Raw genomic sequence first — 115,343 nt, 5'->3', positions numbered from 1 at the left:
GTAACGGAACATTTGATCGTTACAAGAAGAGATCATTTGACTGGTACAAGAAAGTTATCGATACTAACGGTGCAGATTTAGCATAATAGTTCACTTTGCGTAATAGCTCAGAAAACTATCAATGAGTTTGACGAAAAGGAAAAATTCTATGATGAAGACTAACAACTTTCCAAAAGGCTTTTTATGGGGCGGTGCAACCGCTGCTAACCAATTAGAAGGTGCTTACCAAGAAGGCGGCAAAGGTTTATCGATTGCAGATGTTTTGCCTGGTGGAAAAGAGCGAATGGACATTATCGCTTCACCTGACTTTGATTTTAAGCTCGATCCTAAATACACTTACCCAAACCATGTTGGTATTGATCACTATCATCACTTTAAAGAAGACATCAAGCTTTTTGCTGAAATGGGCTTCAAATGCTATCGTTTCTCAATTGCTTGGTCAAGAGTTTTCCCTAACGGTGACGAAGAGCAACCAAATGAAGAAGGACTCAAGTTCTACGATGCATTAATTGATGAATGTTTAAAGTATGACATCGAGCCAGTTATTACCATTTCACACTATGAAATGCCACTCCACTTGGTTACTGAATACGGTAGTTGGAAGAATAAAAAGCTAATTGACTTTTATGAGAACTTTGCACGCACAGTTTTAACTCGTTATAAGGACAAGGTTAAATACTGGATGACCTTTAACGAAATTAACAGTGCAACTCATTTTCCAATCATGAGTCAAGGTTTGGTATTGAGCAATGGTGCTGGTGATAAGAAGAATATCTACCAAGCATGGCATAATCAATTTGTTGCTGGCGCTAAAGCTGTTAAGATTGGTCACGAGATTAATCCTGATATGCAGATTGGTTGTATGATTGCATATGGAACTACCTATAGCTATGATTCTGATCCCAAGAATCAATTAGCTACTTTGCAAGATAACCAAGTTAATAATTTCTTCTGTACTGATGTACAAGTTCGTGGTCATTACCCAGCTTATACTAAGAGCTTACTAGCTCGTGATGGTGTTAAGTTAAGTGATATTGATTACAATGATAAAGAACTTGACTTGCTTGCTGAGAATCCTGTTGACTATATTGGCTTCAGCTATTACATGTCACTAGTAGTTGATGTAACTCATGAAAATCAAGAAACTGCCGCTGGTAACTTGTTGGGTGGTGTTAAGAACCCATTTTTGAAGGCTAGTGACTGGGGTTGGCAAATCGACCCAACTGGTTTGAGAATTGCACTTAACGAATTGTCAGATCGTTACGAAAAACCATTATTCATTGTTGAAAATGGTTTGGGCGCGATTGATAAGCCTGATGAAAATCATTATGTTGATGATGACTATCGGATTGACTATCTTCGTGAACACATCGAAGCAATTTCTGAAGCAATTGACGATGGTGCTAACGTAATGGGCTATACTCCTTGGGGCTGTATTGATTTGATTAGTGCTTCAACAGGTGAAATGTCTAAGCGTTATGGCTTTATTTATGTTGATGAAGACGATGAGGGTAACGGAACATTTGATCGTTACAAGAAGAGATCATTTGACTGGTACAAGAAGGTTATCGACACTAACGGTGCAGATTTAGCATAGTTATGATATTTAATTTAGGTAAAAGCAATGAAACGTAAAATAATTACTTTTTTAACAGTACTTGTGGGAGTTTTAGGCCTATTTTCCACTAACTCCACTCAAATTCAAGCAAAGAGTCAGAGTAGTAATAAACCTGTAGTGATTTACTTAACTCGTCATGGTGAAACTACAGCTAATGTTATGCATCTTGCACAAGGCTGGAGTGACTATACTTTGACCGATAATGGTATCAAAGGGGCAGAGTATCTTGGAAAAGGTCTTAAAGGAACAAAGTTTAAAGCAGCATATTCTGGTGATTTGAGTAGACAAGAAAAAACTGCTCGTGGAGCTTTGGATTACTCTGGTAATAAGAAGATAAAAGTTAAGACTGACGAGCGTCTTCGCGAATGTAACTATGGTAGTTATGAAGGACGACCAGATGTAGCAAAAAATGTTCCTGAAATTGCAGCATATTTTGGTTATGACAGCATTGACGACTTTGTGAAAAAAGAAGGCAAACTGTTCCAAAATAAAATGCAAGATGGTTACTACGCTTTAGATCAGCAGAATAAGTTAAACACCAATCTTCCTGAACAGTATCGTGCAGAAAGTTCACAAGTTGTTGAAAAGCGGATGACCGATGTACTGACTGAAATTGCAAAGAAACACCAGCGTAAAGGCGGTAATGTTCTAGTAGTAAGTTCAGGTATGTCGATTAACTTATTTTTATCAACACAAAATTTCCCTTCTTTTGAAGGTAAAGGATTAGCTAATGATTCTGTAACTAAACTAGTTTATCAAAATGGCAAATTTAAGTTGTCTGGAGAAATTGGTAGTTTGGAATACTATAACAATGGTATGAAAGCTAAATAAAAAGAAGTATGACTTCGTTAAAAGCCTCGAAATTAAGTAATCTTAACTTCGGGGTTTTTATTATGTAGTCAGAAGATAAGACTAAAAACCTAAATAAAGCACTTGTCCAATTGGATAGCTAGCTGAATTAATGAAGAAGATAATTTGCGTAATGAGCAAAAACAAAAGGCGGCTTTTGCCGCCTTTTTATTTGCAATTACTGTGAATACCTAAATTAAAACTTGGCTGAATATTCCATGTTTTTAAATTGATGATGAGCATATTTTTTGGTTAACTTCTTGGTTCTAAAGTACTGACTGGTTACCCCGAAGTTTTTCGGATTAGCTTCGAACATGACGCGGTACTTCTTACCTTTGATTGTTTCGGTACGGCAAGTAATAGCAATGTCATCTTTTTGAATTGGTTCAGACAATGGATAGCCCAAGATCGCCCATGTGATGCCTGCATTACTTACCCATGTTCTACGTGTAGAATGGAGATACAGTCTATTTGCTTCACATTTTTTCTTCCATTCTTCAGGCATTTGCCATGGATAGTTATGTGTCCCTTTTACGTAACCGTATTCCGCAATAGCACAGTTGCCAAAAACGTCACCAAAACCTTCACGGATAATGTAACGGTAATCACTTTTACCGCCCCAGTAACCTTTCCAGCTCTTAGGAAAAACATCCTTTTTAAGGACGCCATATTCATTACCAGTTTCTACTGCAACTTCTGGAGGTGTAAGCACGGTTTCATCTTCACTGCTTGCATTAACATCTCTAGCACTGGCTGCTAAACCAATGCTTCCAATTCCTAGAAAAATTGCCGCAAGGGAAATAAGTTTTATTATTTTTGCTTTTTTCATAATTGACCTCAAATATTCTGTAAATAAATGCTTATTAACAAGTATGATTATACAGCAAATTATTTGTAAAAATAAAAGCACATACACTAATTTGTCATCTTGGTGTTTTCATCAATCATTCTTTGACAGCTTTTGCTAAGCTCGGTCATACCAATTAGAGAAAGTTGTTCAACTTCTTTTTGGCAATTATCGATGTAGACTTGCTTTGGTTCATCGTGATACTTAAGCAGATTTTCTAAAATCAATAAGAGCATTTTGCTGAAACAAGTAATTGGTTTAGTTGGAACTTGCTTGGACATCTCAATTAGTTCCCAAGCATCAGTATACTTGTTCTCGCTTATGCACATTTCAATCATATTAATTAAAATGCCTAAAACAATGAATTGAGTGTCCTCGGCATTACTATTTTTAAATTGGCGAAAAATTTTCTTAGTAATCACTAAATCGCTATCAAAATCATAAAAGTACATAAAGTTCAAAAAAATGGTTATTGTATCTCTATCGAAATTTTCGGCATTAAAGAATTTGCTTTTTAATTCGTTCTTTTCTTTTGCACTTAGCTTTTCAGTTGTTTGTTCTATTATTGCTAACACTGAATCAACACGCAGCAAAAGCTCATCTTTATCTGCAAAAGTACTATTAATAATTGTTCGTTTAATTTCTTTTAGGTGTTTAAGGTCGCAATCATAATAAGCATCAGTGATTTGATTAATTATTTCTTTTTCTAGTGCATCATTTGATTTGGTTTGGTAATCAATTTCATCAAAAAAAGACGCAAGATTGACATGATTTCGTCTTAATAATTCAATTAAATCTTCCGCTGAAATACGGCTTAAGCCCTTTTCAACTTTTGAATAAAAGGACGGACTGATAATCTCACCAATCCATGAACGTTGTGTTTTACCAGCCTTAATCCGATACTCTTTAAGTAAATTGCCGATAGTCATTTTTAGTATATCCTTAAAAATATTGTTTCATATATGACACTTTTTAATTTAAAATTCTAACTCAAATATAATAATTGTAAAGAAGTATATTTAGGAGTGAAAAGATGATTGTTTTTTTAAGAAATAAAGAATACCGCAAGTTTTCGATTGCCAGCATCTTATCAAGTGCGGGAGACATTCTATTTTATTTAGCTTTAATGACCTATGCCAGTCGGTTAAAAAATTACTCACTTGCATTGTCGTTAATTGCAATTTCTGAGTCTATTCCACGCCTTTTATCTAGTTTTGGCGGTTATTTTGCAGACCGCACAAACAATAAATTTTCTAAGATTGTTTGGCTGGCAATGATTAGAGGAGCGCTCTATTTATTGGTTGGCTTCCTATTTAGTCAAAATATTGCTGGCTGGAACTTGGTAATGACTGTAATTGTGATTAACTTTATTTCAGATACCCTTGGAACATATTCAAGTGGACTAAGCACTCCTTTAATTGTTGATTTAGTTAAAGAAGATGAAGTTGGAGAAGCTGAGGGTTTTACTACCGGAGTGTCGCAAGTAATTACACTGATTAGTCAATTTATTGGTTCAGGGTTGCTACTATTTATGTCCTATTCTGTGCTAGCTGTTATTAATGGACTAACATTTATCGTAGCAGGTTTGATTTATCTTAGCATTTCGCGGAAGCAGCACAAGGATACAGCACAAGATAAAGTCCAAGAAGTAGACGACAGAAGCTACTGGGCAACAATGGCCTTGGCTTTAAAACAAGTGAAAAAGGCCGGTGGACTTTTGACCACTGTGTTAGTTATTGCATTACTGAATGGTGTTTTAAGTACGATTGAGCCTCTATTGTCAATCGTGATAGCTGGTAATCGTCAAACAATGCTAATCGGTACATATAGTTTTACAATTGCTCTAGTTGGCGCAATGGCAGGCGTCGGAGCAGCTTTAGGCAGCATTGCTGGAACTAGATTATTCAAAAATATTTCCCTTTATTTAGTTGTTCTACTTGCAAACGTTGCAGCTACCTTTGTCTGTATTTCAATTATGGGTAAACAATTAATTTGTTGCCTGATTACTTATTGTTTAATGGGTTTCTTTGCAGGAATTGCTGGTCCCAAATTAACGCAATGGCTAGTTACTACAGTTGACCGTAAAATTCTGGCATCATCGGTTGGCCTAATAAACACGGTTTTACTGGTTGTTAGCCCGTTAATGACAACTGCCTTTACAACTTTATCGGCTGCTACCCATGTTAACTATGCTGTGTTAGGTTTATTAATACTGAGTCTTTTAACTTTTGTAGTTACTATCATTGTAATGAATAAAACAAAAGCAAAACCAGCTGCAAAATAAAATGAATAATAAAAAAGCTAACCAGGAATTTCTGGTTAGCTTTTTACTTGCTAGTGTTTTTCTTTAAACTGAAAAAGATTATAAGCATAAAGTTGATTAATAGGGTGAAACCAGTTGTCCAAAAGACGGTTGCATAATTAAACAAACCTGAAATAGTTGATCCCATTAATGAACCAAAAACGGAACCGACTGCTTGGAACGATTGGTTGTAACTGAATATTCGACCAAAACTTTCTGCTGGCGTATTAAGTGTCAATACAGTTTGAGCTGCAGGAAGCATTGCGGCACTGGCTATGCCAAGTAGAAAACGTAAACCTGCAAGAGCCCAAGGAGAATTAGTTAAAGCCATTGGTACAAATAGAATTGCACCAACGATTAAGCCAAGACGTAAAATTTTTAGCGGGCCAATTTCATCCATTTTATGACCGATTTTTGAGGCCGCAAGTAAAGTACCAAGGCCTGGAGTAGCAGCAACTATTCCGGCAACGAAGGCAATATTCTTACTGTTTGGCATCATCGATTTAACGTATAGCGAAACAATCGGGTCAATCGACATGTTGGCAGCTTGCACTAATAGGGTAGTGATGAACATTGCAAAAATCAATTTAACGTTAGGCAGGGTATGAATAATTTCCTTCATTGGTTTCATTTCTTCACGTGAAATTGGTGTAAATTTCTCTTGTACTAGGAAGGTTGAGCCAAGAAAAACTAGTACCATTAAAAAACCCGTAATGAAGAAAGGAATACGGTAACCCCAAGCACCGCCAAGCCAGTTACCGAAAAAGTTTGATAGAACACCGCCAAGTAGTGGCCCAACGAGGTTACCAGCAGTCCCCGCTGTCATCATCTGACTCATTACCCAACCACTTTTTCTATGCGGTGTTTCACCGGCAATAAGTGCTGTAGCGTTGTTAATATAACCGGAAAAAGCTCCTTGAATGAATCTCATTACAATGATGTAAATTGCGTTTGGTGCGAATCCGGTTGCCGTGATAGTTAAAGCCATAACGCCAGAAGCCCGCATACACATGAGTTTACGCCCTTTACGGTCAGCTAGATTTCCCCAATAAGGTGATACTATTGCCTGGGCAATAAAGGTCATTGCAAATGCAAGACCAGAGTACATACTGATTTGGAACTTACTGTAGTGACCCAAGTCAGCGATAAAAAGCGAAATAAAGGGCATTGTCATGGAATATCCCATACCAGTAATAAAACAACCTAACCATAGGGTATAAAAAGCTTTATGCCATCCGTCGGGTAATTGATCTGAACTTTTCAAAATATCCTCATCTTTCTTTTTAAACTTTTCAAAAAAACAACATCTTTTTTTATTCTAGCACAATAAAATTGCTAAAAATTTATAAAAAAGTGCAACCTCGAATTAAAAACGTGCTAGGATATTGTTTCTGAAAGGAAGAGGTGTTGTATGAGTCAGGATTCACACATGACAAGACGTGAGTACCGTAAAAGATATGCGGGTGAACAGCAAGAAGTGCCTAATCGGTCCGCTGAAAACAAGTTGTCTGAACAGGATACTGCTTCGACAACACGTACTGAATATCGTCATTTAAAACTAAATTTCTGGGAAATCTTTTCAGACCGGCCTTATGTTGCCGTAGCAATAGTTGTTTTGGCTATTTTCTTTGTAATGGCTAAGTTATGGTGGCTACTGGCAATTCTAGCAATTATTGTTGGTGTGGGAATTTTTATTATCGGTCACAGTCATCATCCCGACCGTGTCCTCAGCCTTGAGTTTAAAATGAAGGCTTCACGTAAATTGAACATGTTACGAGCACTTCAATTTGGTGGATCGGTCTTGATGTTTCTGGCTACTTATATGAAAAAAGTGGTGACGGTTAACTTTCCGGCCGCTGGTTCAACCGATGGCTTACAAGTGATTCAAGGCATTTTGTCTAACCGTGGTGGAGTTTATGGTCAACAAGGTTCGTACTTGTTAAGTTTGCTCAATACTTTCACCGGGGGTCAGCTTTGGGGTAAATACCGCTATGCAACCAATAGCGCACAAATGATGAATAGTGGTGCTGGTCGGTTGATCATTATGTGGGTTTTATTATTGATGATTGCACCTGCTTTTTGTGTTTTAGCACAGTTTTTTAGAGAGCCATATTCCCGTAACACTGCGCTAGTTGCTTCAATCGTTGCAACGGTCAGCTTTGTTTTAACACCACATTTACTCAGTAAGTGGATTGTAGAATATGCAATGGAAAACCGGATGGCTAATGAGCAAGCAAAAGCAGCGATTAGCATTGGGCCGATGGCATATGTCGCAATGCTTTGTGCGGTTTTAGTCTTAGTGATTTCAATCTATCGGGCAATTAAAAGGGATCATTTTGAATAACGTAAAAAAGCAACAAACTAACAGATTTGCTAGTTTGTTGCTTTTTTAAGTACTATACTTTATTAATTATCTTTTAGCACGATAGAAAATTATTTCGCGTGCTGCAACCATCGGACCGGAAGAGCGATAAACAGTTAAGCGAACTGATTTGGCGCGCACATCACGCAAACCAATTACCTTATTCTTACTGTCTGCTTTCCAAGTGACATGGTCTGCATACACATGGTAGTTTTCGTTATCAGTTGAAACTGCCAGACTAATTTCGGTTGGGTCACCTTCATGATCAATGTTGCGTGGAACAAAGGCCATGCGACTTAATTTTTCAACGTCACTGAATTTGAAAGTCAATTCTAAGGGATGTTCAGGGCTTACCGGTTCACTTGTTTGCCACTCGCTAGCCAGCTTTAGGTCTGTTAGGTAATCAAGTGGATGATTAGCTTTGCTGGTAAAATTGCTTGTAACAGAAATTTCTTGGATGGCATAGTCTTCTGCGGCATGTTTAGTAATTACACCAAAAAGATCTGACCATTCTGAAACTTTATTGCCAATTACGTAACGCATCCGTATGATGTAGCGCGTGTTAGGAAGCAATTCGTGGAACGTAAAGCTAGTGCCTTCGATGCCTTCGTAGAGAAGATTGTTAATTTCAACTTGTACTTTGGCAGGATGAGTCCACGCTAATTCGAATGAATGAGCTGAAATTTTGCTTGAAGCAACTGACGGTAGCTTAGGCGAAGGTAAAACACCACTTGTAATTTCGTGTCCCAAAACCTCACTACTGTATGAAAAATCGCGGATAGTGACTTCAATTTTTGTAGTAGCGACCGGATAATTTGCTAACTTGATTTGAAGCGCAGTTTGTTTTGGCAGATGATACTGCGAGAATTCAGACAAACTATAGTTAGTATTGTAAAAAATTCCTTCACTTGCGTGATCAAACGCATCGAGTGTGCCGTATACCTGAAGGGGTACGATTTGATCATTAACCCTAACTTCAACATTTTCAGGATAAGCGTCGCACATCAAAATTAGAGCTGTTGGTTGGTCACTTTCTAGCCCAGGATATTGGCCTTCAGTAGGCTCAACTGTGACAACCAATTTTTCTTCGTCAAACGAACTAGTGATTCTTGTCTGGCTGTGATTGCTTTCAAAATCAACTGCGCCATTATCATCATAGGTCACACCATGACTAGTACCTTGTGGATAAATGACATAATCTCGCTTGCCAAAGTTGAAGATACTGCCACCACGGACAAAAACAGGTAGGTGCCAGGTTGGATATAAAAGATTATTGTAAACCCGACCACCGGCGTACTTTTGGCCAGTGAATAGGTCAATCCACATTGTTTGCTTGCCCGGTAAGTAAAGATTGTCCTTAAGTGAATCACCTTGCTCATTTTCGCGCCCGCTGGTAATTGGTGCAATTAACAGGTTATCGCCGAGCATGAACTCGCTACTAAACATCTCAGTATAATTGGTGCGCTCTTCAGGGAAATCGATAAATAAGGGACGCACAATTGGCTGGCCCAGTCTTGCTTGGGCGTTGAGAGTATAAAGGTAACTTTGCAGGCGTTGGTGCAATTGTAAGTATGCGTGATTAATATCCGTAATTTTACGATTATAAGCAAACGGTGTTTTGCTGTATTGTCCTTGATCATCAAGATTGAATAGTAGGGGCGTAAATGCCTTCCACTCAAAATCACGTACAGTAATTTGGGCGTTACCACCACCAACTGTGCCGTCTATGGCTGCACCAGCAAGTGGCTGACCTGATAAATTAGAACCAACAAGGCCGGCAACTTGAGTGGCAATATTTTCCCAATTGCCACCAACATCGCCATATATGAGTGCGGCATCTTTTTGTGTGCCAACTGAACCACTATCACTGAAAACAATAGTGCGCTTGCCTTGCAACTGATTTTGTAATTTAGTCTTATCCGAATCAATTAAATCAACATCTGATGTAAAGGCGAAAACAGTTTTTTCAGGTAGTGCAAGATCATCTTGATGCCAAAAACCAGGAGCAACTTCTTGATTAACTGCATAATCATTGAAAAAGGCTAAAGCATCATTTGCGGCTGTGACATTATAATTAGGCACAAACCAACTTAACTTAAAGTGGGCTTTTTGATAGCGGTCAATCATTGCACGCGCAGAGAAATGATAGTTTTCTTCTCCGTTGAGGGAAGCCTTATGGGATGCAAGTTCTTCGTTTTTGGTCCGTGTGTAAAAATTACCGTCAATTTTGGTTGCGTTGCGAACGGCAGCCTTACTTGGCTGCCACATTGTTGTACAGAAGTTGCCAATATGCCCTAAACCTAGTGCATATTTTGGTAACATTGCAGGCTTACCAGTTAATCGATAAAATTTGCTGAGTATTTCTTGTGGTGTAGAACCTAATAAATAGAAGTTGTCAAATAGCTGATCCTGGTGACTAATCGTAGTAATTTTAGAGTCAGTTTTACCAAAATCATAAGTTCCAGCTTGTCTGGTATTACGTAATTCACCGTAACCTCTGTTTGACCAGAGAAACGGAACTTCACTAATGACGCCACCTTTTCCAGTAATATGGTCACGTTTGATTTTGATTTTTCTACCTTTATGACTGAAATAGCCGTTCTGCAAGCCGCCACCAAAATAGAATTCATTTTTATCTTGATCTAAAAATTCAGTTGTCTGTTGCGCGCCAACTTCAATTGGACTGGATTGGGCCATACGGGTGCCATGCAATGTTTCATCGAAAATACTCATGATAGCCGGTTTTTGCCAAAAAATGATTTGATAATTACCGGAATGAATAATTAAGGAATCATTTGTTGCACGGACACGTGATTTCTCAAAGGCATTGTTATTAAAATGTTCAAACTGAATAAAAGCGGAATTTTCTTCATTAAATTGTTGCTTTGGATCAAGTAAAAGGCGGAAAATACCATCAGCCAAGATATAAAAGCGGGCAATTTCCCCTGTTTCAAAGTGCAATTCGTAATAGTTATCGCGCTTGCTTGCACCTGTTAAAGCTCCAATTTGATGTTTATCTGTTTGCGGTTCTTGTATCATAATTTTTGCTTCCTGTTTAGTCTTCTTATACCTATTATAACTAAAAATCGAAAACTTTCCGTTATATTTATAATTCATCTGGTAATGACCAGTTTATTAGTCTAAAATTGATTTTGAAAGCGAATTTACAAGTTTTAAAAGAAAGGCAAAAATTATGACCTATTATATTCACGCAGATAAATTTTTCCTTGAAAATGTAACGGAAGATGGCGGCTATCTAGAAATCCAAGATGACGGCAAGTTTGGCTTTTATTACTCGGAAGATGAGAAACCAGAAGGTAAAATTGTCGAATATACTGGTAAATGGATTGCTCCCGGACTAGTTGATACACATGTTCACGGCTCACTAAAAGAAGATGTAATGGTAAGTGAGTGGGATGGAATCAACCGTCTTTCTGAAGGCTTTTTACGTTCCGGTGTTACCAGTTGGCTGCCAACGACCTATACTGCTGATGAAGCCACTTTGACTAGAATTTGTCAGATGTTTGGTGCACATAAAGGTGAAGAGACTGGTGCAAAAATCCAAGGTTTACATTTCGAAGGACCATACTTTACTGCTGAACATGCTGGGGCAGAAAATCCTAAGTACTTACTAGACCCTAGTGTTAAGCAATTTAATGACTGGCGTGACCAATCTGAAGGTTTACTAAATAAAATCTCACTTGCTCCAGAACGGGCAGGCGCTAAAGAATTTGTTCGCACAGTGACAAAAGAAGGCGTTGTTGTATCATTAGGTCACTCAAGTGCTACTTATAATCAAGCTAAAAGATGTGTTGAAGCGGGTGCAACTATGTTTACCCATACTTTTAACGGAATGCCTGATCCGTCACATCATGATTCTTCAATTTCCAATGCAGCAATGGACTTACATAATGTGACTGATGAATTAATATGTGACGGTCACCACGTTAAAAAGGAAATGGTACGCTCGTTAATTAAGGTTAAGGGCCCAGAGCACATTTGTTTAATTACTGACTGTATGGAAGCAGGAATGATGCCTGATGGCGACTACATGCTTGGCGAATTACCTGTATACGTTAAAGATGGTATGGCTCGCTTAAAAGATGGCGATAATCTTGCCGGCAGTATTTTACAATTAAATACAGCAGTGAAAAATGTTGTTGACTGGAATGCAGCAACTCCTGAAGAAGCTATAATGATGGCATCTTATGTTCCAGCTAAAAGCGCTAATGTCTTGGATAAATGTGGTTCGATTGCACCTGATAAGGCTGCGGACTTCATTGTTTTGACCCCAGATATGACTTTAAGCGAAACTTATTTGAACGGTAAATCACGTTACAAGGCTTAAGCTCAAAAATAAAAGCACCATGGTTTTAAAATCATGGTGCTTTATTTGTTAGGAAAATATTTGCTTTCCCGAATCTGCTTTTTCTTTTATTCATGATTAGTACTCACTTTTCATTAAAGTTAACGGTACTAAAATTACACAAATAGTTTTAAATAATATTAATAGATTGATATTATTAATAATTAAAAAGTAGAGTTAATGTTAGTAGGAGAAAAAATGATTATCAATGTTTTACAACATACCCCAAATGAAGGACCAGGCTCAATTGAAGCTTGGGCAAAACAACATCATCATGATTTTTATGTCTATCATCCATACCAATTCGGTATCTTACCAACAGCACAGCAAACTGACTTTTTAGTTATTTTGGGCGGGCCAATGAGTCCAAATGATGATTTACCATGGATTGCGCAGGAACGGCAACTCATTAAGGAACTGCTAGATAAAGATGTTCCTATCTTGGGTGTTTGCTACGGTGCACAGCAAATTGCCAAAACACTAGGTTGCCAGATTATAAAGGCGCCGGTAAAAGAAGTAGGCTGGGCACCAGTTGAATTAAAGTCAGACAAGATTAGTGATTTGCCACAAGAACTAACTGTTTTACATTGGCATGAAGAAATGTTTGAGATACCTGAAGAAGCTGATGTGCTTTTTTCTAACGAAAACTTGACTAATCAAGGATTCGTTTTAGGTCACAAAGCTGTCGGACTGCAGTTTCACTTGGAACCTGAACAAAACAATATCAATGAAATTGTAGTAAATGATGCACAGTACATTGAAGGATCTGTCTTAAATCAAACAGCAGAGCAAATTATCAGTAAAGTAATACCTGATACTAATCGAGAAGCAATGTTTAGTATTTTAGATTATCTTGCTCAAGGCTAATTAATAACTATTACAAAAATAAGGTTTAAATTTGCTTTCTGTTTTTGTGTTGCTAGTATTATTGGATAGTCTATGCCAGTCGATACTAGCTTCTATAGGGAAACTAAAGCCGATAAGCTTTTTATGACGATAACAAATTAGTTAAATTGTCATCTCAATCATAAATTAGTATTTGCTATAATACAGACGGAGGCAACAGCCTATCTTACATAGATAGGGGGTGAATCCAATGGATATTATCAAATTAATTACTCAATTTTTTCTTGGCCTAACTAGGGAACTGCTAGTTTTCATAGTTGAAAAGCATTGGCTAAATGGCAAGAAAAGCAAGAAGTAAAGTTGCCTTCCTTCTTGGTAATTAGCATGCAAAAACGCTCTATTTGACCGATAGAGCGTTTTTGTGTGGATCCAGATGGATCATCAAATTAATTATTCATAGTTATTTTACCACGATGTGCTCAAAAAGTCCGCTAAAAGCGGTGAAATTCCAAAAAGTCCGCTAAAAGCGGATAACAAAAAATGCTCCGTAATAGTCAGAATGTCTATCTGTCCATCATGAAGCACTTTAATAAAACTTTTATATTAATATACAGCACCATCGTAGAAGTTGAAACGTGCTTTGTCGAAGTCAAAGTCCTTAAGTTCGCTAATTTTAATTGCGTTATCACAAACGCCCCAACTCATTAAGTTGATTGGCTTACCGTAATCTTCGTCAGGGATAACTAAGACAATGTATTTACCTTGGCTCATTGCATAACCAAGTTCCATCCCAAGACCAACATCTTCTTCTTCAGGTAAGTAAACACCAATCATGATGTCACTTGCTTTAATACCTGTTAAATCACCACGGTAGGTTGCAGTTGCCCATTCACGGTCATGTAAGTATTCTGGGTGCTTACCAACATCGATTCCCTTGTATTGGTTGTCAAGTGGGATATAGCTATTTTCAAGGTCAATGGTTGGGTTAGCTTCTAAAGCTTTCATCGCATCTTGATAAGCTTTATTTTGCTTTTCGTTGAACCAGCCTGCACCAAAGTAAACAGTCTTTGCTTTGTTCATTTGTGTCTCCTTTTTAATGTTAATTCAGATAAATTTTACGCAACTTACTGATCTCTTCATCAGTTAATTTCATCATATCATGTAAATAGTTTTCAACGCCACCATAATTTTGTTGTAATGTTTCAATAACATGATCAATATATTTTGGATGCACAGTTTGCAAATCTTTTATGTTGCTTAGGTTTGCATCGCTTGCGCCTTCATCTTTTGCTTTTTGAAGAAAACCATTAACAAAGTCTGTCGTTGCGGCATTAGTGAACAGATAATCTTGCTTAATTGTGTCTAGCGGAACGCCTAGTGCAGATAGTGCCAGAAGTGCCGCAAAACCAGTTCTATCTTTGCCGGCTGTACAGTGAAAAATCACGCTGCGGTTTTCTTCATCGTTTGTAAGTAGGACATCGAAGAATTTTCGATAAGCACGTTGTGCTGATTCACTTTTAATCATATCATCATAGGCGATAAACATATGATGATAGCCAGCTTTAGGGTCTTTGTTATCTTGGCTTAAGACCTCATCAATTCCTTTTGAAGAATCGGTCAAGTCCTCGCTAAAAACAGGGTCAAAATCATAAGTTGCACCTTCTGGGACACGATCAGGTTCACGTTCAACTTCGTCTTCACTTCTGAAGTCAACGACGTATTTTACGCCGTAATCTTGTAAATACTTGAGGTCGTTTTCGTCAAGTGATGCTAAGTTAGCAGTTCTGATTAATTTATGCTTCTTAATCGTTTTGCCGTCTTTAGTTTGATAGCCGCCTAACTCACGAAAGTTACGACCATTTTTGATGTTAAGTAATTGATTTTCTAATTTTATCGTCATTGCATTCTCCACCCTTACTTTCTGACATAAAATTCATTTTAACAATAAAGCTATGTCCAAACAATTATAAAAAAAGTAACTGCTACCGAAACTATGTTAAAATAAGCTTAGAAAGAATTTCTAAAGGGTGAGGACACAAGTATGAAACAAGACAAAATTTTAGTTCCAGTTGACGGTTCAGAATCAGCTGAAAGATCCTTTGATAAAGCAGTTAAAATCGCAATGACTGAAAATGCCCACGTTGATGTTCTAAACGTCATTGATACTAGACAATTTTTAGGGGAAATGCAGGACACACTAATTACCGGTGATACCGTTTATCAGATGACACAAGATGCAGAAAAGTACCTTAAGAGTCTGAAGACTTGGGCTCATGACAACCTAGGTTTTGATGATCTTGATTACCACATCCGCTACGGCAGTCCAAAAGCTATTATTTCCTATGACTTCATTAAAGATCATCATAATAATTTGATTATTATGGGAGCTACTGGTCTTAACGCGGTTGAGAGAATGTTAATGGGTTCAGTAACCGAATATGTTAACCAGCATGCATTGGCTGATGTACTTATTGTACGTACGGACGTTGATAATAAGCCACTTAAATAATCTTGAATTTAAAAATTTAAGGCATACACCTTGGTGTATGCCTTTTTGTATCGCAAAAAAGTTGTTGCACCTTTGTTCGTGATTGTTATATTTTTAAAACGATAATTTAAATATTATCGCTAATTTTGTATAAAATTGCGAATATTTATGATATTATTTTATTGTAACGAACGTAATGCTGCTTTTTGAGAAAGGCGCCGAAAAATGAGAACAAAAAATGTAACAAATAAATTTTTTGGGCAACTACAACTTTTTTCAATGGCAGACTTATTTGTTCATTTTGCTAATAACAATATCAAACAGAGCTTGATGTAATTGGAAACGTCGTGCTCTTTTTTGTTGGGATTTTTACCACTTGTGAAAGAAGATGAAGTAATAATAAGCAGTAATCATCTAAAAAATTGTTAACAAACAGATTGTCGAAATATCGTTAGTTTTAAGGAGTAAAAAATGAAATTGTCAAAAGTTAAGAAATTTCTGTTAGCATTTTTCTTATTGTTTTTAACCGCCGGCTTAACTGCCTGCTCAAGTGGTAAATCAACTTCAAAAAGTGATGGTACGCCAAAGTCACTGAATGTCCAATTTGTTCCTAGTGTTGGTGCCAACAAGCTCGAAGCTCGTGCAAAGCCAATGGAAAAATTATTATCAAAACGTCTAGGCATTCCAGTTCATGTTTCAATGTCAACTGACTATAACGGCTTAGTAGAAGCAATGAAGTCAAAGAAAGTTGAAGTTGGTTTCCTACCATCTGATGCATACATTTTGGCTCATAAACAAGGTGCGGCTGACTTACTTTTGCAATCAGTTCGTTACGGCATTAAACAGCCGGGCGGTGTAGCAACTAAGAAACTGGTTAGCTCATACAGAAGTGAAATTTTAGTCAAGAAAGGTTCATCAATTAAGAGTTGGAAGGACTTAAAGGGTAAGTCAATTTCTGTTCAAGATGTTACTTCCGATTCCGGTTATGTTTTCCCAGTAGCAGAACTGAAGAAAAAGGGACTCGATGTAACTAAGAGCTGCAAGATTGTTTCAGTTAAGGGTGCAGACCAAGGCGTACTAAACGTACTTAATGGTGACACTGATGCAGCCTTTGTCTTTGAGGATGCCCGTAACAACGTTAAGGCCGACGAACCTAAGATTATGGACCAAGTTGTGCCAATCTATTTCTCACAAAGAATTCCAAACGACACAATTTCGGTTATTCCAAGTTTGCCAAAAGCTTTCCAAAAGAAGTTAGCTAAGGCATTCATTTCGATTGCTCATTCTAAAGAGGGTAAGAAAATTATCGAAAGTGTCTACAATCAAGAAGGATATACCTACGCTAAAGACAGTGATTACGATATCATTCGTGAATATAACAAGATCATTGCCTCAACTAAAAAATAAACCAGACTAAGTTATTATTTTGGAACGCATTTACCTCAAATTTGGTCTCAGACGAAGTTTTCCGATTAAATTACTTTTCTAAAGGAAACATTTCTGCTATTATTTGTAAGAATAATTTACGGACTGTCGAAAGGGGAGTTAGAGGCATGCAAAAGTATGGATTGCGTACAGCATTCATCAAAGACATTGTTGGCAGCTCTTTTCGTTCCCTTAAAAAAGAGGGTAATGTTCGTTTCTTAATTAATAATGTTATTACCAAAAGACTTAGTATAATTCACGTTACGTGTTAATTAGATTAGGTCTTTTTTTATGTCTGGGAGGGCACGATGAAGAAATTTAAAAAAGTTTTAGCTGGTGCAGCCGTTATGTTAGTTGCATTAATGGCTACTGCATGTTCTGGTAAAAGCAAGAGCGATAACAGTAGTAATGGCACACCAAAGTCATTGAACGTTCAGTTTGTTCCTAGTCAAGCTGCTACTGAACTTGAATCACGCGCAAAGCCTTTGGAAAAGATGTTATCTGATCGCTTAGGCATTCCAGTTCACGTTTCAATGTCAACTGACTACAACACAGTTGTCGAAGCTATGAAATCCAAGAAAGTTGATGTTGGTTTCTTGCCACCAAGTGGTTATGTGTTAGCACACAAGCAAGGCGCTGCTGATGTCTTATTACAAGCACAAAGATACGGCGTTAAGCAACCTGGCGGCCGTCCAACTAAGGACTTAGTTAATTTCTATCGTGCTGAAATTTTAGTTAAAAAGGGTTCAGGAATTAAGTCATGGAAGGACTTAAAGGGTAAATCAATCTCCATCCAAAGTCCAACTTCTTCAGCTGGTTACGTTTATCCAATCGCTGAATTGAAGGAAAAAGGTCTTGATGTTAAGAAGAGCTGTAAATTAGTTACTGTTACAGGACAGGACCAATCAGTTTTGAACGTTTTAAACGGTGATACTGATGCAGCATTTGTCTTTGAAGATGCACGTACAATTGTGAAGAAAGACAACCCTAAGATTATGGATCAAGTTGTGCCAATCTACTTTACTAAGCCAATTCCAAATGACACAATTTCCGTTGTTCCAAGCATGTCTAAATCATTCCGTAAGAAGTTAGCAAATGCATTTATTGATATCGGTAAATCCAAGAAGGGTAAGAAGATTATCGAAAGCATTTATACTCATGAAGGATACGTTCCAAGTAAGGACAGCGACTTCGATACTGTTCGTAAGTATGACAAAATTGTCGCATCAACTAAAAAATAAGAGATAAAGGAAGTTTATAATGGCAGATTCTGCAGTTAAGCCAGTAATTGAATTAAAAAACGTTAAAAAGGTCTATGGCAAAGATGTTGTTGGTTTAAAGGACATCAATTTAACGATCAATAAGGGTGAATTTGTCGTTATTGTCGGCTTGTCTGGTGCTGGTAAATCAACACTTTTGCGCTCAATAAATCGGTTAATTGATATTACTGAAGGCGATATTCTAATTAATGGCGAGTCAATTACCAAAGCTAAGGGAAAAGAACTACGGATGTTGCGTAGAAATATCGGTATGATTTTTCAAAGCTTCAACTTGGTTAAACGTTCAAGTGTTTTGCGCAATGTTTTGACGGGTCGCGTTGGTTATTACCCAACCTGGAAGAGTACCCTCAACCTCTTTACTAAAGAAGACAAGCAACGCGCTTATGATGCATTGCAACAAGTTGACCTTGCAGACAAGGTTTACACACGCGCTGATGAGTTGTCCGGTGGACAGCAACAACGTGTAGCAATCGCACGGGTGTTAACGCAAGATCCTGATATTATTCTGGCTGATGAGCCAACTGCTTCACTTGACCCACAGACTTCGCGTCGTGTGATGCAAGACTTAAAGATGCTTAATGAAAAGCATGGCATGACCGTGGTAATCAATTTACACAGTGTTGAATTAGCACAAGAATTTGGTAAACGGGTTATCGGTGTCCGTGCCGGTGAAATCATTTACGATGGCAAAATGAGTGAAACACCTAAAGAAACATTTGATCAAATCTATTCCGGTGGTGACCAAGATGAGTAGTACTGAAGAAGAAACTCTAATGACACTGCCAAAGAAAAAGTTCAAAATTTTGAACTTATTATGGATTATTCTCTTTGTTGTTGGTTTAGTTGTTTCAACTAAAGTAACCAAAACCAGCTTAGGCGCACTTTTTGCTAACTTTGGGCAATTTGCAGATATCTTTTTGCAAATGTTGCATCCAAATTGGTCATACTTAGGTGCCGTTATTCCGTTAATCCTTGAAACCATCAAGATGGCAATCTTGGGTACAGTAATCGGATCAATTCTTGCCTTTGTTTACTCGTTATTGATTGCTCGCAACATTGTTAAAAATAAGGCAGTGACCGGCATTTTAAGAGTCATTATGAACATTATTAGAACGGTTCCTGATTTGCTTTTAGGAGCAATATTTGTAGCAATTGTTGGTATTGGCCCTGTTGCAGGTATCTTAGCTTTGGCAATTTGTACGTTTGGGATTGTTGTTAAGTTGTTCTATGAAGCAATCGAAACAATTGATTCTGGTCCAATTGAGGCCTTAACTGCGGTTGGTGCTAATAAGTTGCAAATCATTGTGTTTGCCGTTTTGCCACAGGTTATGACTTACTTTATTTCATACTGTTTATACGCATTTGAAATAAACGTTCGTGCATCGACTGTCTTGGGTTATATCGGTGCTGGTGGTATTGGACTTTATTTGCAAGAAACATTGCAGGTCTTTGATTATCCTAAGACCGGTACGATTATCATTGCAATTATTTTAGTCGTAGTTCTTATCGACTATGTTTCTTCTAAATCAAGGGAGGCGTTGATGAAATAATGGATACTTCAATGAAAAAACTGCCTCCTAAGCCAGTCGATCAGAAAAAGCGCATAGCGCATTGGGCACTGGCGATCGTAACCATTCTACTGATTGTTTGGTCATGCACTGGCATTGATTTTGGTGGAATTAAGCAAACTGCAGGTCAAATTGCAGGTGCCATTTTCTCTGGTATTTTCCACCCCGATTGGTCGTATGTCTATAACGGCACGGGTGAAGATTTGGTTTCACAATTGTGGGATACCGTCTGCATTGCCTTTTTAGGAACTTTTATTTCGGCAATTATCTCCTTACCGTTTGCCTTCTGGGCAGCACATACAAGACACAAAAAGTGGTATGTCTCACGGGTTGGTAAAATTGTCTTGGCGATTATTCGGTCATTTCCAGAAATTGTTTTGGCCTTGATGTTCATTAAAGCTGTTGGCCCGGGTTCAGCAGCCGGTGTTTTGGCCTTAGGTTTCCACTCGGTCGGGATGCTTGCTAAACTATTTTCAGAAGCAATTGAAAACTTGGAAGATGGTCCTAACGAAGCAGTTACTGCCGCTGGTGGTTCAAAAACCAATGTGGTCATGTTTTCGATTTTACCAAACCTCTTGCCAGCCTTGATTTCCAATACTTTATACCGATTTGATGTTTCGATTCGTTCGGCATCGGTTCTTGGACTGGTTGGTGCCGGTGGTATCGGCTATCCGCTAATTATTGCCTTACAATACCGGCAATGGAATCGGGTAGGAATTATCCTGCTTGGTATTATCATCATGGTAATTGTCATTGACTGGATTTCCGGTTGGATTCGGAAGAAGTTAGTTTAAAAATAAAACGATTGAATCAATTAAAAAAGTTGGGCTACTCAAGAAGTAGTCCAGCTTTTTGTTTAACCTTGATATTTAAATGAACAAGTTTCAAGGTGATCGTTAATTAAGCCAACTGACTGTAAAAATGAATACAGTGTAATCGGACCAACAAAAGAAAAGCCGTCCTTCTTCATTTGTTTGGCCATTTGCACGGTGATTTTACTGGTGCTTGGTACTTCTTCGGCAGTTTGCGCATGGTGAACAATTGGCGTTTTGACAAATTGCTGCAAGTAATGAGCAAAACTGCCTTCTTTGGCATCAACTGCTAGAATCGCCTTTGCATTTTTGAGTGTAGCCGTGATTTTCATCTTGTTACGGACAATTGAGCTGTCCTGCATTAAAAGTGCAATGTCATCATCAGTCATTTTTGCCACTTCTGCTGGTGCAAAGTTTTTAAAAGCCCTTCGGAAGTTTTCCCGCTTATGCAGAATCATTGACCAATTTAGACCAGATTGGAAAAGCTCTAAAGTTAACATTTCAAATAAATATTGCTCATCAAGATTGAGCTTGCCCCATTCATGGTCGTGGTACTGCTGCATTAATGAGTCGTCTTTTGTGCCCCAAGGGCAGCGGATAAGTTCAGACATCGTGAGTCTCCTTTAATAATATTTTTTTGCTATCAATATTAGATACGTAAAAAGTTGTTTTTTCTTTTTTAAATAAATATTATTAGCTCTTATTTAGCGTGAGTAAAATCTGGTTTAAAAACCCATTAACGAAAGGTAAAATTTTTGCTCACAAAAAGTGCAATAATAGTTTTTTTGGTATAATATAAAATGAACTTTAGGAGGATATCATGGAAAAGTTAGATACAATGACTCTGGCCGATAATTTGGCCGATAATCAAGAAAGTATTTTAAATAAAGAAACAGACTTTGATGCTGAGGCCGTTTATCGTGTGATTGATAATTTGCATGTATTGCACAAGCCAGTTAAAGACTATTTTGGCATGACTCAAGAGCAATACTATGAAACTGAAAGTGACCACAAGCTTACTTTGATTAACTTGTCAGAGCAATTAACTGATTTACATGACCGCATCTTAACTAACCATGTTGACGGTTATGCTGATCAGAATAAAATTAATCTGACTTATAATCATGAAAATCCCTATGAAGACGATTTTTATAATGAGTCAGTTGATTTACACGTGGTTACTTACAGCTTAAAGGTAATCGGTGCTGTTCAAGTAATTGCACCTAAAGTGTTACAAGAAGTATTGTCTAAAGATGCAGTTTTGTCAATCGGCTTAGCAGCCCACGCATTGGCAGATAACGCGTAGTTTCTGAAGCTGTGGCTGACCGCCCGGCTTTTTTCTTTGGGTTGAGGCACAATAATGAATGTTTTTAAGTATTCAATGGGATTATTTGATCGGAAAAATGGGGCTAAAATGCGCCGTCTTTTTAATAAAAGGAAAAATTCACTCGATCCAATGCAGGAATATGTGACGGTCGGTGAATATCATGTTGATACAGCGCAACATACACCCCAAGGTTTGCCATATAATCTGACCGTTTATAAAGATGAAAATGATGTTTTGCATCAGGCACTCAGTTTAGAAAGTGCTGATAATTTAGCGCCAGAATATGTGCGTGAATTTAGTCCTGAATTAGAACGATACCGTGCGTTTGTTAATCGCAAAACTGGGCGTCGTTATATTGTGGAAGAATACCTTGATGAATTCATTAAACGTGTCAAGGAGCGGACGCATGAGGGTAAAAATTCTGTCAATGTTAGTGTGATTACTGATACCCACTATAAGGATAGTAATAGTACGGATTTTTACGGCTGGAATGGTTTAACTCATGTTAACGAATTTTCCTATCTTGATGACTCTGGGCTACTTGATCTCAAGGTGCATTTGGGTGACTGGATTGATGGCTCTGACACGGGCTTCTTAGGCGAAAGCGAACTAATTAAGTTACGTGATTCGTTTAAATCAACCAAAGTGCCATACTTGATGATTAAAGGCAATCATGACGAAAACGACAAGTATGATGAGCATCATGACTTAAAAGCATCATTCCCCGAGAATGAATTTGAAAAGATCATGTGGCCGGCAATGTATGCACAACAAGGTGTGCACTATATTTCACGCCAACACGGCGTTTGTTACTATGATGTCGATGATATCCGCTTCATTTCAGTCAACACCACTGACTTGCCCTACATTTTAAATGCTCAGGGTCAAAAGCGTTACGATGCCAAAATCACTTTGGCTGTCAGAGAAGATCAGATGGAAGAAATCATTGAAATCTTAGAACAATCATCCAATAAGAGCATTGTCTTTATGAGCCATGGCAATCCGATTAACCGCAAGGGCTCGAATGCGCTTAAGTACAACGGCCGGTCCCTTCACGAACTACTAGTGGCTTTTAACCAGGGTGAAAAAGGGCAAATGCATTCAAGCAGCGGTATCCCACCAGAATTTCGCTTAGCAAATGACTTTGATTTTACTAATGTGAAAAATGCCCGGATTATTGCTTACTTCTGTGGTCACCGCCACGTTGAAGACCAGTTCAGAATAAATGGTATCCAGTATATTTTGTTTAACTGCTCAGCTTTAATGGGACCGAACCATGTTTTGACGACTAAATATAATAAGAATTGGAATCGTCAAATCGATCATCAAACTGAATTTGCTGGCTACGTTGTAAACATTGATTTGCATCGGCACGTAATCCAGGCCTTTGGTTATGGGGCTGCCAGCAGGCGAAGAATCTTTTACATTTAGGTAAAATGGGTGGACAATTTGGAATTTGGCCGCCATTATCTTATAATGTGAAAGTTAAACTTAAAAACTAACAGGTTACTAACTAAGATTAATTAAGGAAGATAAATCTATGTGCGGAATTGTCGCATTTTATAATCCAGAAATAAATGATAAGCAAGCAGCTATTGGCAAAATGATGGCAGCGATCATGCACCGTGGTCCTGACTCAGATGGTTTTTACACCAACGATAAAGTTGCTTTAGGTTTTAGAAGATTATCAATCATTGATTTACGTGGCGGTAGCCAACCAATTTACAATGAAGACAAAACAAAGGCAATTATCTTTAATGGTGAAATTTACAACTTCCAACCATTAAGAGACGAATTGATTGAAGCAGGTCATACATTTACCACTAAATCGGATACAGAAGTTCTGTTGCACGGTTTTGAAGAGTGGGGTATGGATGGCTTACTTAAGCGTATCCGGGGCATGTTTGCGTTTGCCATTTGGGATGATAACACTCAAACGCTGTATGGCGCCCGTGATTTCTTTGGTATCAAGCCACTTTACTACAGCGATGAGAATGGTCACTTGATTATTGGTTCAGAAATCAAGAGTTTCTTGCAGTTCCCTGGTTTTAAGCGTCGCCTTAATACAGAAGCAGTTAAACCATACTTGATGAACCAATATAATGACCTTGATGAGACTTTCTTTAAGGGCATCAAGCGGTTCCCAGCAGGCCACTGGTTTGAATATAAAGACGGTCAAATGAAGACCCATCAATACTGGGACGCTGAATATAAGGCTAACACGCTTAGTTTTGAAGAAACGGTTAATAAAATTGACGAAGATTTACATGAATCAGTTAAGTTGCACCATATTGCAGATGTTCCTGTTGGCGCCTTCTTATCAGAAGGGGTCGATTCCAGTTACATTACCAGCATCTTAAATCCTGATGATGTCTTCTCAATTTCCTTTGACGATGCAACTTATGATGAGGCATCTAAGGCTAAGGCTCTAGCCGATATGAATGGTTGGAATTTCTATTCAGACAAGGTTAAAGCTGACGAGGCAATGCATGACTTCCCAGAAATGCAGTACCACATGGATGAACCCGACGCTAACCCGTCAATCATTCCTCTTTGGTACTTGTGCAAGATGGCGCGTAAGCACGTTACGGTTGCCTTATCTGGTGAAGGTGCGGACGAATTATTTGCCGGCTACGTTAACTACGGGATGCACACGCATAACAACGTTATTAAGGTCTTTACTTCTCAATGTAAAAAGTTGCCGAAGAAGACAAGGGTTAAATTGGCACATAAGATTAAAAAGATGCCAAACTTCCCTGGCAAGGTTCACATGTACACCAACTTGGCTGAACCAAGCGAATTTTACGTTGGTCAATCAGTCATTTATGACATGGATTACCCAACTATCTTCACTTCAGAAGACGCTAATGGCGTGTTGAAGCCATCATACCGCAACAAATTAACCGTTAATGGTATTTATCAAAAGGACTTTGAAAAGGTTAAAGATCTTGATAACGTTCGTCAAATGCAATACATTGATTTGCACCACTTCATGCTAAATGATATTGAGCAAAAGGCCGACAAGATTTCAATGGCTCATTCGCTAGAATTGCGTGTGCCATACCTTGACCGCAAGGTTGCTGAACGTGCTAACTCAATTCCAACCGATTACTTGGTTAACAAGCATGATACTAAATACGCTTTGCGTAAGGCATCAGAAAAAGTGTTGCCAGACGAATGGGCTAAGCGTCCTAAGTTAGGCTTCCCAACCCCAATCAAAGAATGGTTGCAAGAGCCACGCTTTTATCAACAAGTGCGTGACTTGTTCAGCGAAGATTTTGTTAATGACATTTTTGAGCAAGACAAAATTTTGCAATTACTTGATGAAAATTACAAAGGCGATGGCTCACATCGTCGCCAAATCTGGACAATTTACACGTTCCTTGTTTGGTACAAATTATTCTTTGTTGATTACGATGAAACAGTTTCTAAGTATCAACGTGTGCAACCAGAAGTGGCTAGCTTGATTGAACAAGGAAAGCTAGTTTAATAGGAGCAATTTTAAATGAGTCAAGATTTTACACCTATATTACTCGGTAGTGATATTAACGTATATGGGATGGCAAGATCCTTTAATGAAGCCTATGGAATTAGCGTTAAAGCGTTAGCGGATACTCAGCTAGCTCCAACCCGTTATTCTAAAATTGTCAGTGTTGAACTTCATCCAGGATTTAGTGAAGATCCAACTTTTATTGAAGTAATGCGTGAGCAAAAAAAGCTCTACCAGGATCATCAGGAACCTGTTATTCTAATTGCCTGTGGTGACGGCTATGCCGAACTTCTTTCCAAGCACAAAGACGAATTAGCTGATGTCTTTGTTGTACCTTACATTGAATATGATCTGTTAGAAAAATTAATTTCTAAAGAGGGCTTCTACCAAATCGCTGAAGAATGCGGTTTGCCTTACCCTAAGACTAAGATTATTACCATGACTGACTTTAAGGCAGAAAACTACCTTGAGTTGCCGTTTGACTATCCAATTGAACTAAAACCAGAAGATCCTGTTTCTTGGCTTGACGTTCACTTTGAAGGACGTAAAAAGGCCTTCACAATTCATAACGAAACAGAATTGCGTGACATCGTTGGCAAGATTTATGGCAATGGCTATCAGGCCGATTTAATTGCACAAGACTTTATCCCTGGTGATGATTCCAACATGCGTGTTCTTAACGCGTATGTTGACCGTCATCACCATGTCAAGATGATGTGCTTAGGTCATCCACTTTTAGAAGACCCAACTCCACAAGCTATTGGTAACTACATGGCAATTTTGCCTGAATATAATGAAAAGTTGTATGAACAGGTTGAGGCCTTCTTGGAAAAACTTAACTACACGGGGATGGCCAACTTCGACATCAAGTATGATGCGCGTGATGGCAAGTACAAGTTCTTTGAAATTAACTTGCGTCAGGGTCGCTCAAGCTTTTACGTAACCTTAAACGGCTATAATTTAGCTAAGTGGTATGTTGATGATTATGTTTATGACAGCTTGCAAGACAAGGAAACAGTCTACGGCAATAAGCTTAAGTCCAAACATGTTCTATGGCTTGGTCTACCTGTCAAAGTCTTTAAGCAATATGCACATGACAATGAGTCTAAACAACTTGCCGAAGAATTAATTCACGAAGGGCGCTATGGAACAACTGTCTTTTATGATAAGGACCGTAACTTCAAGCGTTGGCTACTAATGAAATATATGTTCCATAATTATAATGGCCGGTATAAGAAATATTACCAAGAAAACAAAGGCCAATTTTTTGAAAACTAAATTAAGGATGATTACAGTTTGAACTGATAATCATTCTTTTTTATGTGTACCTAAATTCTATTCACCACCACGTTTTTAGGACTTTGAACTGTTAGGTGAGGGTGTTAATTTAGCGTACTTCTTGCTACACTGTTAAATGGAAATTAAAACAAGAAAGGACTGAATAAATGAAACTCACACACGGATCAAATACTGGAACCGAAGTTAAATTACGTTGGTTATTGCTAGGGGAACTAGCAACCTGGATTGGTTCAAGTTTTGTTTGGCCACTTACTTCAGTTTACTTAAATAAGCAATTACACATTAGCCTTTCAGTTATCGGGCTTGTACTTTTCTGCAACTGTGCAAGTAATGTTTTGGGGTCATTCACCGCAGGGCGCTTGTATGACCGCTTCAATCCATATCCGTTAATTGTTGCTGGACTAGGCACTGATGCTGTGGTCCTGTTTTTTATGGCTTTCTTTCATGGCTGGCCAGCCTATTGGATTTGGCTGATTATCACTGGATTTGTTAGTGGTTGGAACGGAACAATGATCAATTCCATTTCCACCAGTATTAAGAAATATCCTGGGCGCTATGTGTTCAACTTGATTTACTTTGCCCAGAACGTCGGTACGGTTACTGGAACCTTGCTAGTTGGTTATCTCTATGACTTCTCAATTGAGTTCCTGTTCTTACTAGCTTCTTCATTATTTGCAATTGCCTGCGTTAATGCGGCAATTCACTACCGACCAATTATTAATTTTCATAAAGAACGCAAAGCTAAAAGTAAGGGAGCAAGCGGTAAAGTTAAAACTGAACCAATGCCTAAGTACAATGTCATGTTGATGGTCGGCTTTCTAATTTCACTAGCAGTAACTTGGCTAATGTACATGAACTGGGAATCAAACCTATCGGTTTACATGGTTTCACTCGGAATTCCGTTTCATTTATACAGTTTACTGTGGACGCTTAACGGTGCAATTATTGTGACTGTCCAGGTTATTTTGGCTCGTTTTCCGCGCCTATTTAAAAACCTGTTTCAGCAAATAATATTTGGGACAACAATGTTCGCTCTTTCATTTGCGACACTTATTTTTGCCCACGACTTTGCACACTTTGCTTTGTCGATGGTAGTGTTAACGCTAGGAGAAGCCACAGCGTTTCCAGCTGTTCCAGCATACATCAATGACTTGTCACCAATGACCAGTAAAGGTAAGTATCAGGGTGCAATTAGTGTTGCGCGTGGAATCGGTCAAGCCTTTGGACCACTATTTGGGGGTATGATGATTGATCATGCAGGTTACATTCCGTTCTTCATTACGGCTGCAATTTGCATTTTCATGATGGTTTTATTGCTAATTCCTCTTCATGCAAAATTGCGTAAACACATTAAAGTTTTCAAGTAATTTGTAAAGGCTTTTTAACACTTATCAATTGATTAAAATGATAATATTAATTTAGTGTATTTTTAATTTTAGAAAAAGGGGAGGACTCTCTCAATGAAAAATATTTCGGCAATTCGTGGCGGTAGCGGCAACGTCATTGAACCAAAAGTTGGCACAAGACCTCAGGATAACTTATACCTAGCTGTTAACTCTGAGTGGATTGAAAAAACTAAGATTCCAGAAGATCGTTCACGTATGGCATCATTTGATGGCATTGACGTTAGCGTTGAAAAGCATTTAATGCAGGATTTAGCTGATTTTGCATCAGGTAAAAAGGAAATTCCTGATGTTCCTAACTTGGATGAAGCAGTTAAGCTCTATAAGTTAGCATGCGATTTTGACAAGCGTAATAGAGAAGGTGCTGATCCAATTAAGGACGATTTAGCTATTCTTGACGGCATTAAGGACTTTTCTGACTACAACTTAAATGCGCCTGCCTTATCAACTTTTGCTTCAATCCCATTTGGCTTTGACGTTTCACCTGACATGAAGAATACTAAAGTTAATGCTTTGTATTTTGCAGGTCCAGGAACATATTTACCTGACACTACAACTTATCAAACTCCTGATGCACCAAAGCTATTAGACATTTTACAAAAGCAATCAGTTAAGCTTTTGACTATGGCTGGTATTGATCAAGCCAAGGCAGAAAAATATGCAGAAGATGCTATTAAGTTTGATGCTAAGCTATCTAAGATCGTTAAGTCTACAGAAGAATGGGCAGATTATCCTGCTACTTACAATCCAATGAAGATTGCAGACTTTGAAGCTAAGTTTTATCAATTCAAGATTGCTTACTACTTGAAAGAAGCAATTGGCGAAGAACCAGAACGAATTATTGTTGAAGAACCACGCTACTTGGATCACATTAACGAAATTATCAATGAAGAAAACTTTGATGAAATCAAAGGCTGGATGATTGTTAACTTTATTAATGCTGCAGCTCCTGCTTTATCACAAGAATTTCGTGAAGCAGCATTCCCATTCAGCCAAGCATTAAACGGTCAACCAAAATTAACAAGTGGCGAAAAGCAAGCATATCAATTTGCTAACTCAGACTTCAGCGAAGTTGTTGGTGTTTACTACGGCAAGACATATTTTGGTGAAGATGCCAAAAAAGATGTTGAAGAAATGATTCATCACATGCTTGATGTTTATAAGGATCGCTTGCAAAACAATAGCTGGTTGTCAGAAGCAACTAAAGAAAAGGCCATTGTTAAAGTTAACGCTTTAGAGCTAAAGATTGGTTACCCTGACAAGATTGAAGAAGTTTACAATCGCTTAAAGGTGGTTCCAGCTAATGAGGGTGGTAGCCTTTACTCAAATGAACGTGCATTTGGCATTGTGGAGCAAAAGTACAATCTTGAACAATTGCACAAAGAAGTTGATCGGACAGTTTGGGCAATGCCTGGTAACCTCGTTAACGCATGTTACGACCCACAAAGAAACGACTTAACATTCCCTGCTGCTATTCTTCAGGCACCATTTTATGACTTAAAACAAGACCGTGCTACTAATTACGGTGGTATTGGTACTGTTATTGCCCACGAAGTTTCACACGCCTTTGATAATAATGGTGCGCAATTCGATGAAATTGGTAACATGAAGAACTGGTGGACTGACGAAGACTACGCTGAATTTAAGAAGCGTACACAAGCTGAAATTGACCTGTTTGATGGTATTGAATATGGCCCAGTTACCCTTAACGGTAAGCAAATTGTTTCAGAAAACATTGCAGACCAAGGTGGTTTAACTGCAGCAGTCGAAGCTGCTAAGAATGAGAACGAAGACTTGAAGAAATTGTTCGAAAACTTCGCTCGCATTTGGGCTAACAAGCAATTGACTGAATCAATTAAGAGTCAAACTGCAGTTGATGTTCACGCTCCTGGTCCATTGCGTGCTAACGTTCAGACTCAATGTCAAGATGACTTCTACAAGGCCTTCGATGTTAAGCCAGAAGACGGTATGTGGTTAGATCCAGATAAACGCGTTTATATTTGGTAATAAAAATATCGATTAGTTTTATAAAAAAGTTGGTAAGTACTAGACCTTGCCAGCTTTTTTTATTGTTTACTAATTTAACATCACTTGATAAACGTCAAAAAGCGGATATTGCAATTTGTGATAACTTTTTGGGATTCTAAATGACCAAAACTGCGATTTTTGCGATTTATCTTATGCTATTTTGAGTTATAAACTTCAAAAATTGCCATTTTGGCAATTTAAGGTGTAGAATATTGAATAATAAATGCGAAAAGCACAATTTTTGACGATTTATAACGCATGTAACAAAAGCTATTTGTTTGATTTCTATGAAAGGAGTGATTTAATAATGAGTAAATACCAGCCATTAAGGATATATTCTTATAATCACCCCGAAGAATCTACTGATATCGAGTTGGATAGAAGAATTAATGGTTATGGAACAGTTAAGTTTCCTTTAGTCGTTAATCCAATTAATAAGAGAGAGGGCTTCAGACTTCCTGAGCGGTATAACCTTTTTATGGTGCCTGTTAAAGATATCGTTGATTTGATAAGAAATGTAGTGGAAAAGTCACAAAAAATAAAAGAGCTAATCTCCAAGTTACCAGGCGTTGCGTATGAACAGTTTTTTAATCAAATGCTGGTTAAGGAAATTAAGGGAACAAATGATATTGAAAATGTTTCTTCCACTACTGAAGAAATAAACAATGCAATAAATAATCAGACAAAGCAAAAGAAAAATATTCGCCTAACTTCTTTTGTTAATATGTATACTTCAATCAGAGAAGGTAAAGTAAATAAAATCGAAAGTTTATCAGATATTAGAAAACTTTATGACTTCTTCCTTGAGGGCGAGATTCCTCAAAATAAGTTACCAGATGGCAAGCTATTTAGAGATGGTTTTGTACGAATTGGTAACAGTGTCAAAACAGTACATTTTCCCAAGCAGCATGAAAGTGAAATTAATGAGCAACTTGAAAGGTGGATAGGCTTTATCAATGATGATGAGTATATATCTGTTATTAAGGCGTGCGTAGCTCATTATTATTTTGAATATGTTCATCCGTTTTATGATGGCAATGGCAGACTGGGCAGGTATATTTTTTGCAGCTATATCGGTAAAAAACTTGATCCGTATACTGCAGTGAGCCTTTCACATCAGATAAATTTAAAGAAGGTTCCATATTATGACGGTTTTGCTGAAGTTGAAGATAAAAAGAATCATGGAGAAATAACTTTCTTCGTAAAGGACATGTTAAATTATCTAAGTGATGGTCAAGACGAAGTCATTGACCAATTGCAAAAGGCACGGTATCGCTTAGACTATGTCAAAAAAGAGCTTGAAAAGCGTAAATATTCAATCGTTAAATTTAATGAACTATATATTTATTCGCAGGCATATTTATTTAATGATTTTGAAGGTAGTATAGAAGATCGGGAATTATTTGAGCTCTTTAAGCAAGATCATATATCACGAAGGAAATTTAAAGAAGGGCTCGATGAACTACAAAATGAAGGTTTAATTGAAACAGTTAAAGCAAAACCACTAAAGAGGAGAATAACGGCGAAATTTTTAGAACAAATAGGTCTAGATGCTTAGAATTAAAAGTTAAATAAAATGTATAAAAAGAGCCCCAAGGATTAGTTAACTTTTGGGCTCTTTTTTGCTGTAATGAAAGCTTGGAACTTCAACTACATTGTTATTCGCCTAATACTTTACCTTCTTTATCCAATAAGCTTACACGCTTATCATTTTTGTCCTTGAGCTTCCAAAAACTTTCACTGTGGAAGCTTAGGGGACTATTATCCGGCTCGATTTTCCAGCCACCTTCTTCTTCGAAAGAATCAGTGCGATATTCGCGTTCAAATTTCTTGAGGTAAAGGCCTTGCTGAGTAATCAATTGATCAACTATTTTTAGTGCTTCACCAGAGAGATTTCCAAAATAGACATCGCAGCCATCCTTAATTTGCATTAAGGAATACTTACCATCATTTTTAAAAAGAATGGTTAGTCCTGACCAGTTTTCCATAATCACTTCTTGGATGAGTTCTGCTAAACTATCTAGTTCCAACTCTTTCAGGTCGTCATCAATCAGGTCAGGATAAACTGGATCTTCACAGTCATTATCCAAATAGACAACTGACTCATAGTAATAAAGAATAGTGAAAGCAGTAAAAATAATACCTTTAGCAAAATCTTTTTTATAGTGCTTTTCTAAATAATCAGCTAATTCCGCGAAGTCCGCATTCTGAAAAGTAATGGGAACAAAGTCAATGTAATAACTATCTTTGTTTTCGCTGAGTATCTTATTAATTATTTCGTAGTCTTTTTCAACTGACATCGGTAAGTTCTCCTTGATTTAATCAATATTTTTAACTTTTTTGAAAAATAAGCCTTGGTGAGTTACTAGCTGTTCAATCATCTTTTGTGCTTCCCCAGAAAGACCAAAAAAATGTGTACTGTATTCATCTTCGATACTCATTAAAGAAATGTGGTCTTTGTCTTCGGTTTGAAAGAAAATATACAAACCCATGCGGTTTTTAATTACTTTGTCTCTAATTTCTTTAGCAATGCTCTCCAAATCAGTATGGCGCAAGTCTTTATTAGTATATTTTTCTAAATAGTCATTGCCAGGTAAGAAGACTGCTGAATCATAATAACAAAGAATGGTAAAAGCAATAAAAATAATCTTTTTGGCAAAATCTGGTTTGTAATTAATTGCCAAATAATCAGCTAGTTCAGCAAAATCCTCATTCATAAAAGTGATAGGAACAAAATCAACATAGTAATGACCTTGATTTGTTTCAGATGAACAATAAGCATCAAATAGTGTAGTAGCTCGTTGTTCATCGATTATTAGTTTGCTTTCCATAAATTATTTCTCCATATATAAAACTAACATTACAGTTATTATATTTTAAAAAGCTAGAAAATGACAGTTCAATAATAGATATGCGTTTGCTTTTGATTTTTAACTTTTTCATTCTAAAGTTTATAATGTACTTATTGTATAAACTTGTTCTCAGTAATAGAAAAGAAAGTTAAGTTCATGAAAGATAACCAGCAAAGTAAAAAAGATTTCTACGATATTTTTAAGTATACAGTCGTTTTATTCATCGCCTTTGTCGTAATCAATTTTTTGTTAACCAAGTTTGTAATAGTTAAATGCTCTGTATCAGGCATTTCAATGCAACCAACTTTTGAAAATCAAGAGCGCGTCATTGCTTATCGCCATAGTGAACTAAAGCGTAACGAAGTCATCATTCTAAAAGCACCTGATGAACCAAAAGCGTTTTATATCAAACGAATCATTGGCTTACCAGGTGATACAGTTACTGCAAAGAACAATAAGATTTATGTTAATGGCAAAAAGATTGACCAGAGTTATTTAGAACCGGGCTTTAAACTGATAGACCATGAGGATGGCTTCAATGGTACACATTACTCTGACACTGGAAACTTTTCAATTCGCTCGTTAGCAACTAAAAAAGACTATAAGAAAATTTATACGGCAGCGCAGTTGAACTTGATGAGAAAAACTAATAAGGTTCCGAAAGATTCATACTTTGTATTGGGCGATCACCGGAGTGTATCAAAGGATAGTCGTTACATTGGAGCAATTCCTAGAAGTAAAATTGAAGGTGTAGTCAAAGTTCGATACTGGCCACTTAACCGGCTTAGTTTGTATTAGTGACAACACGTTGGACACAATTTCATCGACATAAAAAAGCATCTGAAGATTTTCTTCAGATGCTTCTTTGTTTCTTATTCAGTTTCCTGATCTTTTAAATTAGAGTAGTCCTTTGGTGCAACACGCTTAATGTGCAATTTTGTCTCAGGACGGCCCAGAATTAATGGGACTTGCTCAACCACCGTATCGGTGTATTCTAAGCCAAACCAAGATGCTGGATTGGAAGACAAGTTTTGTAACCAGATACGAGCTTTTAGCATTAGTTTTTCAAAGCCCTTAAGTTTGGTAAGTGGACTGAAGACTTCATTAACGATAACGAATGAGAAGTCTCCAACTTGGCGGCCAGGAGTAGTAGTGTAATCCTGCGGTTGTGCCTCAATTGTTCCATCCTTGATTAAGTCCTGAACGATTTGCCGTAAGTAAACATTCACGCTGGTTTGCTTTTTAAAACCTAAGAAAAGCTGAACATTGATGACATTTTTGGTGCCGTAAGTATTAACCGCATAGCGCGCTGTGTACGGCTCATTAGTAATGTTAACTGATACGAACCAGTAAGCAGCAGCTCTTTTTGGTCGTTTATCCAAAATAGAGTACATGATTTCGCGTTTAATAAACTTGTTATACTTCACTTTAGCCATATAAACTAAGTTAGTTGCATATACTGGATAATCATCATCATGACTTAAGTCAGTCAACATATCAGTGTATTCGTCCAAGCGGACATAAGTTTTTGCCCCTTCGTGTTTATCACGTACCTTGTTACCGAAGTACCAAATGAACATAATTACACCGATGAAACCGGCAATTAAGACAGTTACGTAGCCACCGTGCATAAACTTGGTTAAACTTGAAATCAAGAACATGCCTTCGATAAAACCAAAGACAAGCAAGAAGCAAAGACGCAAAATAAGTGGGTGATGCTTAGAAGCCAAGTACTCGAATAAGAGTAGGGTGGTCATTAACATGGTAACCGTAATTGACAGACCGTAGGCTGCTTCCATGTGTTCCGAAGTACGGAAGAATAGAACAACGGCAATGGTTGCGACACAGATCATCTTGTTAACAGATGGAATATAAATCTGACCGTGCTCGGTTGTTGGGTAGTTAATTTTCATCCGTGGTAAAAACTTCAAACCACTGGCTTCAGATACAAGTGTAAATGAACCAGTAATCAAGGCTTGTGAAGCGATAATTGCGGCAATGGTTGCCAAAATGATGGCAAATAAACGTAAGTTAGCTGGTACAGCTTCGAAGAATGGGTTTAATTCGCCACCGTTAGTTTGGTAATTAGGGTTTTGTAAAATCCAAACACCTTGACCAAGATAGTTTAAAGCTAGGCAAACAAATACGTAAGGCCAAGAGCCTAGGATATTGCCACGGCCAACGTGACCAACATCTGAATATAGTGCTTCGGCACCGGTAGTTGCTAGGAAGATTGATCCTAGAATGAAGATACCGGCTTTGTTTGCAGGGCTGAATAAAATTTTGATTGCCCATACGGGATTAAGTGCTTCGATAATTGACCAGTCATGAGCCATATTGCTAATACCGATTACACCTAAAAAAGTGAACCAGACCAACATTATTGGTCCAAACGCTTTACCGATACTACTTGTTCCCAACATTTGAATTGAAAACAGTATCAGCAAAATGATAATGGTAATCACAATGACGGAGTTCTGATTAGGAACAGGAACACTACTGCCAAAATGCATATTTTTCAGACCTTCAATTGAAGTCGTAACGGTAACTGCAGGTGTCAGCGTTCCGTCTGCAAGCAGTGCAGCCCCACCAATTAAGGCAGGCATAACCAACCATTTGGCTCGCTTACGAACGAGTGCATATAAGGCAAAAATACCACCTTCACCACGGTTGGTCGCATTAAGCGCAATTATAACGTATTTAACAGTCGTTAATAATGTAACTGTCCAAAAAATCAGTGAGATTGAACCTAAAATCAATTCGCGGTTAACGTTGGCGATGCCGCCGTTACCATTAACAATCGACTTCATAACATAGAGCGGACTAGTTCCGATATCACCGTACACAATCCCAATTGTGATTAACAAACCGGCCGCGGAAATCCGCTTCTTCTTGTGATCCATAGTAATCTGATACTCCCATTAGACTATTTCAAGATTTTATTTAATTAAGTAAAAAAGAATGTCAACCGACATTCCCATTTAAGTACCTATTTTGTTCTTTTTTTCGTAATAGTACAAGTAAATTATGATAAAGAAGTAGAAATATTATTACGACGGTCTTCGTACCAGTTGTCCCAATCGCTGTATGAAGTCATTTCTTCAGGCTTAATACTATCTTGCTTAACAATTTCGTCTACTATATTTTGGAAGTTGTTAGCGTGGTATTGCAAAGCGTGCTTAACCAATTCATTACGTGAAAATTTGATGTTGTCCATTACATAGTGGTTAATATCAACCATGTTTGAATCAGGATCATAAGTGTTCATGATTTCCAAGTCGCGCTGGTTGAATTTAGCAATGTAGAAGTCAGTGAAAACTCTTAAATAATCAGGTTGTTCAGCAAACTCTTCTTCAGGCATTGTTGTCCATTCAGCCTCAGGCATGACAACCTTTAATTCTTCATTTTCTTGTTCTTGTTCATTATCTTGCTCTTTGATATTTGTTTCTTTTTCAGTCAAAGCAGACACCCCTTTAGTAAAAATAGGAAACGTGAAAGACAATAGTCATTTTACAGAGTTTAAGCGGTAAAAGCAACTATACAGTAGCTACTTGAGAAAAACCTAGTAGCCCATTTCTTCAGTTAGTCAAATTATAGCATTATTGTTGCACATGATTAAATGGCTAAAAATGTCCAAGTTAAAAGCGTCTTAGCTAAAATACTTAGACGCTTTTAAAACTTTTCTTCATTATAAAGTATCAATTATGGTTTTAGATAGCTTTGTACATCATTCTTAGTAATTTGATCAGGATTTGCACGTCCAGATTTACGGTAAAGATCGATTAAATCTTGAGGACTCCATGCCATACCTTCGTAACCAAGTTTAGTTACACGTTTACGCAGTTGAGCAATTTGGTCATTTGTAACGGTTTGACCGTGAACTTTGTGGTCGCCCATTGAGCCTTCACCAGTTTTACCTGCATTACCAGTGTCACCGCCATTAGAATTTGCACTGTTAGAACTACTATTAGAAGAAGATTCAGCTTCATTCTTATTATCTTTAGCAGCCTGCTTGTTCTTATCAAGGCCAGCGCTAGCTTGTTTCTTATATTTAGCGTAGTACTTGCCATCAATATAAGGTAGGTCTAGCACTTTTTGGTATTGGTCAGCAGCTTGATCGTACTGCTTGTCATCTTCGTTTTGCTTAGCAGCTGCAAAAATCGGCTTAATTTCGTGTTCATAATTATCTTGAACATCCTTGATGGTTTTAGTCAGCTTTTTACCGTGACTAACTAAAACGGAATAACCGTTGCTCTGCTTAATGACATCATTAGTCTTGGCAAGGGCGTCATCGTATTCACCATCTTTAGTTGCTTTAATTGCAGCCGTCATGTTGTCAGCTTGTTCTTTATAAGCTTGTGCTTGATCGGTTTTCTTAATCGAAAGGGCCTTGTCAAATGCGTCACTTGCTCTAGTGTAATTTTTGTCTTTAACGGCTTCTTTACCAGATTGAATGGCACTGTTATAAGAAGCATCTACTTGGTTGCTATTTGATTTTTGTGTTGCGTAAAAGACGCCACCACCGAGGGCAATAATGACAACGGCTGCGATCGTCCAAATCGTGGATTTTTTCATAATAGGAATTTATCCTCCTTACTAATTCTTACATTAATTATAGAGGGTTAATGTTGGTTTGACTACAGATACACGTTTTTTGCCAATAATATAAAAAATTCTCAAGAAATTTGTTACACTTTGCCGTCTCATTTCGTTAGTAATAGTGTAAGACATCTAGCGCGCTACTTCTTACATTGTTAGTTTCAATAATTCAATCAAAAGGATGGTAAAAAATATGAGTTTAGATTTATTAGAGCAAACAATCCAGTACACTTTCTACAATCAACAAGATGGCAAAGATAATATTAAGTCGCGTGTCTTTAAAAATGTGAAAAAGGGTGCGTCTGCGGCTGGTTTGGCTAAGGTGGGGGATGCACTTGCAAGTCTGCAAGGAGCTGACTTGACTGCCGCAACCTTAATTCAAAAGCAGGCAATTCCGCTAATTGACACCGTTAACTAAAAAAGATTTTTGCTAGCTAATTAAATATAGGAAAGAAAAGGAGCGAGATTAATTTGGTAACTAAATCAAAAACTTTACAATTAGTATTTTTAAATGGTGATGATAAAAAGGTCACATTGGCCTTACCGGATGCCGCTGATCACTTGACTTCAGTAGAAGTTAAAACGGCAATGAAGACAATTGCAGATGCAGATGCATTTGCAAAAGATGGAGTTGATGTCTATAAGATTCCACAATCTGCTTCATATGTTGAACGTGTGGTTACAAATTTGTTCGATGATTCTGCAGGTAGCTCAAAAAGGGCTGCAATTGTTCAGGCTCACAACTAGTTTGATTAGGAAACTCAAAAATTTTACTAATCGAAGATAATTATTTATTAAAAAGTCATACCTTGTTTAATTAGGCATGACTTTTTACTTTATTTCCTGTTAATTTGTTAATGTTTTGTAAAATTAATGTTGCATAAAATAATTTAAGAACACTGGCTGATTTTTAAAAGTGTAAAAATAATTGCTACATAAGCTTTTACGAATTAATTTAAAAAATTATTTTTGCAATAATCTGTAAGCGTTTATTACAAAAGTGTGTAAAATATCCGCTCACCTTGCAATTTTAGCTAAAGGTAGGTACAATATGAAATGTGGTAAGTAATAGCTATGCTTCAGGCACGTAAGTCTGTACGCATGCGCGTTCTTCAGCCTGAAAGCTACCTCATAAGAGTTATAAACTTATGGATTCGGCTTGAAGGATGTTGTAACAATGTAGGCTCTAAACGACTGAACCTATAGCCTATTACTATTTTGTATATACACAAGGAGGAAAGACCACATGAAGAAAAATTTAAGAATTGCTAGTGCTGCTGCAGCTGCTTTATTAGCTGTTGCACCAGTTGCTGCTTCTACTGTATCAACTGTTTTAGCTGATACTAATGTTACTGTTGTAGGCGGTACTACTAATGATGGTACCAAGGCTGCATCATTTAAGCTTAATGTTACTAATGCATTATCTTTAGCAAATGGTGATCCTGCATCTAAGTTGACTGTTACACTTGCTAACCCAACTTTACCTGCTGGAGCTTCAATTTCAACCTCATCAGCTAAGGTATACACACCAACACAATTAACTGGAATTGCTGCTAATGGTACCCCAAGTTTTGCTACAGGTGAAGAAGCTAAAAATGTTGGTAATCTTGCAATTAACACAGATTACGTTGCCTTTGTATACGTAACTATTACTGGTTTGAAGGCTGAAACTGAATACTCATTTAACGATGGTGCATTCAAGATGACTTCTGACAAGTCAGGTGTTATTTCAAATGTTCCTGTAATCAGTTCTTCATTCAGACTTGCTGATTCTACATTAACTGGTGCACCTTACGTTAAGGACATCACTACTGGTAAAGCTGTACAATCTGGTTCAGTTGATCTTGATTCTACAAAGTACAGTGTTGAAGCTGTTGCTCAAGCAATCGTAAACAAGTTTGGTGTAGGTGTTACTACACAAGCTGGTACTACTCCTGCAACTGGTCACTGGACTAACGTTAAAGCAGATGTTCGTGCTGCATTGAAGACTGCTGGTATCACTACTAAGAGCGATGCAAAAGAAAGCTTTGACAAACCAGCTGCTTCATTCCCAGTAACTCTTAACTACTACGCAACAAACGGTAAAACTGGTACAATTGTTATAACTGTAAACCCATCTTCAGATGAAGGTGATGCTACATACCCAGAAATTACTTTTGCTGGTGTTAAGTACAAGGGTACTAAGACCATTGACTCACTTCCAGATACTGCTAAGTTTAACTATGTACCAGTTGATGGTGTTGTAGACAAGGATGCTATTGTAGCTGCATTTGCTACTACTGTTAGTGCTACTGACTTAACTAAGTTAACTCCAAGTGTTGACGTTTCAGCTGTTAACACTAAGGTTGCTGGTAAATACCCAGTAGTTGTTAGTGCAACTAATGCTGATGGCAAGACTACTAAGGTTACCTTCATGTTAACTGTTGGTGCTAAAGGTGCTTCTTACAAGACTGTTCAATCAGATGGTGATGTACCAGTTTACGAAATCGTTGGTAACAACGTAACTGATACTAAGACTGTTGTTAAGAAGGGCGATCAAATTGCTGTCTTTGGTGAATCAATCAAGATTGGTGACAAGACTTACGCACGTATTAACAGCGCTGATTCTAACAAGTACATCGAAAGTAAATATGTTGATGGTACTTTCAAGCCAGCTGACAAGGTTGCTAAGAAGGTTATGCACAACGCATTCATCTACGACAAGGATCACAAGCGTGTTGGTACTAAGACTTTAGCTGCTTACTCAAACGTTGATGTTTACGGTGCAGCTACTAAGCTTGCTGACGGTAGCTTGGTTTACCAAATCGGTGACAACCAATACGTAATGGCTGACAACATCGATGGTACTGTTCGTACTTTAACTCACAACGCTTACGTATACAAGACAAGTACTAAACGTGCTGACCGTCGTGTATTACGCAAGGGTGCTAAGGTTACTACTTACGGTGCTCCTTACACATTCAAGAATGGTAAGGCTTACTACCGTATCGGTGGCCCAGCTAAGCAATACGTTAAAGTTGCTAACTTTTAATTAATTAGTTAAATTAATTACAGAAACGGAAACGACACTAGTCGCTTCCGTTTTTTGTTTCCTCTTCTATGAAACCGATAACAATTTGTGTATAATTGTATAGGTAAAATCAAATAGAGAGGACTGAATGAATGTTAGCAAAGAAGCAGCAGACCTTAAATCTACCGCGAGAAAAGGAACACCGTGTGTGGTCCAAGGATATTTTGCGACAAAAAGTTGGAGTAGATCAGACAATTGATATGTATCTTACAAAAGATGCAAATTATCAAATTAATCGGGATACGATTGCGATATATGAATTCCAGAAGGAACCACTATTGGGTAAATATAAGAGTGTAATTTTTGATTGTCAGAAAGGGATAGTCTTATGTCAAAATAGTACTCGCTCATTATTTACAGCTTTTGGACAAAAATGTCTTTTAGCTGGCTTGGAATTTCAACGTGATTTTGCTAGTAAATTAAACCTGACTAGTCGTAACATTATTGCTACAGGGAGACTGGCATATTTTTCATTACGCAGTTATAACTCAGGTAGTATTGATTGGGTATCATTACATCAGATGATTGGTTTTCGAGCCATTAATATTTCTTCTGTTGTATTTAAAACAGTGCCCTATGGAGAAATAAGCTACATTTTTGCTTATTATGATTGTAGCCGTTATGTGGTTGACCAGATTTCCAATAGTCTGGTTTATAATCACATCCTTTGCGAACTACTAATTGCTCATTTCGAGCAGTCACTAGGCTGGCAAGTGCAGCGACCCAAGGGTGAATCCTTAATAGATCAGCCGGAGTACTTTCATCCTCATGATCCATACAATGACCTGGCAATTAAGCCATTACTGCTTGAATTACAGGATAAAAGACAGCAACGATATGGTCGCTGTCTAGCTGACTATTTGGAATTGCCGTTGTTAACTGAATTTCATCGGGCAGTTAGGAAGGCTACTCAACGCCGTGATACCCTATTTTGATAAAGAAGCGAATTAACTTTGGGTTAATTCGCTTTTTGTTTACACTTTTTTGGCACGGTTTATTGAGTTTATTAATCCTCAAGTAGCGCAGGGTTATGTTTTACCCTTGAATTAAGAATGCGCTTAACTTAATTGTTACCGCTTACGATACTTGTTTTTACGCAGTATTAATAACTTGCTAAGCTACTATATGCACAAGCGCTTGTGACACTAAAGACGAAAAGGAAGATGTCACAAATGGAAATAAGTCGACAAGCTTTTTTACAAGCATGGGAGAACCAAAAACTAGTCAGAGGTGCATTGAAGTACGCACATGTGAGACAGGACTATACTAATTATGAGGACTTTTTGCAGGAAGGGATTATTACTTATGCGCATATGCTCACGCAGAATCAAACCCTTCCGCGTGAAGAAGTCGATCGAAGCAGTTTTCGCAAGATAATCTGGCGCACAACTGATTTGTTACGCAAGGAGCAACATCTGTGTGAACGTGAGAGTGAACTGACAAACTTGCAAATAGTTGAAGATAAGCATAATTGGGATAATTACTTAGCATTAGAAGCAGAGCTACCATACTTGTCTGACATAGAACAGAAGCTATTTTTAGAGCATTTGATTGGGCGTGAGCCGGTTCAACAGCTTAGTAGGCAAATAGGTGTCAGTAGAGGACAACTACAACGTATTAAGAGTCAATTACTAAATCGATTACAGGAAGTTTTAGAAAGATAACTTTTTCTTGTAATAAAAGTCGAGCTATATTACTTTTTGACTACAATTAAATGCTATCTATTGTTTCTTGTGAAATTGCTCGATACAATAAAGATGTCGATTAAGGAGGCAAACACACACTTATGAAAAAGAAACTAATCACTGGTTTTTCAGCTGCGTTACTCGCTGCGTCTGCTGTAATTCCAGTTACCAACAACTTAATTGCCGCTTCGCCAGCTCGAGCTGATCAAGTCTCAGCTGCTACAGCAACAGAAACAACTTTTTTAAACACTGCTACTAGACAAGCACAGAAGGTCGCTAAGAAATATGGTCTATATCCTTCAGTAATGATTGCACAAGCAATTGTTGAGTCGAATTGGGGTCAATCTGGGCTTGCAGTTAATGCTAACAACTTATTCGGTATGAAAGCCGATGATAGTTGGCCAGGTGCTACTTATTCCGCTAAAACGCGTGAAGAAGATAAGAACGGCAAGAGCTACTATGTCACTGCTAAATTTAGAAAATACAATACTTACCAAGAATCCTTCGATGATAACGGTAAGAAGTTGCGTCTAGGTGTTTCTTGGCAACCTGACCGTTACCAAGGCGCTTGGCTCGAAAATGCGTCCTCATACACAGATGCTACCAAGGCTTTGACTGGAACGTATGCAACAGCCAATAACTACAACACGATTTTGAATAGTCGTATTACTGCTTACAATCTTACGCAATACGATCCGACAATTTCCAACGCGTCTAAGTCCTATGTGGTGAAAAAAGCTGGTGCTACCTATGCTTGGCCAACTGACCACTCAGTTTCTGCTAAAACAAGTTCAGTTAATAAGGGCGATGCGGTAACTGTAACCAAGACAATCACTTTTTATAACGGCAAAAAACGGATGTACATCTCAGGTAAAGGCTGGGTTAATGATACATTGTTAGATGCTGGTAGTGCACTGCCTCCTGCTTCTCAAGCACCTAAAGGTGATGAGAAGGTTAATAAGACCTTGATGCACACTTCTTACGTTTATGATGCAGAAGGCAAACGTGTTAAGGGCATGAAAGCAATTAAGGCTGGCGATGAAGGCAAGGTCATCGCAACTTATGGCACTAAAAAGATTAATGGCAAGAAGTATTACCGAATCGGTGAAGATCAATACATTGCCTGTGGTAACATTGACGGTACTTTTAGAACATTAAAGAAGAACTCTTATGTTTATAACGATTATGGCAATCGCGATAATATGAAGGTTTTGAAGAAGGGGCAATCAATTGCTACTTATGGCGCTGCAATAACAATTTATGGACACAAATACTACCGGATTGGTGTTCATCAGTATGTAAAGAAGGCCAATTTTTAAAGTAAAAACCAATTAACAAAAAAGAAATGAGGAACTAACGTTTAGAATGAAGATAAAGAAACTAATAACTACTGTTGCTATCGGAGTAGGTTTAGTTGCACCTGTTTTTAAAGTCAGTCAGACTCAAACAGTTGAGGCGGCATCGATTAATGCGGTTGCTAAGCAAAATAGCTATGTTGGGGAAACTTACTTGTATAAAATGTTACAAACAGCCAACATCAAGTACAATAAGTTTTATGCCAATGGCAACATTATCAAGTACAGAAAAGGTAAGCCAGAAGGAATTGTAATTCACGAAACGGCAACACCAAATGCTTCTGCTTATAATGAGGCTATCTACTTTAACCGTGAATGGATGAATATGTATTCCTACGTTCATGCCTTTGTTGACAGTAAACAGGTAATTCAAATGATGACACCAAATTATGGTGTCTGGGGTGCTGGTGCAATTGCCAACAGCCGCTACATCCAAATTGAACTTTGCCAGGAAAACACTAGAGATAAGTTTGCAAAGAGTGTTAACAATGATGCAATCTATGCAGCTAAATTGTTGCACCGTTATGGCATCGTACCAACTAATGCTTCAAACACTGGTCAAGGAACAATTTGGTCACACCACGCAGTTTCTCGTTTTCTAGGCGGAACCAATCACACAGATCCAGATGGCTACTTTGCTAAATGGGGCTACTCAATGGATGAGTTCTTCTCCTTGCTTAAGTCTTACTACAATCTTCAAGCTGGTGAAACAGACGCCTCTACCGGTCAAGACGGCGTATCTGACAGTAACAGTACTGCTACTGATCCAGATCCTGTCTCACAAGCGCCAACAGGTAAGAAGAAGTTGATGCATGATGCTTACGTTTATGACGCAAATGGACAACGTACTAACGCACCACTAAAGACTGCTGGTATCGAAGTAAACGTAACTGCTACAAAAATGATCAATGGTAAGAAGTACTTGCAAATTGGTGAAAATGAATATGTTGTTGCAAGTAACATCATTGGTACCTCAAGAGTTCTAACACATAACGCATATATTTACGATACTACTGGCCTACGTGCTGACAATACTAAACTATTGCGTGGCACTAGTGTTCATACTTACGGTGGTAGAATTAATATTGATGGTCAAATCTACTACGCAATTAGTGAAAATCGCTTCGTTAAAGCAGCAAATTTCTAATACGCTAGTTAGTTGATTTTTAAAGACTACCAAAAGAGCTAATCGCAAATTTCTATTGCGATTAGCTCTTTTTTACTTTGTACTTAATTTTTTGACAAACCTTTTTTGTTTTTTCAGACATTGATAACCCAGTTTTTCATAAAATTTGTGTGCAGCTACTCGTTCCTCTCCTGAACTCAATCTTATTTCATTGATATCGAGTTCTTGTGCAAGCTCTTCTAATCTGCTCATTAGCTTAGTACCAATACCTTTTCCTTGCGTTGAACCAGCAACAGCTAATGCTAAAACGTCCAATAACGGCTCGAAGTAGGTTTCTTCAAAAATTTCAGCATGAAGATAGCCTTCTACTTGACGGCTTACGTCATCTTCATAAACTAATAGATAATGATGGTTTGCATCCTTTAAAATACGTTGCAAGTTTTTAGTTGTTTGCTCAAGTGAGCAATCGTAACCTAATTGTGTCCGATTAATTTCCTGAATTGCTGAACTGTCAGTTACTTGTGCATTCCTAATCATTAAAACTACCTCCTAACGAAGCTTATTGTTACGATTATTTTAGCACATATGCTGGTTGATTAAGCTTTGTCTTCAATTTTTTAAGTAATTAAATAGATTGCAAACTATTGCTAAAACTGAGTTGTTGTCCGTTTTGCTTGTTACTATTTTCGTGTATAATTTTCACAGTATTTAAGGAGGCTTTTCATGGCACAGCTATCTTTATTCTTGGTTGTTTTGTTTGCCTTAATCGTACCAATTATGATGGCGCGACTTAAAGTAACGGCAATCCCAACTGCGGTGGCAGAAATCATTATTGGCATCATTTTGGGTGCTAGTGGCTTTAACTTTGTTCAGCCAACGCATGACTTAAACTTTTTATCCAGTTTGGGTGTGATTTTGTTACTATTCCTGTCAGGGATGGAAATTGATTTTGAACTATTGAAGCCTAGCAAGAAAAAGTCAGACAAGCAAGTCGATCCTTTGAAAACGGCAAGCAGTGCCTTTATTGGCGCTACTGTTTTCTCGGTGTGCCTGGCGCTTGTCTTAAAGATGTTAGGGTTATTCAGTGATGTAATGCTCGCAACCATCATCTTTATGACCGTAGCTTTGGGAGTCGTAATTGCAACACTGAAAGAAAAGGATATCTTGGGACGACCAGTTGGGCAGACTATTTTGTTAACAGCTGTTTTGGGTGAAGTTATTCCACTGATTCTTTTAACGGTTTACGCCGCAATTAATGGTGGTAATACCAGGCAATTATGGCTAATTATTTTATTGTTTGGTGCGGCAATTTTGTTATTGTGGCGCTTTAAGCAACCATATTTGTGGTTTGCCAAGGTAACTAAGTCGACAACGCAATTAGATGTGCGCCTTGCCTTTTTCTTGATTTTTGCCTTAGTTACAGTTGCTGAAAAAGTTGGCGTGGAAAATATTCTGGGAGCCTTTTTGGCGGGAATTGTGATGAAGCTGCTTGAACCTAGTCATGAAACGGCAGACAAATTGACGTCGATTGGTTATGGCTTTTTCATCCCGATTTTCTTTATCATGACAGGTGTAAAGCTTAATTTAAGGTCACTGTTTGCTCATCCTAATTCATTGATTTTACTACCAGTTCTTGTTGTATTTTTGCTCTTGGCTAAACTACCGGTAGCTCTAATTTTTATGAAAAAGTTTGGCTCACGCAATGGTCTTGCTGGTGGCTTTTTGACGGCAACCACAATTACAATAGTTCTGCCAGCGCTAGAAGTTGCACGTAAGCTAAATGTCATTTCTCGACTTCAATCGGATGTCTTTATCTTGGCAGCTGTTATTGTCTGCATTCTTTGTCCGATTTTATTCAATGCTCTTTTTAAACTGCAACCTGAAGACCGCATAAAAGAAGAAGTTGTCATTATGGGGACTAATGCGCTAACTGTACCGATTATGCATGACTTGCACGACAATTGGTATTCCGTGAAAATGTATACGACAAGCAGTGAACACTACGATATCTATAAGAGTCGTGTGCCCAACTTAACTTTGTTACCACATCTGGAAGAAACCGATCTTAATCAAGCTGGTGCATTCAGTGGCAATATTTTTGTTGCTGCTTTACGCTCGGATGAAACTAATCTACGTTTAGGCGAGCAGGCAAAAGCTAAAGGCAAGTTTAAGCGAATCATTATTTGCCAAAAACGGGCAGATATTGCTAAAGTAAATGAACTACGTCAGAACGGAATGGAAGTTTATGATTTAAGTAACGTGACTTCATCATTATTACGTGCACTGATTGAATCACCAGGGGTATATAGTGTACTAACAGATACCAAGAATGCTGTCTATTCAGTTGTTGTTCGCAATATGAAGTATTCAGGACGTGAATTAATGGACTGGGACTTAGCCAAAGATATTACTGTTAGCCGTATTCGTCGTGGGCAAAAGTGGCTGGTTCCACACGGCCATACTGTGATTGAAGCTGGTGATGAATTAATCTTTTCTGCTAAATATGAAGCAGCAGATCGGGTACGTCGAATTGTTGGTAAAAAATAGTTTGAAGAGCTAATCAAATTGATTAGCTCTTTTTATGTGGACTCACATTTTATTGCTTGTTAGATACAAAAAAGACTAAAATTTTGTAATTGCTTTTTTGCTAAAAAGCTAAAAGTTTGCTTAGTTTTGCTTTTCACATATTTATAAATGGTAATTTATAATATATTATTTTATAAATATATGATAATGCTATAAATGCTGTAATTAATTAATAATACTAAAATACTAAATGATAAGGGCAATTATTTTATTTAAACAAATTCTACTTACACTATAAAACTATATTCATTTTTTTTTTTTTTGTATATAGTGTTCAAACGTCGAAAACGTAGCGCTATTATTAATTATATCGTTCTTAATAACAGCTATATTGGGAGCAATAGAATAAATAAAAGTAAAACTAGTGTGAGGTTTTTAAGAGATGAGTAAAAATAGTTTTTACAAAAAAGTAATCGTTTCTGTTACCGGTGCTACATTGTTATCGGTTGGTTTAAGTCAAGTTCCAAATAATATTATGAGTAGTGCACCTACTGAGGTCAGTGCTGCTCAAAAGACTAAGGTAATTGGGGCTAATTCTGCTGTTTATAAACAAACAGGCAAAAAAGTTATTAAAACCAAGAAGATTATTAGTGTCGGCAAAAAGGTTCGCGTGTATGGTCAAAAGACAATCAATGGTAAGCTCTATTATAAGATTGGCAAAAACCAATATATCAAAGCTTCAAATGTTGATGGTAAAAAGCGTCATGCAGCTAAAAATACAGTTTTGTACACTAGAAGCGGTAAAGTAATTAAGAATAGTAAAGTTCGTAAGGGTCAGGGCGTTAAAATTTATGGTGGACAAGTAACCATAAAGGGTAAAAAATATTACTCAACAAAATATGGTTATATTAAAGTAAGTGCACTTGTTGGTAAGACACAGCCTGTTGAACCTGACAAGGGTGCAAATGATAATACACAAGATTCTACAGCAGGTACTGGTTCTACTTCAAATACCACAAATACTTCTACAGGATCCACTACGCCTAGCACTCCAGCAGTTGATGCATTAAAAGATAAGAAAGCAGCAGCTAATACTGAAGTTAAGAAGGCTGCAGAAGATGCAATTAATGCAATCAAGACTAGCCCTCTATCAGATGATGATCAGAAGGCTGCAATCGACCGTGTTAATAAGATTGCCCAAGCAGCAGCTGATACTATTAATAACGCGCAATCTGAAGCAGATATAAATGCGGCTAAAGATAGTGCTATTGCAGCTTCTCAACTTGAACCAAGCAAAATTGAAAGCACCGACTTAGCTTCAAAAGCAGGTGAATTTGTTACTAATACAGCAGGCGGTGATGCAACCAAGGTAAAAGCTGCAGTTGATAAGGCTAAGAAAGCAATTGCTAAGGCTGCAACAAAAGCTGATTTAGATAAGGCAGAAGCAGATTTACAAAATGACCTTAATGATGTAGTTCCTTTTGCAGAGCAAAAAGAAGCAACAGTTAGTGCAATTAAAACAACTGCCCAAGCAGCAAAAGATAAAATTAATAGTGATACAAGTCTATCAGATGATGATAAAGCAGAGGCAACTGCTTCAATTGATGCCGTAGTTGCCTCTGCTTTAGAAAAATATGATGATAAAACTCCTAGCGCTATAGAAGATGCTAAAACAACTGGAGATTTAGTTTCAACACTAAATGCGGTAAAAGCAGTATGTGATAAAGAATCAACTAATGAAGACGTATTAAAGGATAAGAAAGCAGCAGCTAGCACCGCTATTGATGATGCTGTAACAGATGCAACTAATGCAATTAATAGTAGTCCTTTATCAAATGATGATAAGAGTGCTGCAATTTCAAAAATTGATCAAATTGCTCAAGATGCAAAAGACAGCATTGAGAATGCAAAATCTGAACAAGAGATAACTGACGCTCAAACAGCCGCTATTGAAGCTTGTCAACTTGAGCCAAGTAGAATCGAAAGCTTAGATTTAGCAACAAAAGCAGGCGAATTCGTTACTAAGGCTGGTGGAGATTCAGCTAAAGTAACAGCTGCAGTAAACAAGGCAAAGGAAACAATTGCTAATGCAAAGACTCAAGCTGATTTAGATAAGGCTGAAACTGACTTACAAAGCGCCCTAAATGAAGTAGTTCCTTTTGAAAAACAACAAACAGCAGCAGTTAATGCAATTAATGAAGCAGCAAAAGCTGGTAAAGACAGATATAATAATGATCCACTTTTATCAGAAGATGAAAAAGAAGAAGCTAATGCTGCAATTGATGCTATTGTTGAATCTTCATTGAGCGATGTACAAAGTGCTACAAAAGCATCAGATTTAGTTACAGCAGTAAATACAGTGCAAGCAGCATGTGCACAAGTACCTACTGACTCAGAAAGTACACGTTAATCAGATACTTAAATTTATTCTTCAGTAGTCAAAAAATAAGTAAAAAGGCCATAGCTCATCTGCAATTGGTTAAATCTAAATGATTTAACCAATTAGGATGCTTAGGCCTTTTTGTGTTTAAAAAAGTAAATGCGTGTAAATTTATTAATAAGCAATAGCTGGTTATTAAGTGCTATTCTATAAACTTAGCAATAGTATATAAAGCAATATTATTAATACACTACACGTTTGAGTGCTTTTTAATTTATATTGTGGATATTTGATTACTTCTTTTAAACTATATAAATTTTTGATTATTCAAATATATCGTGTTGAAATCCTGGGCTTATAGGGCTACTATTAATTATATCGTTCTTGATACCAGTTATATTAGGGGCAATATATGTAATGTAAATCTAGTGTGAGGTTTTTGAAAATGAGTAAAAACAATTTTTACAAAAAAATGATTATTTCCGTTACCGGTGCAACTTTGCTATCGGTTGGTTTAAGTCAAGTTCCAAGCAATGAAATAGGTACTGTACCTACTGAAGTTAGTGCAGCTACCAAAACAAAGGTAATTGGTGCTAACTCAGCCGTTTATAAAAAGACTGGTAAAAAGACAAAGAAAGTTATTAAAGCTGGCAAAAAGATTCATGTTTATGGTCAGAAGACAATCAATGGTAAGCTTTATTACAAGATAGGCAAAAATGAATATATAAAGGCTTCAAATGTTGATGGTAAAAAGCTTAAGGCAGCCAAAAACACAGTTTTGTATACCAGAAGTGGTAAAGTTATCAAAAATAGTAAGGTTCGCAAAGGCCAAGGCATTAAAGTTTATGGCTCAGTCGTAACTATTAACGGTAAAAAGTATTACTCAACAAAATATGGTTATATCAAAGTTAGTGCATTGGCTAAGAAAGAAAAGCCTGTTCAACCTAACAATAATACTCAAAATTCAACCGGTAATAATTCTGGCTCAAACGGCTCAGGTAGCAATGGTTCAACTTCAAATGGCTCAGGCAGCAATGGTTCAACTTCAAACGGCTCAGGCAGCAACGGATCAACCTCAAATGGCTCAGGCAGCAATGGTTCAGCCTCAAATGGCTCAGGTAGTAATGGTTCAACTTCAAACGGCTCAGGCAGCAATAGTTCAACTTCAAACGGCTCAGGCAGCAACGGATCAACCTCAAACGGCTCAGGCAGCAATGGTTCAACCTCAAATGGCTCAGGTAGCAATGGTTCAACTTCAAACGGCTCAGGCAGCAACGAATCAACTTCAAATGGCTCAGGCAGCAATGGTTCAACTTCAAACGGCTCAGGCAGTAACGGATCAACCTCAAATGGCTCAGGCAGCAATGGTGCGACCCCAAACGGTTCAGCTGAACCCCAAAAATAGTAAATAACTATTAGCTACTCAAATTTATTGTTTAGTAGTTAAACAAAAAGGCTGTAAGTTTATCCCAAATTATTGAATCTAAATGATTTAAGTAATTAGGTGGCTTAGGCCTTTTTTATTAAAAAAACACAGCTTTTCTAAATTAATAGAATAGCTGTGTTTTAGTTTGTCTTATTTTAATGTGACTACTTTGCTACCGACTTTTTCGCTTGTGCCAACACATCCATGACCGTTATGCTATGATCATATAATTCCTCAGCGGCTTTAGTATCGTGGTTGTCAATGATCTTAACAAAGTCATTGAACTCACTAGCCATCCGGTGCTTGTAATGATTAAATTCAAAGATATCAGTATCACCATTTCTCAGCTCAATGCTGAAGCGATCAATTACACCAGTTGAACCATCAAAGAAAATTGAACCTTTTTCTCCCTCAATAAAGGAACGTGGAGTAGTGTAGCAATCTTTTGAGGCAATTAGACTAGCCTGCATTTCAGGATAAGTCAGATTTAGAATACCTGAAGTATCGATTCCTTTTTGCATCACAGGATAGTATTGCACGGCTTTTGGCTTGCCAAAAAGTCCAACGGCTAAATGAATATTATAGATATTTAAATCCATTAACGTGCCGCCGTCTTTTGCAGGATCAAAAACTGGTGCGATGTTTCCTTCTAGGAAATCATCATAGCGACTAGAATACTGCGTGTAATTAAGGCTAGCAATATGGATAGGCGCAATTTTAGAAAGAGCACGTTTAATTGCTAAGTAATTTTCTAAATGAATATTAGTGATTGCTTCAACGATAATGACGTGATGTTCATCAGCTAATTTTTTCAATTCCCTTGCTTCAGCAACCGTTGCAACGTATGGTTTTTCACAAATCACGTTTTTGCCATTCAAGATAGCCTGTTTAACTACATCGTAATGTAAAGAGTTAGGGACAGCAACATAGACAGTATCGACATTTGGGTCACGATAGAGCTCGTCATTATCGGAAAAAACTTCAGCAATCTGATATTGCTCAGCTAAATCCTGTGCAATTTGTTTGCTGCGTGGAGTGGTTGAAATAGCTGCTAGTTCTAAGTCGGCTATTTTATCCGCAGTTGTCAAAAAATCATGAACAATTTTTCCACTACCAATAATTCCTAGCTTCATCGATATCCTCCATTAAATCTACTTTGATTTTGCCTTCTTGGCATTTATAACCTCATCGGGTAGTTTAAGATCATTATACCCATCAAAGTGATTTGTGGATATGGTCTCACTAAATTTCATTAATTTTGCCAATTTTAAGGTAACATTGCCAGTATAGCCAACAAGTTTTTCATCTTTAATTGTGTAGGCAAATTGGATGTTGGTAAACTTGACACTTTTCTTGAACTCTTTAATTTCTTTCTTACTAAATTTAGCTTTTTTGTAAAACTCTAGGAATAGCTTTTTCATTTTAGGTGCACTTACATTAACAGTTAGGGTGTACACGCCATCTTGATCTGGTCCAGACAATTCACTATTGTCATCTAGAGCTTTAATAAATAAATCACTGGTTTTGGTATATGTCTTAGGATCGCTCAAGAGATTAAATAATTGAGCCTCTGCACCTTTAGGCTTCTTTTTTGAAGGCTTTGGTAAGGACGTGTATTCCCATTTACCCTTATTTTTGCTATAAAGACGATTAGTTTCTTCTGAAGTCCACATTTCCTCAGTTTCACTCGTTTTTTTGCCGTAGCTAGTCTGTAGTGTTACATGAGCTAGGGCAGGCTTAATTTTTAATTCACTATTTATCTTGAATATAATTGGCTTTTCCTTGTTAACTTTTACATCAAAAGTAGCATCTAAGCCTGCACTTTGGGTTTCTGGTGAACCTTTTTTAACAATTGATACTGCTTGTTCTTTATCAAGAGCAGCCGAAACGCTGTGTGTTTGACTTAGCCCACCTGCTAGGAAGGCTAAGGTTAATAATATACTAGAAATAACTTTTTTAGTTTTCATAATTTTTCTCCTTGTTTAATCTTAATTTAATTCTGATTTTACAGTAATTAATTGGTCTAGTCTATTCTTTTCGAGAAAAAAACACTATTTCTTCAAGAAATAGTGCTCTTTTTTATAAATTTAAATTATTTTTTCTTATTTTCTTTTGGTAGTGGCTTACCATCTAGCGCATTGTTAGGAACCTTCAGGAAGTCGTGGCGACCAAAGTTACTATAACTTTGCCCTGCACTCATTTTCATCATCTTCCCAATTTTGAGGTTAACGGTGTAACTGAAAGTGGATAACTTAGAGCCTTTTACTACTAGCTTCACGGTCATATCTTCAAATTTACCAACTTTAGCTAGCTTTTGATAGATTTTTTGCTGCTGCGGACTTTGGGTATTAGTTGTAAAGATTGGTGCAACTGCAGCTTTCATGATCTTTTTATCAGTGATTTTTGCTGTTAACGTGTAGGTTTTACCAGAACGCTTCATCTTATAAGCATCAGTTAAACCCTTAGGTGGATTTATTAACATTTCGTTGTTCAAAACTGCATCTAAAACGTCGGCATATGAGTGACCAGACATTTTTTCAATTTCAGTTTTGTACCATGTGCTTTGACCATTGATGTAAAGATTACCAGTGTTGCTAATCCATTCATCCATGTTATGAGTTTTACCCTTAGCTTCTGTTTGGTAGTTAACGTGGAATACGGTTGGGTCACCACCGAATGAATAGTTAGAAGCAACGATTTGACTAGAAGTGTCGGTTTTCAAATTAACAATTTGCTTTGCTTCACCACTCTTGAAGGACTTCTGTGATTTTTGAATGACTTGCGTTTTAGTTAAAATTGGATCGGCTTGCTTTTTTTGTTTAGAGCAACCACTAGAAATTAGTGCAACGACAACGCCTATACTTAACAATACTTTTTTGAATTTCATCTTGGTTAGATATTCTCTTTCCTTATATTCATTAATATCTCTATTGTATCGTAAATCAAAAATTTAAAAAACGATTTTTAGCTCTAAACCCTATGAAAACAAAATTTAAATGTGTAAAATAGTAAGTGAAGCTTTTAATTTGCAAAGGAGATATTTTTTCATGTCGAAATTAGTTTTAATTCGTCACGGCCAAAGTGAATGGAACCTTGAAAACAAGTTCACTGGTTGGGTTGATGTTAACTTGTCAGAAAAAGGTGTAGAAGAAGCAAAGAATGCGGGTAAGTTAATTAAGGAGCACGGCCTCAAATTTGACCAAGCTTATACCTCAGTTTTGACTCGTGCAATCAAGACTTTGCACTTCGCTTTAGAAGAAAGTGGTCAACTTTGGGTTCCTGAAACTAAATCATGGAGACTTAACGAACGTCACTATGGTGGTTTACAAGGCTTAAACAAAGAAGCAACTGCTGAAAAATATGGTGACGAACAAGTTCACATTTGGCGTCGTTCATACGATGTTTTGCCACCAAAGCTTGAAGATGATTCAGAGTTTAGTCAAGTACATGACCGTCGTTATGCAGATCTTGACCCACACATCATTCCTCGGACTGAAAACTTAAAGGTTTGTCTTGAACGAGTAATGCCATTCTGGGAAGATCGTATTGCACCAGACCTATTGGCTGGTAAGAACGTTATCATCGCTGCTCACGGTAACTCACTTCGTGCTTTAACTAAGTACATTGAAAACATTTCTGATGAAGACATCATGAACCTAGAAATGAAGACTGGTGAACCAGTAGTTTACACATTCGATGAAAAATTAAACGTTACTAACAAAGAAAAGTTAGACGACTAATTTAACTTTGAACTAAAAAGCCATTTCGAAATTATTTTCGAAGTGGTTTTTTGCTATCATGCAAAAATCTGACAAACTAAGGTATTTGTAGAAGTTGGTATTATGAAAAGAGTAACTTCAGTAGAAGCTAAATTAAAAGTGGGAACGACGGTTCCGTTTTTAGTTAACTGTGATTATCAATTTGAATTGTTGGTATTGAAATGTCAAAACAAGTATCAAACTGGAAAGGCACTATTTAATGAACTAATTGGCTATCGCCTAGCAAGAGCTTTGTCCCTACCTGTCCCTGAGCAGCAACTAATTTATTTATCTCAAGACATGATTGATGCAAATAAACAGCTTCAAGAGATCAATGCTCAAGCTGGTATTTGTTTTGCTTCTAGATGGATTAATGCAACATCAGGCGCATGTCCTAACTTTTTCAGACATGCAACTAACAAGGAAGATTTTGCAGGCATTTTATTAATCGACCAGCTTTTGGAAAACATTGATCGTGGAGCAAATCGTGGTAATTGGCTTTTTGAAAAAGAAACGAAAAGAATTGTCTTAATTGACTTTGGTGCCATTTTTAGAATTGCTCAGATTTGGGATCAATATAGCTTATCACAGGATATGGAAATGCCGCTGACTGTTTTAGAGGAACTGAATGGTCCACTTTATCAAGCAATGATAAAGCAGATTAAAGGAAAACAGGCTTTTGCAAAAATAGAGCAAAGGATTGATGACCTTTCCGATGATGCTAAAGCAGATATTTTTAGAGAGATTCCTTTAACGGATTGGGGCATTACTAACGAAGACTTACAGGCAGCTAAAAAGTTTATTTACTTCCAGCTTAATCGCTGTCAGGAAATTGTTGCTGTTTTACAAGAACACTTTAAGCTTTAGGTAAGGGTGAAAAATAATGCAGAAAGTAAAAATTTACTATTCAGTTCTACAATACGTACCAAGTGAAATTAGGCAAGAGCGGCTTAATGTCGGGATTGCGTTTCATGTGCCCAATTTACAGATAGCTAAATTTGTTTATACAAATGATATAAATCGTCTTGCCACATTTGATAAGGAATGGGATGAGGAATTTTATACGATTACTATGCAGGCTTTAGCCGAAAACATTTCTTCCAAATCGACTTCGCGAGAAGATGAATTACTTATTGTGGAATCAGACGAATACTTAAAGGCAAAAACAGAGTATTTGGCAAATGAATTTCAATTTAGGGATGTTGCCAGTCTGGCTTCTGACAAAGAAAATATCGAAGCAGATATTGCGAGGTTAGCCCAAGTGTTCCTTTAAACTAATTATCAGTTCTACTAAAAAGTGCAGCTATAAAAGAACCTCTAATAAATAGACTATAGGTCTAAATATTAGGGGCTCTTTTACTTTTTAATGGTTATTCGTTAGTTTTTAGTCATCTTCATTAAGGTTTAAGACAGCATCGAAAACACTTTGAGGCAATTTAATATCGCTTTTGACTGCTTGACGCTTGTTTAAACTTTGCCGACGCAATAGTTGTTGCTTTTTAGAAATGCTCCGCTTTTCACCGTTAACAGCTGCATTTTTACGTAGTGGGGGAACATCCACACGAGCAATTGATTTGTTTTCAACCATTGCTTGAACCGGCATTGGATAAAGACGACGTGGCACAGTGTATTTTAGTTTTTCAACCAGTCTATGTGCAATTTTGTCTGCATTTTGGCGCGGCACAATGATGTCGAGTGCATCGACGGCTGCGTAGTTAATCTGAATTTGAATTTTGACCACATCAACAAGTTCATAATCAAGAAATTCAGTATCTAGTGTTGCGTAACCATGAGTAATTGATTTTAAGCTGTTGAAAAAGTTATAGGCAATTTCAGAAACAGGCAACTTATAGGTTAATGTGACTAAATCCTGTTGGTTATCGAGATCAACCATTTCACCAAAATGTTGGTCGCAAAGTTTCATTACGGCACCAAGATAGCTTTCTGGCGTGGTGATGACCGCTTTAACATAAGACTCAGTCACGTAATCAATTTCTGAGAAGTCAGGGAATTTAGCTGGATTAGTGATGGTCAGGTATTCTTGCTTTGGATCAGGTGACTTCAAATAGACGTGGTAAGTAGCGTTTGGTGCAGTTGTTAGTACCTCAACGTGGTACTCGTCACGCAAACGTTCCTGAATAATTTGTAAGTGGAAAATTCCCAAGAAGCCGCACCGGAAACCGGCATCAAGAGCCTCTGATTGTTCAGGTGTGTAGTGAAAAGCCGAATCATTAAGTGCGAGCTTGCTGATGGCCTGCTTCAGTGCTTCATAGCTGGTATCGCCTTTAGGGTAAAGTCCGGCGTAAACCATTGACTGTGCTGGCTTAAAGTTAGGAAAAGCTTGTGCTGTTGGATTAGCTGCATCAGTTAGGGTTTCACCTACTTGAACAGCAGCCACGTCCTTTAGACCGGTAACTAAGTATCCAACTTCGCCAGTTTCTAGTTTTTCAACAGGCTTCATGTTAGGTGTAAAAATCCCAACGGCTTGAGCATTAAAGGTTTCGCCTTGACTCATCAATTTCAATTTCTGCTGGGTGGTTAGTTGACCATCAATCATTCTTACTTCAGCGACGATTCCTTGATATGGGTCGTATTGGGAGTCAAAAACGAGTGCCTTGAGCGGAGCCTTGGGGTCGCCAGTTGGAGCTGGAATCTTTTGATAAATTGCTTCCAGAACGTCATGCACATTTTTACCTGTTTTAGCAGAAATTTTCAAAATATCGCAATCCTCAAATTCAGGACGGAGTGCGCGAATTTGTTTTTCAGTTGCTACAACGTCTGCAGATAAACTATCAATTTTGTTGATAACTGGAATAATGGTTAAATGATGTTTTACTGCCAGTCGCAGGTTGGCAATTGTTTGCGCTTGAACACCTTGAGTGGCGTCCACAAGCAAAATCGCACCGTCACTAGCGGCAAGACTTTTTGAAACTTCGTAAGAAAAATCAACGTGTCCAGGTGTATCAATCAAATTATATTCATATTCCTGACCATCATCGCCATGATAAAAGTTACGCACAGAACGCGATTTGACAGTTACACCATGTGCTTGTTCAACTTCCATGCTGTCTAATAATTGGGCACTAAGTTCACGCTCACTCACTGTTTCGGTTTGTTCCATTATTCGATCGGCAAGAGTAGATTTACCGTGATCAATGTGAGCAATAATGGCAAAATTACGGATATTTGCAGTTTTCATTTTCAATTATCTCTCCAATTCTTTTTGCAATCCTTGTAGATAAAACTCGAGCAGTTGGTTTGCTTCTGTTTCTAAATCAATTTGAAATTCTTTAAAATCCACTGGCAGTTGGTCATGATGAAATTCATCAAGATTCATCATATTCATTAAGCCGCTAATAATTGCACTTTGAATTACAAAAATATGGCTAGCTTTTTTAGCCGATAATTCTGTAATACTATTTGCAATTGCCTGACCAAGTTCTTGACTGATTTGGTAGAGAGCAGCTCTTCCGGCAAGCGTCTGTTCACGGTCAGCAGCTGCTTCCAAGATGGGTGCGCGCAGTGCATTAAGCCGCAGTAAATCAGCCTTTTCGTGAATTAAATAGTGATTTTGCTTTAATAAAAAAGCAGTAAGGTGGTCCCAAGTAGTAATTTGGGGACCATTTTGCCAGTCGAATAAGACCTCTTTTAAATAGTTTTGGTAGCCGGATAAAAGAAGGTACATAAAAATATTTTCTTTGGTTTTAAAGTAGTTAAATAATGTACCTTTTGCTACGCCAGATTCATTGGCAATTTGTGCCATTGAGATTTCGTTAAAATCGTGTTCTTGAAAAAGCTTGCTCGCAGCTGTTGCAATCAGCTGTTTTTTGGCTTGTTTTTCTTCAGGAGTTAAGACGTGCATAAATGTCTCCTTTTAATAATGACCAACGGTCATTTTACAAGTCGGTCGAAATTTTGGCAAGCAAAAATACCCATTAAAAGTCAAAAAATAAAAATTTAAAAATAAAACGTAAAAGATAAAAGTTTTAAAATAAAACGTAAAAGATAAAAGTTTTAAAATAAAAAATAAAACGTAAAAATTAAAAAGCGCTTGACTTAAAGTGCACTTGAAGGAATATCGTAAAGTTGTTAAAAATAATAGGTTAACTAGGAGTAATGATGACTGCAAAAGAACATTATCGTATTGGTCAATTCAGTGAATTGACGCATTTGACACCATCGACTTTACGCTACTACGAGCAAGAAGAATTACTTGTTCCTAAAAGAGATAAAACTGGGCAACGTTACTATACAGATGATGATCTCAGCTGGCTTGAGTTTGTTTTACATCTAAAAGGTACTGGAATGACAATTCCGCAATTAAAAGAGTACATCCAGCTGCGTGCCCAAGGGGATGCAACTATTCCACAGCGGCTAGCTTTGTTAAAAGAAGTTCAAACTAGTGCTGAGGAAAGATTGCTAGAGCTGAAGAGCAGTATGAAAGTGCTTGGACAAAAAATCGACTGGTACCAGGCAAAGCAGGATCACAGCATTGCTGACGACGAAACTTTTGCAGTTTATCTAAAACAGATTGGAGAGACTAAGAATGACAAATAATGAAGAAAGCGTCAAAAAAGGTTTGTTTCCTTTAGGCGAAAAGAATGAAGCATATCAAAAATATTTCATTGGTCAAAGTTACTTAGAGAATTTAGTTGCAGATTCTGCATTAAATGTTGGTGTTTCGAATGTTAGCTTTGAGCCGGGATGCCGCAACAATTGGCATAAGCACAACAATGGTTTCCAGATTTTAATTGCAACTGCTGGTGAGGGCTGGTATCAAGAAGAGAATAAGCCAGCACAGAAATTACATCCTGGGGATGTAGTGGTAGTTCACGATGGGGTCAAGCATTGGCACGGTGCTACTAAAGATAGTTGGTTTGCGCATCTTGCAATTACAGCAGGAACGCCAGAGTGGCTAGAACCTGTAACAGATGAATATTATCAAGGATTGGAGAACTAATTATGAAAAAACAAACAGCAGGACGTGATAATTTAGGTGAATTTGCTCCTAAATTTGCAGAATTAAATGATGATGTTTTATTTGGTGAAGTTTGGTCTCGCGAAAAGCAGCTGCCAGCACGTGATCGCAGCTTGATTACTTGTGCTGCTTTGATGGCCAAAGGAGCATATCCACAATTAAAATCGCATATGGGTATTGCAAAAACTAATGGCGTCACCAAAGAAGAAATGGTAGAACTAATTACTCATTTAGCCTTTTATTGTGGCTGGCCTAATGCGTGGACTGCCTTTGATTTAGCTAAAGAAGTTTACGGCGAATAATTATAAAAAGTCTCTAAATTAAGGCGCAAAAATTCAGTTTTAATCATTTCAATCCTGTCCGCATAAATGTTAGAATTGGCTTAACCGCTTATAGCTAGGAGAGACGAATATGACAAAGAAAATTCTGATTTTGCATACTGGTGGGACTATTTCAATGTCTGAAGATGCAGATGGTAATATTAAACCGAATGACCAAAATCCACTTACTGCCATTCAGGTAGAGAATAAAGGCGAAGTTGAATTAGTGACGGAAGAAATTTTTAATGTACCGTCACCGCATATGACACCCCAAAGAATGCTTGAACTTTCTTTACGAATTCGTCGTGCTGAAGCAGAAGGCTTTTTTGGCGCAGTTGTTACCCATGGCACCGATACGCTTGAAGAAACAGCAATCTTTTTAGATTTAACTATTTCAAGTAAAATGCCAGTTGTGGTAACTGGTGCAATGCGCTCGTCTAATGAAGTGGGTAGCGACGGTTTATATAACTTTAGAACTGCGATTACAGTTGCCAGTTCACCTGAATCAGTGGGTAAAGGTGTAGTAGTGGTAATGAACGATGAGATTCATTCAGCTCGCTATGTGACAAAAACTCATACCACCAATGTTGCAACTTTCCGTACACCAACTTTTGGTCCAATTGGAATTGTTTCCGAAGGGCATGTTAATTATGTTCAAACAATTAAGCCACAAGCACACGAACCAATTGATCACGTTGTCTCAAATGTTTATCTGGTTAAAGCCTACGCTGGAATGGATACAGAACTACTCCACGCATTAAACAAGCCGGAAACTAACGGCATTGTGATTGAAGCTTTGGGTGCCGGAAACATGCCACCAGAGACTTTGCCTGAGCTGCAATCTTTAATTGACCACAATATCCCGCTAGTCTTAGTATCCCGCTGCTTCAACGGAATTGCTGAACCAGTTTACGACTACGAGGGCGGCGGCGTTAACCTTGCTAAAATGGGTATCATTTTCTGTCGTGGATTAACCGGACCAAAAGCTAGAATCAAACTGCTAGTTGGTCTTAGCGCCGGACTTAAGGGTGAGGAATTAAAGAAATATCTCAATAACTAACATTGAGTTTCGCTTAGATGAATATAAAAATATCTTGGTAAAAAGAAGGAAGGTAACTTCCTTCTTTTTTGCATAGTTATAAATTGAAAAATATAAATACAATTTATGACAAAATTTCTGATTTAAGCTCATTAAAAAGAGTCTATGTGATTTACGGAACAAATGACAAAAGTGCTTTTTGTTTAAATAATTAGGACAATTTTTAAAATTAATCATTCCAAAAGTAATATTAGTGATAAAATTAACTTATTAATGAAAGTGATTACAAAAAAGAAGAAGGATAGAATCATGATTTATCAAAAAGATACTAAATGGGATGCTAATTACGATGTTGTTGTACTAGGCTTTGGTGGTGCTGGTGCAACTGCTGCTCGTTTTGCAGCTGATAGTGGCTCAAAAGTACTGCTTGTTGATGCAGCACCAGAAGGTCATGAAGGAGGCAACACACGTTATTCGGCCCAATTAATCGGAACTGGTAATGATTTTGATGAGTTAAAGAAGTACTACAAGAACTTGACTGCACCAATGTCACTTGACGAAGAGATGATTGATACTTACGTTAAAGGGATGGTTAACACACCAAACTATGTCACAAAATATTTGGGTGTAAAACCATGTAGTGCAAAACAATACGCACCTGAACGTTTGCATCATGCTTACGAAGAATTTCCAGAATTTGAAGGATCAGAATCCTATGATTTCACAACTGTTCGCGAATCTTGGTTTGACGCAGCTTTATGGAAAATCTTAAGAGCAAAAGTAGTTGAACGTAAGGACAATATTGATGTTATGTACAGCACACCTGCCAAGGAACTGATTCAAGACCCTGAAACACGTAAGATTGAAGGAGTTTTGATTGAGCGCGAAGGTAAGTTGCTTAAGGTTCAAGCTAAAAATGGTGTGGTAATGACAACGGGTGGTTTTGAAAATAACCAAACCATGGTTGAAGATTATCTTGGCGCCAAGAGATTAGCACCTTTAGGTACTCTTTATAACAAAGGTGACGGCATCAAGATGGCTGAACAAGTTGGTGCAGACTTCTGGCACATGCACAACTTTGAATCACTTGGCTTACTTCACGGAATGGCTTTTGCGGTGCCAAAGGGTGAACGTGGTCGTCTGATGCTTGGTGCACAAAATATTGCTGTTGCTCATGGTAGTTCATTTGTTATTGGTGATGATGGTACAAGATACTTCGATGAGGCTGAAGAAAACCGTCATGGTCACATTAAGAACCATGGTCAATGGAAAGTGCCAATTAATCAAGAGCACCCATACCTAATTTTTGATGAAGCTAAAAAGGCAGAATTGGATGCAGACCCAATTATTGGTAGCTATCCAGTATACAAGGAAAATGTAGTTAAGGCCGACTCTGTAGAAGAACTAGCAGATAAGATTAAGGTAGATCCTGCTATTTTGAAAGATTCATTGGAACGCTTCAACAAAGCTGCTCAAACTGGTGATGATCCTGAGTTCCGTCGTGATCCAAAGACTATGCGTGTGTTTGCTGATGGCCCAATTTATGCTATTCAAATGGAGCAGACAATGCTTAACACCCAAGGTGGTGCAAGAAGAAATGCTCAAGCTGAAATTTTAGATACTAAGGGTCAACCAATTCCACACCTATATTCAGCTGGTGAATTTGGTGGCATTTGTGCAAATCAATATCAAGGTGGTAACAACATTGCTGAGTGTTTGATTTGGGGTAAGATTGCTGGTGAAAATGCTGCTAAGGCTAAGGACGATGTTACTGTTGATGCAGCAACTGGTGCTTCTAGTCATGATGTTCACTTAACTTCTGACCTTAACCATGAAACTTTTGAAACTGGCAAAGATCAATACATTGGTAGAACAAATGGCGGTATGGGCGGCGAAATCGTCGTTCGTGTTACTGCAGACAAGGACAAGAACTTGAAGAAGATTGAGGTCCTGAAACAAGCAGAATCCGAAGACTATGGCTTAAAGGCTGTTAAGACATTGCCTGAAGAAATGGTTAAGCAAAATAAAGTTGATGTTGATGCAGTTTCTGGTGCTTCAAGCACAAGCCGCGGACTAAAAGATGCGGTTAATGACGCATTAAGTAAAATCGATAAATAATTCAAAAATGAAAAGGCCATTTGTTAGGATGGCCTTTTTCTGTACAATTACTTTAATACCAATCCAATAACTTATATTAATTGAATGGACAGGAAAATGAACTTTACTCAATTGCGCTGCTTTATTAAGGCAGTGGATAATTCAAGCTTTACAATTGCTGCAGAGCGACTCAATTTTTCTCAATCTGCGGTCTCAAAAAATATCAAGGATCTTGAGGATACAATTGGTGTGACGTTAATTAATCGTGCACACCATCGTATTTCATTGACCAACGCTGGTAAGTATTTTTACCGTGTTGCACGCAATGTTGTTGATGATATGGATTATACGGTAGCGTATTTGCAAAACAAGAAAAATGATCCAGAAACGTTGCTGCGAATCGGAGTTTGCGACACGCCCTTAGAGCAAAAAATTTTACCGATCTTTTTGCGCAAGCTTCGTGAATCGGGAAGTAATATTAATGTCCAATTTGTCTTTGTTCTTAATAATTCGATTGGCGAATTATTAAACCATCACGTTGATATCTGTGCGATTGCACGTGACGACGTTGATATTGTTGATGACGTTTTGTTTGAGCCACTGATTACGGGGAAAGTGGTTATTGCATGTCCGCAAGATTCTGAACTTGCCCAAAAAAAGTTAGTTACAATGGCTGATTTGAAGGACAAAAATATTTTTTTGCTGGATCCTAACAGCTCATTGAATGTTCAAATGAACTTTCAAACTACCTTAATTAATAGTTTGGGAATGGAGCATATTAAATTTGTCCAAGACTTTCTCGCGATGGATATCTATGTGCGTGGAGGCTGGGGTTACGGCATTTTGCCGAACTTCATTGCTGATTCACAATCTGAGGGTATTACCTATGTTCCGATTGATTATCACGATATTTCACCTTATGGAATTGCGTATATGGAGTCTTTTTCGAATAAATCAGTTTTGGAAGAAGTATTAAAGACATTAGAGAGCGCAGTTAAAGAGTATTCACAAGTAAATATAAATAAGTAACTCACAAATATAAAAATAATGAAAAGCACTTGTACTTAACGCTGAAGCGTTGGAATATAAGTGCTTTTTTGATGACAACTAAATTCTAAAATAGTTGAGCATTCCATTTAGTAATCTTCAATTCTAAAGATGGTGCAGAGATTCACTTGATTAGCAGTATGATGAAAGCGGTTAGAAGAATTGCTTTAAAAGTGAGGGATAAAAAATGGATAATACTTATGACGTTATTATTGCAGGAGCAAGCAATGCTGGTGGAATGGCAGCATGTGCAGCCGCCGAAAAGGGTGCTAAAGTCCTGTTAATTGATAAACAAGGGAGTTCCCAATTTCTCTACCGCTCATTCTTTGCAGCACTAGATAGTAATGCACAAAGAAGAGCTGGCATTAAAGTTGATAAAGCTAAACTGATGAACTTTTTGACGTTGTTTTTCCAAGATAATGTTGATGAACGTTTGTTATGGACCTGGGCTAATCACACAGATGAAACAGCTAATTGGTTGGAAGATAACATTTTAAAGCCTAATGGTGGAATCTTAAGACCGCAATCTGACGCTCATTATGAAACGATTGTTAACACCGCATTTAACACCGAATTGGCAATCGCAACACCTGATAATGGTTGGGCTCATTATGGTGATTGGATGATTGATAAGATTAAAGAGCTCGGAGTAACTCTTAAATATAATACTAAGCTTGAAGAATTAGTAACGGATGATAGTGGTGCTGTTACCGGCATCACTACAAGTGACCGTTCTAGTGGTGAAAAAACTGAATACCATGCCAATAAAGGAGTCATTATCTGTACAGGTGGATATGGTGGAAACGTCGAATTAATGAAAAAGTGGGATCCACTAGGCTACAAGAAAAATGTTTATTCAGATGGGCCTCGTGATGATGGTTCAGGTATTCTTGCTGGACTTAAAGTGGGAGCTGCTCGTGATGAAGAACCAGCAGAAATTATTTTTGATCGTGGTGCTGTACCAGTCGGTACTAATGCCGAAGAACACTATCAAATCGACTTTAAGGGTCCCGGATACTTTTGGATGGGTGCTTATCCATTACTAAAAGTAAACCTTAATGGTGAACGTTTTGGTAACGAAAGTGTTCCCTATCAATTTGACGTTAATGCAATGGCTAAGCAGCCTGGTTACTTGGAAGCACAAATTTGGTCAGAAGACACAATGGATCATTTGGCTCAATTTGATACCCAGGGCTGTTCACGTTTAGGTTGGCCTGGCATTTACAATACTGAGGAAAACAAGGAAGAAATACAACGCAGGATTGATGACGGCATGATTCAAAAGGCCGACACAATTGAGGAATTAGCTGAAAAGCTGGAATTACCAAAAGACAACTTGGTTGCAACTGTTAAACGCTATAACGAAATGTGCGAGCAAGGTGAAGATACAGACTTTGGTAAAGAAAAGTTCAGATTGTTTCCAGTTGATAAGGCACCATACTACGGTGTCATTATGGGCGGACGTCTTCTCGCAACACTTGATGGATTACGCATCAATACCAAGATGGAAGTTATCGATAAAAAAGGCAAACCAATTCCACATCTTTATGCAGCTGGTAATGCAAGTGGTGGTTTCTTCTGGGGTAGCTATCCTGACCGTGTTCCTGGTCTTACTTGCAGCCATGCTCAGACTTTCGGCAGATTAGCTGGGCAATACGCAGCTGAAAATTAGTTTTTATCAATAAGGAGTTAAAGAATCATGGAAGAAAAACAATTACCTAAACTTTCGAATTACCGGTGGGTAATTTTGGCAATTGCTGCTTTGCTTGATGCAACAAGCAGTTACATTCAATTTCAAATTTCTGCTTTAGCCGTTCAAATTATGCCAGCTTTGCATATTTCACCAGCACAACTGCAGAGTTTAGTAATGGCACCAATGTTAATTGCGGTTTTCTTGAGTATTCCTGCAGGATCACTTGCAGATAAATTTGGTGCAAAAAAGATTGTTTCAATTGGGCTAGTTATTTCTGTAATAGGTGCATATGGCCGTTTAATTGCGACCAACTTCGTTACATTAATGATTATGCTGCTATTATTTGGTGTTTACATGGCACTGTTAAACGCGAACACTTTAAAGATTTTTGGTACTTGGTTCAAGCAAGATACTAATACCGCTATGGGTGTTTTCTTTGCTTCAGCTAGTGTTGGTATCATGCTTTCCCAAGCTACCAGTTCAATGTTCCCAAGTGTTCAAATAGCATATACTTTTTCATCTACTGTTTTATTAGTTTTAGCAGTTTGTTGGATGATATTTGTAAAAGATACTCCAGAAGGAGAAGAAATTCCTCAACCACAAGTGGAAGAAGGAAAAGCTGAATCTTCACTCGAATTCTTTAAAGCTGCTGCTCACAGTAAGAAAACTTGGTATGTTGCTTTGGCTGTTGGTTTCGGAATGGGCTCTAGTGAGGCTTTTTCAAGCATTATGCCACAGGCCTTTGCCGCTAGAGGTATGAGTCCTGCTCAAGCTGGTGCAGTTGCGGCTGTAGCTACAATTGGTAGCTTATGTGGTTCATTGTTTGGACCTGCAATTATTAATAAAGCTAAAAAGGCAAAACCAGTAATGATTCTTATTACAATCTTAGGTGGTATATTGATGGCAGTTACTTGGTACATTCCTTTAGGAATGCCACTAACAATTGCTTTGATACTTGGTGGTGTCTTTGGCGCTATGACCGGACCTATCATGCAAGCAATGCCTATCACATTCCCTGAAATTGGACCTAAAAATGCTGGTAGTGCCGGCGGTTTAGTAGGTACTGTTTCATTACTTCTTTCATATGGAGTTCCGGTTATTATTTCAGCAATTGCTGGTGCAAATTATGCGTTAACTTTTATTATTCAAGGTGTTGTTTTCATGATTCAAGTAATTGTGTTAGCAATTTTACCAGATCCAAATGCTGCTCGTGAGCACGAATAGATTACATTAAAGGTTATGACTTAGAAAGGAATAATTCTTATGACAAAGGAAATTACAAAGATACCTGGTAAATATACAGGTTCTGGTCAAGGCAAAGAGAGCGAAATTAACCTTGAGGTTGAAGTCGGCTCTGACAAAATAGTTAATGTAAAACCATTAGATAAATACGCACCTGATAGCTTGGCTGATAATGCCTTTAAGAAAATGGCGCAAAAAATTGTTGACCATCAATCAGTTGATGTTGACGTTGTTTCAGGCGCTTCTGAAACTTCACGTGGAATTATCGAAGGTGTAAAAGAAGCTTTAGGCAAAGCTCAAGTTGATTTTGCTGCTTTAAAAGAGAATAGCTCGCAGTCTACCACTTCTGGTAAAAAAACAGTTGATGTTGATGTAGCAGTTGTTGGAGCCGGTGGTGCTGGTGTTGCCGCAGCGCTTGCTGCACGGCAACATGGTGCTAGCGTAGCTTTAATTGAAAAGACAATTTCACCTCTTGGTGCAAGTACTTTTGCCGGTGGTATGTTTGCTGGTGATAGTCAACAACAAAAAGAAAAGGATGCGGTTGTATCTAAGAAGTGGCTCTATGACGAATACATGGACGCTTCTCAAGGTTATATGAACTCAATTTTAGTTCGTCGCATTATTGATGAATCTGGTAAGACAGTTGATTGGTTAAACGAAAATGGCGCAATCATGAAGTTAGTAGATGCCGGGACGGGCGGTAGCTATGACCATATCGGCATGCCTGCTACATTGCATGGTTACCAAGAGGGCGGTACAAAAGCTGTCACTAAATTAATCGAAAAGTTTAAGTCTTTAGGCGGCCAAATGTACTTTGGTTTTGCCGGTCAGAGACTATTGCAAGACGAGAATGGCAATGTTACTGGTGTTGTCGCACAAGGCGATGATCAAGTTTTACATGTTAATGCTAAGAAGGTAATCATTGCTACTGGCGGTTTTGGTGGTAATCCAAAAATGCGTAAGGAGTACTTGGGCGATGTAAGTACACAAGGCCAAGTTTTACAAAATACTGGTGATGGCTTAAACATGGCGTGGGATGCCGGAACTGCCCACCATATTAATGGTTCTACGCATTACTTCTGGCAAACTTTTAGTGATGAAGATATTGGTGAAATGGCTAAAATTGTTGGTCCTAATTGGATGCCAATCAATGCGCTAGCTGATTTTCCAAACTTACGTGTTAACAATCGTGGTCAACGTTATGCCAGTGAAACTCATGCACTCGACTTTGCAGTTCACGGAGCTGAATTGTCAGAGCAACCACAACAAACCGAATTCGTTGTTTTGGATCAAGCAATGCTTGATAAGATCAAAGAAGGCGGAACAGTAGCAATCGAAGATCACTATGGCAAGTGGAAAGATCACCGCGAATTCTATATGGAATTCAATTTCCCTACTGACACTGACGAAGCAATCAAGCGTGAGCATGAAAAAGTTGATTTTACGGCACTTTTGGATAAATTGTCTTCAACCAATGTGGTATTTATTGGAAAGACTATTAAAGAATTGGCCCAGAGAATGGGGGTTAACGAAGAAAACTTGCAAAATGCAGTAGATCAGTATAATAACGCTAAAAAGAAGGGCGAAGATGATCTGTTCTTCTCTGACACTAAGCGCATGATTCCAGTAGAACAAGGTCCATTTTATGCCGTTAAATTTATTGCACGTAACTTAGGTACACTCGGTGGTGCAACAATTGACGAAAAAATGCACGCACTTGCTCCAGATGGTGAGCCCGTACCGAACTTGTATGTTGCTGGTGCTGATGCATCCGGAATGTACGGCAAAGCATACGTTGATTTCGAAGGCGGCACCTTAGGATTTGCTTACATTTCTGGACGGCTAGCAGGAATTGATGCTGCTGAGACAGCAAAAGCTGGTAAGTGATTATTAGCCAAAAAGGAGAATAATAATGGCTGAAGAAAAATATGATGTAGTAATTGCTGGTGCTGGACTTGCAGGCTTTGCAGCAGCTGCTGAAGCGGGTGAACAAGGCTTAAAAACGCTGTTAGTTGAAAAAGGCAAGACAACCGGTGGTACTGGTAACTATGTGGAAGGTGTTTTTGCTGCCGATTCTGCTTTGCAACAAAAGGACAACTCTGTACTTGATAAAGAAGAACTTTTAAAAGAAGAGTTAACCTATTCACATTACAAGGCCGACGGTAAAATGTGGCAAAAGTACATTGATCAAGCCGGTGAGAATGTTTCTTGGCTTGAAGACCATGGTGCCAAAATTGCGATGGTTGCCGGACTTGGTGATGGCGCTAAAACATGGCATTTGTTTGAGGGCAAAGGTCATGATGCAATTCATAATGGTTTAGAGCCATATGCCAAAGAAAACGGTGTCGAAATCAAGACATTAACTAGAGTTACTGATCTTCAAAAAACTAAGAGTGGTTCCTTTGAAGTGACTCTGACTAATGTTGAAGATAATACCGATACTGTTGTTAAAGCTAAAAATGTTGTTTTAGCAACTGGTGGCTACTTGAACAATTTAGAGTTAATGGAACAAACACCACATCAAAACCCTGATAATGTTATTCCAGTAAATTCAGGTAAGAGCACAGGTGATGGCTTGAAATTGGCTTGGCAACTTGGTGCTAAACAATTCTTTACAGGGATGTCAATGATGTTTGGTGGCCAGCTAAAAGATCGCACAGTTCCATCATTTAAGTTATGGGGCACAGCAATTTGGAGCTCAGTTTGTGATCAACCACAAATGTGGGTTAATGAATTAGGTGAACGTTTTGTTGATGAAAGTGCTGCGGTCGTTAACTGGGCTAACGAAGGTAACGCAATGAACCGTCAAGAGCGTGTCTTCTGCGTCTTCAGCCAAAAAATTCTGGACGATTTTACCGATAAGTCCTATCCAAGGTCAATGAAGCCATTTGTACCAGAAGATCGCTATCCAACCTTGCGTGATGATATAGAGCAGGCTGAAAAAGATGGTCGTGAGTACTTACACAAAGCTAATACCCTTGAAGAACTAGCTGAAGAAATCGATACGCCAAATCTGGTTTCATATGTAAAACATTACAATGAAATGGCAGCAAACGGTGAAGATACGGATTTCCATAAACCGGCTAAGTATCTATTACCTGTTGATGGCAATGGTCCATTTTATGCAATTGAATTAGGTGTTGGAGCCTACACAACTGGAGACGGTTTAAGAGTTAACACAGATAATGAAGTTCTAGATACTAAAGGCAGACCAATTGAAGGACTATATGCAATTGGTAGTGATGGTTCCGCAGTTCTCTATGGCGATACATACGGTGTTAACGTTCCAGGAACACATGCCGGATATTGTATTTTCTCAGGTAGAAATGCAGTCAAAGCAATTGTAAATAAGGCATGAGCATAAGTTAGTTTTAATTCTATATTCTCTCAAAAAAACAACTTCCAAAAAATGGAAGTTGTTTTTTTATTGGTTTTGATTTTTAAATTCATTAGGTGACATTTGATAGACACTATAAAATGCGTTGTATAAATTACGATAGGTTTTGAAACCAGTTAATTCAGCAATTTCTACCCAAGATTTTGGAGAAGAGTTCATTAAATCAATTGCTTTATTTATACGAACAAGTCTTAAAAGTTCAGAAAATGAGGTCCCTAGACTTTTCTTTATAAGTCTTGAGGTATATCCCTCAGAATATGCAAAGTGCTGGGAAACGTCATGAATCTGAATATCTTTATCAAAATTTTGAGAAATAAAGCTAGTGAGTTCTTCAACAAAGTAAATGTTACTTTCTTGTTGATCGATATTGCTCTCTTTGGCGTAGAATTCAGTTAATATTCGAACAACGTTAATAACGTTAGTAGTGATTTTAAGGTTCGTAACTAATGAACTATCCGAATTTTGTAAGTTTATAATGTCTTTAAAAGTCGAGATAAGTTCCTGATTAATTGCATTGGATTCTGTACATGAATTTGCGGCAAAAATATATTTATACAAAAACGTATTATTAGTAAGTTCATTCAAAAATGGCAATGGTAATTGGATACATAGTACCGAATTTTTTTGTAGACTTTTAGTCGAGTGTATTTGATATGGATTGATTGCTATAAAGTCATTTTTGCATAACAAAAAATTGTGGTTTTTCAACTTAACTTCAAGTTTACCATGTGCGCAATAAAGTAGTTCTGTGCTTTGGTGCCAATGCATCGGAATAACTCTATTTAGATTATGAGCATGAAAATTGAACACTTTAAAAGGCAACTTTTTTGAATTACTTATTTTTTCATGTTGGATATATGACATAGGCATTTCCCCTCTTTAAATATGTTGACGGGTCATTATTTTACATGTTTCCTATTTAAAAAATGTATTTTAACTTAATTGGAAACGCTTTACTATTGTTTTAGAAAGATAAAGAACAGCAAGGAGGAGTTTTTATGAAAGAAAAGATGACTAACCTATTTCAAAAGTTGCAGCCATGGTTCGACAAAGTAGGGAATAATAAATACTTACAAGCAGTCATGGGTGCAATGATGGCTACTTTAGGGCCCATGATTATTGGTTCATTTGCTACGTTAGTTGCAGTATATGCTGGGAGATGGAAGTTTGCTCAATTGGCAAAAATTATGGGTTTTGTTAATTCAGCAACAATTGGGGCAATTGCGTTATATGTTGCCTTTTTAATGGGAAAATATATCGCGAAGATGTTCCTTAAGGATGATGATGGAACAAGTGCAGGCATTATCGCATTAATGTCGTTTTTAATAATTACACCACTTGGAAATATTAAAGATGTAACTGCCATTCCAACAACTTGGCTTGGTGCTGATGGCTTGTTTTCAGCCATAATTGTGGGAATTGTAGTTGGTAGGTCATATGTTTACATGAAGCAACATAAATGGACTATTAAAATGCCAGCTGGTGTTCCTCCAATGGTATCAGATACTTTTGCAGCCCTAATACCAACTCTCTTATTAGGTGTATTTTTCACTGTTGTAGCACTTGGTTTTAGTGTAACCTCATTTGGTAGTTTCCATCAACTGATTTTTTCGATAATTCAAATACCATTACAGCACATAGGTGGATCATTCTGGGCAATGGTTCTAGTATGCTTGATTGAACAGATAATGTGGTTTTTCGGTATCCATGGGACTAATGTGATTACACCAATTGTTGTTCCTATTTGGATGGCTCTTGATATGCAAAACTTAGCTGCGTATAAAGCAGGACGTCCAGTTCCCAATATTTATGGCTATGCTTTCTTTAATTTTTATACTTGGGGTGGAACAGCATTAGGACTAGTTTTGTTAATGCTGTTTATTGCAAAAAGTGAAAGATTTAAGACATTAGGAAAAATTTCTATTATTCCAGCTTTATTTGGTATTACCGAACCTGTAATTTTTGGTACGCCATTGGTATTAAACTTTGATTTCTTTGTACCATTTGCAACAAACAATGCTATTGTTGTTATAATAGCTGGTTTATTAACTAAGCTAGGAATAGTTGCTAGATGTACAGGAGCTCAGGCAGTATTTGGATTACCACTTGGTGTTCATGCTCTACTAGGAGGACATATTTCAATAGTTATTTTGGTTTTAATCATTCAATTAGTAATATCACCTCTACTATGGTATCCATGGTTTAGAAGAGCAGATAAAAAAGCTGTAGCAGAGGAACAAAACGCTGCTAAATAAACTGTCAATAAGAGGTTTTAATTAACCTCTTTTTCGTTAGAGGTATAAATAAATGAAAACAATCGAATTGAAACAATTGCTTAAAGATATGAGTTTGGATGAAAAAATTGGGCAATTGGTCCAGTTATCAGGAGAATTTTTTCAAGCAAATGATATTTCATACGGACCCATAACCAAGCTGGGAATATCACAAAAAGTAGTGGACTTAGCAGGATCAGTTTTAAACGTTGCTGGTGCTGAAGAAACTCGAAGAGTCCAAAACCATCAGATGAAGGTGCAGCCTCATCATATCCCAGTTATGTTTATGTCGGATGTCATTTATGGCTACAAAACAGTTTATCCTATTCCGATTGGTTTGGGAGCATCTTGGGATCCTAAATTGGTTAAGGAGGCCTTTAACACAGCAGCGGATGAGGCTTCAGCTGCAGGAATTCATGTGGCCTATGCGCCGATGCTTGATACTGTTCATGATGCAAGGTGGGGAAGAGTTTTAGAATCTCCAGGTGAAGATCCATATCTAAATTCAGTATACGCAAAGGCAATGGTAGAGGGATTCCAGGAAAATTTTGAAAATAATAATGGTGTAGCTGCCTGCTTTAAGCACTTTGCTGGCTATGGTGCAGTTGAATCTGGTAGAGAATATAATAGTATTGACATGTCAATCAGCAATCTTTATCAAAACTATTTGCCAGCTTATAAGAGTGCTGTAAAGGCTGGGGCAAAAATGGCTATGACCTCTCTAACTTCATTGAACGGAGTCCCATCAACTGCAGATGAAAAATTGTTAAATGAGCTACTTAGAAAAACATGGGGATTCAATGGAATAATTATTTCTGATTATGCTTCAATTTATGAGCTAGTAAAACATGGCTTTGCCTCGGATGAATATGATGCTGCACATAAAGCTATCAATGCTACAGTAGATATTGACATGAAATCACCTTGTTATGCCAATAGTCTAAAGAAGTTGGTGGCTGATGGTAAACTTAACGAGGAAAAAATCGATGAGTCTGTTTGGCGAGTGCTGTCACTTAAAAATGAACTTGGGTTGTTTGAAGATCCTTATCGTGGCACTTCAGTCGCACGTGAAAATAAGAGCGTTTTGTCATCAGATAAGCGAGAACTAGCAAGAAAGCTAGCAAGCGAAGCTATTGTAATGTTGCAAAACAAGAACGATGTACTGCCACTTAATAAAAATGAAAAAATTGCATTAATTGGACCGTACAGTACAGATCATTCTTTGCTTGGGATGTGGGCAGTTCATGGTGAACCTAAAGATAGTGTTTCAATTCTTGAAGGTATAGAGCGTTACACTTCTAATGTTACGGCTACTAAAGGAACAGATATTAATCGAAGCCGAGAAATGCTAAAAGAAATGGGCTTTCCGAATGATGAAGAAATTTCTAAAGTTATTTCTGATCAAGAAGTCGAGCATGAAAATAATGAAAAAGCACTTCAATTAGCTAAAAAGGCAGATGTTGTTGTATTGGCACTTGGAGAAAGCACTCTTGAGGCAGGTGAAGCAGGAGCAAAGACAAAGCTAACTTTACCGGAGAATCAATTAAACTTAATCAATGAAATATCCAAGCTAGGAAAGAAAGTGGTCCTTTTGGTTATTAGTGGCCGCCCACTTGTTCTAACCAATATTATTGATAAAGTTGATAGCATCCTCGAATGTTGGTTCCCTGGAACTGAAGGCGGTGCAGCAATTGCGGACATTTTATTTGGAAAAGCTAATCCTTCTGGAAGACTGACAATGTCATTTCCATATAGTTCGGGGCAGGAGCCGATTTATTATAATCATTTATCAACAGGCCGCCCAGTTGATGACTCTCAACATGTTGGACGCTTTGTTTCGAAGTACTTGGATGCTCCTGCTGCTCCACTATATCCATTTGGTTATGGCTTATCTTATGGTAAGGTTACTTATGAGAGCATGTCTCTAGACAAAAGTGTGATGACTCATGCTGGGAATATCGAAGCCAAAGTTGTTTTAAAGAATGATAGTGACTGGGATTGCCAAGAGACAGCCCAACTTTACCTGCATGATAAAGTAGCTACTATTGTCCAGCCTGTCAAAAAATTGATTGATTTTAAGAAAGTTGCTATAAAAGCTCACACCAAAAAAACTGTTAGCTTTAGTATCAGTCCAATGCAGTTAACTTTTTTTGATAATTATGGCGAAGAAATTTTAGAGAATGGAGATTTTACTCTGTTTATTGGTAGCAATTCTCGTGATTGTTTAGCAAAGGATTTTACTTTAACTGATTAAGTTAAGGGATATGTTAAAACTATCTAACTTCTCAAATAAACTTTAATAAATAAAAAGGGAGAGGCCCACTTCACACGGCCACTCCCTTTTTTATCAGAGTATGTACATAAATTATTTACTAAACTTAGCAACATAGGAATCAATTTCTGCTAAGTACAGCTCTTTTTGCTTTTGACTAATCCAAGAAGATTCAAAAGAGTTTTTGGCTAATTGAACAATTTGTTCTTGCGATAATTGATATTTTTGTGCAAGTGCGTAGTAATTATCACTGATGTAGCCTTTGAAGTAGGCAGGATCGTCCGAATTAATTGATATTTTAACTCCTGCTTTTAAAAGAGAAATGATTTCTTCACCCTTCATTTCCGGAGAAACAAAACCATTTGATAGTGGGCATGAGGTCAAACCAATTTGTCTTTTAGCTACTAATTCAACTAAATCAGGATCTTCAACAATGTTTGTTCCATGGTCAAGACGTTCAACTTCCATAATTTCTAATGCTTGTCGAATGTGTTCAATGGAATCTTTTTGGTCAATATCACAGTGAGTAGTCAAATGAAGTCCTGCAGCAGCAGCATCTTCAAATTGACGTGCAAATTTTAGTGGTGGATTGTTATGTTCGTCTGAATCAAGTCCAACGCCGATGATCTTATCACGATATTTCAAACCTTCTTGCAAAGTTAGGCGTGCAGATTCTTTAGAGAAATCACGTAAAAAGCACATGATTAAGTGAGCATCAACGTTTAACGCGCGAGCATCAACCGTTGCTCGATATAGGCCGTTGATAACCGTCTCAAAAGGAATACCACGGCTGGTATGAGCTTGAGGATCGAAAAATATTTCAACGTGGCGAACATTGTTAGCCGCAGCTTTGGTCAAATATGCCCAAGCTAAGTCATAAAAATCTTCTTCGGTTTGTAAAACATTCATAGCTGGATAGTAAACAGCTAAAAACGATGCTAAATCATGGTAATCATATGTTTTTTGGACGTCTTCAATAGTTTCTTGTCCAATATCAACATTGTTGCGTTTAGCCAGCTTTAACTTTAGTTCTGGTTCTAGTGTACCTTCAATATGCAAGTGCAATTCTGCCTTAGGCAAACCGCGAGTAAATTCTGGCGTTACAGTTGAACTCATTTTATTCCTCCTGAAAATATAATGTTCACTTTATATATAATATATTTAAATTTTAACATAAAAATTAGCTCATAAATATAACTTATCCGAACTATTTTATTAATTTATTTTTTCAAAGTACGCTTTTACTCAAAAAGAAGAAAAGAAAAAACCAGCCCTTATCAGCTGGTTTTACAAAATTTCAGGTTTTAAATACTAATCCGCATGACGCCATTTTGGATCTGTTAGAATTCGGGCAGTTAATAATCCAATTGGCAAAGCACTAATAATCATTAGAGCATTCATGATCCAATATGCTCCGATATTAATATTAGTTACACCAAAATTGAAAACTGCTCGATACATGTAGAGCCCTGGAACCATGATAACAATTGCTGGAACGGTAATGGCGATTCGCGGGAAGCCAACTTTATCACGGACAAAGCTAGCAATTAAGCCGGCAATCAGTGCACCGATAAAGGCTGCTAAGGCAGCTGGTAAATGATTAAATTCGACTAAATTTAGACGTAAAGTGTTAGAAAATGCACCGATAACTGCTGCAACTGCTGCCATCGACGGCTTGGCATTAAACATGATTGAGAAGCCATAAACACCGCAGAAGCTAGCGATTAGTCTAAAAATGGTTAGTGCAAGTGGATTAAGTTGCAATTCAGGAATAGAGCCAGGCTTTAAACTTAAGGCTGTTGCCATGCCCCAACCTACCATAGTTGCAATCAAAATAGTCAAAATGGCGTAGGCTAATCGCTCAAGCCCAGACCTCATGTCTAGTTTTGACATATCAAGTCCAGAAGTAATAAATGGAAAGCCGGGAATAACATAGAGCATAGAACCGATATAACCATAGGCATGATTATAACTCCAGCCAAAGCACAGTTGTCCCAGTCTAAAACACAGGAAGTAAACAGCACATGAAACTGCAACTCCAGCCGCAATTTTGGCAACTAAAGTTATTTTCTTTTTTCCCATGTATTCACGTAAGTAATTACCAACAACTGCACCAAAGAAAGTACAAATCATTTCTGGCAGCCCACCGCCGAGCAGAAAAATGAAACTAGCACAGGCAACGCCTGCACTTAAAGCAGAAATAGCGATAGGGTAGGTTTGCGTATGACGTTCAATTTGATTAAGTTCATGATGAACGCCCCCAATTGTCCAATATTCGTTTTCCGTTTCAAAGCGGCGTACAAAATCTTCCAATTTATTTAGCTTGTTCATGTTGACGCCAGTAGAAGGCAAAGATAGGGTTTGGGAATATGACTTGTTATCAACGTCAAAACAGGTGTAGCTAATAGTTAGTAGCCCAATGTCGGCAGAACAGGTAATGTCCAGTGCCCGTGAGATTGTGTTCATTGAATCGCGCACGCGCCATGCTCCTGTTCCACATTCCAGTAGCATCAGTCCAATTCGGCCAACTAGCGAGCCCTTTTCCACTAGCGTTGTATCCCTTATTAAAGTATCATCTGGACTTTTAAAGAATTCTTTCCAGTGAATTCTCATATGATGATGGCCAGATATATGATGCTCTTCTTGACTTGTGCTATTTTCGTCCATTACTAAATGCATAACCTTTCTAAATGCTAAATTACAATGTTTTCATTGTAGCACAAATGAAAATATGAAAATTATTCTGAAATCACTTACAGTGATACGTAAAATTCCTATCTTCAATTGCAAAAATAATTTTGTGTAGTATACTACACAAATGAAGTGAGGGAAATCATGAACGTATATTTAAACCGAATTGGTCCTAAAATCAAAGCTGCGAATACGCTAATTGAAAAACAACTAAATAATCAGTTTGGAGAAATGTTCAAGGACTATTCTTTAACTGGTGCACAGATATCGTTAATGGTTTTTCTGTATGATGCCAAAGATAGAACGGTGACACAAAAAGAGATAGCAGATATGTTTGTGCTAAGTCATCCAACAATTAGAGGAATTGTGCGACGCTTGGAAGAGAATGGTTTGATTTATACAACCCGCCTTGAAACTGACCAACGTCAAATAGTTTTGCAATTATCTGACAAGGGATTTGCTCTTGTTGATAAGAACATTAACAAAATTCATGCAATTCTTGATAACACTAATGAACAAATCACACAAGGTTCATCAGCCGTTGAAGTTGAGCAGTTTGAAGCTTTTCTCGATCAAATAATTGAAGGTTTTAAATAAAGTCATGCTTTATTTCTATTAAATGTAGCTTGCTACATATTATAAAAGGGAGAAAAAATGGAAAAAGAAATTTCTGGTAAAAAAAGAGCGCTGATGATGGCGGTGCTACTGTTCGGTGCCTTTGTTTCATTATTGGCTGAAACTTTTTTAAATAATGCATTGCCGTCAATCATGAAGTCGTTTAACGTGGGACAGGCAACAGCTCAATGGTTAACCACGGCATATTTATTGGTAGTTGGGTTAATGATTCCAATTTCAGCTTGGATTTTTGAGTCATTTAGTCTCAAAAACAATTTTTTAACTATGATGGCAATCTTTTTTGCCGGCTCGTTAGTTTGTCTGTTTGCGCCAAATTTTGAAGCTTTGCTATTAGGGCGCATTATTGAAGCTATTGCCGCGGGAGGACTGATGCCATTTATTCAAAATGTCATTTTAATTCTGTTTCCACCAGAAAAGCGTGGAATGGCAATGGGAATCACTGGATTGGTAATTGGTTTTGGACCGGCCGTTGGACCAACCATTTCAGGCTTGATTTTGAAATACGCAGAATGGCAAATGCTATTTATAATTTTAAGCTTTGCCAGTGCTTTAGTATGTGTACTTGCCTTTTTTACAATTCAAAATATCACTGTTGCTCATTTAAGCTCAGTCGATGTGGTTTCTTTTCTGGAATCAATTGTAGGATTTGGGTTGATCTTGTATGCACTGTCAGAAATAGGTAATACTGGTAAAATCACCGTAACTTTAACTTTGATTTTTATTATTGGTATTGTAATTATTTGGCTATTTTGTCGTCGCCAGTTGAAGATGTCTAAACCTTTATTAGATATCAGAGTTTTGAAAAATTCAGGCTTTGATCTGTGTACATTGCTTAGCACAATTAGTAACATTTCAATGGTAGGAATAGAGTTAGTTTTGCCATTGTATTTACAAACAACGCGTGCGGAAACTGCATTAACTTCTGGCTTAGTAATGATGCCTGGAGCCTTAATAATGATTATCTGCAACCCGATTTCAGGTACTTTATATGATAAATTTGGCATTAAAAAGCTGTCTTTGTTTGGCTTTGCGATGTTGTTATTAGGTACTCTGCCAATGTTGATTTTCAACACTAAAACAAGTCTAGTTTTAATTAGTTTATGCTATGCGCTGAGAATGATCGGTATTTCTTTTACCATGATGACTACTTTTACTGCTGGAATTAATCAAGTGGATACAAATATGACAGCTCATGCGAATGCTGTTTCATCAACCATTAGACAAATAGGTGGTTCACTTGGGACTGCTTTGGCGATGCTAGTTATAACATTAGGAGCAACTGGCAGCGGTGTAAGCGAAGCAATAAGGTTGGATAATGGCTATCGCTTAGGCTTTATCATGATGTTAATTTTTGCAATTATTGGGTTTGTTTGCTCATTTATTTTGCCGTCTGCGCAAAAAGAATTACGTAAATAGTGAAAAGAAAGCTGTGATGCTAATAGCGTACAGCTTTTTTTGTTGTCTTTAAGGTTAGGAGTTAAGAATGGGCTGCTTGTTTTTGCATAAAAGTGAATGATTTTGAGTAAAAATGATTGATTTTGAATGAAAACGCGCATAAAATACTCTTCGGAGGTGAGGGAAGATGCTAACACAGGAACGTCAAAAGCTGATTGAAAACTATGTTAATCAACATGAACTATGTCGTGTTTGCGACTTGTCCAAACTGACGGCAACGTCAGAGTCGACGATTCGGCGAGACCTAATTCGAATGGAAGAAAAAGGTTTAGTTCGAAGAGTTCATGGTGGTGCACAGTCGGTTAAGAAACTTGCTCATGATGTTTCGCAGCATATTCGCTTCACAATGAATCACGATGATAAGGTTCGAATTGCACGCTACGCAGTTGAGCATTACGTGCATGAAAATGATTATCTTTTTATCGATGCAGGTACAACTGCTTATGAAATGGTTCCGTTTCTTGCTAATGTAGCAGGTATAACCATTGTCACTAATGGAATTGAAACAGCGCTAAGTGCTGTTGGGCACGGCATTAACACCATGCTTTTGGGTGGCAAGATTAAAGAAGATACTCATGCTGTGATTGGGCAATTTGCGATTGAACAATTGCAGAGCATGAACTTTGCCGCCAGCTTTATTGGAACTAATGGAATTGATCACAATGGTAATCTGACAACACCGGATCCAGAGGAAGCAGCCATTAAGAAGCAAGCAATTGCCTGTGCAGATCATACTTACGTTTTGACGGATGAAACTAAAATTGGTGAACGTAACTTCGCTGTTTTTGGCAACGTCAAACATCTCACCGTGATTACAAATAAACTTAAGGTACAAAGCAAAAAGATTTTACCTGCAAAGGTTAATTTGAAGGAGGCCAAATAATGATATATACGGTAACCGTTAATCCTGCTTTGGATTATGTTATTCAATTAGACAAAGTGGATAGCGGTAATGTTAACCGTAGCAATAATTGCTCATTTCTTGCTGGGGGTAAGGGAATCAACGTTTCTCAAATTCTAAATCAGCTTGAAATTGACAATACTGCTTGGGGCTTTGTCGGTGGTTTTACTGGTAAAGAATTGGTGCGTCAATTAAATCAACGCCGCATTGTTAATGACTTTGTGACTATTTCAGACGATACACGCGTCAATGTGAAGGTTCATGCACAAGACGAAACCGAGATTAATGCTGCGGGACCAAATATTACAGATCAAGAAATTACTGCTTTCAAGTCACGAATGGGTGATTTACAAAAGGGTGATATTGTGGTCTTAAGTGGATCACTTGCACCAAGTTTGCCAGTAGACTTTTACAAAGAATTATTGCCAGAAATTAAGGAAGCTGGTGCCGAGTTTGTCATTGATACAACCGGTCAGGCACTACTTGACACATTGAGCTACAAGCCATTAGTAATCAAGCCTAACCACCACGAACTTGCTGAGCTGTTCAACACTACCTTTGATTCAGATCAAGATATGCTTGAATGTGCACGTAAGCTACTTGATATGGGAGCGCAAAACGTGATGGTGTCAATGGCTGGCAAAGGCGGTTATTTGATTACCAAAGATCATTTCTATCACGCTAAAGGAGCCGTGGGTACGGCTGTTAATTCAGTCGGTGCTGGTGACTCAATGATTGCTGGTTTTGTTGGAACTTATGTTAAGACCAATGATCCAGCTGAAAGCTTCCGTATCGGAATGGCATGTGGTGCAGCTACCGCCTTTACCAAGGATATTGCTGTGATGAGTCAGATTGAAGCTGTTTTACCACAGATTAATGTAGAACAACTATCGTAATTAAGGAGAAGAACTAATGAAAATTAAAGATATTTTAGCTCCTGAATCGATGATTATGTCGCTTAATGCGACTAATAAAGAAGATGCTATTAAGGAAATGGCCGATTTAGAGGTCGAAACTGGCATCGTCAACGATGAAGATGAATTCATCAAATCGATTTGGGCACGGGAGAATGAATCAACAACCGGTATTGGTGACGGAATTGCAATGCCTCACGCGCGCAACAAGTCTATCAATAAGGCACGTGTACTTTTTGCTAAGAGTGCACAGGGAATTGACTACAACTCACTTGATGGTCAACCAGTTAACCTCTTCTTTATGATCACTGCTCCTGATGGTGCAGACAATACTCACCTTGAGGCTTTGGCAAAACTTTCAGGTTTACTAATCAATCCTGATTTAGTTGCTGCACTTAAGGAAGCAAAGAATCCAGAAGAAGTTATTAACTTATTCGAAGAAGCTGAACAAAAGAGCGATGCAGATAAGAAGGCAGAAAAAGAACAAGCTGCTAGTCCTGCCGCTTCAACTGGTGAAGAAAAGCCATTAATTGTTGGTGTTACTGCATGTATCAATGGTATTGCCCATACTTATATGGCTCAAGAAGCTATTATTAAAGCTGGTAAAGCACGCGGTGCGGATGTTCGCATTGAAACTAATGGTTCTGAAGGTGTTAAGGATAAATTGACAGCTGACGAAATTAGTCGTGCTAAAGGTGTCATTATTGCTTCAGACAAGAAAGTGGACATGCCACGTTTTGATGGTAAGCCATTAATCAGTCGTCCAGTTGTAGACGGTATTAACAAGCCAGATGAATTAGTTGAAACAATTTTAGATTCAAAAGCTAGTGTTTACCACTCAGACGGTCAAGCAAGTTCTGAAGCAAGTGATGATTCAAAGAAGGGCTTCTGGGGCTCAATTTACCAAAACCTAATGAACGGTGTTTCGCACATGTTACCATTCGTTATCGGTGGTGGTATCTTAATGGCCATTTCTTTCATCGTTGAAAACTTTGCTGGTGGACCAAAATCACCTGCTTTCATTTTCTTAAACAATGCTGGTAACATGGCCTTTGCCTTCATGGTGCCAATTCTGTCAGGTTATATAGCTGAATCAATTGGTGATTTGCCTGCCTTAATGCCAGGTTTCGTTGGTGGTTTCATGGCTACCGTTTATAGTGGGGCATACGGCGGTGCTTATGTTGCTAACGTTGTAACTAATGCTAAGTCACCAGCCGGTTTCTTGGGCGGACTTGCTTCCGGTTTTATTGCTGGTTACTTAGTAGTTGGCTTAAAGAAGCTATTTGCTAAATTGCCAAAATCACTTGAGGGAATGAAGCCAATGCTCATTTACCCAATTTTGAGTTTGCTGCTGATTGCCTTAATTATGTACTACATTATTAACCCAATCTTCAGTGCAGTTAACTTCGCAATTACTAACTTCTTAAACCAAATGGGTACAGGTAACTTAGTAGTCCTAACAACTATTTTGGCTGCTATGATGTCAATCGATATGGGTGGACCTTTCAACAAGGCTGCTTACGTATTTGCATCAGGTGCCTTTGCTAACGACCCTCATTCAACTGTTGCTGCTGTGATGATGGCTGCCGTAATGGTTGGTGGGATGGTTCCACCATTTGCTACTGCAATTGGGACTACCTTCTTCAAGAACAAGTACACTTTGGATGAGCGCCGTGCAGGTTTAACCAACTGGATTTTAGGTTTCTCATTCATTACTGAAGGAGCTATTCCATTCGCTGCTGCAGATGCAGGTCACGTTATTCCTTCATGTATTATTGGTTCTGCTGTCGGTGGTGCTCTAGTTGGCCTATGGCGGATTGGTGTTCCCGCACCTCACGGTGGTCTATGGGTATCACCACTTGCTAACCATATTGTGCTTTACTTTGTAGCTACTATTATCGGTTCAATTGTTGCTGGTGTAATCTTAGGATTATGGAAGAAACCCGTTGACAAGCAAGATCAAAAATAATTAATTTAGATAAATAATCTTAAAATGCGTCACTTGAGGGTGGCGTATTTTTGTGTAAAAAACTAACTACCTAATTTGTAATTAGTAGACAAGTTAAGTGACAGGTTTTATCCATTAGGCATTTAATTTAAGCTTTTAGAGACGATTTCTGTGTAGTTTAGTAATAATATGGGATACTAAAATGGTAAAAAGGGAATTTTATGCACTAGTATAGAATGGAGATTATTGTGTTTAATCTATTTATTCTGTTAGCTGAACGCTTAGGAATTATTATGATTCTGGCTTTCTTGCTCGTTAACATGCGCTTTTTCAGAAATCTTATTGAAAAGAGAACACTGAAATCGCAAATTTGGTTGTTTGTGATTTTTTCCTTGTTTGTTGTAGTTGCCAACCTAACGGGAGTCGAAATTTCAAGCTCAAAGGAAATTTTTACTCCATTAATTATTACGGGCTTGCCACAGACGGACTCAATTGCTAATACACGTATTTTAGTAATTACAACGGCGAGTCTCACGGCTGGACCTTATGTTGGGATGCTAGTTGGTTTAGTTGGTGGCTTGCACAGGGTAATCTTTGGTGGTTTTTCTGATTACTTCTATATTTTTAGTTCAGTGTTAATTGGCTATTTAATTGGGGTCTTAGGGGACCGAGTTAAGAAAAATAATTTATACCCGTCAACCTTTTGGGTAGCTGTTTTGTCGCTTTTGGCAGAACTAATTCAAATGATTTTCATTTTCGCTTTTCACGGCTTTGGTTTAATCAAATTGATTTTTGTTCCAATGATCTTACTTAATACGGTAGGTTCATGCTTGTTTATTGAAATTTTGAAGACTTATTTGTCAAATGAGCGTCAATTACGAGCCGTTCAGACCAAGGATGTCTTGGAGCTTGCAAATAAAACCTTGCCGTACTTTCGGCATGGTCTTGATTCAGATTCGGCTGAACATGTTTGTAAAATTATCAAAAAGTACACCAAGTTTGATGCGGTTGGTCTGACCGATCGCGTTAATGTTTTAGCCCATGTGGGAGCAGGACAGGATCATCATATTGCTGGTGAAGCTGTAATTACCGATTTATCAAAAACAGTAATTGCTACTGGAAAAGAAAAAGTTGCTCGTAATAAAAGTGAAATTGGCTGTCCTCATCAAGATTGCCCATTAACTTCAGCGATTGTTTGTCCGCTTCAAGTCAACAATAAAACAGTCGGGACTTTAAAGCTTTATTTCTGTGAAGAAAGAGAAATGACTGTGGTCGAGGAAAATCTAGTTCAGGGACTCGCGATGATTTTTTCGGGGCAGCTTGCCATTGGCATTACCGAGCAACAAACCAGTTTACTGAATGAAGCTGAAATTCGTGCTCTGCAAGTACAAATTAATCCCCACTTTTTCTTTAATGCAATTAATACAATTATTGCGTTGATGCGAGTAGACGTTAATAAAGCCCATGATGCGCTGATGGAGCTAAGCACATTTTTTAGGTCTAGCTTAAAAAATGGGCAGGCAAAAGAAATTACCCTTGAACAAGAAAAGCAGCACGTTGATGCATATACGGGGATTGAAAGCCTGCGTTTTCCTGACAAATTTACTGTTAATTATCAAATTAGTGTCCCTGAAAACACCATGTTGCCCTCATTTTGTTTGCAGATTTTTGTGGAAAATGCAATTAGACATGCTTTTAAGGGAAGAAAGACTGGCAACACGATTGTAGTAAGCTTAGCTGCGAGTGGGGATAACTTAGAAATCGCAGTTAGTGACAATGGTATAGGAATTGATCCTAAGATACTAAAGCAACTGGGAAAAGAACAAATTAATGAAACTAAAGGTAGTGGTCTAGCTCTTTATAATTTAAACCGGCGCCTTGTTGGTTTATATGGTACTAGCAGTGAGTTAAAAATCAGTACGGGAGCAAATGGCACAACTTTTAAGACAGAAATCCCGTTAAAATATGGTAAGCTGTCAGTTAATCAAAGCTAAAGGAGAGGTCAAATGAACATTTTAGTAGTTGATGATGAACCGCTCGCACGCGCAGAATTATCATATCTGATTAAAGAAAGTTCAAGTCTGCAAGGACAAGAATTCAAGCTGTTTGAAGCAGAAGACATCAAAAATGCACAGAAAATTTTACTAAAGAATCGGATTGATTTGCTATTTTTAGATATTTCCTTGAATGAAGAAAATGGCTTTGAACTAGCTAATGAATTGACGCAATTATCATATTCACCGATGATTATTTTTGCAACTGCTTATGATGAATATGCTGTTAAAGCTTTTGATGTTGGTGCGATTGACTACATTTTGAAGCCGTTTGAACAAAAAAGAGTCGATCAAGCATTGCATAAGGCAGTTAATATTTTGAAGACTGAAAAGCCGTTACCAAAAGAGAAAGATAATTCTGATCGAGAAGTTTTAAGCATCGAACTTGATGATCGTAATATTGTCATTAAGAAAATGTCTGTTGTCAGTGCACAAATCGATAACGGTGTTTTGACCATCTCAACTAACAAAGATAAATATGAAACGCGGAAAACACTATCTTGGATTAAGGGTAAACTAACTTCTTCCTGTTTCATGCAAGTTCACCGCAACGCAATTGTAAATGTGGAAGACATCAAAGAAGTCCAGCCATGGTTCAACCACACTTTATTACTGATAATGAGTAACGGTGAAAAAATCCAGGTCGGCCGTTCATACCGTAAGGGATTAAATGAAAAACTAGGTATGTAGTTTAGCGGAATAGATTTTTAAAAGGACTTGTGAAATTGTCTGAGTGCAGTTCACGGGTCTTTTTTTGCAGTTCACAGTTAAATCGCTTACAAGTGCATAGGAATAGTCTAATCTTAATACTGAAAGCAAACGAGATGTAATAAGAAGGGAAATGTCATTATGAAAAAAGAAGAAAGTCAGAAGCAGAAATCGGCTCCAATATTGGTACAAATGTTGATTTATGCAACGATTTTATTTGTTTCACAGATTATTTCTGATTTGATGCCGAAGTCATTTCCGGTACCAACACCAGTAATTGGCTTGGTTTTACTTTATGTATTACTGACTACTCACGTCATTAAACTTGAGTGGGTCGATTCCTTTGGTAGTGCGCTAATTTCATTAATTAGTTTTATGTTTGTGCCATCCGGGATTTCACTTGCTGCCAATTTGAAAATTATGAGGGAGCAGGGTGTACAACTACTAATTGTCATAGTTGCTTCAACAATCATTTTATTGGTTGTAACTGCATATACTACGAAATTCTTTAGTTGGATTGTAAATAAAGTGAATAGTAGTCAACTTGATGTTGATAAGAGTGAAAAGGTAAGAGGTGCAAAACAATGAGATATCTTACTACGCCACTATTTGGTGTGTTTTTATCATTAATTGTCTTTCTAATCGGTCAATGGCTATTCAAAAAGTCTAAGGGCTTTTTCCTCTTCCAGCCTTTACTTGTTAGCATGATTTTGGGCATAGCAATCCTTATTGTTTTAGCTAAATGCCTTGGCACAACGACAGCTGCTGTTTATACCAAAGCATATAAGCAGGGCGGTGACATTATCTTTTGGTTTATTACACCAGCTACAATTGCTTTCGCTGTTCCATTGTATAAACGTAATGACGTAATTAAGAAGAATTGGTTAGTGATTATTTTAGGATTATTTGTTGGAACGTTTATTTCAATGATTTTAATTACTCTTGTAGCCAAAGCAGTAGGGCTTAATAATGTTGGCGTTAAATCAATGCTTAGTCAGTCTGCTACAACAGCTGTTGCGATGCCACTTACCGCCTCAATCGGTGGCAATGCATCTGTAACTGCAATGGCATGTATTATTAATGCAGTGGTAATTTATGCTCTCGGTAAGCAGCTGGTTAAGTGGTTTAACCTAAATAGTGATCCGCTCGGTACTGGTCTTGGCTTAGGAGCTGCTGGTCATACGATTGGTTCAGCTTTTGCTCTAGAACTTGGTTCAGTTCAAGGAGCAATGGCAGCTGTTGCAGTTGTAGCAACTGCAGTAGTTGATAACCTGTTGGTTCCAATCTTTTCTCATTTGATTGGGTTATAGTTTCTAGATTAATTATATATTTTACATTTACTTACACAGTAAAACGTGTGACTTTGGTCGCACGTTTTTTGTTTACCAGCAACTATTAGAGCTAATTTTGGTTATTATTTGTAAGTAACTTCAATTGCTGTATAATGGTTATTAATAGTAAGTGAAAATACAAATCTACGACTTACTATGTGATAACGGGGTAAAAGCCGATTATTAATTGAAAGGTTTTTTTAACAAGATGAAATTTGAAAAATTGAAGAAATTTTTTGCTGTAACTGTTTTATTTGGCGTGTTAGCAATCACCCTAGGGGCATGTTCGCAAAAGCCACAGAAGAGTAGCAGCAAAATTTCGATTATGACAACAACTAACGTTTATGCAGATATTGCGCAAAACGTTGTTGGAAGATATGGTAAGGCAGAAGCCCTCATTAAAAATCCTAGTGCGGATCCGCATGATTTTGAGCCAACTACTAATGATGCCAAGGCTCTATCAAGTGCTGATATTGTAATAGAAAATGGGCTAGGCTACGATAGCTGGATGGATAAACTTGCGTCTTCTGTAGAAAAAGAGCCAGTTAAAGTTGGTGAAGACCTAATGGGACGCAAAAAGGGTGATAACCCTCATATCTGGTTTGATTTGAACATGCCAAAAGAGTATGTTAATTACTTAATTAAGCGACTAAGTAAAAAGGATCCGAAACATGCTGATTACTACCGTGAAAATGGATTGAAGTATTTAGCTAAGATTGACCGAATCAAAAAAGATGCGGCAAAAATAGAGCATCAGGTTGATAAACCGGTTTATGTTAGTGAACCTGTTTTTGATTATGCCTTATCTTCTGTTAATATTAAGGTAGCAAACCAGGACTTTGAAAAAGCAATTCAAAATAATACAGATCCTAGTGCTGCGACCGTTCAAGAAATGACGCATGGAATTGAGAAGCGCAAGATAGCCTTCTTTGTTGATAATGAGCAGACTTCGAGTACGACGGTTAATAATTTTATTAAATTGGCAAAAAAGAATAAAATACCAGTTTTAAAGGTTAGAGAAACGATTCCGACTAAGATGACTTACCTTGATTGGATGACTGAAAGTTATCAAAAGTTGGCTGATGTAGCCAAGAAATAGTTATTGAGAGGGAATAAAAATGAGGAAAATAATTGCTGCTATGGCTGTGGCCGCAGGAATGGCGGCTCCGCTTACGGCGGTCGCAACGGCAAATGATTCTGCGATCGTTCAGGCAAGCTCGATTAATGATATGGCTAAACAAAATAGCTATGGTGGTATAACTTACCTTGATCAAATGCTTCAGCAGCAAGGCATAAAATATAATGATTTTTATGCCAGCAATCCTGTGAATTACCGCTACGGTAAGCCCGAAGGTGTGGTTGTCCACGAAACTGCTACACCAGGAGCTTCTGCATATAACGAAGCAATTTATTTTAACCGTGAGTGGATGAATATCTATTCTTATGTTCATGCATTTGTGGATAAAACTGGTGTAATCCAGATGACTTCACCAGATCATGGTGTTTGGGGTGCTGGCCCAGTTGCCAACAGCCGTTTTTTCCAAGTTGAACTGTGTGAAGATAATAATTTAGCTGACTTTGCCAAAAGCATCAACAATGATGCAATTTATATTGCTCAAATTATGCGCCAGTATAATCTTGCTCCTGTTAATGCTGTTCATACTGGTAAAGGAACCGTTTGGTCACACGCAGCAGTTTCTAAATTCTTAGGCGGGACAGATCATGGCGACCCAGATGGCTATTTTGCTAAATGGGGCTATTCAATGGATGATTTCTTCGACCTGATTAAATATTATTATGACAACGGGGCAACGGGTTCTACGACACCGACACCAACTCCGTCAAAACCTATTACACCGTCAAAACCATCAACGCCTAAACCGACACAACAACCCAAGCCGATTGATACTAAGTTATTGATGCACAATGCTTTAGTTTATGATGGTAATGGTGAAAAAACTAAGCAACCTACTAAGAAGGCTGGAACAAAGTTAAGCGTTTATGGTACCAAAACTATTAAAGGCAAAAAGTATTTCCAAATTGGGACAGATCAATATGTTGTCGCAACCAATATTGAAGGAAGCTTGCAGCTTTTAACGCATAATGCCTATATTTATGATGGTAATGGCGAACGTGTTGGTACTGGTAAATTCAAACGTGGCAGTTATGTTAGAACATACGGTGGCCGAGTAAAGATAGACGGTCGTAAGTATTATATTATTGATGAAGATCAATACATTAAAGTGGGAAACTTTAAGTAAAAGATATTATTAAGGAGAGAAAATTGTCTGACATTTTAGAAGTAAAAAATCTCTCAATGAGATTTGATAAAAAGACTGTTTTTTCGGACCTCAATTTTAATTTAGAAAAAGGTTCAACAACAGCTCTTTTAGGACCAAACGGTACAGGCAAAACAACCTTAATTAGTATTTTAATGAAAATGCTAGCACCAACAACAGGCTCTTTTAAGTTTGCGGATGGTGTCAGGCTAGGTTATGTACCGCAGTTTCGTAATATTGATGCGGAATATCCTCTATCAATTGAGGCTTTTGTTAGTTTAAATGCGCCAACTTTTAAAAAGCGTGAAGTTAAAGAAGCCATCAAGAATCAATTACAGGAAACTAATTTATATGAAATTAGGCATACCAGGATGGGTGAAGCCTCTGGTGGACAGAAGCAGCGCGCCTATTTAGCACAAGCGCTACTTGATCACCCGAACGTAATTATCCTTGATGAGGCAACGGCGAGTCTGGATCCTATGGCTAAAGACGAACTGATGAAGTTAATTAGACATTTAAATGAAAAACATAATATTACTGTTTTATTTGTTACCCATGATGTTGCATTAGCACAAAAATATATGCAGAACTATTTATATTTAATTAATGGGCACATTGAACAAGGTGAAATGGCTCAATTTAAGGAGGCGTATGAATAATGTTTGCTTTTGATTTTATGCGTAACGCCTTCTTGGCTAGTACCTTTATTGCAATAACGTGTGGTACTGTAGGTGTTTATGTAGTTGCCCGTAATTTTAGCTTTTTGGCACACACATTATCTGAGATTGGTTTCGCAGGTGCAGCTTTTGCTGTATGGCTTGGAATTGGACCACTTTGGGGGATGTTACTATTCACACTACTTGGTTCAATTAGTGTTGGTGAGTTATCACTTCACAGTGATCAAAAAGAATCATCAATTAGTGCAATTTCGGCACTCTTCACGGGACTAGGGGTACTATTTTTAGCAATTTCTGGTGCAAACAGCAACTACGCAACTAATATTTTATTTGGAAGTATTGTTGGTGTTGACAAGCAGGGGGTTATCCAGCTGGTAGTCTTGTCAGTAATTGTTTTACTAATGATTTTTAGTATTCAAAGGTCCCTCAATTTTGATTCATTCGACCATATTGGAGCGGTAGCTCACGGAGTAAAAACTGGTTTAGTCAGCGTGATTTTCTTAATTGCACTGGCAATGTCTGTTTCGATTGGTGCGCAAATTGTTGGTTCCTTGCTAGTTTTCATTTTGCTCACTTTACCACCCGCAACAGCCAATTATATTGGTAAAACAATTGGCTCAATGATTGCGTGGTCTGTTTTCTTCGCTTTAATTGGGGTTTGGCTAGGATTGTATCTTGGTTTTATTACTAATTTACCTGTAACTTTCTTTATTGCAGTGATTGAAGTAGTGATCTATCTTGTTACTTACTTCACCCATTTAATTAAGCGTAGCCTATAAGGAAAATAATAAAGAGGAGTCTATAATAATAGATTCCTCTTTTTGCTTGTGAAAAAATGAGCGCTGTAAAGGTTGATATTTTAACATTTTTTTGCAATTGTCACTAACTTTTGTAAGTGTTTGCATGTATAATAGACCTATAACATTTTTAAAGTTAAAAAGGAGTATTTATAATGACATCATATTATAATGGATTTCCCCAAAGCGATCGGGATGAAGCAATCGACATGATTAACCTTGATGAACTTGAAGAGCGTGCGAAAGAAGTAATGCCAGAGGGTGCATACTACTACATTGCTTCAGGTTCTGAAAATGAATGGACATGGCGTAATAATATTGCTGCATTTAACCATTTCCAAATTGTGCCACGTGCATTAACAAATATGGATAATCCACAGCTTGATACTGAATTCATGGGGATGAAACTCAAGACGCCTGTCATGATTTCACCAATTGCATGTCATGGTATTTCTCACAAGGATGCAGAAGTTGCTACTCAAAAGGGTGCAGCAGCAGCCGGCGCACTCTTTTCATCAAGTACATATGCTAATAAGAGCGTTGAAGATATTGCGGCAGCAGCTCCAGATGCACCACGCTTTTTCCAACTTTACCTAAGTAAGGATTGGGACTTTAACGAGATGGTCTTTGAAGCAATCAAAAAAGCTGGATACAAGGGTATTTTCTTGACGGTTGATGCACTTGTTTCTGGTTATCGCGAAGCTAACCTTAGGACTAACTTTGCCTATCCTGTACCACTAGATTTCTTCACTCGTTACCAAGGTGGTAAAGGTGAAGGTCAAACGGTTGCACAAATGTACGCTTCATCTGCACAAAAGATTGGTCCAGAGGATGTTAAACGAATTAAGGAAATGTCCGGCTTACCAGTCTTTGTCAAAGGTGTAGTTTGTGCTGAAGATGCATATTTAGCAATGGGTGCTGGCGCTGATGGTATTTATGTCACTAACCACGGTGGACGTGAAGTTGATTGTGGTCCAGCTACCATCGATATGTTGCCAGAAATTGCTAAGGCAGTTAACCATCGTGTACCTATTGTCTTTGATTCAGGTGTCCGTCGTGGTTCACATGTCTTTAAGGCTTTAGCACTTGGTGCAGATCTTGTTGGTGTTGGTCGGCCATACCTTTACGGTTTAGCTCTTGGTGGTGCTAAAGGTGTGCAATCAGTAATTGAACAACTCAATAAGGAATTATTGATTGATATGCAATTGACTGGTTGCAAGACAATTGAAGATGTTAAGCACGCTAAAATTACGCACATCAACTACGCAGCTGATAACTTGAAGTCAAACACTGATCCTTCAAGAATCAAGCCATATCCTGTAACTGCAGAAAACCAAATGAAAGAAAGTGCAGCTGATGCAGTTTCAGGTGCTTCACACCATTAATAATTAAATAAGATTATCAAGGAGCTTTGTCTATATTGGGTAAATCGATATGCGACAAGGCTTTTTTTTGCGATAAAATATGATAAATGAGAAAATAACTCAAATATATCGTTGTATTCTAATTTTCATATTATTATAATTGCAATAACTATACTAACCTCGGAGGGCAGGAATAATGAAAAAAGCGTGGAAATGGCTTGAAGCGCTTTTGGTAGCAATGATGATGTTGGCGTTAGTGCCACAAACTGTCAATGCTGCCGAAAGTACGCAAGCCCCAAAAGTAACGGATAATTATTTGAAAAAGGTCAAGGAAAAGGGCGAGTTGGTTATGGGAACTAGCCCCGATTTTCCTCCTTATGAATTTGTCCAAAATGTGAATGGCAAATCCAAAGTAATGGGTATGGATATCGAAGTTGGCCGCAAAATTGCCCGAGACATGGGGGTTAAGCTAGTCATTAAAACGATGGACTTTGATTCATTATTGGTTGCCCTTGAGACAGGTAAGATTGATATGGTCATTTCTGGAATGACCGCAACACCGAAGCGGGCGCAAAGTGTTGACTTTAGTCAAACTTACTATAAAAGTGGGCAAGATCTAATCATTAGAAAGTCCGACAAAGGTAAATTCCATGATTATCGGTCCTTTAGTGGCAAAGCGATTGGTGCACAAACTGGTAGTATGCAAGCCACACTGCTTAAGGAACAAGCCAAAAAGTCTAAAATTAAAACAATGGATAAGACCAATGATCTTATTTTAGGCCTGAAAACTAACAAGTTTGATGCAGTTCTAGTTGATACTGCATCTGCTGCTGCTTTTGCGAAAAATACTGATGGCATAACATCAATACCTTCTGGACTTAAAATACCTTCTCAAGGTAATGCTGTAGCTTTTCATAAAGGCGCTAAAAGTTTAGTTAAGTCTGCTAATAAATCAATCGATGAAATTAAAAAGAAGAAATTAGTAACTAAAGTATATTTACCTAATGTCGGTAAATATATTGCTAAAGGCAAAACTAAAAAAGAGGTTAAGGCTTCCAACTCGATGTGGGCCTACAAGGACTTCTTTATTGCTGGTGTTGGCTACACGTTATTTATCTCAGCAATTTCAGTTTTCTTCGGCTTTCTTTTAGGAGCAATCCTAGCCTTAATGCGCTTAAGTCACAATAAAATTGCGCACTCAATTGCTACCGCATATATTGAATTCATTCGTGGCACACCATTAATGGTGCAATTATTATTCATTTACTTTGGCTTAGGCTTAGTTATTAATATACCTGCACTTTTATCAGGAATTATTGCGGTCTCACTGAACTCGGCGGCCTACGTTGCTGAAGTAATTCGGTCGGGAATTAGCTCAATTTCAGTTGGGCAAACCGAGGCTTCTCGCTCATTGGGATTGTCTAAGACTGCTACATTGCGCTATGTTATCATGCCGCAAGCAATGAAGAATATTTGGCCAGCACTTGGTAATGAATTTGTCTCCCTAATCAAGGAAAGTTCCATTGTATCGGTTATCGGTGTAAAGGATCTGATTTACCAATCAAGAATTGTCCAAGCTGATACTTACCGTGGAGTCATGCCATTAGTAATCACTATGATTTTGTACTTCATCATAACCTTTGGCTTGTCTAGCTTAATGAAAGTTTTTGAAAGGAAAATGAATCATGACTAAAAATGCGCCAGTGTTGAAAGTTGAACACTTGAAGAAAACTTTTGGCAAAAATGAAGTTTTAAAAGACATTAATGCAGAAGTTAAAGATGGCCAGGTTATTTGTTTAGTCGGACCATCAGGAGCTGGTAAGAGTACTTTTTTGCGTTGCCTTAACTTATTGGATCAACCAACTGCAGGCAAAGTACTGTTTGAAGATAAAGAATTAACTGCTTTAAGCGAAAAACAGCTTGATACCTTGCGTGAAAAAATGGGCATGGTGTTCCAGCAATTCAACTTATTTCCACATATGAACATTATTGAAAATATTAAGCTAGCACCAATGAAAGTTAAAAACGTTAGTGATGAGGAAGCAACCGCTAAAGCTGTTGAACTTTTAAAACAAGTTGGACTAGAAGAAAAAGCGATGGCTTTTCCAGCTAATTTATCTGGTGGACAGCAACAACGTGTAGCGATTGCGCGTGCATTAGCAATGGATCCTGAAGTAATGCTTTTTGATGAGCCAACTTCAGCATTAGATCCTGAAATGGTCGGGGAAGTACTTAAGGTTATGCAGGATTTGGCTCAAAAAGGAATGACAATGGTTGTTGTTACCCATGAAATGGGTTTTGCCAAAAATGTTGCAGATGAAGTATGGTTTATGGCAGATGGTTATATTCAAGAAAAAGCAACACCGCAAGAGTTCTTTGAGCATCCAAAGACTGAACGTGCACAAGACTTTTTAGCTAAGGTACTTGAAGCATAAGAGGGGATAAAGCTGTGGAAAAAGAACGAGCACTTAAAATTTTGACCGATTTAATTGCAATTGATTCGGCTAATGATCATGAAAGCTTAGTTGCAGATTACCTAACAGATCTTTTTAAAGGATATGACGTAGAAATAGAACGTGTATCTTATGCTCCAGGACGTGATAATCTGGTTATTACAATGGGAAGCCATGGCCCCTTGCTTGGCTTTTCAGGACACGAAGATGTTGTTTCCGCAGGAGAATTAGAGAACTGGCAGTATCCGCCTTTTGAAGCGACGGTTCAAGATGGCAAAATTTATGGCCGTGGAACTAGCGACATGAAATCAGGCCTAGCTGCCATGGTTGTAGCCATGCTCGATTTATTAGATGGTGGAAAAGAACTATCAGGTCGAATTAGGTTGTTAGCTTCCGTTGGTGAGGAGACCGGTGAATATGGTGCAGCCCAGCTAACAAAAGAAGGCTATGCAAACGACTTAGATGGATTAATAGTCGGTGAGCCATCCAATTTTGACGTCCGTGTTACGCACAAAGGCGTGATTGACTATTATGTTACTTCTAAAGGTCTTTGTGTTCATTCTTCTACACCTGAAAAAGGACGCAATGCAATTATGCCATTGGTCACTTTTGCCCAGCGTGTACAGGAACTAATGGACCGTCATGACCAAAAAGATCCAGTCTTAGGTTCGCTTACCCATGTCATTAGTCAGATCCAAGGTGGTAGTCAAATTAACTCGGTCCCTGATAGTGCATGGCTTTCAGGAAATATTCGAACAACGCCACTTTATTCTAATGATCAAATTTATCAGGAACTAGAAGATTTAATTGCTGAACTCAATAAACAGGGTGCGGAATTAACAATTCGCTATAGTTTCCCTGAAGTTCCACTCCCAAGTCAGGCAGGGACAAAGCTTGCAAAATTGGCTCAGGAAGTTGTTCAAAATGATTTTAATCGCTCCTGTGATTTCACTGCAGGAACTGGCGCAACAGATTCATCAGAATATATTCAGGCTGGCGCTTTTCCAATCATTATTCTGGGACCATCTGATGGTCTAACAGCACATCAGCCGAATGAATTTGTTAAAGTTGATGACTATCTTGTGGGATGTCAGCTTTACCAAGCAATTGCACGGAAATTTTGGCAAGAATATGCTTAAGCAAGTAAAAACCACTTCAAAATATGAAGTGGTTTTTATTTTTATTTAAAATCATTTTTGATGATGTCTTTGAATTCGGCTAGGCGCTTTTTAAAGGTTTCAAAGGCTTCTTCCAGATAATCTGGTTTAGTCATATCAACTCCGGCTTTTTTCATGATTTCGACTGGATAATCACTTGAACCTGATTTTAAGAAGTTAATATAAGCTTCTCTTTGCTCTGATGTACCGTGCACAACATTATTGGCTAGTGCAGTTGCTGCTGCAAAGCCAGTTGCATATTGGTAAACGTAGAAATTGTAATAGAAGTGTGGAATTCTTGCCCACTCTTTAGCAATTTCACTTCCTGGTTCAACTGCATCGCCGTAGTAGCGTTGATTTAAGTTACCATAGAAGTCATCAAGCGTGTCTGCTGTTAATGGTTCACCTTTGGCATCTAAGTCATGAATGTATTGCTCAAATTCAGCAAATTGAGTTTGTCTGAATAATGTTCCCTTAAACGAATCAAGGTAGTAGTTAAGCACGAAAGCACGTGTTTTTGGATCAGTAATATGATCTAAAAAGTACTCGGTTAAAATGTTCTCGTTGGTGGTTGATGCAATTTCAGCCACAAAAATAGGATAATCGCCATAAACATAAGGTTGAGTTTGACGTGTGTACATACTGTGGACAGAGTGGCCAGTTTCATGAACAAGGGTGTAAAGTGAATCGATATTATTTTCCCAGTTCAAAAGCTCATAAGCATCTGTATCATAAGAGCCACCAGAATAAGCACCAGTAACTTTATTTTGTGATTCAACGACGTCAATTACACGGTTATTAAAAATATAATCAACTTGCTTTAAGTAATCTTCTCCTAATGGAACTAGGGCTTTTTTAGCCTCTGCTTTTGCCTGCTCAAAAGTATATGACAATGACGGTGTTCCAGTTAGTGGAACATACAAGTCCCACATTTGTAGATCATCAAGTCCAAGAATTTGTTTGCGCAAAGCAACATAGTCATGAAGTAAATCAAGGTGACTGTCAACTTCACTAATCAAAGTATCATAGACAACAGTAGGTACGTGATTTTCTGCTAAAGCTGAGCTGCGTGCAGAGTCATAATTATGAACTCGAGCCAAGTAATTATGCTGTTTAACAACTCCTGAAAGAGTTGAAGCAAGTGAATTTTCAAATTGGCCATAGGTAGCATACATTACATCAAAGGCATTTTTACGCACTTCACGGTTTTGCGATTGAATGAGATTGGAATAAAGTCCGTCTGACAGCTGAACCATTTCGCCATCATCTGTTTCAACGTAACCATATTCCATATCTGAATTTGTCAAAACGTTGAAGGTGTTTTCTGAAGTGCCAAGGGCATCCCCAGCATCAGCAATTATTTTTTCTTCCTGTGCCGAAAGAGTATGCGGCTTTTGCTGCATAATTTGTTCAAGCATATGAGCGTAATTGTTTAGCTTAGGCTCATCTTCCATAAACTGTTTTAACTTGGCTTGAGAGAGCTCTAAAATTGAAGGATTCATAAAGGAAGTGGCTGCTTCAAATTGGCTTGCTAAGGTTTGAGCCTGAGCTACATAGCCAAGATAGTGTGAGTCGCTTGAGTCAACGTCGCTGGACATTGTTGCATAAACATAGACTTTTTCTAAACGGCGACCAACTTCCAAAATCTTAGTTAAGCCATCGTACAGATAATGACCGTCCTTAGTAAAATCTTTCTTAAGTTTGCTTAAGTCTTGCACTTCTTTTTTGATAAGAGTATATTCTTGTTCCCAGTCATTATCTGAACTAAATACTCTTGTTAAGTCCCATTTAAGTTCTTCTGGGACTTCTGTTCTTTTAGGTATAGCCATAAAAATCTCCTTACATGTGCTAATAATAGTTATGCCAAATAATAAAAAATAAGATATTATTAATTATATTTGGTAATATTCTAATTCAACTTTGAAAGTGATACAAATAAACTTGGATAATTATGAAGGGAATTGAATAAAGGTATGGAACCAAGTTCAAAACGTAGAGAAGATTATCGTAAACATCAATCTTCTCTAAATCTTCACCGCAATCATGTTTTTGCTTCACCAGCACAAAAAATGACGGGTAATGTAATTGCTCGAATTTGCGGTATTGTAGCTGTCTTATGCTTAAGTTGTGGACTCGCTTGGGCAGCTCATATGTACTTTGCTTTGCATAGTGCCATCGATGGGCAAGACGGTAACACCGCTACCTCTGCTCGAATCGCTAATCGGCAACCTATTTCAGTTCTAATTCTTGGCGTTGATCAGGGGCTTGAGGGACGTCATGACAAGGGTAATTCTGATACAATTATTTTGGCAACGGCTAATCCAGGTAAAAATAAGGCAACAATGACCTCGATTCCACGAGATACTTTAGCCAACATTTTGGGTGATCCTGGGGACAAATATAATATGTTTAGGGTTAACTCAGCTTACGGTATCGGTGGCAGTAAAGCGTCAATGAATACCGTATCTGCATTGTTAAACGTACCGATTAACTATTACGTCGAAGTCAACATGAAGGCCTTAAAGAGCCTAGTTGATGCTGTTGGTGGTGTCGACGTTAATGTCCCATTTAAGTTCTCTTATGACTGGTGTGATTTCCATAAAGGAAAGCAGCATTTGAATGGTCGTCATGCTGTGGCTTATGTCCGTATGCGTCATGACGATCCTAGAGGAGACTACGGTCGCCAAATGAGGCAACGACAAGTAATTAATGCTGTCGTACACAAGGCTGTTTCTGTTGATTCAATTGCTAACTACCGCAAGCTAGTTAAGATTTTTAATAAATATGTCCGAACTAACTTAACCTTCAATGACATGCTGGCTTTGGCGTTAACTTACCGGGGATGTTCACAAAATATTAGCAGCGGGTATATTCAAGGTCACGATGCATGGATTAATGGTTCTTCAATCCAGGTTGCATCAACTGAAGAATTACAAAAAGCTTCAAACAAAATGCGTGCCAATTTAGGATTAGAACAACAAGTTTTGGATAATGATGAAACTAAACTCAATAAGCTGAATGAGCAAAACAATCACATTAATTGGAAGGATCCTAATCCGTTTACTAATTATCAAATTTACCATTCTGTTGTTACTAATGAAAGCACTGATAGTACCAATAATACTAATGGCTCTTCTGATACTGGGAATAGTACAGGCAATGATAATTCTACAGGGCAGTAAATTTTTTGAAGTAAGTTATTTAAGTGAAACTAAAAGGAGAACGAAATGCAAAAGAAGGCACTTTTTCCCATCATTTATGGTGTATTGTCTGCACTAATTGGCTTTATTGCAGCATTCTTTATTTGTCTGCGATCATTACATTTGACACTCCCTGTCTCTGTCATGGTTGCTGGGATTTTCGCATTATTCTTCTTTGCTCTTTCATGGTTTCGTGGGCATGCTTCCTATGAAATTAAACGGATTGCACGTGAATTTCATTTGTCCGATGAGGACTTGGCGAAAATAACAGGAATGAAAGCAAGTGATTTTCCTATCTATAATGATAAATTGCAGTTAATCTTGCCCAAACGCTACTGGCCTAAAGTTCTAGATGCTCTGCAAAAGTATGAGCAGGAACAAAAATAAAAAGATGTCTGACGAAAAGTCAGACATCTTTTATTTATGACCACCTTTAAGACACAAAATTTTACCAATCAAATGTATTCTTTCTTTGTGCCAACTGCAACGGTGCTTTGGATAGTCTTGACTTGATTTAAGCAATAATAGATAATTATGAAACAGTACGCAGACTATTAATAAGACAAAAGAATTTTGACTTAAGACTAATTTTGGCTTATATGCAGCTAATAGTCTAAAACAGACAGCTGTTATTAGGGATGATTAAAAATCCTAGCAATTACAACTAAAGAAAAGCACTTGGAATAAGATGAAAATAAAAGGGTGGGCAAGACGTCCGCCTTTTTATTTCGGATGTAATTAATTAAAACTGGAAGCAAAAAAGATTACTTTACTATATAATTTGATTAACCCAAAGGAGATGCACAATGAGCTTACTAACAGTTAAAGATTTAGGTCAGGGCTTTGAAGATAAGACTTTGTATCAGGATGGCAATTTTGTGCTCAATAAAGAAGACCACATGGGAGTCACCGGCCAAAACGGAGTTGGCAAATCAACTTTAATTAAAATTTTGACTGGTGAAATTCTTCCTGATGAGGGTCAGATTAAATGGCAAAATCGTGTGACAGTTGGCTATTTAGACCAATATGCCAAATTAGCACCTGGTGTGACCATTCGACAGTTTTTACGTACAGCTTTTGAAAAGCTATACCAAAAAGAGGAGGAACTAAATAAGTTGTATGAGGAATATGCGGAAGACGGTAACGATGAGTTACTGGAAAAAGCAGGAAAGATTCAAACATACTTAGAAGAAAATAACTTTTACGGAATTGATACCGAAATCGAACGTGTTGCCTCTGGACTAGGGCTAGCAGAATTGGGCTATGAACATGACGTTAGTCAGCTTTCAGGTGGTCAGAGATCGAAAATTATTTTAGCCAAGTTGCTACTGCAAAATCCTGATGTTCTTCTTTTGGATGAGCCAACTAACTACCTTGACGTGTCACACATCGATTGGTTAGTCGATTACTTAAACGAATTTGCCGGAGCATTTATTGTTGTCAGTCACGATTATGATTTTCTTGGTCGAATTGCCAACTGCATTATTGATATTGACCTCGGCACAATTACTCGTTACACGGGTACATTGAAACAGGCAATGCGTCAAAAAGAGGCTAATCGGGAAACTTACCTAAAGGCCTATACTAACCAGCAACGAAAAATCGCTAAGACTGAAGCCTATATTCGAAAAAATAAAGCAGGTACCCGTTCAAAGAGTGCCAAGTCACGTGAACGTCAACTGGCTAAAATGGACGTATTGAATCCGCCTAAGGGTAACCGCAAACCACATTTTGAATTTCCTTATGTAGCGACTGCTGCCAACTTGCTTTTACAAACCCAAGACTTAGTTATTGGTTATGATGAGGCAATCGTAAAGGAGCCATTTAATTTTTCAGTTGGTGGTAATGAAAAAATTGCAATTACTGGTTTTAATGGGATCGGTAAGTCGACTTTATTAAAGACATTACTTAGTCAAATAGAGCCAATTTCTGGTTCATTTAAACTATCGGAAACGGCAAAAGTTGCATATTTTAAGCAGGATTTAGCTTGGCCAAATAAGAATATGACACCGCTACAATACTTGCAGGAGATTTTTGAACGAATCAAGCCAAAAGAATTGCGTGGGGCCCTAGCTAGACTGGGTGTAACTGCGCAACAGGCAATGAGTCCGCTGAAAAAGCTATCCGGTGGGGAACAGGAAAAGGTTAAGTTGGCAAAAATGCAGTTCGAACCGGCTAACCTGCTATTTTTGGATGAGCCAACCAACCACTTGGATCGTGATTCAAAAGATGCACTTAGGGATGCAATCGTGAAGTTCCCAGGTGCAGTAATTATCGTTAGTCATGAGCGTGATTTTTTCCAAGGTAATTGGATTGATAAGACGATTGACATTGAGACAATGAATAATAATTAGAGGAAAAAATTATGTCTAGCAAGCAAGATAGCTCTTTTTACCATGATTTACTAGATACATGCTTAACAGTTGGCGAGCTAATGATTGAAGGCGGTAGTGAGATGTATCGTGTTGAGGATACAATGGTGCGAATCGCAAAAACCGCCGGCGAACCTGATCCACGTGTCTTTATCGTGCCAACAGGAATTTTTATGAGTTTGGATCGAGGGAACTATTGCCAAAGCATTTTGGTTCATGAGCGGAATATCAACTTGGAACTAGTTGACCGCATTAATTCATTATCACGTGATTTTGCCGCACATAAAATCACTTTGCCGCAAGTAAAAGAACAAGTTTATAAAATTGCTAATGGCGATTTTCCAGTTTTTCCTTTGTGGATACAAGTAATTGGCGCTGCCGTTTTAAGTGCGACGCTAATGGTAATGTTTATTGAAAACTATGATTGGCTTGATTTCCCCGCTGCTGCAGTTGTTGGTGCAATTGGGTTTGTTTCAGCATATTACTTTAAACGATTTACAAAGGTTAAATATTTAGCTGAATTAGTCGCGGCGATGATTATGACGACAATCGCGGTTGGAATAGTTCACCTTTTTCCGGCAATGATTATCGACAATATTTTAACGGGAGCACTGATGCCACTAGTGCCAGGGTTGGCCTTAACAAACGCGCTACGTGATTTGTTTAAGGGTGATCTGTTATCCGGGATGGTTAAAATTTGTGAAGCCTTGCTTACCGCCTTTGCACTTGGTGGTGGAGTAGGTATTATATTGAAATTTTTGGGAGCTTAAAAATGCCATTTTGGTTAGAGTTAATTATTAATATCTTATTTGCCTACCTTGCTTCTGTTGGCTTTGCACTGACCATTAATGTTCCGCATCGAGTACTGAACTTGGCGGGAGTGAGCGGAGTAGTTAGTTGGATTATTTATTGGTTAGCAATGAGAGCATCAATGGGTAGATTAATATCAAACCTCCTAGGCTCATTTGCAATTGGAATTTTGGCAATTGTTTTTGCTAGAAGAAAAAAGTGTCCCGCATCTGTATTTTATATTCCAGCAATCGTTCCATTAGTTCCAGGTGTGCCAGCCTATCAAGCCGTTAGGGAATTAACAGCTGGAAATATTAATGGTGCGAGTGACTCAGCCTTAAGAGTGATTATTGTTACAGGCTCAATCGCACTAGGGATGTTACTGTCTAATATGTTTGTCGAGATTTTTTTCAGAGCAAAAAAATTTTACAAAGAGAAGAAAAATTCGTATAATAGTTAATACGAGTCGACAAAACGCGAGATGCGTATTTGGATGAGGACACCAGCCTTAATTGGCAGACACGGGAAGTGTTGGTGCTTGACCAACCTGATGTGAACAGAAGTAGTCACCTATTTTTTAATGGGCCTCGATTTAAAAAGAGCAGATTCTTAATTGAATCTGCTCTTTTTGTTTTATCAAAAATTTATTTAAAACCAGTTAAAGGCTAAGTTATTGAGAATCATTTAAATAATATTAAAATAGTTAATGTAATACTATTTTAAAACTAATTATGCTAATAGGCTTAAAAATGTACTTGACAGCATTTAGTTAAGCGCTTACTATTAACTTGATTAGTCGAGTAATCATGTTAGGAGAACAGGATGGAATTATCCCGAGAGAAAAGTCATAGTAACATTCGTACACAAATTTTGTCAGATATTCAAAATGACATCTTAGTTAATAGGAAAATTGGTGAAAAGCTTCCGTCGGAAAGTGAATATGCCAAGCACTATCAAGTTGCTAGATCAACAATTCAGAAAGTTTTAAAAGATCTAACTAGTATGCAGTTAATCGAAAGGGTTCAGGGTAAAGGTACTTTTGTAAAAAGTAACAAGCCGGTAATTAATATCATTAATTACAAAGGATTCTCGGATTATGCATATGAGATGGGTAGTGAACCAATTACTAAAGAAATCAAAAAAGAAGTTATTAATGATGGTAAAGAATTATATTTGCAGAGACTGAGGGGAATTAGCATTAGTGAAAAGAAATATTGGCTAACGCTTGATGAAACTATTATTAGTCTCGAAAAATATCCAGGATTAGAGTCATATGATTTTGAGAAAAATTCTTTGTATGAGGTTTTACGGAAAAAATATCAGTCTAATCCAACTACCGCTCAGCTTACTTCCAGTGCTGTTCTATCTACTAGTGAAGAAGCAAATTTGCTAGAAGTGGATAAGAATATTCCTCTTTTAAAAATAAAAGGTGAAATTCTTGACGAGAAAGGGGGTCTTTTAGAGAAAGTGACAGTTATATATGGTCCTAATGCTAACTTTGAGTTAATAGTTGGCATTTAATAATTATTTTGGAGGGAGCATGTCGAAAAAAATAGAAATTGTTTTGATTGGTCATGGGAAGATAGGCTCTGGTGTTTTAAGTTCACTGAAATTAATTTATGGTGATGCACAAAATGTGACCAGCATAGATACATACGTGGAAAAAGACTTCAATTTAGTCGATACAGCTCATAATTTAATAGAAAAAAACAAAAGTAATGAACTTATTGTTGTTACAGATTTATTTGGTGGAAGTGTAAATAATGAATTTTTAAAATATACCAATGGTAGCAACGTTTATTTGATAACAGGAATGAACTTAGCATTGGTTTTAGACTTAGTAAGCAAAGTCGATATGCGTCAAAATGAATCTGTTGAGGAAATTGTGAAGAGTGTTGTTTCAGATGTAAAGGATTCAATTAAATATTGTGATGATAATCTTATAAACTCAAGTATTCAAAAAGATGATGATTTCTAAAAGAAAGGATAATTAAAATGATAAAAATGATGAGAGTAGATCATCGCTTATTGCATGGTCAAGTTGCCTTTTCTTGGACTTCAGCTTTGTCTGCAGATTGCATTTTAATTGCTGATAATGAAACAGCATCGAATGAATTAAAAAAATCAGCCATGAAATTGGCAAAACCTAATGGAGTTAAATTGGTTATCAAGAATGTTGATGAAGCAATTAAATCTTTAAAAAAGGGAGTGACTGATAAATACAAACTCTTTATTGTTGTTGGAAGTATTGAAAGTGCCAAAAAGATCATTGATGGCTATCCTGAAATTAAAACGCTTAATTTAGGTGGCACACTTCCAGGACCAAACAAGAGTAACATTTCAAAGACTATCGCTATTACATCTAGTGAAAGGGATATGCTACGTGATCTTTTGAATGAAGGCGTTGATATAAATATTCAAATGGTTCCTAGTGATTCAAAGGTCAATGTGAAAAATATTATCTAAAGTTTAATGGAGGTTAATTATTATGTTTTTAAAGGCTTTTCTTTTAGCCTTAGTTGCCTTCGTCGGTAAGCTTGATCTTGCTACTGGAACAAACCAGTTTCAGCGTCCTATAATTTTGGGACCACTTGTTGGTTTAATTATGGGAAATGTTTCAATGGGAGTGACGATTGGAGCTACCCTTGAACTTGCGTTTTTAGGTTCTTACTCAGTCGGCGCCTATATTCCACCAGATGTTATTGTTGGTGGAGTATTGGGAACAGCATTTGCAATTCAGACTGGTAAAGGTCCATCTGTAGCATTTGCTATGGCTTTTCCAATTGCATTACTTGCTCTGATTTTTGACAATATTATGTTTGCCTTAATTAGACCAATGATGGGTAAATTAGCTGATAAGTATGCTAAAGAAGGTAATGCTCATGCTGTTAATACAATACATATGGCTGCAGGATTTTTGATGTGTCTAATGCTAGCTATCATTGTATTTTTTGGATATTTAGCTGGTGGAAATAGAATTCAAATTCTAATCAACGCTATACCAAAGGCAATTATAGATGGATTAACAATTGCGACTGGCTTACTTCCAGGTATTGGTTTTGCAATGCTGGCACAAATGATTATGAATAAAGAAGTTGTACCATTTTTCTTCTTGGGCTTCTTGCTTTCTGCATACTTTAAATTACCAGTCATTGGAATTGCATTGCTTGGACTAATCTTTGTTGTAGTAATGGTTAGATTCCTTAATAAGAATACTAGTGTAGCTGCTGAAGGAGGTGAGGACGATGACTTCTGATAAAAGAATGCTAGACAAAAAAGATTTACGAAAAATGTTTTGGCGATCATTGCCAATGGAATTTTCTTGGCACTATGAACGGCAAATGCATATGGGATTTGAGTTTATGATTTCTTCTGGCTTGAAGAAGATTTATAAAGGACAGTCCGAAAAATATAAGGATGCACTTGAAAGAAATTTAGAGTTCTTCAATTGTACGGCACACATAACTCCCTTCATTGGTGGTGTCACGTTAGCAATGGAAGAAGAGAATGCTAAAAGTGAAGATTTTGATACTTCTTCAATTAGTGCCGTTAAAGCAGCCCTAATGGGTCCACTTAGTGGTTTAGGTGACTCTATAATTTTGGGCACATTAAGAGTTTTGGCTGTAGGTATAGGTGCATCACTTGCAATAAAAGGCAACATTTTAGGTCCTATCTTATTTTTCCTTATTTTTAATATTCCAACATTTATATTGCGCTACTATACGTCAATTAAAGGTTATGAATTAGGTGCATCATATATTGATAGAATTCAAAAATCGGGCGAAATGAAACTATTCATGCTTGCAGCCGGTATTTTAGGTGTCATGGTAATCGGTGGCATGATTAACAACTTAGTTGTTGTAAGTACGACTTTAAAAATTGGTACTGGTGCAGGAGCAACAAAAATTCAGGATGTACTAGATGGGATATTACCAGGAATGTTGCCTTTAGCTTTTACAGGAGTTTACTATTATCTACTAAAGAAAAAAGTTAATGTCATTTGGTTAATTATTGGAACTGCCATCTTTGGAATAATTTGTGCGCAGTTTGGTATCTTGAAGGTTAATTAAGAATATAGGAGATAAACATGTTAAAGTTTGACGAGACAGAATATAGAAAAGATCTTACTGCTCAAGTAAATGCTATGGCTGAGGGGAAAAAAATAGCCGACGAAATTACAAAGCAAGGATTTGATAACATTTTCTTTGTTGGTGTGGGTGGAACATACTCAATGATGATGAATTTTGTAACTTTGGCTAAGCAATATACGAATATACCCATCTACTTGGAACAAGCTGGGGAATTGGTTTTAACAGACAATCCACATTTGACCGACAAATCAATTGTTATTACAGCTTCAAAATCAGGTGATACTGTTGAAATTGTCAATGTTGAAAAGTGGCTAAAGAAAAAGAATGTTCGCATTGCAGCAATGGTAATGAGCAAGGATTCACCTGTAGGAAAACTTTGTGATTGGAGAATACCTCTACAAGTATTTAAAGGAGTAGAATTTGAATACTTAAGTATATATGGCGTCTTTTATGGTTTATTAGCAGATCATGGTGATTTTGATTTTGATAGATTTTATGATCAAGTTAAAGCAAATATGGTCGAGGGAATTATTAAAGTCCAAAAAGATTACGATGACACTGCTGAAGAAATCGCTGCTAAATATTACAATACTGATTATCAGTTATGGATTGGCGGCGGAGAGCTCTGGGGAGAAGTTTATCTTTATACAATGTGTATCCTTGAAGAAATGCAGTGGATGAAGACAAAGGCTGTTGAATCTTCTGAATTTTTCCATGGAACTTTGGAACTAGTAGAAAAAGATACTCCAGTATTTTTAGTTAAAGGTGTAGGAAAGTATCGTCCTCTAGATGATCGTGTTGAAGCATTTCTAAAGAAAGAAAATAATAACTATACTATTTTTGATATTAAGGATCATATGATTGATGGCTTTGATAAAGAATTTGAGCCAGTTATTTCACCAATTATTTCAACTATTATGTTAAATGGTAGAATTGCAAAACACTTAGAAGCTCATTCAGGACATGACTTAGATATGCGTAGATACTACCGTCAATTTAAATATTAATTGTAATAAAAAAATGATTAAGCAAAGGCTCAATCATCTCTAATATAAAATAAACAAGGAGCTGTTCTATTGACTTTGGTCGGCTGATAGGGCAGCTCCTTTTGTTTTTATACTTACACTATGCTAGATCATTATTTTTAGTTTAGCAACATTTTTAGTAACTTTGCTTATCAAAAATATCAAAAAACGCAATCCCACGTAAACTGGGACTGCGTTTTTAGTTAATGTAGATAGCTTGTTTACCTTGCTGAATATAACTACTTTCCAAGTTCTTCCATGAGACTACCTTGTTTTTATGTCCAAACGGGTCGTTTACTAGCACTGTGCCGTTTTTCTTATTGAAACCTGTAATTACACATGCATGTGAAGAAGGAGTTACATGGACCTTTCCTTGAGCAGTGTCCCAAATCTGCATGTCGTTGACACGGTTAAACTTGATTGTGGTGATAATCAAAACAGGATGGCCTTCAGAAACACGTTTCAGGACCTGAATAAAGTCGTGGCCGGTATAGTTTTGTACTCGATTAGTGTATTTACGTGCAACCTGTTCAAGGGGCTCGTTGTAAACGCACCAGCCAGCGTTGGCTTGGCTCATATATCCGACAAAGCCAACATGAGGATTACCACGGTATTGACCGTTATCTGTGTATGAAGCAACGTGTTTGATATTTTCTGATAAATCCAGCTTATTGACCTTGAAGCCATAATATTGCAATAGCATGGATAGTGAAGTAACTTCACAACCGTTTGGCAGGTCAGGGTACTGATTTTCTAGTGGTACATCAAGTTTTTGTTCTGACTTCAAGGTTAACCAATCGTAGCGGTCTTGAAATGCTCTTGAGTTAAGAACTGCGAAGATCAGTCCTAAAAAAATTACACCCAGAAGTAGATACATAATTTTTCGGGTAAGTGTTCTTTTCTTTCTCATAGGGCTATTTAACCACATGGTAAAGAAGAAAAGCAAAGGAATTTGCTAAATTTCATAACAAGTTCATGCTATTTAGGGAAATTTTAACTACTATATTTTTGAGAAAAGAAAAACCACTCAATTGCTTGAGTGGTTTTAATTGATTTATGCAAAACTAAAATTAATTAGTGATGACTTGCACCTGAAGTAGCGTCTTCGTGGCTAGGTTCTTCATGACTAACTGGAGCTTCTTCGTGATGCTCTTCATGGTGGCTGTGGCTAGCACCTGAAAGTGCGTCTAATGAGTGGTCAACACCCTTAACAGCCATACCTTCAGTATCCATACCTGGGCAGTAAACTTCATCCATAGGAATACCCTTTTCTTCTGAGAAGGCCTTAGTTAAAGTTTCCATGTCCATCAATTCGTATGTCTTATCTGGATCCTTTGGATCAACAATTTGAATTTGAGCCATCATACCTGCATCTTCGTGTTCGATGATGTGGCAGTGGTACATGAAGACACCAGTGTTTTGGAAGTAAACCTTCAAACGAACAGTTTCTTGTGGGGCAACTTCAACAGTGTCCTTGTAAACGCCCTTTTCGTTTGGATATGGTTCTTCACCATTACGTGAAACGACTAAGAAGTGAGCACCGTGAATATGGAATGGGTGTAACATACCGTTAACCTTGTCGTTAGTGTTAGTAACGTCCCAGTATTCTGCGTTCATTAAGTCTTGCTTCAAGTCGATACGTTGCATAGCAAACTTCTTACCGTTGATCATGTTGTGGTTATCCATAGTAACATGAGGAACTGGTGAGTTAGGGTTAACAACTGGATCATATGGCTTGAATAAAGTGTCAGGAATTACGCTGTCATCTTTTTCGTAGTTATGAATTCTAAATTCAACTAACTTGAAGTCGTCAGTGTAAAGGTTAACAACGTCGCCTTCTTTGTAGTTGCTGAAGTCAATAACTACTTGTTGACGTTCACCAGGTCCGATTAATACCTTAGTCATCTTAACTGGATGCTCCAAGAATGAATCGTCACCACCGATTTGAGTCATTACCAAATCGTCACTAAAGTGTAAACGCCATTCACGACGGTTAGAACCACCTAAGAAGATTAAACGAACTTTTTGAGTTGTAACATCAACGTAAGGACGAACAACACCGTTGATAATTGGAGTATCACCAAAGATACCCATTGCGTTGTAGTCTGCCTTGTAGTCGAATTGGTTATCTTCATGGAAGATTCTATCTTGCAAGATAATTGGGAATTCGTCTTTACCATAAGTCTTAGGAATTGGTAATTGTGCTTCATTAGCATCAGTAACAACAACACCCATTGCAAGTCCCATCCAAACTTGTGAAGCAGTTGATGGACATGGGTGAGCGTGAAGCCAAGTAAGTGCGGCTGGTTGGTTAACAACGAAGTCGATTTGCTTTTCTTCGCCTGGGTATACAGGTGAGTGACATGCACCATCGTTACCAGGACCGGAAACTTCCATACCGTGCCAGTGGTAAGTAGTTAATTCTGGTAAGCTGTTTTTCAAGGTTACATGTACATGTTGACCCTTAGTTAAAACCATTGTTTTACCAAGAACTGGGAAATTATAGCCCCAAGTATGAGTCTTCTTACCTGGCAAAAATTGGAATTCACCTTCTTGAGATTCAATGGTGTACCAAACATCATTGTTTTCTTGCTTATCAGGCTCTAATACTGGAGGAACGATTAAAGGCTGAGCCTCTACTCCTTCTGGAATATGAAGTTCTTTGTAGCCCATACCATGATTTTTGTCAAAATCATCTGAGTTATAGAAATAATCTGTGTAAACTTTTTCTGACATATTTGTCTACCTTTCAGTTAAAAAATTTAGCTAAAAATTTTAGTTACAACTTAAATTTTATTCTTTGTGAAAACGCTTGTAAAGTACGGAAAGTGATGTTTTTTAAGCTTTAAAAATATAAAAACGCTTTTTTGTTTTTTAGACCATCAAAGTGTTATTTAATCTTTTTCACAAACAGCTTGAGCACAAGTGATTGTAAAGAAAATTGAATAAAAAACGGAACAAAAGTTCACTTTCTTCAAGCGATTGTTCTTTAAAAAAAATTTTTAAAGAGAGAAAAATAAATTGTTTTTAATGCTGAATTTGAGTATCGTAATAGAAGACTGATAACAAATTGATTAACTTAAAAGGGAATTTTTATTTTGAAGATTAACTTAACAGATTTAGCAGAAAGAATTGAAGAACAAAACTACCTGCAAGATTTAGAAACCGTTAAATACGCTGACATTAGTAAATCCAACGCCAAGCTTAAGGAACTAGCGACGAAAATGGTTAAGGAAACAGTTGCCGCAATCAAGCATGATTCTTTAAGCCATGTTGCCCTTGAAGTAACAGGACAAAGACCAGTCACTTTCATTTTAGAAAATAATATTATCAACTTGCCATATAGCAATTACAAAAAGGTCAGTAACTTTTTTGAAGAAGGCAAAGACTACCCAATCTATGTTTACTTTGAAACACAGTCAGAATTTTTGAATGCATCGAATTTTCGAATTGATCAATTAGCTACTGAAGATGAAATTATGCAATCCGAAGATGAAGTCACCGCAAAGCTAGTGGAAGCAATCGAGGAAAAAATCAAGCAAGTAAGAGAATATACTAAGCCTGAGCCAGCACCTGCTAAAAAGCCTGCCGCTAAGAAAGCTGCTACGAAAAAGAAAACTACAAAAGCCAAGAAAAAATAGCCCGATTATTTATGAACAGGAGATAATTTAGGCTTTTTTCACTATTCAAAATCAAGTTTTTACAATATAATGAAAGCAATTACAGGAGGGTGTTATGTTTAGTTGGAATTTGCTCGGCGTCTTATTGTGGGTCTTTGTCATTTTATATTTTATCTTTGTCATTCAGAACATTCGCAGACGGCGAATTACAATGATTATCAAGGAGCACCGCAAATTTAGCTGGACTAATTTTTTAATTGATCTAGTTGAAGTGGTGATTTTTTTAGTGGCACTTATTTGGTTGTTTGATCGCACAATGCTTGATAATCCAGACCTTGAGGATACGAGCAAAATCACGTCAACAGTAACCTATGAACCACTGGTGATGAACACAGGTGAGGGTAATTCTTCCTATGTAACGATTAATTCGAAGAAGAAAAAGATTGGCACCCAAACGTATACTTATTTCCGTAATGGTAGAAAAGCGCAAGTTTCAAGCGATTTTGCAACGGTAGCATATGGTAAAAATCCAATCGATCTTAATGCTACTAGGATTCCTTATGACAAAAAGCAACTAGAAAAAATGGATCGAAAATATCAGCGTGCGTATGTGGCTGTTTACTCTGCCAATTATAAAAAAGTTTGGCAAAATGGCATTGGCATGCACGCTGGACATAATGCTATTAGATATTATCTAATCAGGATTCCAGACGCGTCATTTATCAAAGAAAAGTAAAATTAATTTCAATAATAAAAAGGGTCCTGAAAGTTGTTTAGCTTTCAGGACTCTTTTCGTTAGGTAATAGCTTTAAGGATATTATTAAGTTATAAAAAGCCTTACCAAGAATTAGGGCATATAATAAATTTCCAACCTCACTAAAGGTCAGGATTATCATCGCAATCGATTTCTTGCTGTCCAAAGTTTTTGGGGAGTCTAGATTGGTTAATTTGCTTCTGCGCATTCTTTTGCTGTGAGGCCAGTAACTGAAGTGTTCTATTACGGCTTGGAGTATTTTCAACTTTAATTAATTTTGCAATCTTGTCAATATTGGCCTCACTTTGCGCTTGAATCATTTCTTCGTTTTTTCTTGGATAATCAATCATTTGACCATGATTAGCTGCATATGTAGAAAGGAAAATTTTGCAGCTACGACCATTGCCTTCTCTAAAGGGATGCATAAAGTTAATTGCGTCTAATAGTTCAGCATAGTCTTTAGCAGATAAGGGCGTTGTTTTGGGATGCTTACGTAACATACTATTGATGTCTTTTTCGGCGAAATCAAATCTGGTGAAGTCAAAAAACTGATAGCCATTTTTACTAAAATTACCTGGGCGATATTTACCAGCCCAATCGTATAGTTCGCCAAATAAGAATTGGTGAATTTTTTTAAGGTCATTGATATCTTTTATCTGCGGCTTTTTTTGTAATAGGAATAAAGCATTTCGAGCAGATAATTCATTCTCTTTTTTCTCTAATTCTGCTGCATCATGAATATGGAGCTTGTTTTTTAATACACCATTTGAATACAGAGTTTTACTAATCCAATCACTCACTGTTCTTGCTCCCAAACTTCTTCAAAACGTTTAGCTACTTGAGGATCGGGATTGATTGCTTCATCTAGCAGTTCCTGAATATCTGATTTTGTTGGATTCCATCCTTCTAGGTGGTTAACTTCGACAACAGTTCTAATTTGCTGATAAGTCTCTTTATCAGCAATAAAAACTCCCTGAATAGTTTGCGTCTCATCATTTATATCTAAAATATATGGTTGCGCTTCTAATACGTTTAACAAATCTCCTGGTCTTTCTCCTAAGCCAATTGCAAAAGCATTAAGCACACGGATTGACCAGGTTTCAATTGGCTTGACGATTGCATTCCTTAAGGTACTAAGTGGAACTTTACTAATCTTAGAAACTTTCGTCACACTCATATTTTTACTTTCAAGTAGTTTAACAATTGTTGCACTCATTATTGGACCTCCAGTGTTTTGCACCTATTTTACCATATTTAAACACTTTTATGACGATATATGGTATAGAGCGCGACACAGTATATTTCTAATTAATTAAAAAAACCTAACAGAAGTTAGGTTTAGTTATTATATCTATCACGAGTCTTTTCAATCCTGATTTAAATTGATAGTCGTATTAGTTTTCATTTTTCGCACCTGTAGTAATAAGTTTCCTTCAATGAATGCGAAGATAAAGCTGGCTGTTAGGAAGTCCATTACATTGCCTGAATAAAAAGCTGCAAGCAAGATAAAACTACTTGAGACAATTAATGAACTAACCAGATATGTTCGGGCTGATTGATACCTGAGCCAGCGATAAGCAGCATAAAGTAGTATTGCCAGATAAGGTCCGACAAAGATTAACATGCCAATCCAGCCTAGAGAATAAATCTGAGCCGCAAAGTCACGCTCTAAGTTAAAAATGTTGTTTTCACGGACATAGGAGATACCTAGGAATTTGTCTAGCTTATTGTCATTAGTCTTAACAACTTGATTTAGCATAGCCTTTTCAAGATGGCGATTTTCCATACGCGTTTGACCGGGCTCGTTAATAATTTTTAACCAAAACTCAGGATCATACTGGTAAGGATAGCTCTTTAAAACAAATTTAGGATTGAGTGCATAGGCTTGGTAGTTTTCCTTAATAAAACTTCGTAAAAAGTCTTCTCGCTTTTGACCAGTAGGATATTTTTTAAGGCCAGCATTCAATTCACGTGTTTCGTCGGATAAATCATGGTCAGATTGCTTTGCCAAATATATTTCGTAATTATAGCGTTGAATTGCTGGACCAAAAGGTAAGATTGCAATCGATCCTGCTCCAATTAGTAGACTAACTAAAACAGCAAGCATATTTTTTTTCGTATTCTTAAGGATGTAGCGGTGGAATAGGTAGAGCAGAAGCCCAACTAGAATTCCACCAATTAAGCCGATTGCGGCAACCTTAGTTCCGATTTCAATCATTGCTAAAGCCTGAACAACGTTCAATGTGATTGTGATCCAGTTGAAATCAGTAAATAGATAATAAATAAGTAAAGGTAACAGCATAAACAAAACAGCTGAAATCATGTTGGTGAAATTAAAGAAACCTTTCGAAGCCATATGCGAATAGCCGATATTTGGATTGAAAAACCACTCGAAAATATTAGCGCTGATTACGCCTGTTTCATAAGATTTCAGTGAAATTACGAACAAGTTTGATAGGACAATCGTGCCTGAAAAAAGTCCAGAAACGCCCTCGATTACTTGCTGTAACTGTTTTGTGCCAAAATTAAGTTCTTTGGTTAAATAAATAATGACGAGTGGCAGACACATGCGAATCAAATAGAATAGCTCACCACTAGTGGAGTAACCGTAGTTAGTGGGATTAACACTGGTAAATGTCCGTACGTGCACTAAATGCAGAACGCTATAAATAATTAATAAAA

General features: G+C 37.6%; 104 protein-coding genes and 1 pseudogene (2 of these 105 only partly in view). 77 read left to right on the top strand and 28 right to left on the bottom strand.

The genetic code is table 11. The annotated features are described in order from the left end of the window. The 3 genes from H3T48_RS01555 to H3T48_RS01545 form a co-directional block, all read left to right on the top strand. Positions 1-86 carry the 3' portion of a glycoside hydrolase family 1 protein gene (locus H3T48_RS01555; protein WP_198187999.1) on the top strand. It extends 1,360 nt beyond the left edge of the window, so the window shows 86 of its 1,446 coding nt (coding positions 1,361-1,446); its start codon lies beyond the left edge, outside the window; it ends in the stop codon at positions 84-86. 62 nt (positions 87-148) lie between these two features. Then, entirely contained in the window at positions 149-1,597 is a 1,449-nt protein-coding gene (locus H3T48_RS01550; RefSeq protein ID WP_370567503.1) for a glycoside hydrolase family 1 protein, read from the top strand. A gap of 27 nt (positions 1,598-1,624) precedes the next feature. Then, the gene (locus tag H3T48_RS01545) at positions 1,625-2,449 is read left to right on the top strand and encodes a histidine phosphatase family protein (protein WP_198187997.1); all 825 of its coding nucleotides are present in this window, start codon (positions 1,625-1,627) and stop codon (positions 2,447-2,449) included. A 214-nt stretch (positions 2,450-2,663) separates the two neighbouring features. On the opposite strand, the gene H3T48_RS01540 is transcribed toward H3T48_RS01545, so the two are convergent. Both H3T48_RS01540 and H3T48_RS01535 read right to left on the bottom strand, forming a co-directional pair. Next, positions 2,664-3,296: a hypothetical protein gene (locus H3T48_RS01540; protein WP_198187995.1), complete on the bottom strand. Its 633-nt coding sequence runs from the start codon at positions 3,294-3,296 to the stop codon at positions 2,664-2,666. An 86-nt stretch (positions 3,297-3,382) separates the two neighbouring features. Next, the gene (locus H3T48_RS01535) at positions 3,383-4,243 is read right to left on the bottom strand and encodes a helix-turn-helix domain-containing protein (RefSeq protein ID WP_198187992.1); all 861 of its coding nucleotides are present in this window, start codon (positions 4,241-4,243) and stop codon (positions 3,383-3,385) included. A 104-nt stretch (positions 4,244-4,347) separates the two neighbouring features. Between H3T48_RS01535 and H3T48_RS01530 the strand changes: the two genes are divergently transcribed. Continuing rightward, positions 4,348-5,598, top strand: coding sequence for an MFS transporter (locus H3T48_RS01530; protein ID WP_109715922.1), 1,251 nt, complete (start codon positions 4,348-4,350; stop codon positions 5,596-5,598). A gap of 43 nt (positions 5,599-5,641) precedes the next feature. Here H3T48_RS01530 and H3T48_RS01525 read toward each other — a convergent pair whose 3' ends face one another. After that, the gene (locus H3T48_RS01525) at positions 5,642-6,880 is read right to left on the bottom strand and encodes an MFS transporter (RefSeq protein WP_222710193.1); all 1,239 of its coding nucleotides are present in this window, start codon (positions 6,878-6,880) and stop codon (positions 5,642-5,644) included. Between the two features lie 147 nt (positions 6,881-7,027). Here H3T48_RS01525 and H3T48_RS01520 point away from each other — a divergent pair, with 147 nt between their 5' ends. Continuing rightward, the gene (locus H3T48_RS01520) at positions 7,028-7,960 is read left to right on the top strand and encodes a cytochrome C5 (protein WP_198187990.1); all 933 of its coding nucleotides are present in this window, start codon (positions 7,028-7,030) and stop codon (positions 7,958-7,960) included. A 66-nt stretch (positions 7,961-8,026) separates the two neighbouring features. Here the strand turns inward: H3T48_RS01520 and H3T48_RS01515 are convergent, their stop codons facing one another. After that, complete coding sequence (locus tag H3T48_RS01515; protein ID WP_232349834.1) at positions 8,027-11,017, bottom strand: TIM-barrel domain-containing protein; 2,991 nt, start codon at positions 11,015-11,017, stop codon at positions 8,027-8,029. Positions 11,018-11,171: 154 nt separating this feature from the next. Between H3T48_RS01515 and nagA the strand changes: the two genes are divergently transcribed. Beyond that, entirely contained in the window at positions 11,172-12,326 is a 1,155-nt protein-coding gene (gene nagA / locus H3T48_RS01510) for an N-acetylglucosamine-6-phosphate deacetylase (RefSeq protein WP_198187983.1), read from the top strand. A 216-nt stretch (positions 12,327-12,542) separates the two neighbouring features. Further along, entirely contained in the window at positions 12,543-13,211 is a 669-nt protein-coding gene (locus H3T48_RS01505; protein WP_198187975.1) for a type 1 glutamine amidotransferase, read from the top strand. A 582-nt stretch (positions 13,212-13,793) separates the two neighbouring features. On the opposite strand, the gene H3T48_RS01500 is transcribed toward H3T48_RS01505, so the two are convergent. Together H3T48_RS01500 and H3T48_RS01495 are read right to left on the bottom strand one after the other, a co-directional pair. Next, positions 13,794-14,270 carry a nucleoside 2-deoxyribosyltransferase gene (locus H3T48_RS01500; protein ID WP_074425931.1) on the bottom strand — a complete coding sequence of 159 codons (477 nt, stop codon included), beginning with the start codon at positions 14,268-14,270 and terminating at the stop codon, positions 13,794-13,796. Positions 14,271-14,289: 19 nt separating this feature from the next. Continuing rightward, a complete protein-coding gene (locus H3T48_RS01495; protein ID WP_198187972.1) occupies positions 14,290-15,090 on the bottom strand; it encodes a tyrosine-protein phosphatase in 801 nt (266 codons plus the stop codon). A 141-nt stretch (positions 15,091-15,231) separates the two neighbouring features. Between H3T48_RS01495 and H3T48_RS01490 the strand changes: the two genes are divergently transcribed. The 7 genes from H3T48_RS01490 to phnE (H3T48_RS01460) all read left to right on the top strand — a co-directional run bounded on the left by H3T48_RS01490 (position 15,232) and on the right by phnE (H3T48_RS01460) (position 20,745). Beyond that, positions 15,232-15,699, top strand: coding sequence for a universal stress protein (locus tag H3T48_RS01490; protein ID WP_046307865.1), 468 nt, complete (start codon positions 15,232-15,234; stop codon positions 15,697-15,699). Between the two features lie 456 nt (positions 15,700-16,155). After that, the gene (locus H3T48_RS01485; RefSeq protein ID WP_074425955.1) at positions 16,156-17,085 is read left to right on the top strand and encodes a phosphate/phosphite/phosphonate ABC transporter substrate-binding protein; all 930 of its coding nucleotides are present in this window, start codon (positions 16,156-16,158) and stop codon (positions 17,083-17,085) included. A 146-nt stretch (positions 17,086-17,231) separates the two neighbouring features. Continuing rightward, positions 17,232-17,375, top strand: coding sequence for a hypothetical protein (locus H3T48_RS01480; protein WP_158593031.1), 144 nt, complete (start codon positions 17,232-17,234; stop codon positions 17,373-17,375). A gap of 36 nt (positions 17,376-17,411) precedes the next feature. Then, positions 17,412-18,344, top strand: a complete 933-nt coding sequence (locus tag H3T48_RS01475; protein WP_198187971.1) for a phosphate/phosphite/phosphonate ABC transporter substrate-binding protein — start codon at positions 17,412-17,414, stop codon at positions 18,342-18,344. A 19-nt stretch (positions 18,345-18,363) separates the two neighbouring features. After that, positions 18,364-19,137, top strand: coding sequence for a phosphonate ABC transporter ATP-binding protein (gene phnC, locus H3T48_RS01470; protein WP_046307862.1), 774 nt, complete (start codon positions 18,364-18,366; stop codon positions 19,135-19,137). Further along, on the top strand, positions 19,130-19,933 hold the full coding sequence (phnE, locus tag H3T48_RS01465) for a phosphonate ABC transporter, permease protein PhnE (RefSeq protein WP_198187968.1): 804 nt from the start codon (positions 19,130-19,132) through the stop codon (positions 19,931-19,933). The genes phnC and phnE (H3T48_RS01465) overlap by 8 nt, the downstream gene beginning before the upstream one ends. Then, on the top strand, positions 19,933-20,745 hold the full coding sequence (gene phnE, locus H3T48_RS01460) for a phosphonate ABC transporter, permease protein PhnE (RefSeq protein WP_198187966.1): 813 nt from the start codon (positions 19,933-19,935) through the stop codon (positions 20,743-20,745). The genes phnE (H3T48_RS01465) and phnE (H3T48_RS01460) overlap by 1 nt, the downstream gene beginning before the upstream one ends. Before the next feature lie 62 nt (positions 20,746-20,807). On the opposite strand, the gene H3T48_RS01455 is transcribed toward phnE (H3T48_RS01460), so the two are convergent. After that, positions 20,808-21,374 (bottom strand): DNA-3-methyladenine glycosylase I, encoded by a 567-nt coding sequence (locus H3T48_RS01455; RefSeq protein WP_198187958.1) that lies wholly within the window; start codon positions 21,372-21,374, stop codon positions 20,808-20,810. A gap of 209 nt (positions 21,375-21,583) precedes the next feature. On the opposite strand from H3T48_RS01455, the gene H3T48_RS01450 reads away from it, so the two are divergent. The 7 genes from H3T48_RS01450 to H3T48_RS01420 all read left to right on the top strand — a co-directional run bounded on the left by H3T48_RS01450 (position 21,584) and on the right by H3T48_RS01420 (position 31,868). Beyond that, positions 21,584-22,069, top strand: coding sequence for a hypothetical protein (locus H3T48_RS01450; RefSeq protein WP_046307854.1), 486 nt, complete (start codon positions 21,584-21,586; stop codon positions 22,067-22,069). A 54-nt stretch (positions 22,070-22,123) separates the two neighbouring features. After that, positions 22,124-23,521: a metallophosphoesterase gene (locus H3T48_RS01445; RefSeq protein ID WP_198187956.1), complete on the top strand. Its 1,398-nt coding sequence runs from the start codon at positions 22,124-22,126 to the stop codon at positions 23,519-23,521. Positions 23,522-23,630: 109 nt separating this feature from the next. Then, positions 23,631-25,580, top strand: a complete 1,950-nt coding sequence (gene asnB / locus H3T48_RS01440) for an asparagine synthase (glutamine-hydrolyzing) (RefSeq protein WP_074425922.1) — start codon at positions 23,631-23,633, stop codon at positions 25,578-25,580. Positions 25,581-25,595: 15 nt separating this feature from the next. Beyond that, on the top strand, positions 25,596-26,858 hold the full coding sequence (locus H3T48_RS01435; protein WP_198183358.1) for a carboxylate--amine ligase: 1,263 nt from the start codon (positions 25,596-25,598) through the stop codon (positions 26,856-26,858). Positions 26,859-27,025: 167 nt separating this feature from the next. After that, positions 27,026-28,246, top strand: a complete 1,221-nt coding sequence (locus H3T48_RS01430; protein ID WP_074425920.1) for an MFS transporter — start codon at positions 27,026-27,028, stop codon at positions 28,244-28,246. A gap of 93 nt (positions 28,247-28,339) precedes the next feature. After that, on the top strand, positions 28,340-30,289 hold the full coding sequence (locus H3T48_RS01425; RefSeq protein ID WP_198187955.1) for a M13 family metallopeptidase: 1,950 nt from the start codon (positions 28,340-28,342) through the stop codon (positions 30,287-30,289). Positions 30,290-30,617: 328 nt separating this feature from the next. Then, the gene (locus tag H3T48_RS01420) at positions 30,618-31,868 is read left to right on the top strand and encodes a Fic family protein (protein ID WP_198187952.1); all 1,251 of its coding nucleotides are present in this window, start codon (positions 30,618-30,620) and stop codon (positions 31,866-31,868) included. 100 nt (positions 31,869-31,968) lie between these two features. Here H3T48_RS01420 and H3T48_RS01415 read toward each other — a convergent pair whose 3' ends face one another. Both H3T48_RS01415 and H3T48_RS01410 read right to left on the bottom strand, forming a co-directional pair. Beyond that, positions 31,969-32,610 (bottom strand): hypothetical protein, encoded by a 642-nt coding sequence (locus H3T48_RS01415; protein WP_198187950.1) that lies wholly within the window; start codon positions 32,608-32,610, stop codon positions 31,969-31,971. 18 nt (positions 32,611-32,628) lie between these two features. Continuing rightward, complete coding sequence (locus H3T48_RS01410; protein ID WP_232349833.1) at positions 32,629-33,141, bottom strand: hypothetical protein; 513 nt, start codon at positions 33,139-33,141, stop codon at positions 32,629-32,631. A gap of 177 nt (positions 33,142-33,318) precedes the next feature. Between H3T48_RS01410 and lepB the strand changes: the two genes are divergently transcribed. Further along, complete coding sequence (gene lepB, locus H3T48_RS01405; protein WP_074425916.1) at positions 33,319-33,960, top strand: signal peptidase I; 642 nt, start codon at positions 33,319-33,321, stop codon at positions 33,958-33,960. A 74-nt stretch (positions 33,961-34,034) separates the two neighbouring features. Here lepB and H3T48_RS01400 read toward each other — a convergent pair whose 3' ends face one another. The 3 genes from H3T48_RS01400 to H3T48_RS01390 form a co-directional block, all read right to left on the bottom strand. Then, positions 34,035-36,065: a KUP/HAK/KT family potassium transporter gene (locus tag H3T48_RS01400; RefSeq protein WP_198187948.1), complete on the bottom strand. Its 2,031-nt coding sequence runs from the start codon at positions 36,063-36,065 to the stop codon at positions 34,035-34,037. 122 nt (positions 36,066-36,187) lie between these two features. Further along, positions 36,188-36,622 (bottom strand): hypothetical protein, encoded by a 435-nt coding sequence (locus H3T48_RS01395; protein ID WP_198187946.1) that lies wholly within the window; start codon positions 36,620-36,622, stop codon positions 36,188-36,190. 242 nt (positions 36,623-36,864) lie between these two features. After that, positions 36,865-37,737 carry a hypothetical protein gene (locus tag H3T48_RS01390; RefSeq protein ID WP_198187944.1) on the bottom strand — a complete coding sequence of 291 codons (873 nt, stop codon included), beginning with the start codon at positions 37,735-37,737 and terminating at the stop codon, positions 36,865-36,867. Positions 37,738-37,954: 217 nt separating this feature from the next. On the opposite strand from H3T48_RS01390, the gene H3T48_RS01385 reads away from it, so the two are divergent. The 7 genes from H3T48_RS01385 (at position 37,955) to H3T48_RS01355 (ending at position 45,018) form a co-directional block, all read left to right on the top strand. Beyond that, complete coding sequence (locus tag H3T48_RS01385) at positions 37,955-38,179, top strand: DUF1659 domain-containing protein (protein WP_074425912.1); 225 nt, start codon at positions 37,955-37,957, stop codon at positions 38,177-38,179. Positions 38,180-38,232: 53 nt separating this feature from the next. Beyond that, a complete protein-coding gene (locus H3T48_RS01380) occupies positions 38,233-38,508 on the top strand; it encodes a DUF2922 domain-containing protein (RefSeq protein ID WP_198187942.1) in 276 nt (91 codons plus the stop codon). Between the two features lie 499 nt (positions 38,509-39,007). Beyond that, the gene (locus tag H3T48_RS01375; protein ID WP_198187940.1) at positions 39,008-40,792 is read left to right on the top strand and encodes an SLAP domain-containing protein; all 1,785 of its coding nucleotides are present in this window, start codon (positions 39,008-39,010) and stop codon (positions 40,790-40,792) included. Between the two features lie 131 nt (positions 40,793-40,923). Then, on the top strand, positions 40,924-41,766 hold the full coding sequence (locus H3T48_RS01370; protein WP_198187933.1) for a hypothetical protein: 843 nt from the start codon (positions 40,924-40,926) through the stop codon (positions 41,764-41,766). 237 nt (positions 41,767-42,003) lie between these two features. Beyond that, positions 42,004-42,495 (top strand): sigma-70 family RNA polymerase sigma factor, encoded by a 492-nt coding sequence (locus H3T48_RS01365; protein ID WP_198187931.1) that lies wholly within the window; start codon positions 42,004-42,006, stop codon positions 42,493-42,495. Between the two features lie 122 nt (positions 42,496-42,617). Next, complete coding sequence (locus H3T48_RS01360) at positions 42,618-43,835, top strand: glucosaminidase domain-containing protein (RefSeq protein WP_198187930.1); 1,218 nt, start codon at positions 42,618-42,620, stop codon at positions 43,833-43,835. A gap of 46 nt (positions 43,836-43,881) precedes the next feature. After that, the gene (locus tag H3T48_RS01355) at positions 43,882-45,018 is read left to right on the top strand and encodes an SLAP domain-containing protein (RefSeq protein ID WP_198187928.1); all 1,137 of its coding nucleotides are present in this window, start codon (positions 43,882-43,884) and stop codon (positions 45,016-45,018) included. Positions 45,019-45,090: 72 nt separating this feature from the next. Here the strand turns inward: H3T48_RS01355 and H3T48_RS01350 are convergent, their stop codons facing one another. Next, positions 45,091-45,534 (bottom strand): GNAT family N-acetyltransferase, encoded by a 444-nt coding sequence (locus H3T48_RS01350; protein WP_198187926.1) that lies wholly within the window; start codon positions 45,532-45,534, stop codon positions 45,091-45,093. A gap of 186 nt (positions 45,535-45,720) precedes the next feature. Here H3T48_RS01350 and H3T48_RS01345 point away from each other — a divergent pair, with 186 nt between their 5' ends. The 3 genes and pseudogenes from H3T48_RS01345 to H3T48_RS08935 form a co-directional block, all read left to right on the top strand. Further along, positions 45,721-47,544 carry a cation:proton antiporter family protein gene (locus H3T48_RS01345; protein ID WP_198187925.1) on the top strand — a complete coding sequence of 608 codons (1,824 nt, stop codon included), beginning with the start codon at positions 45,721-45,723 and terminating at the stop codon, positions 47,542-47,544. 421 nt (positions 47,545-47,965) lie between these two features. Next, positions 47,966-49,933: a DUF1542 domain-containing protein gene (locus tag H3T48_RS01340; protein WP_198187924.1), complete on the top strand. Its 1,968-nt coding sequence runs from the start codon at positions 47,966-47,968 to the stop codon at positions 49,931-49,933. Positions 49,934-50,348: 415 nt separating this feature from the next. Next, positions 50,349-50,804 (top strand): annotated as a pseudogene (locus H3T48_RS08935) (SLAP domain-containing protein); the annotation flags it as partial. 43 nt (positions 50,805-50,847) lie between these two features. On the opposite strand, the gene H3T48_RS08930 reads toward H3T48_RS08935, so the two are convergent. The 4 genes from H3T48_RS08930 to H3T48_RS01320 all read right to left on the bottom strand — a co-directional run bounded on the left by H3T48_RS08930 (position 50,848) and on the right by H3T48_RS01320 (position 54,216). Next, positions 50,848-51,126 carry a hypothetical protein gene (locus tag H3T48_RS08930; protein WP_370567513.1) on the bottom strand — a complete coding sequence of 93 codons (279 nt, stop codon included), beginning with the start codon at positions 51,124-51,126 and terminating at the stop codon, positions 50,848-50,850. 367 nt (positions 51,127-51,493) lie between these two features. Then, positions 51,494-52,462 carry a Gfo/Idh/MocA family protein gene (locus H3T48_RS01330; RefSeq protein WP_198187922.1) on the bottom strand — a complete coding sequence of 323 codons (969 nt, stop codon included), beginning with the start codon at positions 52,460-52,462 and terminating at the stop codon, positions 51,494-51,496. 18 nt (positions 52,463-52,480) lie between these two features. Then, positions 52,481-53,296, bottom strand: coding sequence for a hypothetical protein (locus tag H3T48_RS01325; RefSeq protein WP_198187921.1), 816 nt, complete (start codon positions 53,294-53,296; stop codon positions 52,481-52,483). 125 nt (positions 53,297-53,421) lie between these two features. After that, on the bottom strand, positions 53,422-54,216 hold the full coding sequence (locus H3T48_RS01320; protein ID WP_198187920.1) for a DUF6612 family protein: 795 nt from the start codon (positions 54,214-54,216) through the stop codon (positions 53,422-53,424). 160 nt (positions 54,217-54,376) lie between these two features. On the opposite strand from H3T48_RS01320, the gene H3T48_RS01315 reads away from it, so the two are divergent. From H3T48_RS01315 to H3T48_RS01305, 3 genes are all read left to right on the top strand, one after another. Next, positions 54,377-55,069, top strand: a complete 693-nt coding sequence (locus H3T48_RS01315; RefSeq protein ID WP_198187919.1) for a 2,3-diphosphoglycerate-dependent phosphoglycerate mutase — start codon at positions 54,377-54,379, stop codon at positions 55,067-55,069. Between the two features lie 102 nt (positions 55,070-55,171). Further along, positions 55,172-55,954, top strand: coding sequence for a HipA family kinase (locus tag H3T48_RS01310; RefSeq protein WP_198187917.1), 783 nt, complete (start codon positions 55,172-55,174; stop codon positions 55,952-55,954). A 16-nt stretch (positions 55,955-55,970) separates the two neighbouring features. Beyond that, entirely contained in the window at positions 55,971-56,360 is a 390-nt protein-coding gene (locus tag H3T48_RS01305) for a DUF3037 domain-containing protein (protein ID WP_198187915.1), read from the top strand. Positions 56,361-56,471: 111 nt separating this feature from the next. On the opposite strand, the gene lepA is transcribed toward H3T48_RS01305, so the two are convergent. Together lepA and H3T48_RS01295 are read right to left on the bottom strand one after the other, a co-directional pair. Then, positions 56,472-58,286, bottom strand: coding sequence for a translation elongation factor 4 (gene lepA / locus H3T48_RS01300; RefSeq protein ID WP_198187913.1), 1,815 nt, complete (start codon positions 58,284-58,286; stop codon positions 56,472-56,474). Between the two features lie 6 nt (positions 58,287-58,292). Further along, positions 58,293-58,949 carry a TetR/AcrR family transcriptional regulator gene (locus H3T48_RS01295; protein ID WP_198187911.1) on the bottom strand — a complete coding sequence of 219 codons (657 nt, stop codon included), beginning with the start codon at positions 58,947-58,949 and terminating at the stop codon, positions 58,293-58,295. 257 nt (positions 58,950-59,206) lie between these two features. On the opposite strand from H3T48_RS01295, the gene H3T48_RS01290 reads away from it, so the two are divergent. The 10 genes from H3T48_RS01290 to H3T48_RS01245 all read left to right on the top strand — a co-directional run bounded on the left by H3T48_RS01290 (position 59,207) and on the right by H3T48_RS01245 (position 70,861). Beyond that, positions 59,207-59,644 carry a MerR family transcriptional regulator gene (locus H3T48_RS01290; RefSeq protein WP_198187909.1) on the top strand — a complete coding sequence of 146 codons (438 nt, stop codon included), beginning with the start codon at positions 59,207-59,209 and terminating at the stop codon, positions 59,642-59,644. Then, positions 59,634-60,047: a cupin domain-containing protein gene (locus H3T48_RS01285; RefSeq protein ID WP_198187907.1), complete on the top strand. Its 414-nt coding sequence runs from the start codon at positions 59,634-59,636 to the stop codon at positions 60,045-60,047. The genes H3T48_RS01290 and H3T48_RS01285 overlap by 11 nt, the downstream gene beginning before the upstream one ends. After that, positions 60,047-60,367, top strand: a complete 321-nt coding sequence (locus tag H3T48_RS01280) for a carboxymuconolactone decarboxylase family protein (RefSeq protein ID WP_198188309.1) — start codon at positions 60,047-60,049, stop codon at positions 60,365-60,367. The genes H3T48_RS01285 and H3T48_RS01280 overlap by 1 nt, the downstream gene beginning before the upstream one ends. Positions 60,368-60,476: 109 nt before the next feature. Continuing rightward, the gene (locus tag H3T48_RS01275) at positions 60,477-61,445 is read left to right on the top strand and encodes an asparaginase (RefSeq protein WP_198187905.1); all 969 of its coding nucleotides are present in this window, start codon (positions 60,477-60,479) and stop codon (positions 61,443-61,445) included. 252 nt (positions 61,446-61,697) lie between these two features. Further along, positions 61,698-63,542, top strand: a complete 1,845-nt coding sequence (locus H3T48_RS01270; RefSeq protein WP_232349831.1) for an FAD-binding protein — start codon at positions 61,698-61,700, stop codon at positions 63,540-63,542. A gap of 84 nt (positions 63,543-63,626) precedes the next feature. Then, the gene (locus tag H3T48_RS01265) at positions 63,627-64,550 is read left to right on the top strand and encodes a LysR family transcriptional regulator (protein ID WP_198187903.1); all 924 of its coding nucleotides are present in this window, start codon (positions 63,627-63,629) and stop codon (positions 64,548-64,550) included. Positions 64,551-64,755: 205 nt separating this feature from the next. After that, positions 64,756-66,240, top strand: a complete 1,485-nt coding sequence (locus H3T48_RS01260; protein ID WP_198187901.1) for an FAD-dependent oxidoreductase — start codon at positions 64,756-64,758, stop codon at positions 66,238-66,240. Between the two features lie 27 nt (positions 66,241-66,267). After that, entirely contained in the window at positions 66,268-67,485 is a 1,218-nt protein-coding gene (locus tag H3T48_RS01255) for a nitrate/nitrite transporter (protein WP_198187899.1), read from the top strand. 39 nt (positions 67,486-67,524) lie between these two features. Then, positions 67,525-69,390 (top strand): FAD-dependent oxidoreductase, encoded by a 1,866-nt coding sequence (locus H3T48_RS01250; protein WP_198187897.1) that lies wholly within the window; start codon positions 67,525-67,527, stop codon positions 69,388-69,390. Positions 69,391-69,415: 25 nt separating this feature from the next. Continuing rightward, the gene (locus H3T48_RS01245) at positions 69,416-70,861 is read left to right on the top strand and encodes an FAD-dependent oxidoreductase (RefSeq protein ID WP_198187895.1); all 1,446 of its coding nucleotides are present in this window, start codon (positions 69,416-69,418) and stop codon (positions 70,859-70,861) included. Positions 70,862-70,927: 66 nt separating this feature from the next. Here H3T48_RS01245 and H3T48_RS01240 read toward each other — a convergent pair whose 3' ends face one another. Further along, positions 70,928-71,764: an AraC family transcriptional regulator gene (locus tag H3T48_RS01240; RefSeq protein WP_198187888.1), complete on the bottom strand. Its 837-nt coding sequence runs from the start codon at positions 71,762-71,764 to the stop codon at positions 70,928-70,930. A 134-nt stretch (positions 71,765-71,898) separates the two neighbouring features. Between H3T48_RS01240 and H3T48_RS01235 the strand changes: the two genes are divergently transcribed. Further along, on the top strand, positions 71,899-73,155 hold the full coding sequence (locus H3T48_RS01235; protein WP_198187886.1) for a PTS sugar transporter subunit IIC: 1,257 nt from the start codon (positions 71,899-71,901) through the stop codon (positions 73,153-73,155). Positions 73,156-73,207: 52 nt separating this feature from the next. Beyond that, positions 73,208-75,427: a beta-glucosidase BglX gene (bglX, locus tag H3T48_RS01230; protein WP_198187884.1), complete on the top strand. Its 2,220-nt coding sequence runs from the start codon at positions 73,208-73,210 to the stop codon at positions 75,425-75,427. A gap of 111 nt (positions 75,428-75,538) precedes the next feature. Here bglX and add read toward each other — a convergent pair whose 3' ends face one another. Together add and H3T48_RS01220 are read right to left on the bottom strand one after the other, a co-directional pair. After that, positions 75,539-76,561 (bottom strand): adenosine deaminase, encoded by a 1,023-nt coding sequence (gene add / locus H3T48_RS01225; RefSeq protein WP_122036096.1) that lies wholly within the window; start codon positions 76,559-76,561, stop codon positions 75,539-75,541. 195 nt (positions 76,562-76,756) lie between these two features. Continuing rightward, entirely contained in the window at positions 76,757-78,112 is a 1,356-nt protein-coding gene (locus H3T48_RS01220; RefSeq protein ID WP_232349830.1) for a threonine/serine exporter ThrE family protein, read from the bottom strand. Positions 78,113-78,280: 168 nt separating this feature from the next. Between H3T48_RS01220 and H3T48_RS01215 the strand changes: the two genes are divergently transcribed. From H3T48_RS01215 to H3T48_RS01135, 17 genes are all read left to right on the top strand, one after another. Next, positions 78,281-78,733: a MarR family winged helix-turn-helix transcriptional regulator gene (locus H3T48_RS01215; RefSeq protein ID WP_122036093.1), complete on the top strand. Its 453-nt coding sequence runs from the start codon at positions 78,281-78,283 to the stop codon at positions 78,731-78,733. A 57-nt stretch (positions 78,734-78,790) separates the two neighbouring features. Beyond that, positions 78,791-80,188: an MDR family MFS transporter gene (locus H3T48_RS01210; protein ID WP_198187880.1), complete on the top strand. Its 1,398-nt coding sequence runs from the start codon at positions 78,791-78,793 to the stop codon at positions 80,186-80,188. Between the two features lie 166 nt (positions 80,189-80,354). Beyond that, positions 80,355-81,110 carry a DeoR/GlpR family DNA-binding transcription regulator gene (locus tag H3T48_RS01205; RefSeq protein ID WP_187158322.1) on the top strand — a complete coding sequence of 252 codons (756 nt, stop codon included), beginning with the start codon at positions 80,355-80,357 and terminating at the stop codon, positions 81,108-81,110. Then, a complete protein-coding gene (pfkB, locus tag H3T48_RS01200) occupies positions 81,110-82,024 on the top strand; it encodes a 1-phosphofructokinase (protein WP_074425882.1) in 915 nt (304 codons plus the stop codon). Before H3T48_RS01205 ends, pfkB begins: the two co-directional genes overlap by 1 nt. 16 nt (positions 82,025-82,040) lie before the next feature. Continuing rightward, the gene (locus H3T48_RS01195; RefSeq protein WP_198187878.1) at positions 82,041-84,011 is read left to right on the top strand and encodes a fructose-specific PTS transporter subunit EIIC; all 1,971 of its coding nucleotides are present in this window, start codon (positions 82,041-82,043) and stop codon (positions 84,009-84,011) included. A gap of 215 nt (positions 84,012-84,226) precedes the next feature. Beyond that, positions 84,227-85,984 carry a LytS/YhcK type 5TM receptor domain-containing protein gene (locus H3T48_RS01190; RefSeq protein ID WP_198187877.1) on the top strand — a complete coding sequence of 586 codons (1,758 nt, stop codon included), beginning with the start codon at positions 84,227-84,229 and terminating at the stop codon, positions 85,982-85,984. Positions 85,985-85,996: 12 nt separating this feature from the next. Continuing rightward, complete coding sequence (locus H3T48_RS01185) at positions 85,997-86,734, top strand: LytTR family transcriptional regulator DNA-binding domain-containing protein (RefSeq protein ID WP_198187875.1); 738 nt, start codon at positions 85,997-85,999, stop codon at positions 86,732-86,734. Positions 86,735-86,890: 156 nt separating this feature from the next. Continuing rightward, positions 86,891-87,340 carry a CidA/LrgA family protein gene (locus H3T48_RS01180; protein ID WP_198188308.1) on the top strand — a complete coding sequence of 150 codons (450 nt, stop codon included), beginning with the start codon at positions 86,891-86,893 and terminating at the stop codon, positions 87,338-87,340. Further along, positions 87,337-88,062, top strand: a complete 726-nt coding sequence (locus tag H3T48_RS01175; RefSeq protein ID WP_198187873.1) for an LrgB family protein — start codon at positions 87,337-87,339, stop codon at positions 88,060-88,062. The genes H3T48_RS01180 and H3T48_RS01175 overlap by 4 nt, the downstream gene beginning before the upstream one ends. Positions 88,063-88,291: 229 nt before the next feature. After that, entirely contained in the window at positions 88,292-89,182 is an 891-nt protein-coding gene (locus H3T48_RS01170; RefSeq protein WP_198187871.1) for a metal ABC transporter solute-binding protein, Zn/Mn family, read from the top strand. A gap of 13 nt (positions 89,183-89,195) precedes the next feature. Continuing rightward, a complete protein-coding gene (locus H3T48_RS01165) occupies positions 89,196-90,344 on the top strand; it encodes an SLAP domain-containing protein (protein WP_370567512.1) in 1,149 nt (382 codons plus the stop codon). Positions 90,345-90,400: 56 nt separating this feature from the next. Next, on the top strand, positions 90,401-91,021 hold the full coding sequence (locus H3T48_RS01160; protein WP_198188303.1) for a metal ABC transporter ATP-binding protein: 621 nt from the start codon (positions 90,401-90,403) through the stop codon (positions 91,019-91,021). Beyond that, positions 91,021-91,818, top strand: a complete 798-nt coding sequence (locus tag H3T48_RS01155; RefSeq protein WP_074425878.1) for a metal ABC transporter permease — start codon at positions 91,021-91,023, stop codon at positions 91,816-91,818. Before H3T48_RS01160 ends, H3T48_RS01155 begins: the two co-directional genes overlap by 1 nt. Before the next feature lie 173 nt (positions 91,819-91,991). Then, positions 91,992-93,221, top strand: coding sequence for a lactate oxidase (locus H3T48_RS01150; protein ID WP_074425877.1), 1,230 nt, complete (start codon positions 91,992-91,994; stop codon positions 93,219-93,221). Positions 93,222-93,396: 175 nt separating this feature from the next. Further along, positions 93,397-94,893: an ABC transporter substrate-binding protein/permease gene (locus tag H3T48_RS01145; RefSeq protein ID WP_198187863.1), complete on the top strand. Its 1,497-nt coding sequence runs from the start codon at positions 93,397-93,399 to the stop codon at positions 94,891-94,893. Beyond that, the gene (locus H3T48_RS01140; protein WP_122036069.1) at positions 94,886-95,635 is read left to right on the top strand and encodes an amino acid ABC transporter ATP-binding protein; all 750 of its coding nucleotides are present in this window, start codon (positions 94,886-94,888) and stop codon (positions 95,633-95,635) included. The genes H3T48_RS01145 and H3T48_RS01140 overlap by 8 nt, the downstream gene beginning before the upstream one ends. A 14-nt stretch (positions 95,636-95,649) precedes the next feature. After that, complete coding sequence (locus H3T48_RS01135) at positions 95,650-96,792, top strand: ArgE/DapE family deacylase (protein WP_198187861.1); 1,143 nt, start codon at positions 95,650-95,652, stop codon at positions 96,790-96,792. Positions 96,793-96,833: 41 nt separating this feature from the next. Here the strand turns inward: H3T48_RS01135 and pepF are convergent, their stop codons facing one another. Continuing rightward, entirely contained in the window at positions 96,834-98,639 is a 1,806-nt protein-coding gene (gene pepF / locus H3T48_RS01130; protein ID WP_198187859.1) for an oligoendopeptidase F, read from the bottom strand. A gap of 144 nt (positions 98,640-98,783) precedes the next feature. On the opposite strand from pepF, the gene H3T48_RS01125 reads away from it, so the two are divergent. The 11 genes from H3T48_RS01125 to H3T48_RS01075 all read left to right on the top strand — a co-directional run bounded on the left by H3T48_RS01125 (position 98,784) and on the right by H3T48_RS01075 (position 108,269). Then, on the top strand, positions 98,784-99,992 hold the full coding sequence (locus H3T48_RS01125; protein ID WP_198187856.1) for an LCP family protein: 1,209 nt from the start codon (positions 98,784-98,786) through the stop codon (positions 99,990-99,992). Positions 99,993-100,037: 45 nt separating this feature from the next. Further along, entirely contained in the window at positions 100,038-100,397 is a 360-nt protein-coding gene (locus H3T48_RS01120; RefSeq protein WP_198187855.1) for a hypothetical protein, read from the top strand. 419 nt (positions 100,398-100,816) lie between these two features. Continuing rightward, a complete protein-coding gene (locus H3T48_RS01115) occupies positions 100,817-102,364 on the top strand; it encodes an ABC-F family ATP-binding cassette domain-containing protein (RefSeq protein WP_046307793.1) in 1,548 nt (515 codons plus the stop codon). Positions 102,365-102,375: 11 nt separating this feature from the next. After that, positions 102,376-103,152, top strand: a complete 777-nt coding sequence (locus H3T48_RS01110; protein WP_198187853.1) for a threonine/serine exporter family protein — start codon at positions 102,376-102,378, stop codon at positions 103,150-103,152. 2 nt (positions 103,153-103,154) lie between these two features. Beyond that, positions 103,155-103,631 (top strand): threonine/serine exporter family protein, encoded by a 477-nt coding sequence (locus H3T48_RS01105; RefSeq protein ID WP_198183295.1) that lies wholly within the window; start codon positions 103,155-103,157, stop codon positions 103,629-103,631. 362 nt (positions 103,632-103,993) lie between these two features. Beyond that, positions 103,994-104,692: a GntR family transcriptional regulator gene (locus tag H3T48_RS01100; protein ID WP_198187851.1), complete on the top strand. Its 699-nt coding sequence runs from the start codon at positions 103,994-103,996 to the stop codon at positions 104,690-104,692. A gap of 19 nt (positions 104,693-104,711) precedes the next feature. Next, positions 104,712-105,149, top strand: a complete 438-nt coding sequence (locus tag H3T48_RS01095; RefSeq protein WP_122036054.1) for a PTS sugar transporter subunit IIA — start codon at positions 104,712-104,714, stop codon at positions 105,147-105,149. Positions 105,150-105,166: 17 nt separating this feature from the next. Further along, positions 105,167-105,637, top strand: a complete 471-nt coding sequence (locus H3T48_RS01090; protein WP_198187849.1) for a PTS sugar transporter subunit IIB — start codon at positions 105,167-105,169, stop codon at positions 105,635-105,637. Positions 105,638-105,659: 22 nt separating this feature from the next. Further along, entirely contained in the window at positions 105,660-106,427 is a 768-nt protein-coding gene (locus tag H3T48_RS01085; protein WP_122036051.1) for a PTS sugar transporter subunit IIC, read from the top strand. Further along, on the top strand, positions 106,417-107,241 hold the full coding sequence (locus H3T48_RS01080; RefSeq protein ID WP_122036049.1) for a PTS system mannose/fructose/sorbose family transporter subunit IID: 825 nt from the start codon (positions 106,417-106,419) through the stop codon (positions 107,239-107,241). Before H3T48_RS01085 ends, H3T48_RS01080 begins: the two co-directional genes overlap by 11 nt. Before the next feature lie 17 nt (positions 107,242-107,258). Continuing rightward, complete coding sequence (locus H3T48_RS01075) at positions 107,259-108,269, top strand: SIS domain-containing protein (protein WP_122036047.1); 1,011 nt, start codon at positions 107,259-107,261, stop codon at positions 108,267-108,269. A gap of 217 nt (positions 108,270-108,486) precedes the next feature. Here H3T48_RS01075 and H3T48_RS01070 read toward each other — a convergent pair whose 3' ends face one another. Next, positions 108,487-109,164: a C39 family peptidase gene (locus H3T48_RS01070; RefSeq protein WP_198187847.1), complete on the bottom strand. Its 678-nt coding sequence runs from the start codon at positions 109,162-109,164 to the stop codon at positions 108,487-108,489. Between the two features lie 197 nt (positions 109,165-109,361). Beyond that, on the bottom strand, positions 109,362-111,023 hold the full coding sequence (locus H3T48_RS01065; RefSeq protein WP_198187838.1) for a multicopper oxidase family protein: 1,662 nt from the start codon (positions 111,021-111,023) through the stop codon (positions 109,362-109,364). Positions 111,024-111,385: 362 nt separating this feature from the next. Here H3T48_RS01065 and H3T48_RS01060 point away from each other — a divergent pair, with 362 nt between their 5' ends. Both H3T48_RS01060 and H3T48_RS01055 read left to right on the top strand, forming a co-directional pair. Next, on the top strand, positions 111,386-111,928 hold the full coding sequence (locus H3T48_RS01060) for a hypothetical protein (protein WP_198187836.1): 543 nt from the start codon (positions 111,386-111,388) through the stop codon (positions 111,926-111,928). 94 nt (positions 111,929-112,022) lie between these two features. Beyond that, complete coding sequence (locus tag H3T48_RS01055) at positions 112,023-112,643, top strand: LVIS_2131 family protein (RefSeq protein WP_074425865.1); 621 nt, start codon at positions 112,023-112,025, stop codon at positions 112,641-112,643. 140 nt (positions 112,644-112,783) lie between these two features. Here the strand turns inward: H3T48_RS01055 and H3T48_RS01050 are convergent, their stop codons facing one another. The 3 genes from H3T48_RS01050 to H3T48_RS01040 all read right to left on the bottom strand — a co-directional run. Continuing rightward, the gene (locus H3T48_RS01050) at positions 112,784-113,461 is read right to left on the bottom strand and encodes a Fic family protein (protein WP_198187834.1); all 678 of its coding nucleotides are present in this window, start codon (positions 113,459-113,461) and stop codon (positions 112,784-112,786) included. Further along, positions 113,458-113,877 (bottom strand): helix-turn-helix domain-containing protein, encoded by a 420-nt coding sequence (locus H3T48_RS01045; protein WP_198187832.1) that lies wholly within the window; start codon positions 113,875-113,877, stop codon positions 113,458-113,460. Before H3T48_RS01045 ends, H3T48_RS01050 begins: the two co-directional genes overlap by 4 nt. Positions 113,878-114,027: 150 nt before the next feature. Further along, positions 114,028-115,343: the 3' portion of an O-antigen ligase family protein gene (locus tag H3T48_RS01040; RefSeq protein ID WP_198187830.1), read on the bottom strand. It continues 220 nt past the right edge of the window; only the last 1,316 of its 1,536 coding nucleotides appear in the window; the start codon falls outside the window, past its right edge — the gene reads right to left on this strand; its stop codon occupies positions 114,028-114,030.

This window comes from Lactobacillus sp. M0403 (assembly GCF_016101265.1).
GTDB classification, from domain to species: Bacteria; Bacillota; Bacilli; order Lactobacillales; family Lactobacillaceae; genus Lactobacillus; species Lactobacillus apis.
Note: the sequence above shows the minus strand (reverse complement) of the source record. Positions and strands in the feature narration are given on the sequence as shown.

What these genes read in the sequence shown, in the direction of transcription:
- H3T48_RS01550 (WP_370567503.1), top strand. Translation starts at nt 149, where the DNA reads ATGATGAAGACTAACAACTTTCCAAAAGGCTTTTTATGGGGCGGTGCA.
- H3T48_RS01545 (WP_198187997.1), top strand. Translation starts at nt 1,625, where the DNA reads ATGAAACGTAAAATAATTACTTTTTTAACAGTACTTGTGGGAGTTTTA.
- H3T48_RS01540 (WP_198187995.1), bottom strand. Translation starts at nt 3,296, where the DNA reads ATGAAAAAAGCAAAAATAATAAAACTTATTTCCCTTGCGGCAATTTTT.
- H3T48_RS01535 (WP_198187992.1), bottom strand. Translation starts at nt 4,243, where the DNA reads ATGACTATCGGCAATTTACTTAAAGAGTATCGGATTAAGGCTGGTAAA.
- H3T48_RS01530 (WP_109715922.1), top strand. Translation starts at nt 4,348, where the DNA reads ATGATTGTTTTTTTAAGAAATAAAGAATACCGCAAGTTTTCGATTGCC.
- H3T48_RS01520 (WP_198187990.1), top strand. Translation starts at nt 7,028, where the DNA reads ATGAGTCAGGATTCACACATGACAAGACGTGAGTACCGTAAAAGATAT.
- H3T48_RS01515 (WP_232349834.1), bottom strand. Translation starts at nt 11,017, where the DNA reads ATGATACAAGAACCGCAAACAGATAAACATCAAATTGGAGCTTTAACA.
- nagA (WP_198187983.1), top strand. Translation starts at nt 11,172, where the DNA reads ATGACCTATTATATTCACGCAGATAAATTTTTCCTTGAAAATGTAACG.
- H3T48_RS01505 (WP_198187975.1), top strand. Translation starts at nt 12,543, where the DNA reads ATGATTATCAATGTTTTACAACATACCCCAAATGAAGGACCAGGCTCA.
- H3T48_RS01500 (WP_074425931.1), bottom strand. Translation starts at nt 14,270, where the DNA reads ATGAACAAAGCAAAGACTGTTTACTTTGGTGCAGGCTGGTTCAACGAA.
- H3T48_RS01495 (WP_198187972.1), bottom strand. Translation starts at nt 15,090, where the DNA reads ATGACGATAAAATTAGAAAATCAATTACTTAACATCAAAAATGGTCGT.
- H3T48_RS01490 (WP_046307865.1), top strand. Translation starts at nt 15,232, where the DNA reads ATGAAACAAGACAAAATTTTAGTTCCAGTTGACGGTTCAGAATCAGCT.
- H3T48_RS01480 (WP_158593031.1), top strand. Translation starts at nt 17,232, where the DNA reads ATGCAAAAGTATGGATTGCGTACAGCATTCATCAAAGACATTGTTGGC.
- H3T48_RS01475 (WP_198187971.1), top strand. Translation starts at nt 17,412, where the DNA reads ATGAAGAAATTTAAAAAAGTTTTAGCTGGTGCAGCCGTTATGTTAGTT.
- phnC (WP_046307862.1), top strand. Translation starts at nt 18,364, where the DNA reads ATGGCAGATTCTGCAGTTAAGCCAGTAATTGAATTAAAAAACGTTAAA.
- phnE (WP_198187968.1), top strand. Translation starts at nt 19,130, where the DNA reads ATGAGTAGTACTGAAGAAGAAACTCTAATGACACTGCCAAAGAAAAAG.
- phnE (WP_198187966.1), top strand. Translation starts at nt 19,933, where the DNA reads ATGGATACTTCAATGAAAAAACTGCCTCCTAAGCCAGTCGATCAGAAA.
- H3T48_RS01455 (WP_198187958.1), bottom strand. Translation starts at nt 21,374, where the DNA reads ATGTCTGAACTTATCCGCTGCCCTTGGGGCACAAAAGACGACTCATTA.
- H3T48_RS01450 (WP_046307854.1), top strand. Translation starts at nt 21,584, where the DNA reads ATGGAAAAGTTAGATACAATGACTCTGGCCGATAATTTGGCCGATAAT.
- H3T48_RS01445 (WP_198187956.1), top strand. Translation starts at nt 22,124, where the DNA reads ATGAATGTTTTTAAGTATTCAATGGGATTATTTGATCGGAAAAATGGG.
- asnB (WP_074425922.1), top strand. Translation starts at nt 23,631, where the DNA reads ATGTGCGGAATTGTCGCATTTTATAATCCAGAAATAAATGATAAGCAA.
- H3T48_RS01435 (WP_198183358.1), top strand. Translation starts at nt 25,596, where the DNA reads ATGAGTCAAGATTTTACACCTATATTACTCGGTAGTGATATTAACGTA.
- H3T48_RS01430 (WP_074425920.1), top strand. Translation starts at nt 27,026, where the DNA reads ATGAAACTCACACACGGATCAAATACTGGAACCGAAGTTAAATTACGT.
- H3T48_RS01425 (WP_198187955.1), top strand. Translation starts at nt 28,340, where the DNA reads ATGAAAAATATTTCGGCAATTCGTGGCGGTAGCGGCAACGTCATTGAA.
- H3T48_RS01420 (WP_198187952.1), top strand. Translation starts at nt 30,618, where the DNA reads ATGAGTAAATACCAGCCATTAAGGATATATTCTTATAATCACCCCGAA.
- H3T48_RS01415 (WP_198187950.1), bottom strand. Translation starts at nt 32,610, where the DNA reads ATGTCAGTTGAAAAAGACTACGAAATAATTAATAAGATACTCAGCGAA.
- H3T48_RS01410 (WP_232349833.1), bottom strand. Translation starts at nt 33,141, where the DNA reads ATGGAAAGCAAACTAATAATCGATGAACAACGAGCTACTACACTATTT.
- lepB (WP_074425916.1), top strand. Translation starts at nt 33,319, where the DNA reads ATGAAAGATAACCAGCAAAGTAAAAAAGATTTCTACGATATTTTTAAG.
- H3T48_RS01400 (WP_198187948.1), bottom strand. Translation starts at nt 36,065, where the DNA reads ATGGATCACAAGAAGAAGCGGATTTCCGCGGCCGGTTTGTTAATCACA.
- H3T48_RS01390 (WP_198187944.1), bottom strand. Translation starts at nt 37,737, where the DNA reads ATGAAAAAATCCACGATTTGGACGATCGCAGCCGTTGTCATTATTGCC.
- H3T48_RS01385 (WP_074425912.1), top strand. Translation starts at nt 37,955, where the DNA reads ATGAGTTTAGATTTATTAGAGCAAACAATCCAGTACACTTTCTACAAT.
- H3T48_RS01375 (WP_198187940.1), top strand. Translation starts at nt 39,008, where the DNA reads ATGAAGAAAAATTTAAGAATTGCTAGTGCTGCTGCAGCTGCTTTATTA.
- H3T48_RS01370 (WP_198187933.1), top strand. Translation starts at nt 40,924, where the DNA reads ATGTTAGCAAAGAAGCAGCAGACCTTAAATCTACCGCGAGAAAAGGAA.
- H3T48_RS01365 (WP_198187931.1), top strand. Translation starts at nt 42,004, where the DNA reads ATGGAAATAAGTCGACAAGCTTTTTTACAAGCATGGGAGAACCAAAAA.
- H3T48_RS01360 (WP_198187930.1), top strand. Translation starts at nt 42,618, where the DNA reads ATGAAAAAGAAACTAATCACTGGTTTTTCAGCTGCGTTACTCGCTGCG.
- H3T48_RS01355 (WP_198187928.1), top strand. Translation starts at nt 43,882, where the DNA reads ATGAAGATAAAGAAACTAATAACTACTGTTGCTATCGGAGTAGGTTTA.
- H3T48_RS01350 (WP_198187926.1), bottom strand. Translation starts at nt 45,534, where the DNA reads ATGATTAGGAATGCACAAGTAACTGACAGTTCAGCAATTCAGGAAATT.
- H3T48_RS01345 (WP_198187925.1), top strand. Translation starts at nt 45,721, where the DNA reads ATGGCACAGCTATCTTTATTCTTGGTTGTTTTGTTTGCCTTAATCGTA.
- H3T48_RS01340 (WP_198187924.1), top strand. Translation starts at nt 47,966, where the DNA reads ATGAGTAAAAATAGTTTTTACAAAAAAGTAATCGTTTCTGTTACCGGT.
- H3T48_RS01330 (WP_198187922.1), bottom strand. Translation starts at nt 52,462, where the DNA reads ATGAAGCTAGGAATTATTGGTAGTGGAAAAATTGTTCATGATTTTTTG.
- H3T48_RS01325 (WP_198187921.1), bottom strand. Translation starts at nt 53,296, where the DNA reads ATGAAAACTAAAAAAGTTATTTCTAGTATATTATTAACCTTAGCCTTC.
- H3T48_RS01320 (WP_198187920.1), bottom strand. Translation starts at nt 54,216, where the DNA reads ATGAAATTCAAAAAAGTATTGTTAAGTATAGGCGTTGTCGTTGCACTA.
- H3T48_RS01315 (WP_198187919.1), top strand. Translation starts at nt 54,377, where the DNA reads ATGTCGAAATTAGTTTTAATTCGTCACGGCCAAAGTGAATGGAACCTT.
- H3T48_RS01310 (WP_198187917.1), top strand. Translation starts at nt 55,172, where the DNA reads ATGAAAAGAGTAACTTCAGTAGAAGCTAAATTAAAAGTGGGAACGACG.
- H3T48_RS01305 (WP_198187915.1), top strand. Translation starts at nt 55,971, where the DNA reads ATGCAGAAAGTAAAAATTTACTATTCAGTTCTACAATACGTACCAAGT.
- lepA (WP_198187913.1), bottom strand. Translation starts at nt 58,286, where the DNA reads ATGAAAACTGCAAATATCCGTAATTTTGCCATTATTGCTCACATTGAT.
- H3T48_RS01295 (WP_198187911.1), bottom strand. Translation starts at nt 58,949, where the DNA reads ATGCACGTCTTAACTCCTGAAGAAAAACAAGCCAAAAAACAGCTGATT.
- H3T48_RS01290 (WP_198187909.1), top strand. Translation starts at nt 59,207, where the DNA reads ATGACTGCAAAAGAACATTATCGTATTGGTCAATTCAGTGAATTGACG.
- H3T48_RS01285 (WP_198187907.1), top strand. Translation starts at nt 59,634, where the DNA reads ATGACAAATAATGAAGAAAGCGTCAAAAAAGGTTTGTTTCCTTTAGGC.
- H3T48_RS01275 (WP_198187905.1), top strand. Translation starts at nt 60,477, where the DNA reads ATGACAAAGAAAATTCTGATTTTGCATACTGGTGGGACTATTTCAATG.
- H3T48_RS01270 (WP_232349831.1), top strand. Translation starts at nt 61,698, where the DNA reads ATGAAAGTGATTACAAAAAAGAAGAAGGATAGAATCATGATTTATCAA.
- H3T48_RS01265 (WP_198187903.1), top strand. Translation starts at nt 63,627, where the DNA reads ATGGACAGGAAAATGAACTTTACTCAATTGCGCTGCTTTATTAAGGCA.
- H3T48_RS01260 (WP_198187901.1), top strand. Translation starts at nt 64,756, where the DNA reads ATGGATAATACTTATGACGTTATTATTGCAGGAGCAAGCAATGCTGGT.
- H3T48_RS01255 (WP_198187899.1), top strand. Translation starts at nt 66,268, where the DNA reads ATGGAAGAAAAACAATTACCTAAACTTTCGAATTACCGGTGGGTAATT.
- H3T48_RS01250 (WP_198187897.1), top strand. Translation starts at nt 67,525, where the DNA reads ATGACAAAGGAAATTACAAAGATACCTGGTAAATATACAGGTTCTGGT.
- H3T48_RS01245 (WP_198187895.1), top strand. Translation starts at nt 69,416, where the DNA reads ATGGCTGAAGAAAAATATGATGTAGTAATTGCTGGTGCTGGACTTGCA.
- H3T48_RS01240 (WP_198187888.1), bottom strand. Translation starts at nt 71,764, where the DNA reads ATGTCATATATCCAACATGAAAAAATAAGTAATTCAAAAAAGTTGCCT.
- H3T48_RS01235 (WP_198187886.1), top strand. Translation starts at nt 71,899, where the DNA reads ATGAAAGAAAAGATGACTAACCTATTTCAAAAGTTGCAGCCATGGTTC.
- bglX (WP_198187884.1), top strand. Translation starts at nt 73,208, where the DNA reads ATGAAAACAATCGAATTGAAACAATTGCTTAAAGATATGAGTTTGGAT.
- add (WP_122036096.1), bottom strand. Translation starts at nt 76,561, where the DNA reads ATGAGTTCAACTGTAACGCCAGAATTTACTCGCGGTTTGCCTAAGGCA.
- H3T48_RS01220 (WP_232349830.1), bottom strand. Translation starts at nt 78,112, where the DNA reads ATGGACGAAAATAGCACAAGTCAAGAAGAGCATCATATATCTGGCCAT.
- H3T48_RS01215 (WP_122036093.1), top strand. Translation starts at nt 78,281, where the DNA reads ATGAACGTATATTTAAACCGAATTGGTCCTAAAATCAAAGCTGCGAAT.
- H3T48_RS01210 (WP_198187880.1), top strand. Translation starts at nt 78,791, where the DNA reads ATGGAAAAAGAAATTTCTGGTAAAAAAAGAGCGCTGATGATGGCGGTG.
- H3T48_RS01205 (WP_187158322.1), top strand. Translation starts at nt 80,355, where the DNA reads ATGCTAACACAGGAACGTCAAAAGCTGATTGAAAACTATGTTAATCAA.
- pfkB (WP_074425882.1), top strand. Translation starts at nt 81,110, where the DNA reads ATGATATATACGGTAACCGTTAATCCTGCTTTGGATTATGTTATTCAA.
- H3T48_RS01195 (WP_198187878.1), top strand. Translation starts at nt 82,041, where the DNA reads ATGAAAATTAAAGATATTTTAGCTCCTGAATCGATGATTATGTCGCTT.
- H3T48_RS01190 (WP_198187877.1), top strand. Translation starts at nt 84,227, where the DNA reads ATGGAGATTATTGTGTTTAATCTATTTATTCTGTTAGCTGAACGCTTA.
- H3T48_RS01185 (WP_198187875.1), top strand. Translation starts at nt 85,997, where the DNA reads ATGAACATTTTAGTAGTTGATGATGAACCGCTCGCACGCGCAGAATTA.
- H3T48_RS01175 (WP_198187873.1), top strand. Translation starts at nt 87,337, where the DNA reads ATGAGATATCTTACTACGCCACTATTTGGTGTGTTTTTATCATTAATT.
- H3T48_RS01170 (WP_198187871.1), top strand. Translation starts at nt 88,292, where the DNA reads ATGAAATTTGAAAAATTGAAGAAATTTTTTGCTGTAACTGTTTTATTT.
- H3T48_RS01160 (WP_198188303.1), top strand. Translation starts at nt 90,401, where the DNA reads ATGAGATTTGATAAAAAGACTGTTTTTTCGGACCTCAATTTTAATTTA.
- H3T48_RS01155 (WP_074425878.1), top strand. Translation starts at nt 91,021, where the DNA reads ATGTTTGCTTTTGATTTTATGCGTAACGCCTTCTTGGCTAGTACCTTT.
- H3T48_RS01150 (WP_074425877.1), top strand. Translation starts at nt 91,992, where the DNA reads ATGACATCATATTATAATGGATTTCCCCAAAGCGATCGGGATGAAGCA.
- H3T48_RS01145 (WP_198187863.1), top strand. Translation starts at nt 93,397, where the DNA reads ATGAAAAAAGCGTGGAAATGGCTTGAAGCGCTTTTGGTAGCAATGATG.
- H3T48_RS01140 (WP_122036069.1), top strand. Translation starts at nt 94,886, where the DNA reads ATGACTAAAAATGCGCCAGTGTTGAAAGTTGAACACTTGAAGAAAACT.
- pepF (WP_198187859.1), bottom strand. Translation starts at nt 98,639, where the DNA reads ATGGCTATACCTAAAAGAACAGAAGTCCCAGAAGAACTTAAATGGGAC.
- H3T48_RS01125 (WP_198187856.1), top strand. Translation starts at nt 98,784, where the DNA reads ATGGAACCAAGTTCAAAACGTAGAGAAGATTATCGTAAACATCAATCT.
- H3T48_RS01120 (WP_198187855.1), top strand. Translation starts at nt 100,038, where the DNA reads ATGCAAAAGAAGGCACTTTTTCCCATCATTTATGGTGTATTGTCTGCA.
- H3T48_RS01115 (WP_046307793.1), top strand. Translation starts at nt 100,817, where the DNA reads ATGAGCTTACTAACAGTTAAAGATTTAGGTCAGGGCTTTGAAGATAAG.
- H3T48_RS01110 (WP_198187853.1), top strand. Translation starts at nt 102,376, where the DNA reads ATGTCTAGCAAGCAAGATAGCTCTTTTTACCATGATTTACTAGATACA.
- H3T48_RS01105 (WP_198183295.1), top strand. Translation starts at nt 103,155, where the DNA reads ATGCCATTTTGGTTAGAGTTAATTATTAATATCTTATTTGCCTACCTT.
- H3T48_RS01100 (WP_198187851.1), top strand. Translation starts at nt 103,994, where the DNA reads ATGGAATTATCCCGAGAGAAAAGTCATAGTAACATTCGTACACAAATT.
- H3T48_RS01095 (WP_122036054.1), top strand. Translation starts at nt 104,712, where the DNA reads ATGTCGAAAAAAATAGAAATTGTTTTGATTGGTCATGGGAAGATAGGC.
- H3T48_RS01090 (WP_198187849.1), top strand. Translation starts at nt 105,167, where the DNA reads ATGATAAAAATGATGAGAGTAGATCATCGCTTATTGCATGGTCAAGTT.
- H3T48_RS01085 (WP_122036051.1), top strand. Translation starts at nt 105,660, where the DNA reads ATGTTTTTAAAGGCTTTTCTTTTAGCCTTAGTTGCCTTCGTCGGTAAG.
- H3T48_RS01080 (WP_122036049.1), top strand. Translation starts at nt 106,417, where the DNA reads ATGACTTCTGATAAAAGAATGCTAGACAAAAAAGATTTACGAAAAATG.
- H3T48_RS01075 (WP_122036047.1), top strand. Translation starts at nt 107,259, where the DNA reads ATGTTAAAGTTTGACGAGACAGAATATAGAAAAGATCTTACTGCTCAA.
- H3T48_RS01070 (WP_198187847.1), bottom strand. Translation starts at nt 109,164, where the DNA reads ATGTATCTACTTCTGGGTGTAATTTTTTTAGGACTGATCTTCGCAGTT.
- H3T48_RS01065 (WP_198187838.1), bottom strand. Translation starts at nt 111,023, where the DNA reads ATGTCAGAAAAAGTTTACACAGATTATTTCTATAACTCAGATGATTTT.
- H3T48_RS01055 (WP_074425865.1), top strand. Translation starts at nt 112,023, where the DNA reads ATGTTTAGTTGGAATTTGCTCGGCGTCTTATTGTGGGTCTTTGTCATT.
- H3T48_RS01045 (WP_198187832.1), bottom strand. Translation starts at nt 113,877, where the DNA reads ATGAGTGCAACAATTGTTAAACTACTTGAAAGTAAAAATATGAGTGTG.